At 66.1% G+C, this 101839-nt stretch carries 117 protein-coding genes, 3 tRNA genes and 1 pseudogene (1 of these 121 only partly in view); 48 read left to right on the top strand and 73 right to left on the bottom strand.

The window, feature by feature from the left end; all coding sequences use genetic code 11:
• Window positions 1–188 precede the first annotated feature (188 nt).
• Entirely contained in the window at window positions 189–1508 is a 1320-nt protein-coding gene (locus DFR49_RS08595; RefSeq protein WP_119035176.1) for an ATP-binding protein, read from the bottom strand.
• Entirely contained in the window at window positions 1505–2152 is a 648-nt protein-coding gene (locus DFR49_RS08590) for a winged helix-turn-helix domain-containing protein (protein WP_245968302.1), read from the bottom strand. Before DFR49_RS08590 ends, DFR49_RS08595 begins: the two co-directional genes overlap by 4 nt.
• Before the next feature lie 100 nt (window positions 2153–2252).
• Between DFR49_RS08590 and DFR49_RS08585 the strand changes: the two genes are divergently transcribed.
• Both DFR49_RS08585 and DFR49_RS08580 read left to right on the top strand, forming a co-directional pair.
• Window positions 2253–3059 (top strand): TlpA disulfide reductase family protein, encoded by an 807-nt coding sequence (locus tag DFR49_RS08585; protein ID WP_119035174.1) that lies wholly within the window; start codon window positions 2253–2255, stop codon window positions 3057–3059.
• Complete coding sequence (locus tag DFR49_RS08580) at window positions 3056–3739, top strand: DsbA family protein (RefSeq protein ID WP_119035173.1); 684 nt, start codon at window positions 3056–3058, stop codon at window positions 3737–3739. Before DFR49_RS08585 ends, DFR49_RS08580 begins: the two co-directional genes overlap by 4 nt.
• A 194-nt stretch (window positions 3740–3933) precedes the next feature.
• Here DFR49_RS08580 and DFR49_RS08575 read toward each other — a convergent pair whose 3' ends face one another.
• Genes DFR49_RS08575 through DFR49_RS08545 form a run of 7 tightly spaced genes read right to left on the bottom strand, consistent with a single transcriptional unit; the run spans window position 3934 to window position 10056 of the window.
• Window positions 3934–5025 carry a flavin monoamine oxidase family protein gene (locus DFR49_RS08575; protein WP_119035172.1) on the bottom strand — a complete coding sequence of 364 codons (1092 nt, stop codon included), beginning with the start codon at window positions 5023–5025 and terminating at the stop codon, window positions 3934–3936.
• Window positions 5025–5705: a cupin domain-containing protein gene (locus DFR49_RS08570; RefSeq protein ID WP_119035171.1), complete on the bottom strand. Its 681-nt coding sequence runs from the start codon at window positions 5703–5705 to the stop codon at window positions 5025–5027. The genes DFR49_RS08575 and DFR49_RS08570 overlap by 1 nt, the downstream gene beginning before the upstream one ends.
• 3 nt (window positions 5706–5708) lie before the next feature.
• Complete coding sequence (locus DFR49_RS08565; RefSeq protein ID WP_119035170.1) at window positions 5709–6452, bottom strand: SDR family oxidoreductase; 744 nt, start codon at window positions 6450–6452, stop codon at window positions 5709–5711.
• Between the two features lie 34 nt (window positions 6453–6486).
• Window positions 6487–7005 (bottom strand): carboxymuconolactone decarboxylase family protein, encoded by a 519-nt coding sequence (locus DFR49_RS08560; RefSeq protein ID WP_119035169.1) that lies wholly within the window; start codon window positions 7003–7005, stop codon window positions 6487–6489.
• Between the two features lie 14 nt (window positions 7006–7019).
• Complete coding sequence (locus tag DFR49_RS08555; RefSeq protein WP_119035168.1) at window positions 7020–7514, bottom strand: DUF2938 family protein; 495 nt, start codon at window positions 7512–7514, stop codon at window positions 7020–7022.
• Window positions 7511–8740 (bottom strand): MFS transporter, encoded by a 1230-nt coding sequence (locus tag DFR49_RS08550; protein WP_119035167.1) that lies wholly within the window; start codon window positions 8738–8740, stop codon window positions 7511–7513. Before DFR49_RS08550 ends, DFR49_RS08555 begins: the two co-directional genes overlap by 4 nt.
• A complete protein-coding gene (locus tag DFR49_RS08545) occupies window positions 8737–10056 on the bottom strand; it encodes a tetratricopeptide repeat protein (RefSeq protein WP_119035166.1) in 1320 nt (439 codons plus the stop codon). Before DFR49_RS08545 ends, DFR49_RS08550 begins: the two co-directional genes overlap by 4 nt.
• Window positions 10057–10077: 21 nt before the next feature.
• Here DFR49_RS08545 and DFR49_RS08540 point away from each other — a divergent pair, with 21 nt between their 5' ends.
• Window positions 10078–10962, top strand: coding sequence for an AraC family transcriptional regulator (locus tag DFR49_RS08540; protein WP_211325828.1), 885 nt, complete (start codon window positions 10078–10080; stop codon window positions 10960–10962).
• Here DFR49_RS08540 and DFR49_RS08535 read toward each other — a convergent pair.
• The 8 genes from DFR49_RS08535 to DFR49_RS08500 all read right to left on the bottom strand — a co-directional run bounded on the left by DFR49_RS08535 (window position 10959) and on the right by DFR49_RS08500 (window position 18592).
• Entirely contained in the window at window positions 10959–13148 is a 2190-nt protein-coding gene (locus DFR49_RS08535; RefSeq protein ID WP_119035164.1) for a protein-disulfide reductase DsbD family protein, read from the bottom strand. The two genes, DFR49_RS08540 and DFR49_RS08535, sit on opposite strands and share 4 nt — an antisense overlap.
• Before the next feature lie 66 nt (window positions 13149–13214).
• Window positions 13215–13709, bottom strand: a complete 495-nt coding sequence (locus tag DFR49_RS08530; RefSeq protein WP_119035163.1) for a DsrE family protein — start codon at window positions 13707–13709, stop codon at window positions 13215–13217.
• A gap of 92 nt (window positions 13710–13801) precedes the next feature.
• Window positions 13802–14431 carry an SAM-dependent methyltransferase gene (locus DFR49_RS08525; RefSeq protein WP_119035162.1) on the bottom strand — a complete coding sequence of 210 codons (630 nt, stop codon included), beginning with the start codon at window positions 14429–14431 and terminating at the stop codon, window positions 13802–13804.
• Window positions 14432–14450: 19 nt separating this feature from the next.
• A complete protein-coding gene (locus tag DFR49_RS08520) occupies window positions 14451–15278 on the bottom strand; it encodes a sulfite exporter TauE/SafE family protein (RefSeq protein ID WP_211325827.1) in 828 nt (275 codons plus the stop codon).
• Window positions 15239–16810: a bifunctional protein tyrosine phosphatase family protein/NAD(P)/FAD-dependent oxidoreductase gene (locus tag DFR49_RS08515; RefSeq protein WP_119035161.1), complete on the bottom strand. Its 1572-nt coding sequence runs from the start codon at window positions 16808–16810 to the stop codon at window positions 15239–15241. Before DFR49_RS08515 ends, DFR49_RS08520 begins: the two co-directional genes overlap by 40 nt.
• An 18-nt stretch (window positions 16811–16828) precedes the next feature.
• Window positions 16829–17242, bottom strand: coding sequence for a DUF6691 family protein (locus DFR49_RS08510; RefSeq protein WP_119035160.1), 414 nt, complete (start codon window positions 17240–17242; stop codon window positions 16829–16831).
• 1 nt (window position 17243) lies between these two features.
• Window positions 17244–17681: a YeeE/YedE family protein gene (locus tag DFR49_RS08505; RefSeq protein ID WP_119035159.1), complete on the bottom strand. Its 438-nt coding sequence runs from the start codon at window positions 17679–17681 to the stop codon at window positions 17244–17246.
• Window positions 17678–18592, bottom strand: coding sequence for an MBL fold metallo-hydrolase (locus DFR49_RS08500; RefSeq protein ID WP_119035158.1), 915 nt, complete (start codon window positions 18590–18592; stop codon window positions 17678–17680). The genes DFR49_RS08505 and DFR49_RS08500 overlap by 4 nt, the downstream gene beginning before the upstream one ends.
• 88 nt (window positions 18593–18680) lie before the next feature.
• Between DFR49_RS08500 and DFR49_RS08495 the strand changes: the two genes are divergently transcribed.
• Entirely contained in the window at window positions 18681–19292 is a 612-nt protein-coding gene (locus DFR49_RS08495; protein ID WP_119035157.1) for a peroxiredoxin, read from the top strand.
• Entirely contained in the window at window positions 19289–19687 is a 399-nt protein-coding gene (locus DFR49_RS08490) for an ArsR/SmtB family transcription factor (RefSeq protein ID WP_119035156.1), read from the top strand. The genes DFR49_RS08495 and DFR49_RS08490 overlap by 4 nt, the downstream gene beginning before the upstream one ends.
• Before the next feature lie 5 nt (window positions 19688–19692).
• Here the strand turns inward: DFR49_RS08490 and DFR49_RS08485 are convergent, their stop codons facing one another.
• From DFR49_RS08485 to DFR49_RS08475, 3 genes are all read right to left on the bottom strand, one after another.
• On the bottom strand, window positions 19693–19995 hold the full coding sequence (locus tag DFR49_RS08485) for a monooxygenase (protein WP_119035155.1): 303 nt from the start codon (window positions 19993–19995) through the stop codon (window positions 19693–19695).
• Window positions 19996–20047: 52 nt separating this feature from the next.
• On the bottom strand, window positions 20048–20881 hold the full coding sequence (locus DFR49_RS08480) for an MBL fold metallo-hydrolase (protein ID WP_211325826.1): 834 nt from the start codon (window positions 20879–20881) through the stop codon (window positions 20048–20050).
• Window positions 20882–20952: 71 nt separating this feature from the next.
• Window positions 20953–21495: a cysteine hydrolase family protein gene (locus DFR49_RS08475; RefSeq protein WP_119035154.1), complete on the bottom strand. Its 543-nt coding sequence runs from the start codon at window positions 21493–21495 to the stop codon at window positions 20953–20955.
• A gap of 101 nt (window positions 21496–21596) precedes the next feature.
• Between DFR49_RS08475 and DFR49_RS08470 the strand changes: the two genes are divergently transcribed.
• Window positions 21597–22565 (top strand): GlxA family transcriptional regulator, encoded by a 969-nt coding sequence (locus DFR49_RS08470; RefSeq protein WP_119035153.1) that lies wholly within the window; start codon window positions 21597–21599, stop codon window positions 22563–22565.
• Window positions 22566–22599: 34 nt separating this feature from the next.
• Here DFR49_RS08470 and DFR49_RS08465 read toward each other — a convergent pair whose 3' ends face one another.
• From DFR49_RS08465 to DFR49_RS08450, 4 genes are all read right to left on the bottom strand, one after another.
• On the bottom strand, window positions 22600–22845 hold the full coding sequence (locus tag DFR49_RS08465; RefSeq protein WP_119035152.1) for a hypothetical protein: 246 nt from the start codon (window positions 22843–22845) through the stop codon (window positions 22600–22602).
• Between the two features lie 293 nt (window positions 22846–23138).
• On the bottom strand, window positions 23139–23867 hold the full coding sequence (locus tag DFR49_RS08460; RefSeq protein WP_245968299.1) for a protein NO VEIN domain-containing protein: 729 nt from the start codon (window positions 23865–23867) through the stop codon (window positions 23139–23141).
• A gap of 153 nt (window positions 23868–24020) precedes the next feature.
• Window positions 24021–24446, bottom strand: a complete 426-nt coding sequence (locus tag DFR49_RS08455) for a type II toxin-antitoxin system VapC family toxin (protein ID WP_119035150.1) — start codon at window positions 24444–24446, stop codon at window positions 24021–24023.
• On the bottom strand, window positions 24446–24688 hold the full coding sequence (locus tag DFR49_RS08450; RefSeq protein WP_119035149.1) for a type II toxin-antitoxin system Phd/YefM family antitoxin: 243 nt from the start codon (window positions 24686–24688) through the stop codon (window positions 24446–24448). Before DFR49_RS08450 ends, DFR49_RS08455 begins: the two co-directional genes overlap by 1 nt.
• 157 nt (window positions 24689–24845) lie before the next feature.
• Here DFR49_RS08450 and DFR49_RS08445 point away from each other — a divergent pair, with 157 nt between their 5' ends.
• From DFR49_RS08445 to DFR49_RS08430, 4 genes are all read left to right on the top strand, one after another.
• Window positions 24846–25223, top strand: coding sequence for a helix-turn-helix domain-containing protein (locus DFR49_RS08445; RefSeq protein ID WP_119035148.1), 378 nt, complete (start codon window positions 24846–24848; stop codon window positions 25221–25223).
• The gene (locus tag DFR49_RS08440) at window positions 25223–26455 is read left to right on the top strand and encodes a type II toxin-antitoxin system HipA family toxin (protein ID WP_119035147.1); all 1233 of its coding nucleotides are present in this window, start codon (window positions 25223–25225) and stop codon (window positions 26453–26455) included. The genes DFR49_RS08445 and DFR49_RS08440 overlap by 1 nt, the downstream gene beginning before the upstream one ends.
• A gap of 589 nt (window positions 26456–27044) precedes the next feature.
• Entirely contained in the window at window positions 27045–28100 is a 1056-nt protein-coding gene (locus tag DFR49_RS08435; RefSeq protein WP_170150966.1) for a DUF6551 family protein, read from the top strand.
• An 84-nt stretch (window positions 28101–28184) separates the two neighbouring features.
• Window positions 28185–28883, top strand: a complete 699-nt coding sequence (locus DFR49_RS08430) for a DUF6088 family protein (RefSeq protein WP_245968298.1) — start codon at window positions 28185–28187, stop codon at window positions 28881–28883.
• Between the two features lie 43 nt (window positions 28884–28926).
• Here the strand turns inward: DFR49_RS08430 and DFR49_RS08425 are convergent, their stop codons facing one another.
• Together DFR49_RS08425 and DFR49_RS08420 are read right to left on the bottom strand one after the other, a co-directional pair.
• On the bottom strand, window positions 28927–29289 hold the full coding sequence (locus DFR49_RS08425; RefSeq protein WP_425454922.1) for a helix-turn-helix transcriptional regulator: 363 nt from the start codon (window positions 29287–29289) through the stop codon (window positions 28927–28929).
• Between the two features lie 489 nt (window positions 29290–29778).
• Window positions 29779–30018: a thioredoxin family protein gene (locus tag DFR49_RS08420; RefSeq protein ID WP_119035145.1), complete on the bottom strand. Its 240-nt coding sequence runs from the start codon at window positions 30016–30018 to the stop codon at window positions 29779–29781.
• A gap of 132 nt (window positions 30019–30150) precedes the next feature.
• Here DFR49_RS08420 and DFR49_RS08415 point away from each other — a divergent pair, with 132 nt between their 5' ends.
• A complete protein-coding gene (locus tag DFR49_RS08415) occupies window positions 30151–30678 on the top strand; it encodes a MarR family winged helix-turn-helix transcriptional regulator (RefSeq protein WP_170150965.1) in 528 nt (175 codons plus the stop codon).
• Between the two features lie 37 nt (window positions 30679–30715).
• Here DFR49_RS08415 and DFR49_RS08410 read toward each other — a convergent pair whose 3' ends face one another.
• A complete protein-coding gene (locus DFR49_RS08410; protein ID WP_245968297.1) occupies window positions 30716–31318 on the bottom strand; it encodes a redoxin domain-containing protein in 603 nt (200 codons plus the stop codon).
• On the opposite strand from DFR49_RS08410, the gene DFR49_RS08405 reads away from it, so the two are divergent.
• Together DFR49_RS08405 and DFR49_RS08400 are read left to right on the top strand one after the other, a co-directional pair.
• A complete protein-coding gene (locus DFR49_RS08405; protein WP_211325824.1) occupies window positions 31311–31679 on the top strand; it encodes an ArsC family reductase in 369 nt (122 codons plus the stop codon). The genes DFR49_RS08410 and DFR49_RS08405 overlap by 8 nt on opposite strands.
• Window positions 31680–31743: 64 nt before the next feature.
• Window positions 31744–32181, top strand: a complete 438-nt coding sequence (locus DFR49_RS08400; protein ID WP_119035143.1) for a hypothetical protein — start codon at window positions 31744–31746, stop codon at window positions 32179–32181.
• Between the two features lie 405 nt (window positions 32182–32586).
• On the opposite strand, the gene DFR49_RS08395 is transcribed toward DFR49_RS08400, so the two are convergent.
• Both DFR49_RS08395 and DFR49_RS08390 read right to left on the bottom strand, forming a co-directional pair.
• Complete coding sequence (locus tag DFR49_RS08395) at window positions 32587–32811, bottom strand: helix-turn-helix transcriptional regulator (RefSeq protein WP_119035142.1); 225 nt, start codon at window positions 32809–32811, stop codon at window positions 32587–32589.
• Entirely contained in the window at window positions 32804–33241 is a 438-nt protein-coding gene (locus DFR49_RS08390) for a DUF2178 domain-containing protein (RefSeq protein ID WP_119035141.1), read from the bottom strand. Before DFR49_RS08390 ends, DFR49_RS08395 begins: the two co-directional genes overlap by 8 nt.
• Window positions 33242–33596: 355 nt before the next feature.
• Between DFR49_RS08390 and panB the strand changes: the two genes are divergently transcribed.
• From panB to DFR49_RS08365, 5 genes are all read left to right on the top strand, one after another.
• The gene (gene panB / locus DFR49_RS08385; RefSeq protein ID WP_119035140.1) at window positions 33597–34460 is read left to right on the top strand and encodes a 3-methyl-2-oxobutanoate hydroxymethyltransferase; all 864 of its coding nucleotides are present in this window, start codon (window positions 33597–33599) and stop codon (window positions 34458–34460) included.
• 66 nt (window positions 34461–34526) lie between these two features.
• Window positions 34527–35228 (top strand): tetratricopeptide repeat protein, encoded by a 702-nt coding sequence (locus tag DFR49_RS08380; RefSeq protein ID WP_170150964.1) that lies wholly within the window; start codon window positions 34527–34529, stop codon window positions 35226–35228.
• Entirely contained in the window at window positions 35225–36547 is a 1323-nt protein-coding gene (locus DFR49_RS08375; protein ID WP_211325823.1) for an outer membrane protein assembly factor BamB family protein, read from the top strand. Before DFR49_RS08380 ends, DFR49_RS08375 begins: the two co-directional genes overlap by 4 nt.
• A 146-nt stretch (window positions 36548–36693) precedes the next feature.
• Window positions 36694–38058, top strand: coding sequence for a ribosome biogenesis GTPase Der (gene der / locus DFR49_RS08370; protein WP_119035139.1), 1365 nt, complete (start codon window positions 36694–36696; stop codon window positions 38056–38058).
• A gap of 97 nt (window positions 38059–38155) precedes the next feature.
• Entirely contained in the window at window positions 38156–38581 is a 426-nt protein-coding gene (locus tag DFR49_RS08365; protein WP_119035138.1) for an Hpt domain-containing protein, read from the top strand.
• A gap of 57 nt (window positions 38582–38638) precedes the next feature.
• Here DFR49_RS08365 and bfr read toward each other — a convergent pair whose 3' ends face one another.
• The 4 genes from bfr to purL all read right to left on the bottom strand — a co-directional run bounded on the left by bfr (window position 38639) and on the right by purL (window position 42969).
• Entirely contained in the window at window positions 38639–39121 is a 483-nt protein-coding gene (bfr, locus tag DFR49_RS08360) for a bacterioferritin (RefSeq protein WP_119035137.1), read from the bottom strand.
• 98 nt (window positions 39122–39219) lie between these two features.
• Window positions 39220–39414: a (2Fe-2S)-binding protein gene (locus DFR49_RS08355; RefSeq protein ID WP_119035136.1), complete on the bottom strand. Its 195-nt coding sequence runs from the start codon at window positions 39412–39414 to the stop codon at window positions 39220–39222.
• A 65-nt stretch (window positions 39415–39479) separates the two neighbouring features.
• Window positions 39480–40724: a DUF418 domain-containing protein gene (locus DFR49_RS08350; protein ID WP_119035135.1), complete on the bottom strand. Its 1245-nt coding sequence runs from the start codon at window positions 40722–40724 to the stop codon at window positions 39480–39482.
• A gap of 13 nt (window positions 40725–40737) precedes the next feature.
• Complete coding sequence (gene purL, locus DFR49_RS08345; protein ID WP_119035134.1) at window positions 40738–42969, bottom strand: phosphoribosylformylglycinamidine synthase subunit PurL; 2232 nt, start codon at window positions 42967–42969, stop codon at window positions 40738–40740.
• A gap of 117 nt (window positions 42970–43086) precedes the next feature.
• Here purL and DFR49_RS08340 point away from each other — a divergent pair, with 117 nt between their 5' ends.
• Window positions 43087–43491 carry a PAS domain-containing protein gene (locus tag DFR49_RS08340; RefSeq protein ID WP_245968296.1) on the top strand — a complete coding sequence of 135 codons (405 nt, stop codon included), beginning with the start codon at window positions 43087–43089 and terminating at the stop codon, window positions 43489–43491.
• Between the two features lie 91 nt (window positions 43492–43582).
• Here DFR49_RS08340 and arsC read toward each other — a convergent pair whose 3' ends face one another.
• From arsC to aroQ, 9 genes are all read right to left on the bottom strand, one after another.
• Window positions 43583–43918, bottom strand: a complete 336-nt coding sequence (gene arsC / locus DFR49_RS08335) for an arsenate reductase (glutaredoxin) (RefSeq protein ID WP_119035133.1) — start codon at window positions 43916–43918, stop codon at window positions 43583–43585.
• Window positions 43915–44343: a hypothetical protein gene (locus tag DFR49_RS08330; RefSeq protein WP_119035132.1), complete on the bottom strand. Its 429-nt coding sequence runs from the start codon at window positions 44341–44343 to the stop codon at window positions 43915–43917. The genes arsC and DFR49_RS08330 overlap by 4 nt, the downstream gene beginning before the upstream one ends.
• A gap of 169 nt (window positions 44344–44512) precedes the next feature.
• Window positions 44513–45745, bottom strand: a complete 1233-nt coding sequence (locus DFR49_RS08325) for an MFS transporter (protein WP_119035131.1) — start codon at window positions 45743–45745, stop codon at window positions 44513–44515.
• A 63-nt stretch (window positions 45746–45808) separates the two neighbouring features.
• Window positions 45809–46231, bottom strand: a complete 423-nt coding sequence (locus DFR49_RS08320; RefSeq protein ID WP_119035130.1) for a DUF2231 domain-containing protein — start codon at window positions 46229–46231, stop codon at window positions 45809–45811.
• 7 nt (window positions 46232–46238) lie between these two features.
• Complete coding sequence (locus DFR49_RS08315) at window positions 46239–46583, bottom strand: hypothetical protein (protein ID WP_119035129.1); 345 nt, start codon at window positions 46581–46583, stop codon at window positions 46239–46241.
• A gap of 263 nt (window positions 46584–46846) precedes the next feature.
• A complete protein-coding gene (locus tag DFR49_RS08310; RefSeq protein ID WP_119035128.1) occupies window positions 46847–47551 on the bottom strand; it encodes an RNA polymerase sigma factor in 705 nt (234 codons plus the stop codon).
• Between the two features lie 55 nt (window positions 47552–47606).
• On the bottom strand, window positions 47607–48965 hold the full coding sequence (gene accC / locus DFR49_RS08305; protein WP_119035367.1) for an acetyl-CoA carboxylase biotin carboxylase subunit: 1359 nt from the start codon (window positions 48963–48965) through the stop codon (window positions 47607–47609).
• A 172-nt stretch (window positions 48966–49137) separates the two neighbouring features.
• A complete protein-coding gene (gene accB / locus DFR49_RS08300) occupies window positions 49138–49617 on the bottom strand; it encodes an acetyl-CoA carboxylase biotin carboxyl carrier protein (protein ID WP_119035127.1) in 480 nt (159 codons plus the stop codon).
• 33 nt (window positions 49618–49650) lie between these two features.
• Window positions 49651–50085 (bottom strand): type II 3-dehydroquinate dehydratase, encoded by a 435-nt coding sequence (gene aroQ, locus DFR49_RS08295; protein WP_119035126.1) that lies wholly within the window; start codon window positions 50083–50085, stop codon window positions 49651–49653.
• Between the two features lie 197 nt (window positions 50086–50282).
• On the opposite strand from aroQ, the gene thiS reads away from it, so the two are divergent.
• From thiS to DFR49_RS08280, 3 genes are all read left to right on the top strand, one after another.
• A complete protein-coding gene (gene thiS / locus DFR49_RS08290; protein ID WP_170150963.1) occupies window positions 50283–51314 on the top strand; it encodes a sulfur carrier protein ThiS in 1032 nt (343 codons plus the stop codon).
• A 57-nt stretch (window positions 51315–51371) separates the two neighbouring features.
• Window positions 51372–52154 carry an alpha/beta hydrolase gene (locus DFR49_RS08285; RefSeq protein WP_119035124.1) on the top strand — a complete coding sequence of 261 codons (783 nt, stop codon included), beginning with the start codon at window positions 51372–51374 and terminating at the stop codon, window positions 52152–52154.
• A 98-nt stretch (window positions 52155–52252) separates the two neighbouring features.
• On the top strand, window positions 52253–52423 hold the full coding sequence (locus DFR49_RS08280) for a CsbD family protein (RefSeq protein WP_119035123.1): 171 nt from the start codon (window positions 52253–52255) through the stop codon (window positions 52421–52423).
• Between the two features lie 111 nt (window positions 52424–52534).
• On the opposite strand, the gene DFR49_RS08275 is transcribed toward DFR49_RS08280, so the two are convergent.
• A complete protein-coding gene (locus DFR49_RS08275; RefSeq protein ID WP_119035122.1) occupies window positions 52535–53287 on the bottom strand; it encodes an EF-hand domain-containing protein in 753 nt (250 codons plus the stop codon).
• 109 nt (window positions 53288–53396) lie between these two features.
• Window positions 53397–55040: a thiamine pyrophosphate-binding protein gene (locus DFR49_RS08270; RefSeq protein ID WP_119035121.1), complete on the bottom strand. Its 1644-nt coding sequence runs from the start codon at window positions 55038–55040 to the stop codon at window positions 53397–53399.
• 126 nt (window positions 55041–55166) lie between these two features.
• On the opposite strand from DFR49_RS08270, the gene DFR49_RS08265 reads away from it, so the two are divergent.
• Window positions 55167–56081, top strand: coding sequence for an SMP-30/gluconolactonase/LRE family protein (locus DFR49_RS08265; RefSeq protein ID WP_119035120.1), 915 nt, complete (start codon window positions 55167–55169; stop codon window positions 56079–56081).
• Between the two features lie 5 nt (window positions 56082–56086).
• On the opposite strand, the gene DFR49_RS08260 is transcribed toward DFR49_RS08265, so the two are convergent.
• Complete coding sequence (locus DFR49_RS08260; protein ID WP_119035119.1) at window positions 56087–56296, bottom strand: hypothetical protein; 210 nt, start codon at window positions 56294–56296, stop codon at window positions 56087–56089.
• A 121-nt stretch (window positions 56297–56417) separates the two neighbouring features.
• Here DFR49_RS08260 and DFR49_RS08255 point away from each other — a divergent pair, with 121 nt between their 5' ends.
• The 3 genes from DFR49_RS08255 to DFR49_RS08245 are packed head-to-tail and all read left to right on the top strand — an operon-like array spanning window position 56418 to window position 58821.
• Window positions 56418–57125, top strand: coding sequence for a CoA transferase subunit A (locus DFR49_RS08255; RefSeq protein WP_119035366.1), 708 nt, complete (start codon window positions 56418–56420; stop codon window positions 57123–57125).
• The gene (locus DFR49_RS08250) at window positions 57122–58171 is read left to right on the top strand and encodes an HAD family acid phosphatase (RefSeq protein WP_245968295.1); all 1050 of its coding nucleotides are present in this window, start codon (window positions 57122–57124) and stop codon (window positions 58169–58171) included. Before DFR49_RS08255 ends, DFR49_RS08250 begins: the two co-directional genes overlap by 4 nt.
• Window positions 58171–58821 carry a 3-oxoacid CoA-transferase subunit B gene (locus DFR49_RS08245; protein ID WP_119035118.1) on the top strand — a complete coding sequence of 217 codons (651 nt, stop codon included), beginning with the start codon at window positions 58171–58173 and terminating at the stop codon, window positions 58819–58821. Before DFR49_RS08250 ends, DFR49_RS08245 begins: the two co-directional genes overlap by 1 nt.
• Before the next feature lie 441 nt (window positions 58822–59262).
• On the opposite strand, the gene abc-f is transcribed toward DFR49_RS08245, so the two are convergent.
• The 6 genes from abc-f to DFR49_RS08215 form a co-directional block, all read right to left on the bottom strand.
• The gene (abc-f, locus tag DFR49_RS08240; protein WP_119035117.1) at window positions 59263–61125 is read right to left on the bottom strand and encodes a ribosomal protection-like ABC-F family protein; all 1863 of its coding nucleotides are present in this window, start codon (window positions 61123–61125) and stop codon (window positions 59263–59265) included.
• 4 nt (window positions 61126–61129) lie between these two features.
• Complete coding sequence (gene trmB / locus DFR49_RS08235; RefSeq protein ID WP_119035116.1) at window positions 61130–61810, bottom strand: tRNA (guanine(46)-N(7))-methyltransferase TrmB; 681 nt, start codon at window positions 61808–61810, stop codon at window positions 61130–61132.
• Between the two features lie 48 nt (window positions 61811–61858).
• Complete coding sequence (locus DFR49_RS08230) at window positions 61859–62842, bottom strand: hypothetical protein (RefSeq protein ID WP_119035115.1); 984 nt, start codon at window positions 62840–62842, stop codon at window positions 61859–61861.
• A 68-nt stretch (window positions 62843–62910) separates the two neighbouring features.
• A complete protein-coding gene (gene metK, locus DFR49_RS08225; RefSeq protein WP_119035114.1) occupies window positions 62911–64119 on the bottom strand; it encodes a methionine adenosyltransferase in 1209 nt (402 codons plus the stop codon).
• Between the two features lie 69 nt (window positions 64120–64188).
• On the bottom strand, window positions 64189–65748 hold the full coding sequence (gene lnt / locus DFR49_RS08220; protein ID WP_119035113.1) for an apolipoprotein N-acyltransferase: 1560 nt from the start codon (window positions 65746–65748) through the stop codon (window positions 64189–64191).
• 42 nt (window positions 65749–65790) lie between these two features.
• The gene (locus DFR49_RS08215) at window positions 65791–67302 is read right to left on the bottom strand and encodes an ABC1 kinase family protein (RefSeq protein ID WP_119035364.1); all 1512 of its coding nucleotides are present in this window, start codon (window positions 67300–67302) and stop codon (window positions 65791–65793) included.
• A 116-nt stretch (window positions 67303–67418) separates the two neighbouring features.
• On the opposite strand from DFR49_RS08215, the gene DFR49_RS08210 reads away from it, so the two are divergent.
• From DFR49_RS08210 to DFR49_RS08195, 4 genes are all read left to right on the top strand, one after another.
• Window positions 67419–67844 (top strand): VOC family protein, encoded by a 426-nt coding sequence (locus tag DFR49_RS08210; RefSeq protein ID WP_119035112.1) that lies wholly within the window; start codon window positions 67419–67421, stop codon window positions 67842–67844.
• 7 nt (window positions 67845–67851) lie between these two features.
• A complete protein-coding gene (locus tag DFR49_RS08205) occupies window positions 67852–68154 on the top strand; it encodes a polyhydroxyalkanoic acid system family protein (protein WP_119035111.1) in 303 nt (100 codons plus the stop codon).
• Between the two features lie 145 nt (window positions 68155–68299).
• Window positions 68300–69145: a carboxylating nicotinate-nucleotide diphosphorylase gene (gene nadC, locus DFR49_RS08200; RefSeq protein WP_119035110.1), complete on the top strand. Its 846-nt coding sequence runs from the start codon at window positions 68300–68302 to the stop codon at window positions 69143–69145.
• A 50-nt stretch (window positions 69146–69195) separates the two neighbouring features.
• Entirely contained in the window at window positions 69196–69909 is a 714-nt protein-coding gene (locus DFR49_RS08195; RefSeq protein WP_119035109.1) for a ribonuclease T2 family protein, read from the top strand.
• 147 nt (window positions 69910–70056) lie between these two features.
• On the opposite strand, the gene DFR49_RS08190 is transcribed toward DFR49_RS08195, so the two are convergent.
• From DFR49_RS08190 to aroA, 7 genes are all read right to left on the bottom strand, one after another.
• Window positions 70057–70458: a DUF4112 domain-containing protein gene (locus tag DFR49_RS08190; RefSeq protein ID WP_245968322.1), complete on the bottom strand. Its 402-nt coding sequence runs from the start codon at window positions 70456–70458 to the stop codon at window positions 70057–70059.
• Window positions 70459–70498: 40 nt separating this feature from the next.
• Entirely contained in the window at window positions 70499–71968 is a 1470-nt protein-coding gene (locus DFR49_RS08185) for an ABC transporter substrate-binding protein (RefSeq protein ID WP_245968294.1), read from the bottom strand.
• Between the two features lie 95 nt (window positions 71969–72063).
• Window positions 72064–72150 (bottom strand) — tRNA-Leu (locus DFR49_RS08180).
• A 107-nt stretch (window positions 72151–72257) separates the two neighbouring features.
• Window positions 72258–72536, bottom strand: coding sequence for an integration host factor subunit beta (locus DFR49_RS08175; RefSeq protein ID WP_119035107.1), 279 nt, complete (start codon window positions 72534–72536; stop codon window positions 72258–72260).
• A 211-nt stretch (window positions 72537–72747) separates the two neighbouring features.
• A complete protein-coding gene (rpsA, locus tag DFR49_RS08170) occupies window positions 72748–74463 on the bottom strand; it encodes a 30S ribosomal protein S1 (RefSeq protein ID WP_119035106.1) in 1716 nt (571 codons plus the stop codon).
• Between the two features lie 522 nt (window positions 74464–74985).
• Window positions 74986–75615, bottom strand: a complete 630-nt coding sequence (locus DFR49_RS08165; RefSeq protein ID WP_119035105.1) for a (d)CMP kinase — start codon at window positions 75613–75615, stop codon at window positions 74986–74988.
• A complete protein-coding gene (gene aroA / locus DFR49_RS08160) occupies window positions 75612–76943 on the bottom strand; it encodes a 3-phosphoshikimate 1-carboxyvinyltransferase (protein WP_119035104.1) in 1332 nt (443 codons plus the stop codon). Before aroA ends, DFR49_RS08165 begins: the two co-directional genes overlap by 4 nt.
• Window positions 76944–77045: 102 nt before the next feature.
• On the opposite strand from aroA, the gene DFR49_RS08155 reads away from it, so the two are divergent.
• Both DFR49_RS08155 and DFR49_RS08150 read left to right on the top strand, forming a co-directional pair.
• Window positions 77046–77381, top strand: coding sequence for a TIGR02300 family protein (locus tag DFR49_RS08155; protein WP_119035362.1), 336 nt, complete (start codon window positions 77046–77048; stop codon window positions 77379–77381).
• A 54-nt stretch (window positions 77382–77435) separates the two neighbouring features.
• Window positions 77436–77511 (top strand) — tRNA-Ala (locus DFR49_RS08150).
• 20 nt (window positions 77512–77531) lie between these two features.
• On the opposite strand, the gene DFR49_RS08145 is transcribed toward DFR49_RS08150, so the two are convergent.
• Genes DFR49_RS08145 through pgsA form a run of 3 tightly spaced genes read right to left on the bottom strand, consistent with a single transcriptional unit; the run spans window position 77532 to window position 78797 of the window.
• Window positions 77532–77987: a molybdenum cofactor biosynthesis protein MoaE gene (locus tag DFR49_RS08145; protein WP_119035103.1), complete on the bottom strand. Its 456-nt coding sequence runs from the start codon at window positions 77985–77987 to the stop codon at window positions 77532–77534.
• Complete coding sequence (moaD, locus tag DFR49_RS08140; RefSeq protein WP_119035102.1) at window positions 77984–78235, bottom strand: molybdopterin converting factor subunit 1; 252 nt, start codon at window positions 78233–78235, stop codon at window positions 77984–77986. Before moaD ends, DFR49_RS08145 begins: the two co-directional genes overlap by 4 nt.
• Window positions 78236–78245: 10 nt before the next feature.
• Window positions 78246–78797 carry a CDP-diacylglycerol--glycerol-3-phosphate 3-phosphatidyltransferase gene (gene pgsA / locus DFR49_RS08135; protein WP_119035101.1) on the bottom strand — a complete coding sequence of 184 codons (552 nt, stop codon included), beginning with the start codon at window positions 78795–78797 and terminating at the stop codon, window positions 78246–78248.
• 148 nt (window positions 78798–78945) lie between these two features.
• On the opposite strand from pgsA, the gene DFR49_RS08130 reads away from it, so the two are divergent.
• Window positions 78946–80235 (top strand): MFS transporter, encoded by a 1290-nt coding sequence (locus DFR49_RS08130; protein ID WP_119035100.1) that lies wholly within the window; start codon window positions 78946–78948, stop codon window positions 80233–80235.
• 197 nt (window positions 80236–80432) lie between these two features.
• Here DFR49_RS08130 and DFR49_RS21950 read toward each other — a convergent pair whose 3' ends face one another.
• Window positions 80433–80600, bottom strand: a complete 168-nt coding sequence (locus DFR49_RS21950; protein WP_170150962.1) for a hypothetical protein — start codon at window positions 80598–80600, stop codon at window positions 80433–80435.
• Between the two features lie 96 nt (window positions 80601–80696).
• On the opposite strand from DFR49_RS21950, the gene DFR49_RS08125 reads away from it, so the two are divergent.
• Both DFR49_RS08125 and DFR49_RS08120 read left to right on the top strand, forming a co-directional pair.
• Window positions 80697–81164: a low molecular weight protein-tyrosine-phosphatase gene (locus DFR49_RS08125; RefSeq protein ID WP_119035099.1), complete on the top strand. Its 468-nt coding sequence runs from the start codon at window positions 80697–80699 to the stop codon at window positions 81162–81164.
• The gene (locus DFR49_RS08120) at window positions 81161–81964 is read left to right on the top strand and encodes a fructosamine kinase family protein (RefSeq protein ID WP_119035098.1); all 804 of its coding nucleotides are present in this window, start codon (window positions 81161–81163) and stop codon (window positions 81962–81964) included. The genes DFR49_RS08125 and DFR49_RS08120 overlap by 4 nt, the downstream gene beginning before the upstream one ends.
• 227 nt (window positions 81965–82191) lie before the next feature.
• On the opposite strand, the gene DFR49_RS08115 is transcribed toward DFR49_RS08120, so the two are convergent.
• A complete protein-coding gene (locus tag DFR49_RS08115) occupies window positions 82192–82476 on the bottom strand; it encodes a hypothetical protein (RefSeq protein ID WP_170150961.1) in 285 nt (94 codons plus the stop codon).
• Window positions 82477–82668: 192 nt separating this feature from the next.
• Here DFR49_RS08115 and DFR49_RS08110 point away from each other — a divergent pair, with 192 nt between their 5' ends.
• Together DFR49_RS08110 and DFR49_RS08105 are read left to right on the top strand one after the other, a co-directional pair.
• Entirely contained in the window at window positions 82669–83676 is a 1008-nt protein-coding gene (locus DFR49_RS08110) for a M48 family metallopeptidase (RefSeq protein WP_119035096.1), read from the top strand.
• A gap of 62 nt (window positions 83677–83738) precedes the next feature.
• Complete coding sequence (locus DFR49_RS08105; protein ID WP_245968293.1) at window positions 83739–85292, top strand: DUF5597 domain-containing protein; 1554 nt, start codon at window positions 83739–83741, stop codon at window positions 85290–85292.
• A gap of 118 nt (window positions 85293–85410) precedes the next feature.
• Here DFR49_RS08105 and rplA read toward each other — a convergent pair whose 3' ends face one another.
• The 7 genes from rplA to DFR49_RS08070 form a co-directional block, all read right to left on the bottom strand.
• On the bottom strand, window positions 85411–86103 hold the full coding sequence (rplA, locus tag DFR49_RS08100; protein WP_119035095.1) for a 50S ribosomal protein L1: 693 nt from the start codon (window positions 86101–86103) through the stop codon (window positions 85411–85413).
• A 4-nt stretch (window positions 86104–86107) separates the two neighbouring features.
• Window positions 86108–86539, bottom strand: a complete 432-nt coding sequence (rplK, locus tag DFR49_RS08095) for a 50S ribosomal protein L11 (RefSeq protein ID WP_119035094.1) — start codon at window positions 86537–86539, stop codon at window positions 86108–86110.
• Window positions 86540–86841: 302 nt separating this feature from the next.
• Window positions 86842–87378 carry a transcription termination/antitermination protein NusG gene (gene nusG, locus DFR49_RS08090; RefSeq protein ID WP_119035093.1) on the bottom strand — a complete coding sequence of 179 codons (537 nt, stop codon included), beginning with the start codon at window positions 87376–87378 and terminating at the stop codon, window positions 86842–86844.
• A 33-nt stretch (window positions 87379–87411) separates the two neighbouring features.
• The gene (gene secE, locus DFR49_RS08085; protein WP_119035092.1) at window positions 87412–87609 is read right to left on the bottom strand and encodes a preprotein translocase subunit SecE; all 198 of its coding nucleotides are present in this window, start codon (window positions 87607–87609) and stop codon (window positions 87412–87414) included.
• Window positions 87610–87769: 160 nt separating this feature from the next.
• Window positions 87770–87846: transfer RNA gene (locus tag DFR49_RS08080), tRNA-Trp, on the bottom strand.
• Window positions 87847–87896: 50 nt separating this feature from the next.
• The gene (locus DFR49_RS08075) at window positions 87897–90230 is read right to left on the bottom strand and encodes a putative bifunctional diguanylate cyclase/phosphodiesterase (RefSeq protein ID WP_119035091.1); all 2334 of its coding nucleotides are present in this window, start codon (window positions 90228–90230) and stop codon (window positions 87897–87899) included.
• Between the two features lie 189 nt (window positions 90231–90419).
• On the bottom strand, window positions 90420–92192 hold the full coding sequence (locus DFR49_RS08070) for a fatty acyl-AMP ligase (protein WP_119035360.1): 1773 nt from the start codon (window positions 92190–92192) through the stop codon (window positions 90420–90422).
• Between the two features lie 154 nt (window positions 92193–92346).
• On the opposite strand from DFR49_RS08070, the gene DFR49_RS08065 reads away from it, so the two are divergent.
• The 5 genes and pseudogenes from DFR49_RS08065 to DFR49_RS22450 all read left to right on the top strand — a co-directional run.
• Complete coding sequence (locus DFR49_RS08065) at window positions 92347–92883, top strand: RecX family transcriptional regulator (RefSeq protein WP_119035359.1); 537 nt, start codon at window positions 92347–92349, stop codon at window positions 92881–92883.
• Between the two features lie 80 nt (window positions 92884–92963).
• Entirely contained in the window at window positions 92964–93545 is a 582-nt protein-coding gene (locus tag DFR49_RS08060; RefSeq protein ID WP_119035358.1) for a cold-shock protein, read from the top strand.
• Between the two features lie 5 nt (window positions 93546–93550).
• On the top strand, window positions 93551–94054 hold the full coding sequence (locus DFR49_RS08055) for a DUF192 domain-containing protein (RefSeq protein ID WP_245968292.1): 504 nt from the start codon (window positions 93551–93553) through the stop codon (window positions 94052–94054).
• Between the two features lie 66 nt (window positions 94055–94120).
• Window positions 94121–94510 (top strand): NADH:ubiquinone oxidoreductase subunit NDUFA12, encoded by a 390-nt coding sequence (locus tag DFR49_RS08050; protein WP_119035090.1) that lies wholly within the window; start codon window positions 94121–94123, stop codon window positions 94508–94510.
• Window positions 94510–94956: pseudogene (locus DFR49_RS22450) on the top strand (DUF2155 domain-containing protein); the annotation flags it as partial. The gene DFR49_RS08050 and the pseudogene DFR49_RS22450, both read left to right, overlap by 1 nt.
• A gap of 35 nt (window positions 94957–94991) precedes the next feature.
• On the opposite strand, the gene aat reads toward DFR49_RS22450, so the two are convergent.
• The 3 genes from aat to DFR49_RS21945 form a co-directional block, all read right to left on the bottom strand.
• Window positions 94992–95762 carry a leucyl/phenylalanyl-tRNA--protein transferase gene (gene aat, locus DFR49_RS08040; RefSeq protein ID WP_119035089.1) on the bottom strand — a complete coding sequence of 257 codons (771 nt, stop codon included), beginning with the start codon at window positions 95760–95762 and terminating at the stop codon, window positions 94992–94994.
• A 129-nt stretch (window positions 95763–95891) separates the two neighbouring features.
• Entirely contained in the window at window positions 95892–96272 is a 381-nt protein-coding gene (locus DFR49_RS08035) for a hypothetical protein (RefSeq protein ID WP_119035088.1), read from the bottom strand.
• A gap of 106 nt (window positions 96273–96378) precedes the next feature.
• On the bottom strand, window positions 96379–96543 hold the full coding sequence (locus DFR49_RS21945; protein WP_170150960.1) for a hypothetical protein: 165 nt from the start codon (window positions 96541–96543) through the stop codon (window positions 96379–96381).
• Between the two features lie 146 nt (window positions 96544–96689).
• Between DFR49_RS21945 and DFR49_RS08030 the strand changes: the two genes are divergently transcribed.
• From DFR49_RS08030 to DFR49_RS08005, 6 genes are all read left to right on the top strand, one after another.
• Window positions 96690–97682, top strand: coding sequence for a cysteine synthase A (locus DFR49_RS08030; RefSeq protein ID WP_119035087.1), 993 nt, complete (start codon window positions 96690–96692; stop codon window positions 97680–97682).
• 165 nt (window positions 97683–97847) lie between these two features.
• Window positions 97848–98174, top strand: a complete 327-nt coding sequence (locus DFR49_RS08025; protein ID WP_245968291.1) for a hypothetical protein — start codon at window positions 97848–97850, stop codon at window positions 98172–98174.
• Window positions 98175–98390: 216 nt separating this feature from the next.
• Window positions 98391–98918 carry a division/cell wall cluster transcriptional repressor MraZ gene (locus tag DFR49_RS08020; RefSeq protein WP_119035086.1) on the top strand — a complete coding sequence of 176 codons (528 nt, stop codon included), beginning with the start codon at window positions 98391–98393 and terminating at the stop codon, window positions 98916–98918.
• On the top strand, window positions 98915–99862 hold the full coding sequence (gene rsmH / locus DFR49_RS08015) for a 16S rRNA (cytosine(1402)-N(4))-methyltransferase RsmH (RefSeq protein ID WP_245968290.1): 948 nt from the start codon (window positions 98915–98917) through the stop codon (window positions 99860–99862). The genes DFR49_RS08020 and rsmH overlap by 4 nt, the downstream gene beginning before the upstream one ends.
• Window positions 99859–100500, top strand: a complete 642-nt coding sequence (locus DFR49_RS08010) for a hypothetical protein (protein WP_119035084.1) — start codon at window positions 99859–99861, stop codon at window positions 100498–100500. Before rsmH ends, DFR49_RS08010 begins: the two co-directional genes overlap by 4 nt.
• A protein-coding gene (locus DFR49_RS08005) for a peptidoglycan D,D-transpeptidase FtsI family protein (protein ID WP_211325821.1) crosses the window boundary here: on the top strand, window positions 100497–101839 show its 5' portion. Its footprint extends 379 nt past the window's final position; only the first 1343 of its 1722 coding nucleotides appear in the window; it begins with the start codon at window positions 100497–100499; its stop codon lies beyond the right edge, outside the window. The genes DFR49_RS08010 and DFR49_RS08005 overlap by 4 nt, the downstream gene beginning before the upstream one ends.

Genomic DNA, 101839 nt, shown 5'->3' with positions numbered 1-101839 from the left:
TCTGTTCTTCCGAAAACTGCTTCCGCTTCATCTGTCCGTCCCTTTGTCGGGTCGGACTCTAGCTCCAACTGAAGGAAAAAGCGGGGGTCACGTCAGAACCTTAAGCGCAGCTTATCGGCGCGTCTGACGAAACGATGAAGTGCGACACTCAAGAGAGATTTGGCGCGACGTTATGAAATGACGCGTTCTCAAATGTGGATAGCGGCAACAAGGCCGTGCGGCTCTGCTGATCGCAGATCGAGACTGCCTCCGGCCGCGGCAAGGGCGGCTTCAGCAATCGACAGGCCAAGCCCGCTGCCGGGAACGTCCGTGCCCGTCCCCCGTTCGAAGCGGCGGCGCAGTCGTTCCCGCTGATCGGGTGGAATGCCTGGACCGTTATCCGTCACGCGGATTTCCAGCCCGGCTTGCTCGATGCAGGTAACCTGCACTGTGCCTCCGGCTGCGCCGTGGAGGATGGCATTCTCCACCAGATTGCCGAGCGCCAAGGCCAAAACCTCCGCTTCGATCGACACGGTGAGATCGCGGCAGGATCGTTCCATGTCGAGCCTCACGCCTTTCGCATCGGCGAGTGGCCCGTAGGTCTGCGCAATCTCGTCCAGCACCGTGCGCAATGGTGTCCGAGGCGGCGGGCCATCGCGCACTCGCCCTTCCTCGCGCGCAAGAGCAAGAAGCTGGCGGACGAGGCAGCTGGTGCGATCGACGGAAAAGACGATGCGTTCGAGCGCATGGCCGCGCATGGTTTCGTCGCTTGCCCGCCGCGCCACCTCGGCCTGCGTCTTAAGGCCGGCGAGCGGCGTCAGCAGTTCATGGGCGGCATTGGTCACGAAATCGCGTTCGGCCCGGCGTGCGGCGGCAAGGCGGGAGAGCAATCCATCCATGGCGCGGACCACCGGCGCCAGTTCGGCCGGCGCCTTGTCGATCCCGAGCGGGGTCAGGAGATCGGGCGAGCGCGCCTCGATGCTCTTCGCCAGCCGGTCGAGCGGTCGCAATCCGCGCGAGACGCTCAGCCACGACAGAATCGCCAGCGCGGCCAGTCCGACGAGGGCCGGCAGCAGCAGGCCCAGCATCATGCCGGACACCAGCCGATCGCGCACGCTCAGATTATCGCCGACCATGACGCGGATGCCGCGCTCGGCATCGACATGGGTATAGACCCGCCAATGCTCGTCCCCGATCCAGCGTTCGGAAAAGCCCGCTTCGCCACCGGCGAGCGGCGTGGCGGGGGAACCGGCGGAATGGCTGACCAGTTCGCCCCGGAGCGACCATATCTGGCAGGACAATTCACGATCATAGGGCGTGGGCGGGGCGGGCCGGTCGATGTCCGTGACTGGCACGTCGAGCGCGGCGACCATGCGCGCCGCTTCGATCAGCCGGCGATCGAGCACCTGCTCGACTTGCGCGCGCGTGGACAGCGATGTCCAGGTTGCCGCCCCGGCCCAGACCAGCATGGTGACAGCCGCGACCAGGGCGAACAGGCGGCCGTGCAGCGAATTTAGGGGCGACTTCATGGGCAAGCGATCCGATAGCCCTCACCGCGCACCGTCTCGATCCAGTCGCGACCGAGCTTGGCGCGCAGCTTATGGATATGCACTTCGACGGCGTTGCTCTCGATTTCTTCCTGCCAGCCGTAGATGCGGTCTTCGAGTTGAGCGCGCGACAGGATGTGGCCGGGATGAGCCGCCAGTGCATGAAGGATCGCATATTCGCGTCGGGACAGTGGAATATCCTGCCCGTCGAGGCGAACCTGCCGCCGCGCTTCGTCGATGGAAAGCGCCCCCAACCGGATTTCACCATGGGCGCGGCCGTTCGATCGACGCAGCAAGGCGCGCAACCGGGCCGAGAGTTCGGAAAGATCGAACGGCTTGCCGAGATAATCGTCGGCGCCGCCGTCCAGCCCGTCGATCCGGTCGGAAATGAGATTGCGCGCGGTCAGCAGCAGGATGGGTGTGGCGACGCCAGCCTTGCGCCACTCGCCGAGCAGATCGAGGCCCGAGCCGTCCGGCAGGCCGATATCGAGCACGATAGCGGCATGGTCGCTGGCATCGAGACCGGCGCGCGCATCGGCGCAGTTCGCAACGGCATCGACCTCGAACCCGTCAAGGCTAAGCCCGGCGATCAGGCCGTCGCGCAGCACCGCATCATCTTCGACCACCAATATCCGCATTAAGGCTTCCAATCACGCGCCAAGCTTATCGCACACTTAAGGCGCAGGCTAAGTTTGCCTTAAGCTTTGCCACCAATCACCCGGCGCCATGGACGGAATTATCCAGATCGGCCCTCTGATGCTCGCAAGCGACCGGCTGCTTGCGGTCGCGGCTTTATGGCTGTTTCTCAGCGCTGGCGCCTGGATCGGGACGCGCACCAGTAGTCGCGCAGGGCGTGTGGCATGGATCGCCGTAGCTATAGGCATCCTGGCCGCGCGTGTCGCCTATGTGGCGGAGAACTACACGGCGTTTGCGGCCGAGCCCTGGACCGTCATCGCGCTCTGGCAAGGCGGATTCACGATCTGGCCTGGCGTTGGCGCCGCCGCCGCGGCGGCCGCTTTGCTGCTTGGACGACAACGGGCAACCGGAGGGCTGCTTGTGTCGCTCGCGGCGCTGGCGCTGGCGCATATGGGACTGACGCACTGGCTTGCACCGTCCATCCGTCCGCTTCCCCAAGGCATTGTCCTTGCCGACATGAACGGCAAGACGCTGTCGCTTTACAGCTTGCGGGGCCAACCGTTCGTGCTCAATCTCTGGGCGACCTGGTGCCCGCCCTGCCGGCGCGAAATGCCCATGCTGATCGACGTGGCGAGTGGCTCGAAGGTGCCTATTCTGCTGGTCAACCAGCGCGAAACGCCTGCCGTAATCGCCGCATATCTGAAACGCGAAAAGCTGGCGACATCCGCCCTTGTCCTCGATCCTGTTGGCGTGCTGGGCGAGGCGACCGGCGCGCAGGCATTTCCCACCACTTTGTTTGTCGATGCGGCCGGGCAGATCCGCAGCACCCATGCCGGTGAAATCTCTCGTGCCGCGCTGACTGCGGCCATCCGCGATCTGGAAAGGAATCCAATATGAAGAAACTCGCCCTTGTCGGCATGTTAGGAACTGTCGCCCTTGGCGCCGGAGTCGTGGCCGTCCGGGCAGGCGGCGACGATGGCAGCGCCCATGCCCACTCGACCGACGATTCAAACACGGCGGCTGAGGGCGCGCGTATCCGTCATGAGATCCAGAATGATCCGGTTGCACCAACCATCGCGCCGCAAGGCTATGACGTGACGATCGTGTTCTTCTCCGACTATCAATGCCCTTATTGCCGCAAGGTACATCCCGTTCTCGAAGCGCTCATGCGCGAGGACAAGAAGGTGAAGCTGGTCCATCGGGACTGGCCGATCTTCGGTGCCGCGTCCACGGAAGCGGCGAAGGCCGCCATCGCATCCAAATATCAGAGCAAGCACGAGGCCTTCAACGACGCCCTCATGCGATCACAGGGCAAGCTCAGTTCGCAATCCATCCGGGCCGCCGCCGATCGCGCGGGAGTCGATTGGGCCAGATTGCAGGCGGATTTGCGCCAGCACCGCTCCGAAATCGACCAGACGCTCAGCCGATCCAGCCGCTATGCCGCGATGATGGGGCTTTCGGGCACACCGGCCATGCTGGTCGGTAATTACCTGATCCCCGGCGCGGTCGATCTGCCCAACATGCGTGAGGCAGTCGCAATGGCGCGTTCCCAGGGCCAGCAGGCACAAATGCAATAGGGCGCACCCGCATGATCCCAGTAAACCGCGCGACCTGCGTAGGGAGCCGCGGCTCGCAAGGGTCCCTACGCTCCACCGCCGATTGCCTGAACCAGCGTGGTCATAGGCCAACGCACCGACGACGGCTGCAAACTTTGGGCATTGAGATTCCTCCCGGATTGCGGGGGAAAGACAGGCCCTAGCTTAAGGTGGACTTATGGAGTGCGATCCAGGCGGCGAATGACCGTATTCGCGCTACGCTGTCCTGCTTCCACCGCGCCCGCAAGGTAGCCCGGCTCGGTCAGGCTTGTTTCGCTTGCGGCAAGGACAAGACGATCCTGCCAGTCTTCGCCCAGCCATGGTGCGGAGGCGGGATAAGGGTGTTCGCTGCCGCTCTGGTCCAGCTCTGTCGCGGTCAGCGGATCGGCCGCCCAATCCTTGAACAGCGTGACGCGCGGGCTGGCGGCTTCAGGCCCGAACAGTCTTGCCAACTGGAGAAGGCAGGTTTGTGCAATCGCTTCCGAATCGAACTGCCTGCGCTGGGATGCGGACAGGCCAAGAAAACCGAATAATGCGGCTTGTCCCGATGCGGTCGTTGCATCGTGGATTTCAGTCATCGGCCCCATCGCGCTGCGGGCGTGGCCGGAAAGCCCGGCATCGCGCCAAAATGGCCGCTCATACAACGCAAAGAATTTGGCATGCGGCGCCATCCACGTTGGGGTCTGGCGCCAGCGTCGAACTGTGGCTTCATCCAGAGCAGGTGAAAAATGAATCAGCGCCTGCGCCAGTCTTGGCGGGGCGGCGAGCACCGCCTGCCTGGCGCTAATGCTGCCACGGCCATCGGTTACAAGGTCCACGCCTTCGTTCGTGGAGGCGATATGCGTGATCGGCGTATCGAGCAGAATGCACTTTGCAGGCAACGGCCTGGCCAGCGCGGCGATGATTGCGCCCATTCCCCCCGTGACCCGGAAGGACGGCGGTGCGGATGCCATCGTGGGATAACGCTGGGGTGTTTGTCCGGTCGCATGTTCGAATAGCATGTCGCCATCGCTGAATTGCGCGAAAAGCGACAATCCCAGATCGCGTATCAATGCGCCGAGTTCCGGCTGCATGTCCGGCCAGATCCAGGAGGGGCCGAGATCGAAACCGTCCGTGGACAGCGCGCCGTCCCCGCCAGCCGAGACTATCCTGCCACCGAGCCTATTTCTGGCCTCGACCAGCGTGAATTCTATTCCGGCCTCATAAAGCGCGCGAGCGACGACAAGACCCGAAAGCCCTCCGCCAATTATGACGACATCGGTTCGCATCAATCCGCGAAGGCGCACACGTCATCGTGAAGCAGTGGCGCCGACTTGAACCAGACGCTCGCGCCCTCCGGTCCAACATGTGCGGTCAGCGGTTGGCCGGGCGGCAGTCGCAACCAGCTCCAGCGGGTCAGCGTGTCGCTTTCGCTGTCGAAGCTGCCGTTCAGAACCAGCAGTTCCAGCCCCTCGGGATTGACCAGGTTGATTTCGGCATCGGGTTGCCACGTTTCGAGCATCACATGCTCCGAGGCGCTTTGGAACAGAAGGAACGAAGAGATGACACCGGGGCGGAGGGCAATGGACTTGCCATCGCCGGGGCGCGCTACGACGCGTTCCCGATCCGTGGCGCCGAACTGCCATAATTTGACGAATATGGTGCAGCCGTCCTCGCTGCCCGGCGCATGCCCGGTTCCCGGCGGGTTGCGGACATAGGTGCCTGCCGGGAAGTCCCCGGTTTCGTCCTGAAACGTGCCTTCCAGCACCAGAAACTCCTCGCCGCCCGGATGGCCATGCCGCGCGAAATGGCTGCCCGGCGCATAGCGGACGATCGAGGTGGCACGGGCTTTCTCGTCGCCGATACGGAACAGCATCCGGCGCTCGACCCCCTTGGCCGGGCTTGGCACCCAATCCAGCGCGGCCGCATGGACCAGCGTGCGAACCGCAAGATCATCTTTCAGCAGCATGGCTCACAACTCCGCCCGGCCGCCGTCCACGACGACCTCCGCGCCCAGCATATAGCTTGACGCATTGCTTGCGAGGAACAGAACGGCGGCGGCAATTTCCTCCGGGCGGCCCATGCGGCCGAGCGGCGCCTGCGCACCGACCTTCTCCGCATAGGCGCGGAAATCTTCCTCGTTTTGATCCTTGCCCCGGTGGATCGGCGTTTCGATCGAGCCGGGACTGACGGCGTTGACCCGAATCTTCCGATCAAGCAATTCGGCCGAGAGCGTGCGGGCGAAGGAGCGTACCGCGGCTTTCGAGGCCGACAGCAGGCTGCGGCCCGGCGCCCCGATCTGGTTGAGCCAGGAGGTGTTGAGAACGATCGAGCCGCCTTCGCGCATCAGCGGCAGCACGGCCTGAATGGTGAAGAAGACCCCCTTCACATTCACGTCCATCATGCGGGTGTAGGCCGCTTCGTCGGTGGTCGCGATCGGCGTGCCGAAGGCGACACCGGCATTGGCGAACAGGATGTCGAGGCCCCCGAAGGACGTCTCGAGCGCCTCGCGCGCTCGCGCGAGATCGTCGAGGGAGGTAACGTCCCCGTGAAGCGCCACGACATCATCGCCGAGATCGGCAATGGCATGGTCAAGCTTTTCCGGCGAACTGCCCATGATCGCGACACGCGCGCCATTGTCCCGCAGCAGGCGTGCCGTGGCCAGCCCGATGCCGCTTGATCCGCCCGTTACGAGCGCCGTCTTTCCATCCAGCATGATCCATGCCTCCTGATACGGATATCCCGCAGTCTCAGATCGCGAGTGCGACCAGGAAGCGCGACACCATGTTGTAAGCGGCGACAGTGGCTACCGCCTCGACGGTCTGCTGTTCGCCGAAAAGCGATTTGAGTTCGTCGATGAGCTGGCCATCGACTTCGACATTGCGGGTGGACTGGTCCGTCAGTTCCAGAAGCGCGCTTTCCTTTTCGTCAAAGAGCGGGTCGATCCCGTCGGCGCGCAAGGCTTCGCATTTCGCCTCCGTGCCGCCAGCCGCGAGATAGGCGGGCTTATGGACGTTCCACTCAAACTCGGCGCGATTGAGCGCGGCCACGCGGCACATGATGAGTTCGCGATATTCAAGGTCGAGATCGAACTCCGCGCGCACTCGCCCGAGCAGCCCGTTCCACCCTGTCGCCAGCGGAAAGCTCTTGAGGAGGATGCGATCGATACCGATCAGTTCGCGGTTTGGACGCCGGGCCTTCATGCTTTCCACCAGATCAGCGGGAGCAGGATCGCCATCCTGCCACGGTGTCACTCTTACGCCGGTCATATAAATTCTCCTGTCTATGCGGTCGTTTCGAGCAGGCGCGCCGTGAGATACATGCCGCTCCCGAACACGGAATGGCCGACCACGCTTTTGAGGCGCGTCACATTGGGTTTGGGCGTGCGCGATCCGGCCATGCCGAACCCCAGACCCGGCATCATCACGAAATAGGGCAGGACCAGCAGCACCAGCGCCAGAATCAAGGGCTCGACGATGCTCGGGCTCTGGAACCAGCTTGCGCCCCATAAGGCGAGCAGCAGCAGGCCGTAACCGACGCCGATGGCATAGTGGAATGCCCAGCCCAACGCATGTTCGCCGGGCACGGGGCTCGCCTGGCCGATCGCGGGCTGGACGAACTCGCCTTTGGGCATATGACCGATCCAACGCCCGACCATCCGCCAGTTGGTCGCGGGCACGCCGAAGAGGCGCTGAAGGGTGTAGGCATAGAGATCGAGGATGATCGTGCCACCGATGCCGACCAGCGCGGCGCGGATAAGCATTTCCGTTGAGGTCATCTTACAGCTTCCTTGCCAATCGAGGGAGAGCGCCGCAGCCGGGCGACGAGCAACAGCGCGATCACCGCGAAGGCGAGCGGGGCGAACGACACCCACAGCACCATGTCCCAGCCATAAGCGGTGAGCAGCCCGCCCGAGGAGAAGGAGCCGACCGCCATCGTCCCGAAGACGATGAAGTCGTTCAATGCCTGCACGCGGGTCTTCTCTTCCGGGCGATGACATTCGAGCACCAGCGCAGAGGCGCCGATGAACCCGAAATTCCAGCCCACGCCGAGCAGGACCAGCGTGGCCCAGAAATGCGCGACGTCGATGCCGGCGAGGCCCACCGCCGCCGAAATCCCGATCAGCGCCAGCCCGACCGCGACGACACGGCCCGCCCCGAAGCGCGTGATCAGATGCCCGGTAAAGAAGCTCGGCGCATACATGGCGATGACATGCCATTGCAGGCCGAGATTGGAGGCTTCCTGGCTATGGCCGCACATCCGCATCGCGAGCGGGGCCGAGGTCATCAGAAAGTTCATCAGCATATAGGACACCGCGCCGCAGGTCGCGGCGACGATGAACAGCGGTTGCCGGGCAATCACCGACAGGGGCCGGCCGCCCGCCCTCTCAGCGGTGGTCGGCATCGGCAATCTGACGCTCGCCAGCACCACCGCCGACAGGACCGCGACCAGCGCCTGTACGAGAAAGGTCGCCGCGAACATATGCGGGGGCCACAGGTCCATGGTATATGTAACGAGTTGTGGCCCGACCACGCCCGCCGCGACGCCGCCCGCCATGACGATGGAGAGCGCGCGCGGTCGCCATTCCGGCTCGATGCAATCCGCCGCCGCGAAGCGGAAGGACAGGACGACGGCGGCATAGGCGCCGCCGAAGAAGGTGGCGAGGCAGAACAGCCAGAAGGATCCCAGCACCACGGCCAGCGCCGCGAGCAGGCCGGTCAACACCCCTCCGGCGGTTCCGGCGAGGAAGGCGGCGCGCCGGCCATAGCGGCGGGCGATCAGGCCGGTGGGCAGGATGCAGGCGGCCATTCCCACGACAAACACCGAGATGGGCAGCGTCGCCAGCGCCTTGTCCGGCGCGAGCGCAGCACCGATGATCGCGCCGGTCGCATAGATCACCGTCGAATTGGCGCCGGCGAGCGCCTGCGCCAGCGAAAGCCGGATGATCGTGCCGCGCTGTTCGCGGCGGCTCCCCAGGTCGGGCACGGCGGTCGAGGCGATCATGAAGCCAGCCCGGAAAGCCAACGACTGTCGCGCGGCGACGGACGGCGATGGAGGCGGCGGTCGAGCAAGGCGCGCGCCTTCTCTGTCTCGGCGGTGCGCATCAGCGCGATCAGCAGCATGTCTTCGGGAAACTCCCGCTGGGCGTTGCTGCCGCCGATCCGCGCGACATCCGCCGCCATCGGTTCGAGGATCCGCACGCACCCGGCATAATCCCCTCCAGCAAAGGCCTGCGCGGCCCGGCCGATGGCGGGCACAATCCCGCCGGCGCCAAGCGCCCCGTTGGCGACCATCTCGTCCAGCGCAGCGATGCGGCGGAAGAGACCTGCGTTATCGCCGGTCGCCGCCTCGAGCAGCGTCATATGGGCATCGACGAAGGCATGGCCGGGCTTGGGAAAGGCGTCCCGAGCATAGTCGGCGGCATCCTGCCAAAGTCCCTCCGGTACAGCATGGCCATAGGCTTGCAGCCGCCAGAGCAGCGATGCCGCGTCGCTGACGATATGGATCGGTGTCCCCAGCGACACCGAATGTTGCACCTTGTCGGCATAGATGGCGAGTGCGCGATCGGCGTCGCCGCGCTCCAGCGCGACGAGCGCCGCGTGCCAGGCGATATGGCCGTGCAGGATGCCGCTTCGGGGATAATCCGGAAGCCAATTCGCGATCAGCGCGTCGGCCGCGTCGTTCGCACCGCTCTCGAACATCGCATGAGCCAGCGCGTGCGCCGTATTGGCGTTTTCACGGCGCAGCCCGATCGCGCGCTCCAGCATAGTGCGCCCGCGCGCGACCTCGCCATTTTCGGCCAATGACCAACCGTAATAGGTGAGGAACCACCAATCATCGTCGGGGAATGCCGCCGCGTGGCGGGCGCACAGATCGACCTTGGCCTGATTGTGGTCGGCCATGCCGGAGAAAGCGAACAGACCGAAAGCGCCGATCGGTAGCGACAGGATGATCGCATCGTGCGGCCAGCGTTCGACATGGGCGAGCGCGGACGCCAGCGTCTCTTGCGAACGTCCGTTGATCGCGAGCATCAGCGCATTGACATGACCTGCTTCCCGTTCGGTATGAGTGGAACCCACCTTTTCCTGTGCGACCACGATCCGGCCGTGCGCTTCGGCAGGCTGGGCGCGCATCGCGTGCAACCGCGCGCGGGCCGCATGCGCCAGGGCGAAATCGGGATCGGCGTCAATCGCCCCATCCAATGCTTCCGCCGCTCCCGGCCACGCCGACAGCATCAAAGCCACGCCCTCGCGATAGAGCGCGGCCGCTTCATCGGACGCGGTTGAAAGAGGAAGGTCGTAAGTGTCGAATTTCGCCATTGGCGGCTCTATTTCCGTGGGTTGGATTGCGGGCAAAGCGCCGCCGGACGCTGCCTGATCTATAACCGCTTCCTGATTGTCCGTCTTTCGATTACAAGACAATCTATGTACAATAGCGGCCAAAAATTGGATTGGCAGGCCGTGGCGCCGCCGCCGGATACGAAACCGCCCGCACCGCTGACGATGCGCGCGCAGTCGCTTCCCCCGCGCAGTTACTTTCCCGAACATGCCCATGACTGGGGGCAGTTGGTCTACGCGATTTCAGGGGTTCTCACTGTCACGATCGTTGGACGATCCTTTGTGATTTCACCCGAACAGGCCGTATGGCTGCCCTCCGGAATCATCCATCGCGTCGGATCACTGCTAGGGGCCGAATTTCGTAGCCTCTGGATCGCGTCGGAAGCCGGAGTCGGGTTTCCCCGCGAACCCACGGTCCATGCGGTCGGCCCTCTTCTCAAAGCGCTGATAGCGGAGACGGTCGACCTCCGGTCCAACGAGAATGACCGCGGATATGCTGGCCGCGTCACAGACCTCATCCTCGATCAATTGCGCCGCGCCGCGCCTATTCCGGCGGCGTTGCAATGGCCACAAGGCGAAGTCCTCGCAGGACTCTGCGCCGCGCTCTATGCCGATCCCGCCGACGCACGGTCGGCTGAGGAATGGGCGCGCGAGCTTGGTATGTCGTCGCGGACTCTGACCCGTCGCTTCGAAGCCGAGATCGGTATGAGCCTGCGCTCCTGGCGCCGCCGGATGCGGTTGTTCAAGGCCGTCGAGTTGCTTGGCGGCGGGATGGATGTGACTAGCGTGGCGCTGGAACTCGGCTATGGATCGCCCTCGGCGTTCATCTATGCGTTTCGCACCGAAATGGGGATGCCTCCGCAAGCCTATATGAACCGGGCATCCTAAAGGCGCGGCTGCCCGGATTGCTCCGCCTGCCGGACCAGCAGGTCGCTCGTCAGAATCTGCGGCAATTCCCGCACTTCGCCCGAAGGGGTGACGAACAGATAATAGGGAATGGAATTGCGCCCGCGCGAAGCCAGAAAGCGCGTGATCGCGGGATCGCCCTGCGTCCAATCGCCTACCAACGTCACCACGCCACCCTTTTCGAACGCCGCGCGCGTATCCGGTCGATCGATAGCGACACGCTGGTTGACCTGACAGACGAGGCACCAGTCGGCGGTCATATCCACGAAGACCGGCCGTCCTTCGGTCTGAAGCTCGGCGAGGCGCTGTTCACTGAACGGTTCGACATTCGCATCGGCTCTGGACGGAGCTGCCAGCGCCGGGCGCGGCAGATCGAGGCCGACCGCAAGCAACAGGGCTGCCGCGACCGGCAGTAACGCGGCCCTGGCGCTACGACCGCGATTCTGGCGCAGTCCCGCCCACCACAGGCCCACCCCAGCCAATGCGGAGAGCAGCAGGCCAAGGGACAGGCCGTCCACGCCGCTCTGTCGTCCCAGCACCCAGGCGAGGCCGATGGCGGTCAGCAGCATGGGAAGCGCCAGTATGCGGCGGAAAGTCTCCATCCACGCCCCCGGCTTGGGCAAAAGCCGCTGGAGGGCGGGAATGAAGGCGATGGCGAGGAACGGCAGCGCCATGCCGATGCCGAGACCGGCAAACACCGCAAGCGCTTGCGGCGCCGGCAGCACCAGCGCCGCGCCCAGCGCGACGCCCATGAAGGGGCCGCTGCAAGGCGTCGCGATCAGCGCCGCGAGCGCGCCCGTGCCGAATGCCCCGGGCCAGCCCGGCGCCGCCATGGCGCGATGCGCGATAGAGATGCCCCTTATCTCGAACAGCCCAGCCAGATTAAGGGCGATGGCCAGCGACAGCAACATCAGCAGCAGAATGATATGCGGGTTCTGGAGCTGGAAGGACCAGCCAATATCATGCCCCAGCAATCGCGCGCTCACCAATATGGCGCCCAGCGCAAAGGTGGTGGCGACACTGCCGGCGAAATAGGCGATGCCCTCGACTTTCGCCGCGCGGCGATCAACGCCGGCCTTCGTCAGGCTCAACGCCTTCAGAGACAGGATCGGGAAGACGCAAGGCATCAGATTGAGCAGCAGGCCCCCGAGCAAGGCACCGCCGAGCGCGATCCACAAGGCGGGCATATCGCCGGTGGCCGGCGTGGCTGGATCAGGGGATGCCATAGCGGGCGGAATGCTCTCCAATGGGGCGACGACTGCTGGCGCAGACTCGCTTTCTGTTGCGGCGAGAGGATTTTCGGCCGTGTCCGGCTTGATGTCGGCAATCGCGACACTTTGGCGGCCATCGGCAATGACCCCGGTGAACGGGGCTGCAGGCGCCGGCCCTGCCGCGGCGACCTCGATCCGGATCGTCCCATCTGGCTGGCGGGTCACATGCTGCCGGGCACCCGCCTCGAACCAGCCGCTCTCCTGCGGGAAGAGCAGCGTGTGATTGGTATCCAACGCCTCCACTCCTGAAATGATGAACGCCCAGCGGCCATCGGCGGCCCGCAGACTTCCTCGCACTGCCCTTGATGGCAATGCCGATTCCGCCGCTGAAAACAGCGATAGGTTCGCCTGATCTGCACCTCCATCGCCTGCGGTCAACGCAAGCTGGAGCGTCGCGCGTTCAGGCACGCACAAAGCATCGGAACAGGCAAGCCACGACAGGTCGACGCTGATCGGCAGCGCTGTGCCCTGCGCGATGGCGTTGTCGATCTCAAGATCGGCCAGCAGCGTGAATGCGCCCTTGTGGACATAGCTGGCGAGGCCGGCCAGTTCGAGCAGCTCGGGCACGGGATGTTCGAGCGGGCCGGCGTGTACACCTTCCGGCAGATGCCATTGGGCATCGACGGACAGGCCGCTGTCACCCGGGTTGATCCAATATCCATGCCATCCGTGTTCCGGCGTCATGCGGATCGCAAGGCGGGTCTTTCCGCCCGGTTTCGGTGCATCGCTTTGCGCATATAGCGATGCCCGAATATGTTGCGCGGGCTGTGCCATCACCTGAACACCGGCAAGCGCCAGCCAAAGCAGCAGGATCGCGGCCAACATGCGGAGAAGCACGATCTGAACGAAGGTCGGGAACGGCCACGCCGCCAGCGAGAGTCGGGAATTCCGTGTCATAGGGGCGCATTTCGAGCCCCAAGCTTAAGGCTGGCTTAGGCGGCGAACGGCAGTCCGACTCTCGCGCTAGAGAATGAGCGCCCAGCCTTTGAGTTGCAAATTCGCGAGCGTGACCATGGCGGCGAGATCGATCGTCACATCCTTCGCGACTTCATCCCTCTCGATCCGTTGATTGGCGAGAGCAAAGCTGCACACATGGATGGCAACACCCGCCTGTTGCAGTTTCGCGATAAGCCCGCTGTTAGGGTTGGCCTGATGGAAGCGGGTCTCATAAGCGGCATCGCGCAGGATCGAAGGTGTCGCCGGGCCGTGCATGACCACGACAATATCGCCGGGATCAGGCCGCACGCCCGCCGCGCCCAGGAGGTTGATGAAGCGGGCAACCCGATCGAGAGCCGGATTGACCTGCCCATTGTCACTCGCGGCGCGCGTGATTTCAAAGGCGACGCGATAGCGCAACGAAGGATCGGGCAGGTTCGCGAGATCCTGAGCCGGGTGGATGGCGCCATAGCCGGCAATGACCGGGTGATTGGCATCCTGCGCGTTGGCATTGCCCATCATCACTAGCCCAAGAACCAGAGCCAGTCCGGTCCGTCTCCAGGAATGCGCCCGCGCGCGAACCTTGTTCGATGGCATATTTCTCTCCGATAGAGTCATAAGACCGGCTTCCGCGCGATCAGGTCGATCAGTGCAGACATGCCGTTATGCCCGTCGCCCTCGCTGATCTGCGCGTCGTAACTGACAAGCTTGCATATCTCGAAATCATCGAAAGCACTGCGCAGCATGGACTCATCATACAGGTTTTCGATCGCGCCCGGCCCGCCTGTCGCATAGTCGATTTGCTCTGGTCGATAACCTTGTAGTAAAAGCAGTCCGCCGGGAACGAGAGCTTCCTTCATGCCGCTGAACATATCAGCCCGCGCCGCCGGTCCAGCAAATTGAATGAAAATGGCGACCACCGAATGATAGCGCTCATGGGGCCAGCGCCATCGCGTGAGATCGACCTGCTCAAAGCGGATCGCATCGGCAACGCCTTCCCGCGTCGCAAGCGCGCCGGCCTTGTCGAGCGCGACGGCGGACGCATCCACGGCATGAACACGAAGCCCCTGTTTCGCGAGCCAGACACTGTTGCGGCCTTCACCGTCGGCAACGCACAGCACTTCCCCGCACTTGTCGAGTTGCGGCGTTTCGCGTTTCAGGAAGGCATTGGGCTCGGTGCCGAACAGATAGTCAGCCCGGTCATAGCGGGCGTCCCAATCGGGCGCGGATGGTGGCAAGGTCATGAAGCGGCCTCTGCTCCGTTCAGATTTCGACAAACGCCCCGGCGCTGCGCCAGAGCATATAGGCGGCGACGGCGAAGATCAGCGTCGCGAACACCACCGTCAGCCGCCCGGTTTGCGCGCCCAGCCGGCTGGCGAGGCGCGTGCCTGCAAAACTCCCCACCGCGCCTCCCACGATGAACAGGATCGCCAGCGGCCAGTCGACCAGCCCGGAAAAGGCATAGTTGGCTGCGGTGGTCAGGCCAAAGGCGGTCACCGCAACCAGCGAGGTGCCGACCGCGAACAGGATCGGCATCCCGGTCGAGGCGACGAGGCCCGGCACGATCAGGAACCCGCCGCCAATGCCGAAGAAGCCGGAGAACAGGCCCGAACCAAACCCGTAGCCGAGCACTTTGGGCGCCTTCTCCCGATTGCATTCGGCGCCGGGATTGCCGGGATTGCCGCGCCCCTTGAGCATCAACACCCCGACCAGCAGCATGACCAACGCGAACAGGAACAGCAGCTTCTCGCCATCGACCATCTTGCCGAAGGTGGAGCCGGCCAGCGCCCCGATGACGCCCGCTGCCGCGAACATGCCGCCGCAGCGCCATTTGACGTGATGGGCGCGGGCATGCTGGACGAGGCCCGTCGCCGCATTGGCCGCCACCGCCAGCGCGCTGGTGCCGATCGCGACATGGGCATTGGGCACGCCGACCAGATAGACCATCAGCGGCACCGCCAGGATCGACCCACCGCCGCCGACCAGCCCCAGGCTGAACCCGACGAGCGAACCGGACAGGATGCCCAGCAGATATTGCAGCGGTTCGAGGATCACCGCCCCTGTCCGATCGGTTGCGGGCCAGCGAGCCATTCCCGGCCCTTGAGCATGCCATGCCAGTAGATCGGCGGCAGCATCCGGTCTTTCAGGAACCAGGCGAGGCGCGTCGGCTTGCGGCCATCGAGCAGCCAACTCGGGAAGCTCGGCAGCAGCTTGCCGCCATAGCCGAACTCGGCCAGTACGATCCGGCCGCGCTCGACGGTGAGCGGGCAGGAACCATAGCCGTCATAGGCCGCTGCCGGGGCTTTGCCATCAAGGGCGGCGAGCACGTTCACCGCGACCACCGGGGCCTGCTTGCGCGCGGCAGCGGCGGTCTTGGCGTTGCTGGCGGCGATGACATCGCCCAGCGCGAACAGATTGGGCCATGTCGGATGGCGCAACGTCGCAGGATCGACCGCGACGAAGCCGCTATCGTCGGCGATGGGGCTGGAACGCACAAAATCCGGCGCCACCTGCGGCGGAACCGCGTGGAGTATGTCGAACGGGCGCTCGATCACGTCGCCATCGCCCTGCTCGAACCGCGCGATCCGGGCGTCACCGTCCACGCCGACCAGCTTCGATCCGGGCCTGAAATCGATGCCGTAGCGTTCGATATAGGCCGTCACCGCGGGCACATAATCGGCCACCCCGAACAAGGCCGGACCGGCACTGTGAAACTCGACGCCGATGCCGTCGAGCAGCCCGCGCTTCTCCCAGTCATGGCAGGAGAGATACATGGCCTTTTGCGGCGCGCCGGCACATTTGATCGGCATGGGCGGCTGCGTGAACAGTGCGCGGCCCCGCGCCAGCTTGCGCACCAGTTCATGCGTATAGGGCGCCAGATCATAGCGATAATTGGAGGTGACGCCGTTGCGGCCAAGGGTCTCGGCAAGGCCGGGAATAGCCTCCCAATCCAGCTTCAGGCCCGGCGCGACGACGAGCGTGCGATAGGTGATCGCCGTGCCGTCATCGAGCGTCACGCTGTTGCTGCCGGGCTGAAACGTGTTGGCGGCTTGCCTGATCCAATGTGCCTTGCGCGGCATCACTTCTGCCATCGTTCGGCGCGTGACCTGCGGATCGAACACGCCAGCGCCCACCATCGTCCAGCCCGGCTGATAATAGTGCGCATCCGCTGGCTCGATGACCGCGATCGACAGATCGGCCCGGCGCTTGAGCAGGCTGGCGGCACAGGCGATGCCCGCACTACCGCCGCCGACGATCACGACATCATAGGTGGTTGCCTTATCGTCGCCCAGCGCCATGGCGGCGGCGTGCATCGCGGTCGAGCGCGCGCCCGTCCGGCAGAAGGCGAGGACGGGTTTGGGGAGCCGGTCCAGCGCGGCCCGCATGGCGCGGGCATCGGCCGGGGCGATGTCGGGATTGGCGACCGGCAGATGCTCGAAGGCAAGGCCATGCTCAAGCGCCCTACGTGCAAGGATGGCCGCGTCCGGCTGTCCCGGCTCTTCCCCATCGGGGCGGTTGGAGATGATGGATCGGAAGCCAGCGGCTACCACATACGGCATGTCTTCCGGCCCAATCTGCGGCAATACCGAGAAATCGGCGGTGACCGGTGTGATCTTTTCCATGGAGTGTCTCCGCTTATGTCAGCGCCCAGCCGCCCGCAGGCGATGGAGCAGCATCCCCGCGATCATCGCGGCGAGGAACGGCAGGACCGCAAAGGGTGCGAGCGCGAGATTGGCGATGGCCGGGCCGGGGCACAGGCCGGCGATACCCCAGCCGATGCCGAACAGCAGCGCGCCCGCGGCCAGCGGCGCATCGATGCGCCTTGTGCCCGGCAAGGCGAAGGCGTCGCCGGACAAAGCGCGGGGCAGGCGGCGCTGGATGAGCCACGCGAGCACCATCGGCGTTATGGCCCCAGCCATCACGAAGGCGAGCGTCGGGTCCCATGCCCCGAACAGATCGAGAAAGGCGCGGACGCGCGCGGGGTCGGCCATGCCGGAAAGGGCGAGCCCCGCGCCGAAGATCGTTCCGGCCAGCAAGGCGATAAGCGCGCGCATGTCAGCCCGACCCCAAGATGCGCATTGCTGCCACGGTTGCGAACCCGGCCGCCATGAACAGTGCCGTCGCCGCCATGGATCGGGGCGACAGGCGCGACAGGCCGCAGACGCCATGCCCACTGGTGCAGCCGCTGCCGAGCCTTGTGCCGAAACCGACCAGCAAGCCGCCGATGACGAGGACCGCGAGTGACGGCGGAAAAGTGACGGCAACCGGCCGAACCGCCGCCACCAATGCCGCGCCGAGCGGCAGGCCGAGGATGAAGGCCAGCGCGACGGCGCGCGAGTCCGTGCCGCTGCCGATGCCGATGGCGCGTGCGGCAAGACCGCTGACGCCGGCGATGCGGCCCAGCCCCAGCAGCATGATCGCGCCGGCCAGGCCGATCAGCAGCCCGCCGAGGAAGCCCATGCCCGGCATTGCTTCGGGAAACAGCGTGTTCATAGCGCGTCCAGCGGGATTTTGAGATAGCGCGTGCCGTTGCCTTCCGGCTCGGGCAGATGACCACCGCGCATGTTCACCTGGATCGAGGGCAGGATCAGCTTCGGCATATCCAACGTCGCGTCCCGCGCCTCGCGCATCGCGACAAAGCCATCCTCGTCAATGCCATCATGGACATGGACATTGCTGGCGCGCTGCTCCGCCACCGTGGTTTCCCAGCGATAGTCGTCGCGGTCCGGCGCCCTGTAATCGTGGCACAGGAACAGCCGCGTTTCGGCGGGCAGGGTCAGCAGCCGCCGGATCGAGCGAAAGAGCGTCCGCGCGTCGCCGCCCGGAAAATCCGCCCGCGCCGTGCCATAATCGGGCATGAACAAAGTGTCGCCGATAAACGCCGCATCGCCGATCACATAAGCGAGATCAGCCGGCGTATGGCCCGGCACATGCAGTACCGTCGCGGCGAGATTGCCGATCATGAACCGATCGCCATCCTCGAACAGATGATCGAACTGCGATCCGTCGCGCGCGAACGCGGTGCCTTCGTTGAACAGCTTTCCGAACGTCTCTTGCACGGTCAGGATCGCCTTGCCGATAGCGAGCTTTCCGCCCAGCCGCTCTTGCAAATACGGCGCGGCCGAGAGGTGATCGGCATGAGCATGGGTTTCCAACAGCCATTCGACGGTGAGTTGCTGCTCGCCCACATAAGCGAGGATCGCATCGGCGGACGTGTAAGTGATGCGGCCCGCGGCAGCGTCATAATCCAGCACGCTGTCGATGATTGCCGTGCGCCGCGTCTCGGGATCGTGGACGACATAGCTGACAGTATTGGTGGCATCGTCAAAGAAGGCGCGAATTTGCGGGACGCCCTTGCGGGATTCCTCGATTTGCCGGGCTGCCTGACCGATCGGGTCATCCATGGCTCGATCCTTTAATTTAATAATTATGGAACTATGTAAATATGTAATCGGCTTGCGTCAAGCGGGCCGGGATGCGAGAGTGAAAGCCATGACGACCACGCCTGAAGCTGCCCCCAGCCTGCGCCTCGGCGACACCGCGCCCGATTTCGAGGCACGCACGACGAAGGGACCGCTGCGCCTCTCGTCACTGCGTGGGAAATGGGTGGTGTTCTTTTCGCACCCGGCCGATTTCACCCCCGTCTGCACCAGCGAATTCGTCAGCCTCGCCAGGGCGCAGGATCGCTTCGAGGAGTTGGGCGGCGTGCTGCTCGGCCTTTCCGTGGACAGCCTCTATTCGCATCTTGCCTGGCTCAAGGCGATCCGCGACCTATTCGGCGTGGAGGTCGGCTTCCCGGTGATCGAAGACCCCTCGATGGCGATCGGGCGCGCTTATGGCATGATCGGTGAGGATGCGCGGGACAGCGCCGGCGTCCGTGCGACCTATTTCATCGATCCGGACGGCGTGATCCGGGCAATCACCCATTATCCGATGAATGTCGGGCGCTCGGTCGATGAAATGCTGCGGATGCTCGCCGCGCTTCAGGCCGCGCATAGTGGCGACCGGCTCGCGCCCGAGGGATGGCGCGCGGGCGAGCCGCTGCTGCTCCCGTCTTCGGACAATACGGACGGGGGCGACTGGTTCTGCCGGAGCGCGCCATGACCCCCCTCCATGCCGCGCGCGAGCGGGCCGAGGAAGCGGCGGAAAAGCTGAGGATCTACGCCCAGCCTCAACGCCTGATGATCCTGTCGTTGCTGCTGGAGCAAGGCGAGCAGTCGGTCTCGATGATCGACGAGGCGACCGGCATTGGCCAGCCCGCGCTCAGCCAGCAGCTTGCCGAACTGCGCAAGGCGTCCCTCGTTACCACGCGGCGGCAGGCCCGGCAGGTCTATTACAGCCTCGCCGACAGCGGGACGGAGCTTTGCGTGCGCGGCATCGAAGCCGTATTCGGCGCGGGCGATCTATCCGGCCTGCCAACCGGCTTGAACAGTTCGGACGGTGAAGCAGCGGCCACGCTGCCGGGCGCGGCTCACTTTGCTCGCCTTGTGGGTCGCTGAACGCGTTACAGAGGCGCCCGGTCGATCCGCGACAGCGCTTCATTGACCTGAAAAATCTTGGCATTCACCACCGGCACACCGAAGCTCTTCAGCCGTTGGCTGTGCATGGCCAGATAGGCCTCGGCGTTCGGCAGATCATCGAAGAGATAGATGCCGCCAGCCTCTCCCATGGCCTGATTTTCGGTCCAGACCTTCCAGATCAGGCCCGGTTCGCCCGCAATCGACTCCGCCAGATCGCGCGAGGCGGAAGCCATCTCCTTGCCCCAGGGGCCTTGGTATGGGAAGTCTACTTGTAACAGATAAGGCATGGTTCAAACCCCTGTGGCTATTCAACCTGAATGAGCGACGCCCGGATGCTCGTCAGACTATAAGCGCTTCGCCGTCCCCCGGTGCCAGGAGCTTGTCGGCGAACCCCTTGTCGCGGGCGAAAGCGCGAAGCTGGGCGCGGGTCAGGATGCAGTGATTCACCGCTTCCATATGGGTTGCGACGAGGATCGTCTCCGGCGCGGCCTGATGGACCGAGAGGACATCGGCCGTGCCCATGATGATGCCGTCATCAATGCCGATCAGCCTCGCATCGCCGGTGTTCAGGATCGCGATCTCTGGCTTGTGGGTGGCGAGAGCGGCTGCAACGTCGTCGTTCCAGATCGTGTCGCCGGCCAGATAGACGGTCTTCATGCCGGGATGCTTGAAGACCACGCCGCACACGTCGCCGAGGCGGGCGCCGGCGACCGCATAGGCCGCGTCGGTGCCGTGGCGGCCCCCGGTCTTGATGAGTTGCACCCCGTTGAACCGCGACGTGGCGCCAAGAATGCGAACGTCGGTGAAGCCTTGCGCGCGGACGGTCCCGGCATCGGCGTCATTCTGCACGAAGAGCGGCAAAGTCTTCGGCATGAGCTTGCGCGTTGCTGCATCCCAATGATCTTCGTGTAGATGGGCGACGATCACCGCATCCACATCGACAATATCCTCGACCGGGAAGGGAAGGTGCACGAGCGGATTGCGCTCCTCGCTGTTCACCGTGCCCTCGAAACCTGGCCAGGCGTGGCGTTCGGAGAGCATCGGATCGACCAGAAAACGCGTTCCGGCATAGTCGATATGCAGGGTGGCGTTGCGAATCTGGGTGATCTTGATGCCCGCGTTCCCCGTGGCGGGGGCTTCCTGCGCATGGGCGGCAAAGGCGGTCGCGGCCAAAGCCGCGCCGGACAGGGCAAAGAGGTCTCTGCGTGTGGTCATGGTTGGATGCCTTTCCTTCCCGGCTCGGTTCAGCGCGCGATGAAGGCGTCGGTGCTGATCACTTCGCCATAGAGGAAGGCGAGCGCAGCCATCAGCGCGGCATGGACCTGCGCGGCGGGCGTGGTCACGCCGTCAAATTCCAGATCGCGGGTGGCGCAGGCATCGTGGATGGTGACGGTGCTGTAGCCCAGGTCGTTGGCCGCCCGCGTGGTGGCGTCCACGCACATATGGCTCATGGCGCCGATCACCACGGTCTCTGTGACGCCCTGTTGCTTGAGCAGAGCATCCAGCCCGGTGTCGCGGAAGGAGTTGGGGAAGTTCTTGGTGATGACCGGCTCGCCGTCCTGCGGCAGGACGGCCGCGTTGATCTCCGCTCCTTCGGTGCCGGGCACGAAGATCGGGCCGCCGGGCATCTCGTGGCGGATGTGGACCACCAGATCGCCCTGCGCGCGGGCATGGGCGATGACGCGGGCGGCATTGGCGGCGGCGGCGTCGATCCCCACCAGCGGGAATTTGCCCGTGGGCCAATATTCATTCTGGAGATCGACGACGAGAATGGCGCGCTTCGACATGATGGGTTCCTTTCGATTGGATGGTGCTTGCGCCCAATATCGTCCGGGGCGATGGTCGCCGCCATTGGCATCATCGACAGAATCAGGGGCGATAACGACATATGGCCGACGCGCGGATCGGAATCATGCTTTATCCCGACGCGCAGATGTCGGCGGTTCTCGGGCTGACCGATCTGTTCGCCCTCGCCGACCGCATCGCGCGGGAGGCCAATGCCGACGCGCCCCGGCTTCGCCTGCGTCACCTGCAGGCGCGTGGAGCGGCGTCGCCAGTGGCGGTCTTTGACAGCGATGCCCCCGCTGAAACGTCCGAGCAGACACGCTGCGACGTGCTGATCCTGCCGCCGTCGCTGGAGCCGCCGATTGCCCGTGAAGCCGCGTCACTACTGGCGGACTGGCTACGCAAACGACATGGCGAAGGCACAGTGCTGGCCTCCATCTGCGCCGGCGCTTTCCTGCTGGGCGAAACCGGCCTGCTGGCGGGGCGGGCGGTCACCACCCACTGGACCCTCGCCGAAGCGTTCGCGGATCGGTTCCCCGATGTGCTGCTCGATACCGACCGGCTGATTATCGACGGCGGCGATATCGTCTCCGCCGGGGGACTGATGGCGTGGACCGATCTGGGTCTGAAGCTGGTCGAGCGCTTTCTCGGTCCCGGGGTGATGACCAGGACGGCAAGGATGCTACTGGTCGATCCACCGGGGCGCGAGCAGCGTTATTATAGCGGCTTCGTGCCGCGCCTGAACCATGGCGACGCCGCGATCCTCAAGGCGCAGCATCTCCTGCAAGCCAGTGAGGGCAAGGAGGCGGGGCTGCCCGTTCTGGCGGACGCGGCCGGTCTGGAACCACGCACCTTCCTGCGCCGGTTTCAGAAAGCCACGGGCCTTACCGCCACCGATTATGCCCAGCGCCTGCGCGTCGCCAAGGCGCAGGAACTGCTCCAGTTTGGCCAATTGCCGGTGGAGCGGGTGGCATGGGAGGTCGGCTATGCCGATCCCGGTGCCTTCCGCAAAATCTTCCTGCGCATCGTCGGCCTGTCACCAAGCGAGTATCGACAGAGATTCCATGCCTGAGACAGTATGGAAGCGGCCTGATTGGCTGTCATAGTTACGTGACGCGCGCCGCGGACGCGAGATCGGTGCTGCCTACATACTCCGCCACATCGATCGCATCGAGACCGGCAGACACCTGCTCGCCTTCGCCCGGTGTAACCCCTTCAATCGAAACTCCGACTAGCGCCGCGTCGGGCGGCAGCATCGCCAGCGTGCGCCGGGCCGCCCACGCGTAGTGAAACTGATCACCGTCCCGGCTGGGCCGAACGAGATCGACGTGGGGATTAGTCGTTGCCATCATGTTCTAGGTCACGGTAACGATTCGCCGGCGTATGCACCAGCATCCCTTGCTCCTGAACGCTTCAAAAATACGCAGCAGGAGCCGCTTCCAAATAATGTCTCTGGGTCTCTCCGGCTTAGATGGCTAGCGGAACGAAATTCCGCTTCCTCGGTATGGAAGCCGAGAGCTGCCGGTAAGCGAGCGGCTCAATTCAGCAGCAAAGCAGCGTCTGAATGAGTGTCTGGAGTTGGACTGCGGCAAAAGCGCCGCGAAAGTCTGACAATGGGTCTTTTCGACCCGCAAGGTGGCAGCCGTTACGGGAAGCTAGCCTGATAGCTGGTCGCCATGAGCGACACATGCGCCTCCAGCGGCGGCCGCAACTCGAATGCCTTTGGCTCCCGCGCAAAGTTCCACAATCGCACTAGCCGCCAATCACTGCGTCGCTCCTCCGCAACGGTCAACTCATTGCGCGTGATGTGAAACGGCGTCCGCTCCCAACCATTGGTCGTCTTCACCTCGATCAGGCGATCGCTGCCGTCGGTGTCGAAGCTACGGATGTCATAGCCGGCACCGTCTCCATCGACATGCGACACCCAGCGGATGCGCTCGGCGAGATCGGTCCGGCCGGCGGCGAGCAGGCTGGCACGCTCATGAGCGAGGACACGCTCTTCGCCGGCGCGACCTAGAGCGCGATTGCGGGCATCGCGCTCCGCCACGTCGTACTTCCGCGCGATGAAGGTCATCTGTTCAAGTTCGTCGGGCGGCGGTGCGTTGCTGTGCGTCGGTGGCGGGCCGATCCATAGCATTGCTTCTTCCCGAAGCGCTGACGGTGACGGAGCCATCGCCATCCGCGCGGCTGGTGCGAGCCAATCCGGGTGACGATTGAGCCAACGCACCACCGCATCGACGAGTGAAGCCTGGAAATTGAACGCCGGCTTGTAGCCGGGAATCCAGTCCTCACCGAGCCCCTTGAGCACGGCGCTGATGTTCTGATGCTTATATTCGATCGAGCCGCGCGGCCGTTCGATCACCGCCTGCAGCAAGCGGTTATGCTCAGCCTTGCTGTAAGGCCGCCCGGCGGTGTCATCGCCAAGCATCGCGAAATAATCCGCGACGATCGCGTCGTTCTGCTCGTCGGACCAGTCACCGGCCATGGCAGCTCCCGAGCAAGCCGGCCAAGCTGGAAGAGGCCCGGATCATGCCAGCAATTGCGCCGGCACACCGAGCGCCGGTCCGGCCTCGGCGAGCCGCTGGTCAAGCGTGTGCACCGTGGCGCCATGCTCCGACGCGACGGCAAGATGCAGGGCATCACCCGCGCGAAGCCCCAAGCTATGCTGATCGGCAAACCTCGCCGCCGCCCGAAACTGCCCGCCCGTCACGGGCAGCACGGTAAAGCTCTCGGCAACCAGCTTATTGAACATGGCCAGCGCCGCGGCGCGTTGTTCCAGGCTGATCTGCCCGGTTCGAAGCTTGATCGCCATGGCCGACGACATCTCGGTAACGGTCCAGTCGCTGATCAGAAGCTGCGCCGGATCCTGTTCGGCCAGCCAGGCCTGAACGCGCGGCGTCATCGCTTCGTTGGAGAGCGCCGCGACGATCAGCGACGTGTCGAGATAGAGCATCAGTAGCGATCGCCATCCCGCATCGAACGCACGAGATCAGCAGCGCTCTGGGATTGGGGTGGCATCGCTGCCGTCAGAGATTTGAGCAGCGCGGCGTCGATCGGTTTGCGGGGTCTGGCTACGGCGGTGAGCCGCGCGACCGGCTTGCCGCGACGGGTGATGTCGATCGAATCGCCCGCCTCGACCCGGTCGACCAGCTCGCTCAGATGGGCTTTGGCGTCCGCCAGATTGATTGCGTCCATGTCGCGCTCCTGACCATGTAGATAGTCATATAGCGTGAATGGCTTGAGGATTCCAGTGAGGCCTCTTCTGCCATTTCCTATCGCCGCTTGAGAAATTATATAATCAGTCATATATGATGATTTATGATGGAATTAGTGCCGTATATGGATGTTTGGAATGGGTTCGCCGAAATCAAAATCAGCCCTTGAAAGGCTCGGGCAGGACATTCGCGGCGCACGCCTGCGGCGCGGTATCGCCGTGGCCGATCTCGCCGTACGTGCCGGGACGTCGCCGAGCACCGTCGCGCGCCTGGAGAAGGGCGACCCCGGCGTCGCCATCGGCACGCTGGCCGATGTCCTGGTCGTCCTGGGCCTCGTCGAACGGCTCGCAGACCTGATCGACATCCGCAAGGACGATCTGGGGCTTGCGCTGATCGCCGAGCGCCAGCCGCGCCGTGGGCGGTCCTTTGCGGCCACGCTGCGCAGGAAGCAAGCCAGGGACGAGACGGCGCAAGCCGAGACCGATATCGTCGACCCCGACGGCGCGGCGTTCTGATGCCAGACTTTGTTGCCCATGTTGCTCTCGGCGAGAGCTTTACCCCGGTTGGTCAGTTGCGTTTCACGCAGGCGGGACCACGACAATTCTCGACCTTCGCCTATGACCCGGCCTGGATCGAGAATCCGCGCGCCTTTGCGGTGCAGCCGAGCTTCCCGCTCGATGCAGGACCGCTCCATACGTCCGGACAGTCTGGAAACACGCGCGACGCGCTGGCCGGCGTCTTTGCCGACGCGGCGCCGGACAGTTGGGGGCGCAGACTCCTCGAACGCGCTTATGGCAACGGCCTTTCCGAATTCGAATATCTGACGCTGTCAGACGATATTTGCCGGCAGGGTGCACTGCGGTTCCTGGATGACAAAGGGGAAGTCATCCGGGGCAATGCAACGGACGCCGTGCCTCGTCTGGTCGATCTGCAGACGATCACCGCCATCGCGCGGGCCTATGAACAGGGCAAGGAAATCTCGCCCGAGGAGATGCAGGCGCTGGCCGGCGCGGGTGGTTCGGGCGGAGCGCGTCCCAAGGCCAATGTCCGGGATGGCGACACGCTCTGGCTCGCCAAGTTCACCTCGGTGCATGACCAGCAACCGATCGAACGCGTCGAGGTGGCGACGCTTCGACTCGCCCGGGCCTGCGGTATCCGCACGCCCGAGGTCAGGCTGGAACTCGTCGACACGCCGTTTCCGGTGGCGCTGATCCAGCGGTTCGATCGGCGGGGGACTGCACGCATCCCCTATATCTCGGCGCGCACCGCCCTCGGCAAGACCGGGACCGAACTCGGCTCCTACACCGAGATCGTCGACTTCATGCGGGCTTATGCCGCCGAACCGCGAGAGGATTTCCGCGAACTCTTCCTCCGCCTGATCTTCACCATCCTCGTGTCGAACAAGGATGATCACCTGAAGAATCATGGCTTCCTCTATGTCGGATCTGGTCGCTGGCGATTGTCACCGGTTTTCGATGTGAACCCCGCGCCCGATCGTAATCCGCATCTGGAGACCGCCATCCTTGAGGGCGGCGCGCACGATCGATCGATACGCCTTGCGCTCGACGCCTCCGAGTTTTTCGAGATTACCCAGGCGGATGCCCGCCAGATGATCCGTGAGACGGCTAGGCGCATTTCTGATGGGTGGCGGGATGCGCTTCGCCATGTCGGTGTTTCTGGCGGGCTGGCGCGCGAATATGAAGCCGCTTTTGTCCACGATCAGATGGAAATTGCTTTAGCTATGTAATAACCAAATATACCGCATAAAACCTCATAATTATTCATATATGATTGTTTGATTTGTGACGGCTGGAACCTTGTTCCTGTGCCGCGTCCCTGGCCGGTTCAGGGCAAGGGCACCGTCGATCGAAGAGGCGATAAGGGCGATTCCTGCCCATAGCGGCGATTTCGCCGTGTCATCTGAGGGCTTAATTATGCTCGTCAGCAGCGTTGGCCGCATACGGGCCGGCGCCTGACGAACTGACGCGACGAGATTCCTGTTGACGATATCTCCAAGGAAGCGTCCGCCTTTCGTGCTTTCGTCGGATGGGTCCGGCGACATGTGAAGTCGCGAACAATTCGGAAGATCGATCTGGTTGATCCAATTTGGCGACCTCTCCTCGTCAGCCCTTGTTGATATTTCCTTCCTGGGAATTGGCAGCCTCAAGCCATCCAGGTTGCACGTTTGGAAGGCACCTCCTGACTGCTCGTCGGCATGACGCTCGCGAGCTTTCGGGAGATGTATGATGATACTCCAACAGCCTTCCTGCCAACCCATCGACGTTCGCAACTGGATCAATGACGGGTCGTCTATCCCGGATTGGATCCGGACGCAGATGTCCGATGATCCCGCATCCAACGGCACCTTTCTCATTACCACGCCGGTTGGCGCAGCGCGGGTGCATCCGGGCGATGTTGTCATTGAGCACCAAGGTCAGCTTTGGTCCCGCGCACCGGAGGAAGTGCCGCAACTGATGAACGGGTTTGGGGCGGAGGCCGCGTTACCGATCGCCGCCATCGGCCCCGGCAAGGACGCCCAGTTCGGGACGAAGAGCAAAGCCGGAAAAGGAAGAAGGCGCGGTGGTGAGCGCAAGATCGGATTCCGGCCGCCCATCGGAAAGATGCCCAGTATCGAATGGGTGCATACCACAGAACTGACCGTCGATCAGTCCTATCAGCGGTCGATCGACAATGAAGGCTCCCGGCGCCTGATCGCCAGCATCGCCGCCAATTTCGACTGGCGGCTCTGCGCTCCGCTTGTCGTCTCGCGGCGTCTGGACGGATCGAAAGTCATCATAGACGGACAGCACCGCTGGGCTGCAGCCGTGCGAAGAGGAGATCTGCTGCAACTGCCGTGCTGCCTTTTCACCTATGACAGTCCCGAAGACGAGGCTCGGATGTTCATCGTCGCCAACCGAGCTCGGAAGCCTATGAACCGTTTGGACGATTTCCATGCCGCTCTGGCAGCGGCGGATGAAGATGCCCTGGAAATTCAGCGCCTGGTGACTGAAGCTGGCTTGAAAATGGCCCGCAACACTTCATCCGCTGCGTGGAGGGCTGGGGAGGTTGCGTTCACATCCTCCATAGCGGCAGCGCTGCGGCGTCATGGAGTTGCAATTGTTTCTGCGGCGCTGACGAGCCTGGCAGAAGCCTATGAGGGACATTCTCTCACCTATGGCGCATCGATATTCGGTGCCCTTATCAAGCTCTTCGCAAATCCGCCCGAAGGCTTCGATCCTGATGACCTCGTGCCGACATTGCGACGGTTGGATATGGCGTCGTTGGGCGAGATCGTAAAAGGCCTTAGCGGCGGCGATTCCCGGGCGGTGGCAGTTCACGCCGCCATCCTCGGAAGCCTAAGCCAGCCAAAATACACTGAAAGCGCGGCATAGTTTTTGTGGTGTTGCACTCGGCTTCTATGCCGAGTGCAACATTCCTTGAGATTTCACCTCTTGAATCCGTTGAATGGATCCGCAGTGGCGGGAGAACATGGAAGTCTTGAGGCCGATAGAGACAATGCATTGAAGGCCGACCCGGCCAGTGCAAACTGTCAGAAAATCATGTATATTTCTGACGCTATCATGCAGCAACTGACCGACCAGATCATGGCCCATATGGAAGGCCTGCCTGCAGGCACTGGCGTGTCCGCGAAGGGATTGCTGCATCTTGGCAATCGAGCGGCGGTGGATCAGGCACTATCCCGCCTTGCTCGGCGGGATCGACTCTTCCGGGCCGGGCGAGGCTTGTACCTGCTGCCCGTCCATGGTCGGTTCGGGACAAGGGTGCCGACGATTGAAGAGGCGATAAGGGCGATTGCCGCCCAGAGTGGTGAGGTCATCGTCCCGAGTGGTGCTGTTGCCGCCAACAGGCTCGGGCCCACAACCCAGGTGCCCATGCGGTCCATCTATCTGACTTCGGGCCGCTCCCGGCCTATCAGTATCGGTAAGCAAACGGCGGAACTGCGGCATGCACTGCGTTGGCAATTGCTCCTGGGCGACCGGCCGGTTGGTGATGCGATTCGGGCTTTGGTGTGGCTCGGGCCGGAAGCAGCGGAAACTGGCATGGCTGCAGTGAAGGCGAAGCTCACACCGACCGATCGCGGCGACATGGTGGCTGTTGCACCGCATCTTCCATCCTGGCTGGCCAGGTGCGTTACGAAGGCCGCTCACACTTGATCCGGACTACCGCGCCGAAGATGGCGCGGTAGCTTGTGGCCGTTCAATCGGACGCCGATTTCACGGGGCGGGTTTTGCGTTGGCGGACATCCGGCCCGGGCGCGATCTTCGCTCGGCCCTCAAGATAGGTCAGGCGGCGTTGCTCCAGCCACGCCTCGACCTCCTCCAGGTCCCATACCACGCATCGCGGCGTCAGATTGAAGCGGCGCGGGAAGTCGCCGCGCTTCTCCATTTCGTAGATGGTGCTGTCGGCAAGCGGGACGATCAGCCGGAGTTCGTGCCGTCTGATCGTTCGTGGCAGGCCGGTCAGCACGGTGGCGGGGCCAGAGTACCCCACCGGGTCTCTATCGTCGCCATCCTGATATGGCATCATCAGGACGCGTACGCGGCTTGGTTTCTTGGTCATGTCTATCCTCCAATGTGGAGGAGTCCTGATGCAGGCCAGACTTTGCCTGTTCGCGTAGGCGCCGGAATCCGAAGACGCTGACGGTACTTTTTGCCGCGATCCGAGTCCGGACGTCAGAGCTAGAACGGCGCGCAAAGAGCCGATAGTAGTCGATAGATGGCTTGCGGAGGTCGGTGGAAATTCCTCAGCGATATCAGCAGCGTAGCTTTCTGACGGGTCCTGGGCCGGTAGTAATTGGGCTGTAAAATATTTTCTACAATAAATTCAGATGATTGATATGGCCCCGAGCAATCGAGTGGGAGTGAGCCGGACGATCAGAGTCCCGGCACCGGGGTGACCAACATTTTGTTTGCCCGTATCGCCGAGGATGACGATGTCGATTCCGATCTGACCGGGGAATGGATCGCCGATATCGCGGCTGGCGCTCTAAACGGATGGGCTCCGGCGGCGTTCGGCCGCCGGACACCCGATCACGTTACGGGCGCGGGATCATGCCCCTTTTACGTCGGCCATCGAGGCGCCGAAATTGATGTGATAGGGCTGACCGCCAATCACGAACGCGGGGACGGATTTGACGCCCGCTGCCTCGGCTTCCCGGATACGGCCCGGTGCATCGGCGAAGTTCACGATCTCGACATCGAACCGCTTGGGATCGAGAGAATAGGCAAGCTGCTGCTCGGCATCGACGCAGACGTTGCATCCGGCATGGTAGAATATGGCTTTCGTCATCACAGACCTCCTTGGCTGATGCATCGAGTTAGTATCGACTCGATACCTGATTCGTGCCACAGCTCCATCGCCTTGCCAAGATAGTTTTTAGTCGATACCAAAATCGATATGGCCAGGAATGATGAGGAACTGTTGCTGCGTTTCGCGCGGATCATTGCGGCCGAAGGCTATGGTCGCGGCCTCCAGCCCGTGCAGTGGCAGGCGCTTACCTATCTTGCCGCGGCGAACCGTGTTTCCCGGACCGCGAAGGCGCTCACCGCCTGGCTGGGCCAGACCAAGGGCAGCGTCTCGCAGACGATCAGCGCGCTTGAGCATAAGGGGCTCGTATCGCGCCGACAGGATCCGGGCGATCAGCGGGTCTTCCGTCTTGCTCTGACTGATGAAGGGCGCGCGATGCTGAATGCGCCGCCGCCGAGCGTTATCGCTCAGATGCTTCCACAGCTTTCAGATGGGGAGCGCGATACCTTCATGGCGCTTGTTGCCAAGATGCTTGTCGGTTCGATCGCCCGGCAGGGCGGCAGACCGTTCGGTCAGTGCCGGGCCTGCAAGCATTTCTTGATGGCGACCGAACCGGAAGGATCGCACCGCTGTGCGCTCCTCGATGTATTTCTCAGCGACGAGGACAGCCTCAGCATCTGCTACGAACAGATGCCTGCGTGATGCTTTCGTCACGGCCCGATGGCCGGCAGCCCGACGACTAAACCTCGCACACCGCCCCCGTCGCACCGGTTTCGGACAGGGGATGCGCCGCGACTTCCGCGATCAGCGTCGCGATGGCCGCGCCCAGCCGCATGTCGTCGAGATGCCCGAAATGGTTGAGCCGCAGCCGCCCCTGCCGGTCGATCAGCAGCAGCGTCGGTGTGCCGCGCATCGCATAGGTGCGCATCGTGGCGGGCAGGGGGTCGCCATCGACATGGGCGTCGATCGCGACCGGGAAGCCGATCCGATATTCGTGGAGGAAGGCGGCCAGCGCCTCGGGCGTGCCTTGCGCCGCGTGATGCTCGAACACGCTGTGGAGCCCGATCACCGCCACATCGGCCGCGGCGAAACTGGCGGCGGTGCGCTGCGCCTGCGGCAGCGCCTCGGCGACGCAGCCGGGGCACAGCATCTGGAACGCCACCGCGACCACGATGCGCCCCCGCAAGACCGCGAGGCTCAGCGGCTCGCGGGTATTGAGCCAGTGATCGACCTGCCATTCCGGCGCGACCGCAAACCGCGCCGTGTCGCCTGACTTGCCCTGTTCCATGCCGTCGATATAGCGCAAGGCGGTGATTGCGCGAAGGGGAGACGCCTTGACCACGATCTATGGTATTCGGAACTGCGACACGATGAAGAAGGCGCGGGGCTGGCTCGACGCACACGGCGTCGCCTATGATTTTCACGATTACAAGACGGCGGGTATCCACGCCGAGACGCTGCGCGGCTGGGCGGGCATCGTCGGCTGGGAGACGCTGCTCAACCGCGCCGGCACCACCTTCCGCAAGTTGCCCGAAGCGGACAAGGCCGATCTGGACGAGGCGGCAGCGATCGCGCTGATGGTCGCGCAGCCGTCGATGATCAAACGGCCGGTATTGGAGCAAGGCGGCGCGCTGCTGGTCGGGTTCAAGCCCGAGCGATACGCCGCGATGTTCGGCGAGTCGGGGATGGTTACGCCCGCGTAAATCGCGATTGCATTCGGCGACGAACGAGCGCAGCTTTCGGTCCCGAAACTTCGGGAGAGGAACGATGGCGTATCTGCGGCAGCGGCCCACCGCCGCCTTCCGGGTGGTCGCGATTCTGCTGACCTTATGGAATGCGTTCGGTTGCTATGCCTGGTATCTGCAATGGACGCTCGGCGCCGATGCGATGGGGCCGGCGACCGATTATGATCGGCAACTCTACGCCGCGCTGCCGGGCTGGTACAACGGGGCCTATGCGGTCGCCGTCGGGGCGGGGCTGCTCGGCGCGTTTGCGCTGCTCGCGCGATCGGCGGCGGCGCGCTGGCTGTTCGTGCTGTCGCTGATCGCGATCGTGGTGATGTTCGGATACCTTTTCCTCGCGACTGATGTGATCGCGGTGAAAGGCGCGGGCACGACGCTGCCGTTTCCGATCCTGATCGCGCTGATCGCGATCTTCGCGATCTGGTTCACCGGCTATGCGACACGGCGAGGCTGGGTAAGCTAGTCCCCTGAATCTGAAGTTCGTCGCATTGATTTCGTCATCCCGGGCTTGACCCGGGATCCCGCTTTTCTTCGGTCCGTCCGCGCAAGGAAGCGGGACCCCGGGTCAAGCCCGGGGTGACGATGATGACAGGAACTTCGATTCCACCATACTAGGGCCGGCCGACATTCAGCCCATGTTGGCCTGCAAATGGCGGTTCCTCGCGCTTCCTTTTAGAGTCGGATGATTTTACGTTGATCCGTTCGCCCTGAGCTTGTCGAAGCCTGTCCTGAGCGCCTGCCTTGGCAGGCAGTCGAAGGGAGCCGTTCTGCGATGGGCTCGTTAATCGCTTGCGGCACGAAGTGCGGCCCTTCGACAAGCTCAGGGCGAACGGGTTTGGGGAGCGGTTCGACGTAAAGGCATCCGGCTTCAGGAGGAGCTGTCCTCCTCCCAGCGGAAGACCTCCTCCAGCGGTTTGCCGAACACGCGGGCGATCCGGAACGCGGCTTCGAGCGTGGGCGAATATTTGCCCGCCTCGATCGCGGCGATCGTCTGGCGCGTCACGCCGATCCGGTCGCCGAGATCGGCCTGGGTCATTTCGCCGGCGAGGAAGCGCAGCGTGCGGATATCGTTGGCGATCGGGGGCTTAGCCATGCCAGCCCCTCCGATAGCTGACGATGACGAGAACGTACCGTATCGCCTCGGCGAGCACCAGTGCGAGCAAGGCGGCGTTGGCGATCTTCCAGCGTGGCTCGCTGAACGGCATGACCACCCCGACCACGATCATCCCCACCATCAGCACGACATAGGCCACGCCTGTCGCGCGCCGCGCGATCGCCCGGTCGCGTTCGTCGGCCTTGGCATTGGCATCCTTTTGCGCCCGGATCGCGAGGATCGAGGTGGCAATGGCGATCACGATCACCTGCGCGACCGTCACCATGCCGAACAGCGCCAGCATCGCGACCGTCGGCGGCCCGTCGGGGCGGCTCAGATCAAAACGCGTGGCCAGCAACCAGAAGTAGATTGAATAGGCAATGAGCATCGACCCGAGGGTTACCCATGCCAGCTTCTCCCTGAACGCCATCGATCGACTCCGTGTCATGGATTGATGGCATCATGTTAAATATATTGAACATGAAGTCAATAGAAATGAACATTATCGTTGCCGCCGCGCGCCGCGCCGTCCGTGGATCGGCGATGGCGGAGGAGGGAATGCGGCGGCGGAAAGTTAGGCGAAGGTGAGGCCAAAACGGCAAGAACGGCGCTTCGACAACCTTGGGTCGAGTCGGCGCCTATTCCCTCCCGATTTTCAGTACGATGTCATAGCATGGACGGGCCTTGTAGGACAGCACGGTGCAGCAGTCGGATGGGGCGGGGCGCCGTGCGCGTGAGGGCGAGGCGCTGGCGTCGCCTCGATCGAGCGGCTAAGGAGCGCGGCCATGTCCACCACCTATACGATCGACACCTCGACCAGCCGGGCGACTCCGGTCTCCGCGCCGATGAAGCGGATGACAGTGCCCGCGATCCGCAAGCGCAAGGGCACGGATCAGCCGCTGGTGATGCTCACCGCCTATACCGCGCCGATGGCGCACCTGTTCGATCCGCATTGCGACGTGCTGCTCGTCGGGGACAGTCTGGGCCAGGTCATCTACGGTCTGCCCTCGACCGTGCCGGTGACGCTCGAGATGATGGCGGCGCACGGCAGCGCGGTGGTGCGCGGCAGCTATCACAGCCTGATCGTCATCGATCTGCCGTTCGGCAGCTACGAGGCGTCGCCGGTGCAGGCGTTCGAGAGCGCGTCGTGGCTGATGAAGCAGACCGGCGCGGCCGCGGTGAAGATGGAAGGCGGCGCGGCGATGGCCGAAACCGTGCGTTTCCTCACCGAGCGCGGGATTCCGGTGATGGGGCATGTCGGCCTTACCCCGCAGGCGGTGAACATGCTCGGCGGCTATGGCGCGCGCGGGCGCAGCCAGGAAGAAGCCTCGAAGATCATCGACGACGGCAAGGCGATCGCCGCGGCCGGCGCGTTCAGCCTTGTCGTCGAAGGCGTGGTCGAACCGATCGCGGTCGAACTGACCCGCGGCATCGACTGCCCGACGATCGGCATCGGCGCATCGGCGCAATGCGACGGCCAGGTGCTCGTCGCGGAGGACATGCTCGGGCTGTTCGAACGCACCCCGCGCTTCGTCAAGCGCTTCGACGATTTGGCCGGCCGCATTTCCGCCGCGGTCGAGACCTATGCAGGCGAAGTGCGCTCGCGTGCGTTTCCCGGCGCGGAACAGACGTACGCGCCCAAGGATTGAGTCGCTTCCGTTTCGCTTTGCGCGCGGGTAATGTCCGCGCCTTTCCGATGATCTAGGAGTTCCCCTTTGGCGTCCCAGCCCCCGACCAACGAGGTTTTCTTCCGCGAGGTGGATGAGGAGCTTCGCCGCGACGAGATGGCCGAATTCGCACGCCGTTATGGCGTTTGGGTGATCGTCGCCATCGTCGCCGCGCTGCTGGCGCTGGGGGGCTTCCTCTATTGGCGTCATCATCAGGAACAGGTGGCGGGCACGCAGGGCGAGCAATTCCAGCAGGCGATCCAGGCGCTCGGCGCGAACAAGGTCGACGAGGCGTCGAAACAGCTCGCCCCGCTCGCGGCCTCGGATATCGACGGCTATCGTGCGATGGCGCGCTTCACCGAGGCGGATATCCTGCTCCAGAAGAACGATCTCAAGGGCGCGGCGGCGAAATTCGCCAGCATCGCGCAGGATCAGTCGCTGGCCGAATCGTTCCGCGATCTCGCGCTGATCCGGCAAACGGCGGCCGAATATGATTCGTTGAAGCCCGACGTGGTGATCAGCCGCCTGCGTGGCCTGGCGGTGAAGGGCGGCCCGTGGTTCGGCAGCGCCGGCGAAATGGTCGCGCTCGCCTATCTTCGTCAGGGCCGCCGCGATCTCGCGGGTGATCTGTTCGGGCAGATCGCCGCCACCGAGCATGTCCCCGAATCGATCCGTCAACGTGCGGTTCAGATGTCGGGCACTCTAGGGGTGGATGCGGTCGACCAGAACGAGGACAAGGCAGCGCAATGATCAAGTTGATGAAGGCGCCCGCCGTCGGGATGGCGCTGCTGGCGCTTGCCGGCTGCGGTATTTTCAAGGGCGGCGGCAAGAAGACGCCGACCGTCGGCGATCGCGTGCCGATTCTGGTCGCGGAAGACGATATCTCGGCCGATCCCGCGCTCAAGGCGGTCGAGGTGCTGCTGCCGGCGCCCACGGTCAACGCGGCGTGGAGCCAGCCGGGCGGCAACGCGGCCAAATCGATGGGGCAACTCGCGCTCGGCGGATCGCTGGCGCGTGCCTGGACCGCGCAGATCGCGGGCGGATCGAACCGCCAGCGGCTTGCCGCTGCCCCCGTCGTTGCCGACGGGCGCGTCTATGCGATCGACGTCGATGCCGTCGTCCATGCCTTTTCGGCCGATAACGGCGCGACGCTGTGGACGCGCCAGATCGCCACCGGCAAGGAGAACGAGGCCGCCCGCTTCGGCGGCGGCGTCAGCTTCGATAACGGCACGCTTTATGCGACCGACGGGCTGGGCGACGTCGTCGCGCTCAAGGCGGCCGACGGCGCCGAGGTGTGGCGGGCGCGCCCGGGCGGCCCGCTGCGCGGCGCACCGTCGATCGGCAACGGCAACGTCTATGTGCTGAGCCAGGACAATCAGCTCTACGCGCTGTCGCAGGCCGATGGCAAAATCGCCTGGACCGAGAGCGCCTCGCTCGAATCGCAGGGCGTGTTCGGGGTGGCCGCGCCCGCGGTGGCGCAGGGCAGCATCGTCGCGGGCTTCTCGTCGGGCGAACTCAACGCCTATCGCTACGAGAACGGCCGCACCTTGTGGCAGGATGCGCTGTCGCGCACGACGATTTCGACCTCGGTGTCCTCGCTCGCCGATATCGACGCCGATCCGGTGATCGATCAGGGCCGCGTCTACGCGGTCGGGCAGGGCGGGCGGATGGTCGCGATCCAGCTCGATACCGGCCAGCGCTTGTGGGAGCAGGATTTCGCGGGCATCTCGACGCCGTGGGTGGCGGGCGAATGGGTGTTCGTCGTCACCGACGATGCCAAGCTGATCTGCCTGTCGAGCAGCAGCGGCAAGATCCGCTGGCTCCACCAGCTTCGCCATTACAAGAACGAGAAGAAGAGCAAGGGGCTGATCATCTGGACGGGGCCGGTGCTCGCGGGCAATCGCCTGATCCTCGCCAACAGCGAGGGCGAGGTGGTGTTCGCCTCACCCCAGACGGGCGAGGAGACCGGCCGGATGCCGGTGGATAAGGCGATCACGCTGCCGCCGGTGGTGGCCGACAACACGCTGTATATCCTCGATCATTCGGGCCGCATTTCGGCCTTCCGTTGAGAACGCAAGGAGCGCGAGCGAAAGCTCGCTGCGTTCCCGCGAAAGCGGGAATCCGGGGCCGCGGGCGCACCGCTTGTCGTCCCGGGTTCCCGCCTTCGCGGGAACGCGGCTTTTCTTGCATCGCCGACACACGTTAGAAGGCACGCATGTCCAGGCTTCCCACCGTCGCGATCATCGGCCGGCCCAATGTCGGCAAGTCGACGCTGTTCAACCGGCTCGTCGGCAAGAAGCTCGCGTTGGTCGACGACCAGCCGGGGGTGACGCGCGATCGGCGCGAGGGCGACGCGAGCCTGATCGGGCTCGATTTCCGCGTCATCGATACCGCCGGTTACGAGGATGAGGACGCCGCGACGCTGCCGGGCCGGATGCGCGTGCAGACCGAGGCGGCGGTGCGCCAGGCCGATGTCGCGCTGTTCCTGATCGATGCGCGCGCGGGGCTGGTGCCGCTCGACGAGGAGATCGCCCGCTGGCTGCGCGGATCGACCACGCCGATCGTGCTCGTCGCCAACAAGGCCGAGGGCCGCGCGGGCGAGGCGGGCGTCTACGAGGCGATGGCGCTCGGGCTCGGCGATCCGGTGCAACTCTCGGCCGAACATGGCGAAGGCATGGGCGATCTGTTCGAGGCACTGCTGCCGCATCTCGACGGCAAGGCGATCGAGGCCGAAGACGACGACCCGGAGAGCCCCGACGCCCCCCTCAAGCTCGCGATCGTCGGGCGGCCCAATGCCGGCAAGTCGACGCTGATCAACCGGATGCTGGGCGAGGATCGGCTGATCACCGGCCCCGAGGCGGGGATCACGCGCGATTCGATCGCGATCGACTGGCAGTGGCACGATCCCGAAGGCGGGGTCCGCGAGGTGCGGCTGATCGATACCGCGGGGATGCGCAAGCGCGCGCGCGTGCAGGACAAGCTCGAAAAGCTATCGGTGTCGGATGCGTTGCGCGCGGTCGATTTCGCCGAGGTCGTGGTGCTGCTGCTCGATGCGACGCGCGGGCTCGAGGTGCAGGATCTCAAGATCGCCGCGAATGTCCTCGAAGAAGGCCGCGCGCTCGTCATCGCGCTCAACAAATGGGATGTGGCCGAAAACGCGTCGTCGCTGTTCAACGGCGTGCGTGGCGCGCTCGAGGACGGGCTGTCGCAGGCCAAGGGCATTCCGTTGCTCACCGTCTCGGCGGCGACGGGCAAGGGTATCGATACGCTGATCAAGGTCGCGTTCGAAACGCGCGAGGCATGGTCGCGCCGCGTCGGCACCGGCGAACTCAACCGCTGGTTCGAACGCGCGGTCGATGCCAATCCGCCGCCCGCGCCCGGCGGCAAGCGGATCAAGCTGCGCTATCTGACGCAGGCCAAGACGCGGCCCCCCGGCTTCGTACTGTTCGGCACGCGGGTCGATCAGCTTCCCGACAGCTATCAGCGCTATCTGATCAACGGCATCCGCCGCGATCTCGGTTTCGGTGCGGTGCCGATCCGGCTGACGCTGCGCGCGCCTAAAAACCCGTTCGGCGGCTGACGGCGATCTCGTCAACCGCGCGTTTACCGACTTCTGATAGTGCCGGGAGGTCGGTGCTGCTGGGGGATCGCGGTGCCGCGCGGGGAATGATGATACGATGAACGAACAGGATTCGCTGGTCGACTGGACGGCCTTTCAGCAGGCCCGCAGCGAGTTGGGCGCCAGCTTCGTGCGCATTCTCGGCTATTTCCATGAAGACGGCGTGAAATCGGTCGCGGCGATCGAAGACGCGATGCGGCGCGCCGATTCGGCCGCGCTCGTCCTTCCCGCGCATACGCTGAAAGGCGAGTCGCACCAATTCGGCGCGGGGCCGCTTGCGCTGCTGTCCGAACGGATCGAGGTGACGGCGCGCGCCTGCGTCGAGAGCCGCGACGATCCCAGCGAGGCGCTCGAACTCGTGGTTCAGCTCCGCCCGTTGTTCGAACGGACGCTCGAGATGCTCGAACGCGAGGCCAACCCGCTGGTCCAGCGCCATGCGGGCAATGGCTTCGGCCGCCGCGCGGGCGGCTTCGGCCAGGCCTGAGCGTTTGTTTGGGAAATCGCGAAAGAGCGATTTCCGTGGCCGGTGCGGCATCCCAAATCAATCTTCGCTGGCGGGCTTCGACTGCAACTGGACGTAATTCTCGATTCCCATCCGCTCGATCATGTCGAACTGGGTTTCGAGCGTATCGACATGCTCCTCCTCGCTGACGAGGATGCGGCGGAACAGGTCGCGGCTGACGTAATCGCGCACCTGCTCGCAATATTCGATCGCGTTCTTGAGTTGCGGCACCGCGTCCATCTCGAGCGCGAGATCGGCCTTGAGGATCTCCTCGACCGTCTCGCCGATCCTGAGCCGCCCCAGCAGTTGGAAATTGGGCAGCCCATCGAGAAACAGGATGCGCTCCGCCAGCATGTCGGCGTGCTTCATCTCGTCGATCGATTCGTCGTGTTCGAACTTGGCGAGCCGCTTGACGCCCCAGTGATCGAGCATCCGGTAATGCAGGAAATACTGGTTGATCGCGGTCAGCTCGTTCTTGAGCGCCTCGTTCAAAAAATCGATGACCTTGGGATCGCCCTTCATGGCCGCCTCCTATGTGCTGGCCTGCGACTCTACGCCATCGCCGCTGCGAAGGACACCCGAAAAATGGCGGAAATCAGGGGTTTTTCTTGATGCGAATGCTACGCAGCCGCGCGCGTTTCGTCCATCGCCGCGGCCCGTTCGGCGTCGATGATCTCACGTGCGTAGCAGACGCACTGGCCGCATTTGGGCTGGCGATCGAGCGCGCGATACGCCTGGCAGACCGTCGCCGCGCCGCCGCGCGCCGCGGCGCGGACGTCTTCTTCGCGAAGGGCATTGCAGACACAGACGACCAATTCGGGCTCCTTCCGGTGCCGATCGTCTAGGGCTATTGCGACTGATTCGCAAGCCCTATTGCGAGCTATTCGCGTTTGCTTGGTGGCTTGTGGCTGATGCGCATCGGTTGCAGCGCGCGGCGGGCCAGGCTGCGCCACAGCCATTCGGCCGGGCCATAAGCGAATCGCGCGAGCCACGGCGCCGACCAGAGCAGGATCAGCGCCCACATCGCGAGCACGAACGGCACCAGCGCCGCGCGCGAGAACGCCCCGAACCAGCCGCCGCCATAGCCGTAGAAGATCGTCGTCAAAACGATGCTGCTGGCGAGATAGTTGGTCAGCGCCATCCGCCCCGCCGCCGCCAGCCGCGCGACGAGCCATCGCATCTTCCCGCTCGCCACCAGCAGGATCAGCGCGCTCGCATAGCCGAGCATGATCGCCGGGCGCAGCATGAGGCTCGCGACATCCGCGCCGTGCATCGCCACCGGATCGAGACCGACGGCGCCGCCCGCGATCCATGCCGTCAACACCAGCGCGACCGCGCCCGCGACGATCAGCGCGCGATGCGCCCGCGCGGGCCAGCGCGTGAAATAGCCGGTGCGATAGAGGCCGATCCCCAGCGCCGCCATGCCGAGCGATTCGACCAGCAATTGCGGCAGCATCCGCTGGATCGCGAGCGCGTTGGCGATCCGTGCCGCCTCGATGTCCGCGAAATCGCCACGATAGGCCGCGAGTTCGCGTGCGGCCGCCGCCGCGTCGGGCGTCGACAGCCGCATCCAGTGCGCGATCGTATCGGCGGCGGCGTCGGGCTGGCTGGCGGCCGCCCGCAGCGTATCGAGCGCCCACCAGGCATCGACGTGCATCGCGATGTCGACGCCCCAGAACACCAGCGCCATGTAGAACAGCGCCGCCGGGCGCCACGCAATCGCGAAGAACAGGATCGCGCCGGTCACCGCATATTCGGCCAGAATGTCGCCGTGCCAGATCAGATAGGCGTGGATGAGGCCGATCACGAGCAGCCATGCCATCCGCTGGTAATGCACCGCCGCCGGGCTCGCGCCGCGCGCCGCCGCGCGATCGGCGACGATCGCCATCGAGGCGCCGAACAGCATCGTGAACAGCCCGCGCATCTTGCCGTCGGCGATCACGAACGCCGCCAGCCACGCGATCAGGTCCGCGCCTCCGCTGCCGCCATAGGCACGCGGATCGCCATAGGCGGCGCTGGGCATCGCCATCCCGACCACGTTCATGATCAGGATGCCGAGCACCGCGAACCCGCGCACGGTGTCGATCGCGGTGATCCGCGCGATTGGTGGGGCGGGGGAGGTCACCCCACGCCTTGCATCAGGTGCGCGCCGAATCCGCGCCCATGATTTTCGGGAAGAACCCTTCGTGCACCGCGCGCAGGTCGTCGAGGGGCACGCAGAAGTCGTTGTCGTGCAGCTCGAAGATGAGGCGCTTGCCCGCGGTGCGCCCGATCCGTTCGACCTCGACCCCGGCGGCATCGGCGCCGGTCAGGAAATCGAGCAGATGCGCGTCGTCGACGGTGGCGACGTACAGCCCCTGATCCTCGGCGAAGAACTGCTTGGCGATATGCCCCGGCCCGGCGGGCTGGATCAGCGCGCCGATATTACCCGCAAGCGCCATTTCGGCGATCGCGACCGCGAGCCCGCCGTCGGACACGTCGTGCACCGCCGTCAGTGCGCCGATCGTGATCTGGCCGCGCACGAAATCGCCCGTCCGGCGCTCGGCAGCGAGATCGACCGGCGGCGGCGGCCCGGCCTCGGCGCCCTCGCGGCCGTGGACCTCGCGCAGCCACAGCGACTGGCCGAGATGCCCGCCACGCGTGCCGATCACCACCAGCACGTCGCCGCTGCCCTTGAAGCCGATCGTGGCGGATTTGGACCAGTCCCGAAGCAGCCCGACGCCGCCGATCGCGGGGGTGGGCAGGATCGCGGACCCGCTGCCGTCGTCGGTCCTGGTCTCGTTATAGAGGCTGACGTTGCCGCTCACGATCGGGAAATCAAGCGCCGCGCACGCCTCGGCCATGCCCTCGATGCAGCCGACGAACTGGCCCATGATCTCGGGCCGCTGCGGGTTGCCGAAATTCATGCAATCGGTGGTCGCCAGCGGGGTGGCGCCGACCGCGGTCAGGTTGCGCCACGCTTCCGCGATCGCCTGCCGCCCGCCCTCGACGGGATCGGCGAAGCAGTAGCGCGGGGTGCAATCGGTGGTGATCGCCAGCGCCTTGTTCGTGCCGTGGACGCGCACCACCGCGGCGTCGCCGCCGGGGCGCTGCACGGTGTCGGCGCCGACCATGTGGTCATATTGCTCCCAGATCCAGCGGCGGCTGGCGATGTCGGGCGATCCCATCAGCGTCTTGAGGTCGGCGGCAAGGTCGGCGACGTCGGGGACGTCGTGGAGCGGGGCGGGGGGCGTCGTCGGCACCCACGGCCGGTCATAGGCCGGGGGATCGTCGGCAAGCGGCCCCAGCGGGATGTCGCACACCGTCTCGCCTTCGAACTTGAGCACCATCCGCCCGGTATCGGTGACATGCCCGATCACCGCGAAATCCAATTCCCATTTGCGGAAGATCGCCTCGGCCTCGGGCTCGCGGCCGGGCTTCAGGACCATCAGCATGCGCTCCTGCGATTCGCTGAGCATCATCTCATAGGGCGTCATGCCGGTTTCGCGCTGGGGCACGTCGTCCATCACCAGCTCGATCCCGACGCCGCCCTTCGACGCCATCTCGACCGACGACGAGGTGAGCCCGGCCGCGCCCATATCCTGGATCGCGACGATCGCGTCCGACGCCATCAGTTCGAGGCACGCCTCGATCAGCAATTTCTCGGTGAACGGATCGCCGACCTGCACCGTGGGGCGCTTATCGTCCGAATCCTCGTCGAAATCGGCCGAGGCCATCGTCGCGCCGTGGATGCCGTCACGCCCGGTCTTGGAGCCGACATAGACGATCGGATTGCCCACACCCGAGGCAGCCGAATAGAAGATCTTGTCGGTCTGCGCGACGCCGACGGTCATCGCGTTGACGAGGATGTTGCCGTCGTAGGCGCGGTGGAAATCGACCTCGCCGCCCACCGTCGGCACGCCGACGCAATTGCCGTAACCGCCGATGCCCGAGACGACACCCGCGATCAGATGGCGCATCTTGGGGTGGTCGGGTGAGCCGAAACGCAGCGCGTTCATATTCGCCACCGGCCGCGCGCCCATCGTGAAGACGTCGCGCAGGATGCCGCCGACGCCCGTCGCCGCGCCCTGATACGGCTCGATATACGACGGGTGGTTGTGGCTTTCCATCTTGAAGATCGCCGCCTGCCCGTCGCCGATATCGATCACGCCGGCATTTTCGCCGGGGCCGCAAATGACCTGGGGGCCGGTGGTCGGCAGCTTCTTCAGGTGGATGCGCGAGCTTTTGTAGCTGCAATGCTCGGACCACATCACCGAAAAGATGCCGAGTTCGACAAGGTTCGGTGCGCGGCCCAGCGCGTTCAGGACGCGCGCATATTCTTCGGACGACAGCCCGTGCTGGGCGACGATCTCTGGCGTGATCTCGGTCATGGCGCGGCTTTAGCCGGGCCGCATCGACGCGTCACCCCGCTTTGCCGCTTTACCTCGCCTTCACGTTGATCGATTACGAATCATGCCAGCCCGATACGGGCCAACGAGCGAGTGTGTGTGGCCGGTCCTTTGCTCAAGCTGCCGAACGAATTCCGCGCCGGGCCGGGGATCGGGGAAGGTCCGCGACCGCTGCCGGCGGCGTGGGAATGCGCGCTCGACGGCGACGTATTGCGCTGGGCGCCGGGCGTCTACGACCTGTTCGGCCTGCCGCGCGGTTGCGCGATCGACCGGCGCGACATCGTCGCGATGTATGATCCCGAATCGCGGGTGCTGCTCGATCAATTGCGCAGCCACGCGATCGCGACCTGCGGCAGCTTCACCTTTGAAGCAAAAATCCTGCGGCCGGGCGGGGCGCCCCGCTGGATGCTCGTGACCGCCGACATCATCGTGCGCAACGGCAGCGCGACGCATCTCTATGGCACCAAGCTCGACATCACCGCCGAGATGCCGGCGGGGCGGTAGCTGTTGATCGTGCTCGCCCAGGGTGCGGAGCACTGCGCCTGAGACCCTGGGTTCCCGCTTCCGCGGGAACACATCGGATCGAGCGGAATTTTTAAAGAATCTCGCGCACCTTCTCGGGCGGGCGGCCGAGCACCACGCCTTTGTCAGTCGCGACCAGCGGGCGCTCGATCAGGATCGGATCGGCCGTCATCGCGGCGAGGATCGAGTCGTCGTCGGCATTTTTCAGCGCTTTTGCGCCCGCCTCGGCGGTGCGCAGCCCCTCGCGCGGCGTCATGCCCGCGCGCGCGTACAGCGCCTTGAGATCGGCCGCACTCGGCGGCGCCTTGAGATAGTCGATCACCGTCACCTCGGCGCCTGCCGCTTCGAGGATCGCCAGCGCCTCGCGCGATTTGGAACAGCGCGGGTTGTGCAGAATCGTCGCCTTCATCGTGTCTCCGTTTCGCAGGTCAGCCGGCCGCGGCTGGCCCGGCTATAGTCGAATCCGCTCGCTTCGAGCCGGTCGTTGTCGATCACGCGCACGCTCGTCGCGGGCCGGATGACATGCTGCGCATCAAGCACGAAACAGACGTAGCGGGCAAATGCGGTGGCGTCGTCGGTGCCCGCGATCGGGGTTGCGTCCCATTGGTCCCCGGCCGGCGAATAGACGATGTCGGCGACGTTCGGATCGGCGCGCAGCGCGGCGATCGCGGCCGATACCAGCCGCTGCCGGTTGGAAACGACGGGCGGTGCCGGGTCGGGCCGGTTGCGATAGTGCCACCACAGCAACGCGGCGCACCCGATCAGCCCGGCGACCAGTATCCAGAAGGCGCGGGGCGGCGGTCGCCGGCGTTGCTTTTGGCGGAGTCGGGGCATCGTGGGTTTGTCCTATGAGTCTGTTCGGGAAATCGCGAAAGAGCGATTTCCGAGGCGGCACCGGCCCGCTCCCCCACCCCACCTCCCACGTAATTATACTGCATGGGAGGTGGGGTGGGGGAGCGGGCCGATGCCGCAATGCGCCGAAAGGCGCATCCCCAACGGACCCTCACCCCTCACGCGCTGCTTCGGCGGTGAAATCGACGTCGGTCCGCTCGGGGCCGAACGCCGTCCATACTGCGATCAGCACTGCCATCGCGCCGCCGAACAGCGCCAGCGCGAGCCCGTAATCGCCGCCGTGGCTGTCGGCGATATCGGCCTGGAATACGGCATTGCGCGACATGATCAGATTGCCGAGCTGGTAAGCGACACCGGGAAACATCGCCCGCACGGCGCCTGGCGACAGTTCGTTGAGGTGCACGGGCACGATGCCCCACGCGCCCTGCACCGCGACCTGCATCAGGAACGCGCCCGCGCCCAGCAATAGCGGGGTCGCGGTGAACGCCCAGAGCGGCAGCACCGGCAGCGCGAGCAGGCACGCATAGATAATCGCGCGCCGCCGCCCGATCGTCTCGGACCAGATCCCGAAGCCGATCCCGCCGACGATCGCGCCGACATTCATGATCGCGGTCAGCGTGCCGGTCAGCCGGGTGTCGAAATGGTGCTGCTGCTGGAGGAAGGTCGGGTAGAGATCCTGCGTGCCGTGGCTGAACGCGTTGAACGCCGCCATCAGCACGATCATGTAGAGCGCGATCTTCCAGTGCCGCGCGAGTTCCGCAAAGGCGTTGACGCGCGGCTTGCCTCTCGATGCCTCGAAGGCGGGGCTTTCCTCGACATGCATGCGGATCAGGAGGACGAGGATCGCGGGCGCGATCCCGACCATGAACATGCCGCGCCAGCCGATCAAGTCGAACAGCAGGAAATAGACGAGGCTGGCGAGGAAATAGCCCGAGGGGTAGCCGCTCTGGAGCAATCCCGACACAGGCCCGCGCAGCTTCGCGGGGATCGTTTCCATCACCAGGCTTGCGCCAATGCCCCATTCGCCGCCCATCGCAAAACCGAACAGCGTGCGCAGGATCAGCAGCGCGACCAGCGAGGGCGCGAAGGCCGAGGCGAAGGAAAACAGTGAAAACAGCGTGACGTCGATCATCAGGATCGGCCGCCGCCCGAACTTGTCGGCGAGCAGGCCGAAGAACAGCGCCCCGAACGGTCGCGCCGCGAGCGTCAGGAAAATCGCGACCGACACCGCCTTGATGTCGGTGCCGAACTCGGTCGCGATCGCCGAGAGCATGAACACCATCAGGAAGAAATCGAACGCGTCGAGCGTCCAGCCGAGATAGCTCGCCCAGATGGCGGCCCGCTGCGGCTTGGAAAGCGCTTTGAGGTCGGCGATCAGCGTCATGCGATTGTCCCCTGCGTCGGCAGGGGCCACGAAATACGCTGATCGCGCCGCACGCGCTACCCGTCAGCGCGTGACGCCCGCGCCGTGGCGGTAGACGAGATCGCCGCCCTGCCAGGCGCCGCCGAGCAACGCGATTCCCCCCGCGAAGCCGCAAAGCGCGGGTAACAGCACCGGTCCGTCACCGGGGCTAAAGCCGTCGCTGCGCCACACGAAGGTGATCGCGTAGAGCAGCCACGCGGTCGCCATCAGCGCGATGTGGCGCATCGCGGCGGGCACGAGGCGTTCCTCGAGGGCGGCAAAATCGATCGCCCCGGCCGCCATCGTCACCAGCGCGATCGTGACGCCCACGCCGATCGCGAGCCAGGCGATCGGGCGCGCGCCCGCCACCCCGGCGAGCGTCAGCGCGTCGCACAGGCTTCCCGCTATCCAGAAGGCGATCGGGAAATGGACCAGCATCGGGTGCAGCGGGTGGCCGATCAGCCGCATCGCGGCCTCAGGCGATCCCGAAGGCGGTGGAGGCGAGCAGGACGAACCCGATCACCGCGACCGCGGCGTGGACCACCACCACCGGTTTGGGGGCCGGGGCTTTGCGCAGATGGAACGAGGCGAGAAAGAACCCGCCCAGCGCGGCGACCAGCAGGATGATGAGCGCGAGCGACGCATGGCCACCCGCTCCACCGAGCACCGCCACCAGCGTAAGTACCAACCCGGTGGCGCCCAGCGCGGCATGGACCAGCGACAGCGCCCAGGGCGCGAGCCGGCCGCGCAGCACCGATGCGGCGAGAACCAGGCCGCCGACGGCCGCGACGGCAAAAGCGATGACTGCATAAACGAGCATGACGTCTTCTCCCCTGGGAATTCGCCGATTGGATGGCGGCGGCGGGGGAAAGGTTCCCGTTGGTGTTGTCGAGTTTGATCCACTTCGTGAAAGCCGCCCTCCGGCCCGGCCACCCATTCAGTATACTGCCGTTGGGAGGCGTAGTGGGGGAGTGGGTCGGGCGCGTCACCCGATTCAGCGTCGCCGAATCGGGCTCTAGCCGGAGGCGGCACCGGCCTTGGGGGGCGCGGGCCGGTGTCGCCTCCTTGGGCGTGGGGCCGACCCTAACGCCCTACGCCTACACCGTCTTCGTCGAGCCGCGCGAGCACCGTGGCGGTGATCCGCGCGCAGGCCGGGCCGAGGAACGAGAATGCCTCGGCGATCGTCGCGCGCAGCCGGTCGTCGATCGCGGCACGCATCTGCCGCCGCGCGCGATGGAGCCGCGTCTTGACGGTCGCCGCCGGGATGCTGAGCGCGGCGGCGGTCTCCTCGATCGAGCGGCCGTCGACGTCGCGCAGCATGAACACCAGCCGGAACGGTTCGGACAGGTCGTCGATCGCGGTCTCGATCATCCGCCGCAGATGCGCCGATTCGGCCGCTGCTTCGGGCGAGGCGAAGCCGCGCGGGGCGGGGAAGGCGATGATCGCCGCGCCGGCTTCCTGCGCGCGCTCGATCTGGTCGAGCCCCACCGTCGGGCGCCGCTTGCGCAACCGGCCGCGGGCTTCGTTGACGACGATCCGGGTCAGCCAGGTCATGATATCGGCGTCGCCGCGAAACCCGCCGATCGCCTTGAACGCGCGCAGATAGCTTTCCTGGAGGACATCCTCGGCCTCGCTGTCGTTGCCCACCACGCTGCGGGCGACGCGGAACAGCCGCTGGTTGCCCCGCGTCATGATCGTGGAGAAGGCATCGCGATCGCCGCCGCGCGCGCGACGCAGCAGATCGTCGTCGGGGCGAGGGGTGGCCGGGGCGTGGTGTGCGATCGTCATGATCACATTAGATGCGGGTCGCCCCGCGAAAGTTCCCGGCGGCGGTTGCGTCGGTCTATTCCGTGGCCTGCTGGCGAGCGAGCCATTCCTCGAGCCATTTGATCGTATAGTCGCCGCGCTGGAATTCGGGATCGTCGAGCAGCGCCTGATGCAGGGGAATCGTGGTCTTCATCCCCTCGATCACGAATTCCTCCAACGCACGCTTCAGCCGCATCAGGCAGCGTTCGCGCGTGGTGCCGTAGACGATCAGCTTGGCGATCATGCTGTCGTAATAGGGCGGCACCCTGTAGCCGGTGTAGAGCCCGCTATCGACGCGGACGTGCATCCCGCCCGGCGCGTGGAATTGCGTGACGGTGCCCGGCGACGGCGCGAAGCTGCGCGGGTCTTCGGCGTTGATCCGGCATTCGATCGCATGGCCCTCGAAGCGGACCTCATCCTGCGTGCAGGTCAGCCCTCTGCCCTCGGCGACGCGGATCTGTTCGCGCACCAGATCGAGCCCGGTGATCATCTCGGTGATCGGATGCTCGACCTGGAGCCGGGTGTTCATCTCGATGAAGTAGAATTCGCCGTCTTCCCACAGGAACTCGATCGTCCCCGCGCCGCGATAGCCCATGTCGGCCATCGCCCTGGCGACGATGCCGCCCATCCGGTCGCGCTCGGCGCGGCTCAGGATCGGCGAGGGCGCTTCTTCGAGCACCTTCTGGTGGCGGCGCTGGAGCGAGCAGTCGCGCTCGCCCAGATGGATCGCCTTGCCCTCGCCGTCGCCGAAGATCTGGAATTCGATGTGGCGCGGATTGCCGAGATATTTCTCCATATAGACGGTGGCATCGCCGAACGCGGCCTTGGCCTCGCTCCCGGCCTGGCTCATAAGCGTTTCGAGGCTGTCCTCGCCCGGCACCACCTTCATGCCGCGCCCGCCGCCGCCCGAGGCGGCCTTGATCAGCACCGGATAGCCGATCTCGCGCGCGAGGCGCTTGGCCTCGTCGACATCGGTGATCGCGCCGTCGGAACCCGGCACCAGCGGCAGGCCGAGTGCGCCCGCGGTGCGCTTCGCCTCCACCTTGTCGCCCATGATGCGGATATGCTCGGGCTTGGGGCCGACGAAGATCAGGTCGTGCGCCTCGACGATCTCGGCGAACTTGGCGTTTTCGCTGAGGAACCCGTAGCCCGGATGGATCGCGTCGGCGCCCGAGATTTCGGCCGCGGAAATGATGTTCGGAATGTTGAGGTACGAATCGGTCGCGCTCGGCGGGCCGATGCACACCGCCTCGTCGGCCAGCCGGACGTGCATCGCGTCGGCATCGGCGGTCGAATGCACCGCGACCGTCTTGATCCCCATTTCGTGGCACGCGCGATGGATACGCAGCGCGATCTCACCACGATTGGCGATCAGCAGTTTCTTGATTTCACGCATGGACGTATTTCCCATGAGCACGCCATTCCCTCGGTTCGCCCTGAGCTTGTCGAAGGGCCGTTCTGAGCGCCTGCCTTGGGCGGGCTATCGAAGGGGCCGCTCTTGGCTTCAAGAAAAAGCGGGGCTTCGACAGGCTCCGCCCGAACGGTTGAGGAAACGCTGCCAAAACTTCTTATTCAACCACGACCAGCGGCTGATCGAACTCGACCGGCTGGCCGTTCTCGACCAGCACCGCCTTCACGACGCCCGCCGATGGCGCGACGATCGGGTTCATGACCTTCATCGCCTCGACGATCACCAGCGTGTCGCCGGCGGCAACCGTCTGCCCGACGCTCGAAAACGGCTTCGCGCCCGGCTCGCTGGCCAGATAGACGGTGCCGACCATCGGCGAGCGGACGGCGTTGGCGTGAACCGCGACGGCCGGCGCCTCGGCCACCGGCGCAGCGGCGGCAGGCGCGACGGCGGGCGGGGGCGTGGCGGGCGCCGCGGCGTATTGCACCGGCGCGGTCGCAGCGGCGGTGCGCGCGATCCGCACCTTACGATCGCCGTCCTCGACTTCGATCTCGGTCAGTCCTGTCGCGTCGAGCATTTCGGCGAGCTGGCGCACCAGATCGACGTCGACGCGCATGTGATTGTCTTTGCTATCGGTCATTTGGACCCTTTTCCCTGTCAAGCGCGCCTCCTGTCAGAGTCGCGCCGCGGCTTCAAGCGCGAGCGTGTACGACATCGCGCCGAACCCGGCCACCGTCCCCCTGGCGGCGCGGCCGACATAGCTGACGTGCCGAAACGCCTCGCGGGCATGCGGATTCGACAGATGCACCTCGATCACCGGCGTGGTGATCGCCTTGATCGCGTCGTAGAGCGCGATCGAGCTATGCGTGTAGGCGCCGGGGTTGATGATCACCGCCCTGGCGCCCTTGGCCTGCGCCTCGTGCAGCCAATCGACGAGATGCCCCTCGTGGTTCGATTGCCGCATGTCGATCGTGCAATCGAGCGCGCGCGCGCGATCCTCGAGCTGCCCGGCGATATCGTCGAGCGTGTCGTGGCCGTAGACCTCGGGCTCGCGCAGGCCCAGCAGGTTGAGGTTGGGGCCGTTCAGGACGAAGATCGTGTCGGGCATGGGAGCCTATCGGTTGCGGACGCTGTCTGTCGCTCCCTATATGAACGAGGCGCGCTATCATAGCGGCGACATATCCCTTTCCGTTCGCCCCGACCCCGGACCTATTGCCGAGGGAAGGGCCGATCTTCTTCATTCGGGACTGGAAGAAGGCAGGGGCGGGGCTTTGGTTCAGCCCGAACGGACATCGAGGATCGATCGTGCACAGCGACGGAATGATCAGCATCACGCTCAATGGCGAGCCGCAACGCGTCGCGGCCGGGCTCAGCCTTGCCGGTCTCGCGACGGAACTGGGGCTGGCGCCTGAAAAGGTCGCGGTCGAGCGCAATCGCGAGATCGTGCCGCGCTCGACGCTTGCCGAGGTCGCCATCGAGCAAGGCGACGAGATCGAGATCGTCCATTTCGTCGGTGGTGGCGACCATCCGGTCGCGGGAGGCGGCGGCGATCATGCCCGGCCGGTGGCCGAAGACACCTGGTCGGTCGCGGGCAAGACTTTCCGATCACGGCTGATCGTCGGCACCGGAAAATACAAGGATTTCGCGCAGAACGCCGCCGCGCTCGAAGCGTCAGGCGCCGAAATCGTCACCGTCGCGGTGCGCCGCGTCAACGTCAGCGATCGCAACGCGCCGATGCTGACAGACTTCATCGATCCGAAGAAGATCACCTATCTGCCCAACACCGCCGGCTGCTTCACCGCCGAGGACGCGATCCGCACGCTCCGGCTGGCGCGTGAGGCGGGGGGCTGGGATCTGGTCAAGCTCGAGGTGCTGGGCGAGGCGCGGTCGCTTTATCCCGACATGGTCGAAACGCTGCGCGCGACCGAGATTCTGGCGAACGAAGGCTTCAAGCCGATGGTCTATTGCGTCGACGATCCGATCGCGGCGAAGCGGCTGGAGGATGCGGGCGCGGTCGCGATCATGCCGCTGGGCGCGCCGATCGGCTCGGGGCTCGGCATCCAGAACCGGATCACGATCCGGCTGATCGTCGAGGGTGCGGGCGTGCCGGTGCTCGTCGATGCCGGCGTCGGCACCGCCTCGGATGCGGCGGTGGCGATGGAATTGGGGTGCGACGGCGTGTTGATGAACACCGCGATCGCCGAGGCGAAAGACCCGGTGATGATGGCCGGTGCGATGAAGGCGGCGGTCGAGGCCGGGCGGCTCGCCTGGCGCGCGGGCCGGATGGGGGTTCGCCGCTACGCCGATCCGTCGAGTCCGCTCGCCGGGCTGATCTGATCTTGTATCGGCGCGGCGGCTGCCCCAAGCTGCCGGCTTGAAACAGGAGAGCCGCACATGATCCGTCCCCTGCTCGCCGCCGGGCTGCTCGCGCTCGCCGCCGGCTGCCAGAACCAGCCCGCCGAGACGGCGGCCGCGAACAACGCCGCCGCTGCCGAACCAGCGATCAAGCCCGCCGTCGTCTGGCTCCAGTCGGCGGACAAGAAATCGATCCGCGGTGATTTCTACGAGGCCGACCACGCCAAGGCGCTGATCCTGCTGTTCCACCAGGCGGGATCGAGCAAGGGGGAATATGCCACGATCGCGCCGAAGCTCGTCGCGGCGGGCTATTCGGCGCTAGCGATCGATGCGCGCGCGGGTGGCGACATGTACGGCCATAACGAGACGGTCGAACGGATGGGCGGCTCGAAACCCTATGAGGAGGCGATCGACGATCTCGACGGCGCGGTGCGCTGGGCACGGCCGATCGGGCTGCCGGTGGTGCTGTGGGGCAGCAGCTATTCGGCCTCGCTCGTGATCCCCGTCGCGAGCAGCTATCCCGAATTGGTCAAGGCGGTGCTGTCGTTCTCGCCGGGCGAATATATGCGGGACAAGCATTCGGTCGGCCGCGCGGCGCAATATCTGCCGCAGCCGATTTTCATCACCTCGGCCAACGATCCCAAGGAGATCGCGGCCGCCCAGGCGATCGCCGCGCGCGTGCCGGACGATCGGGCGACCTTCTTCACGCCCCCCGACGGCGCGATCCACGGTTCCTCGACGCTGATCGAGGCCAAGGACCCCACGGGCGCCGCGCCGACCTGGCAGGCGGTGATGGATTTCCTCAAAAAGACAGTTGGTTAAGCTCGCTCACGGAACCGCGACCGGCCCTCGCGGGTTCCTTCTCCAGACGCGTTTGGCGGTCGGTGATCGATCGCCGCGCTTGTGCAGGAGTAAGGATCATGGGTGAACTCACCGACAAGATCAAAGGCAATATCAACGAGGCGATCGGCAAGGCCAAGCAGCAGAGCAACGATCCCAAGAAGCGCGACGAAGGCGCGAAGCAGGAAGGCAAGGGCAAGGCGCAGCAATTCATCGGCAAGGTGAAAGGCGCGCTCGGCGACGATATCTGAGGCGGCCTTAGCGGCTGAACATGCTGGACAATGAGGCCGTTCCGGGCAACCGGGGCGGCCTTTATTGCGGCGGCGACGTCGCGAGCGGCGATCTTCGAGGCGACGGACGGCTTATGGCGTACGGAGGCGAGCCAGATCGGCGAGCGCTACCGTACCATTTTCGTCAGGGTGGTTCGTTACGACGATTGCGTGGGCCATCAGGCCGACTCCCGCCGAAGCGTCGGGCGCGCCCGCCCGGGCGCGATCGGCGGCAAGGTGCGCAGCCAACTCCGCCTCGCCGATCCGTCCGTCGCGGTTCGCGTCGGCGGCGACAACTGCGGGTGACACCGTGACGGACACCGAGGTTCCACGCGCCAGTTCAGCCGCCGTCAACGTACCGTTACGATCCGTGTCGAGCCGCGCGAACAGCGCGTCGCGCGTTTCGTTCGGCACGGAGGGCATCGTGTTCGTCAACTCGATCACGATCGTGTCCGACGCGGGCGACGCGTCGTCTGCACCGGAAAATTCGGCCGCGTCGATGTCGCCGTCGTGGTTGGCGTCCATCCAGTCGAACGCGGCGGTCACGCGTGGGTCGATCGCGGCCTTCGCCGGCGCCACCAGCGCTATGGTGGCAATCGCCGAAAACAGGGCGGCGCCCGCCAAGGTCAAGGTCGGGCGACGACGAAGATGATGGGTCAGCATGGCGAACTCCTTCCAGCGTGGGGGTGCCCGATCCGTGGCGGCGATATGTCCAGCGATGAACCCGCGCAGCACCTTGCTCGCCGAAACGCCGTTCGCGGCGCAGGTTGCCATGAAGGCGGTCTTGGTCTCGTGCGAGACGCGGACTTCGAGCGTTTCGGTCTTCTTGGGTTCGCGGTCGGTCATGGTCGCTTCGGTTGTCGAGCCTCACAATGCTGCGCGGAGCCGAAGGGCGATTGCTACAAATGATGTGTCGTGACGCCAGTGGAATCTTGTCCGGACATGCGCCGGGGTGTCAGCGCCCGCGTATCTGGTCGATCGTCGTGCCCGCCGTGATGACCTCCACGTCGGTCTTGAGGTGGAGCAATCGCACGCCGGCCTCCGCCATTGCCCGATCGAGCGCGGGGGCGAAATCCTCGGTGCGCTCCACCGTCTCGGCCCAGCAGCCATAAGCGCGCGCCAGCGCCGCGAAATCGGGGTTGTTCAGCGTCGTGCCCGATAGCCGCCCGGGAAACTCGCGTTCCTGATGCATGCGGATCGTGCCGTAGGCGCCGTTGTCGACCACGATCACCAGCATCTCGGCGCCGTGCGCGACGGCGGTCGCCAGTTCCTGCCCGTTCATCAGGAAGCAGCCGTCGCCCGCCAGTGCGACTACTTGCCGGTCCTTGTGGCGCAGCGCGGCGGCGGTCGCGGCGGGGACGCCGTATCCCATCGCGCCGGCGGTGGGGGCGAGCTGGCAGACCGGGCCCGCATAGTGCCAATAGCGGTGCCACCAGCCCGAATAATTGCCCGCGCCGTTGCAGATGATGGTGTCGGCGGGTAGCCGCTCGCGCATCGCGGCGACGCACGGGCCAAGGTCCATCGCGACGCCTTTGCGCGGGGCGGGCGTTGACCAGGCCAGCCATTCGCGATGCGCCTCGGCGCCCGCCGCCAGCGGTTCGCGCTCGATCGCATGTACGTCCTCGGCGAATTCGGCCATGTTCGCGCAGATCGCGAGATCGGTGCGATACGTCATCCCCAGTTCGGCGGGGTCGGGGTGGACGTGGACGAGGGCTTGCCCGGGATGCTCGGGCGTGATCAGCGTATAGCCGTCGGTGGTCGCCTCGCCGAGCCGCGCGCCGACGACGAGCAGCAGATCGGCGTCGCGGAGGCGCGCGGCGAGTTTCGGGTTGGGGCCGTAGCCCAGATTGCCGGCATAGACCGGGTAGTGGTTCGCCACCGCATCCTGCCGCCGGAACGCCGCCGCCACCGGAATACCCGTCTTGGCCGCCCAGCCCGCGAAGTCGTGCGCGGCATCGCCGTTCCAGTCGGCGCCGCCGATGATCGCCACCGGCCGCTCGGCGCGATCGAGCATGGCGGAGAGTTCGCCCATCGCGATCGGATCGCACGCCTGCGTGGGCGCCTCGACACGCGGTCGGTCGGCCACGTCGACCTGGTCGAGCAGCATATCCTCCGGCAACGCCAGCACCACCGGCCCCGGCCGTCCGCTCATCGCCGTCGCGTAAGCGCGCGCGACATATTCGGGGATGCGGCGTGCATCGTCGATCCGCGCCACCCATTTGGCGATTGGGGTAAACATCGCCTCGAAATTGATTTCCTGAAACGCCTCGCGGTCGCGCGTCGCGCGATCGACATCGCCGACGAACAGGATCATCGGCCGCGAATCCTGCCGCGCGACATGCACCCCGATCGCGGCATTGGTGGCGCCCGGCCCGCGCGTCGCAAACGCGATCCCCGGCCGCCCCGTCATCGTTCCGTCGGCACACGCCATGAAGCCGACCCCGCCTTCCTGCCGGCACACGACAAGATCGATCGCGGGCGTATCGTGGAGCGCGTCGAGCACGGCGAGGAAGCTTTCCCCCGGCACGGTGAAGATGCGGTCGCACCCCTGCGCGACGAGATTGTCCACCAGAATGCGCCCGCCGGTCCGTGTGTTCACGCGATGTCTCCCTGTCGCCTTTCATAACGTCATTCGTGCGCCCGCGGGAACCCATCGCGCGCGCTTGCTTCGCCGCGGCGAGCATGATTGGGTGCGGCCAAAATTACGCAGGAAGGGGATGATGCCATGAGCCAGCTCTCGACGATCGCCACGGGCCTGCGCTTTCCCGAAGGCCCGGTCGCGATGCCCGACGGCAGCGTGATCGTGGTCGAGATCGCCGCCGGCCGCATCACCCGCGTCCGCCCCGATGGCAGTAAAGAGACCGTGGCCGAACCCGGCGGCGGCCCCAACGGGCTCGCGATCGGCCCCGACGGCAAGCTCTATTGCTGCAACAACGGCGGTTTCGGCTGGATCGAGGCGGATGGGTTGCTGATTCCGCACGGCACCGCCGCCGATTATACCGGCGGGTCGATCCAGCGCATCGATATCGCCAGCGGTGCGGTCGAGACGCTCTATACCGAGGCCGCCGGCACGCCCCTGTGCGGCCCCAACGACATCGTCTTCGATGCGCATGGCGGCTTCTGGTTCACCGATCACGGCAAGACGCACCCGCGCTCGCGCGACATCACCGGCGTGTTTTATGCGCGGGCCGACGGCAGCGCGTGCCGCGAGGTGATCTTCCCGCTCGAAAATCCCAACGGCATCGGCCTCTCACCCGACGGCACGCGGCTCTATGTCGCCGAGACCTATACCGCCAAATTGTGGGCGTTCGACGTGATCGGCCCCGGCGAGATCGCCGTCGGACAGGGGCTGTCGGGCGCGGGCGGCGCGTTCCTGTACGGCGCGGGCGGCTATACCTATTTCGATTCGTTGGGTGTTGAGCAGGGGGGCAATATCTGCGTCGCGACGCTGGGCGCGAGCGGGATCAGCGTCGTCGCGCCCGATGGCGGCCTCGTCGATTTCGTGGCCACCGACGATCCCTTCACCACCAACATCGCCTGGGGCGGTGAGGATCGGGCGACGGCGTTCATCACGCTATCGGCGACCGGCCGCCTTGCGACGATGCGCTGGCCGCGACCGGGGCTCGACCTCGTTTTCTGATCCGGTCAATTCATCGCATTGGCGAGAACGGCCAGATCCTGGTCGGTCACGGGTTGCCCCAGCGCGTCGGTGGCGTTGGTCGCATCGCTGGCGTTGCTCACGGGCGGCGGTGGCGGCGCCTTGTTGGCTTCGGCGACATCGATCGCGGTCCAGATGATGCCCGCCGCCCAGAGCAATGCCACCCAGCGGCTGCGAAAGATTCGGGCCGAAAACATGGTCCCGGCCCTAATCGGGTCGATGTTGCGGGCGCATTTCGGGATGCGGTTAACGCCGCCGTCATTGACCACGCGCCGCCGTGCCGCTTATGCCCCGGCCGACAATCCCGGAGGACTCGCGATGAAGAAGCTCTATCCCGACGCCAAGGCCGCGCTCGACGGCGTGCTGTTCGACGGGATGATCGTATGCGCGGGCGGGTTCGGGCTGTGCGGCGTTCCCGAGCGGCTGATCGACGCGATCCAGGCCTCGGGCGTCAAGGATCTGACGATCGCCTCGAACAACGCGGGAATCGACAATGAAGGCCTCGGCAAGCTGCTGCGCAGCCGTCAGGTCAAGAAGATGATCAGTTCCTACGTCGGCGAGAACAAGGAGTTCGAGCGGCAGTTCCTCGCGGGCGAGCTGGAAGTTGAATTCTGCCCCCAGGGCACGCTTGCCGAGCGCTGCCGCGCGGGCGGGGCGGGCATCCCCGGTTTCTATACCAAGACGGGCGTCGGCACGCAGGTTGCCGAGGGCAAGGAAACCAAGGTGTTCGACGGCCAGGAATATGTCCTCGAACGCGGCATCCGCGCCGATCTGTCGATCATCAAGGGCTGGAAGGCAGATGAGGCGGGCAACCTCCTGTTCCGCAAGACCGCGCGCAACTTCAACCAGCCGATGGCGACCGCGGGCAAGGTCTGCATCGCCGAGGTCGAGGAAATCGTGCCCGTCGGCAGCCTCGATCCCGATCAGGTCCATCTGCCCGGCATCTACGTCAACCGGCTGATCCTGGGCGCGCCCTACGACAAGAAGATCGAGTTCGTCACCACACGCGAGCGGGCGGCGGCGTGAACCGCGCGGCGCCCCTGCTGGCGCTGGCGGCGGGTGCCACCCTGCTTCAGGGCTGCGTCGTGGCGGCGGTGCCCGTCGCGGCCGGCGCGGCGATCGCGCGCGAGCGCTTCATGCAGGGCGATCACGATGCGGACAAGCCGCTGCCCAAGCCGCCGGCGGGGGCGCTCACCTATCTCGGCCCGGTCGACGGCAAGGCCGCGACCGGCATGGTGATGGTGCCGCCGGGGATGCAATATCTCTACGGTTCGGGCGAAGCGGCGGCGGCGAGCCTCCAGGCCTATCGCGCGCTCGATACCTATCTGATGGCGCGCGCGTCCGATCGCAGCATCGGGCATCAGGTCAAATCGGTGGTGCTCGCGCCCGGCGCGACGCTCGATGCGCCCAAATTCGCCGATTGTGGCGAGAAACCGCTCGCGGTGGTGTTCGATATCGACGAGACGGCGGTGCTCAACCTGGGCTTCGAAGCCGATCAGGCGAAGCGCGGCGGCGAATATGATCAGCAGCGCTGGTTGCGCTGGGAACAGACGGGCGGCGGCAAGGTCGCGCCGGTGCCCGGCGTGCTCGATGCCGTCGAGATCGCGCGGCAGGCGGGCGTCAAGGTGGTCTTCAACTCGAACCGGGCGGTCGAAAACGCCGCCGCCACCGCCGCGATGCTCAAACAGGCGGGCTTCGGCGAGGTCGCTTACGGCGATACGCTGTGGCTCGCGAACGCGGGCGAGCACGGCAAGGATCGCCGTCGCTGGGCGATCTCGCAGCAATATTGCGTGATCGCGCAGGTCGGCGACCAGCTCGGCGATTTCACCGATCTGTTCAACGCGACCACCCCCGACGTCGCCGGTCGCCGCGCGATGGCATCGGGCAAGAATGTCGAATGGCTGTGGGGGCTGGGCTGGTTCCTGCTGCCCAACCCCATTTACGGCAGTGCGCTGAAGGGCTCGTTCAACGAGGTCTTCCCCAACGACAAGCAATGGACCGATCCGGCGGACGCGGCGCCCAGCCCCGTGCCGGCGCCGGTGTCCACCACCACCAACGGGAGTGTAAACTGATGGCCTGGACCCGCGACGAGATGGCGGCACGCGCCGCGAAGGAACTGCGCGACGGCTTCTACGTCAATCTCGGCATCGGCATCCCGACGCTGGTCGCCAACCACATTCCCGACGGTGTCGATGTCACGCTCCAGTCGGAGAACGGGATGCTCGGCATCGGCCCGTTTCCGTATCCGGACGAGGTCGATCCCGATCTGATCAACGCCGGCAAGCAGACCGTGAGCGAGCTTGACCGGACGGTCTATTTCAGCTCGGACCAGAGCTTCGCGATGATCCGCGGCGGGCATATCGATCTCGCGGTGCTCGGCGCGATGGAAGTGGCGCAGACGGGCGATCTCGCCAACTGGATGATTCCGGGGAAGATGATCAAGGGCATGGGCGGCGCGATGGATCTGGTCGCCGGCGTCAAGAAGATCATCGTCGTGATGGAGCACAATTCGAAGGCCGGTGACCCCAAGTTCATCCCCGAATGCACGCTGCCGCTGACCGGCCGGAACGTGGTCGACATGATCGTCACCGATCTCGCGGTCTTCCAGCGGCCCGATCATGACAGCCCCTTCCGCCTGATCGAACTCGCGCCCGGCGTGACCGAGGAGGAAATCGCGGCGAAGACGACGGCGCAATACGAGGTCGCGCTTCAGGCCGCTTGATTCCCGCGCCAGCGTCCCGTCACCCCGGACTAGTTCCGGGGTCCAACATGCCTCAGGCGTCGACGCCTGTGGAGGGTTGGATGCCGGAACAAGTCCGGCATGACGATGGGGGTTTTCGGTGAGTGTGTCGGGCGCGCCGGATATCCAGTTCTGTCGTCTGGCTGTATTGTATCAATAGCACACCTGGCTAGGATGGCGTCATGACGATGCTTTTCCTCGCGCTCGCCACATGCGCCTGCCCGAAAACCGTTGATCGATCGCGCGTCGCGCTCCTGCGGAAGCCGGAGCGCTGGCAAGCGCTACGCCGTCATCCCCGCGAAAGCGGGGACCCATCTCGTCACCGTGCTGCACGTGGAAGCCTCAGGAGATGGGTTTCCGCTTTCGCGGGAATGACAGGATAGATAGCGGGAATGACAGGGTAGATATCGGTGGGTGTAAACTTTACGCCGCCCCCTCGATCGCCTCGCTCGCCGTGAGCCAGTCCGCCTCGGCGGCATCGATCCGCTCCTGCACCGTCGCGCGGCGCTTCATCAGTTCGCCCATCGATTGTGCCGCGAGGTGCGCCGGCGCGCGCGCAGGATCGGCCATCGCTGCGTCGAGCGCGTCGCGCTGCCCCGTCAGCCGTGCTGCTTCCGCCTCCAACTCGCGGAGTTTCTTGCGCAGCGCCTTTTCGGCCTCGCGCGCCTCGGCGGCGGCGCGGCGGCTCTCCTTGCCGTTCGCCTTCTTGCCTTCGCCCTTGCCGTCCCCGGCGAGTACCTGCGCGATATAATCGTCGAGGCTGCCGTCGAATTCGCGCGCGGTGCCGTGATCGACCAGCACCAGCCGATCGGCGGTCATCTCCAGCATGTGGCGGTCGTGGCTCACCATCAGCACCGCGCCGGTATACTCGTTGAGCGCCTGCACCAGCGCCTCGCGCGCATCGACGTCGAGATGGTTGGTCGGCTCGTCGAGGATCAGGAGGTGCGGCGCGTCACGCGTGATCAGCGCCAGCGCCAGCCGCGCGCGCTCGCCGCCCGAAAGCTTGCCGACCTTGGTGGTCGCCTTGTCGCCGGAAAAGCCGAACCGGCCGAGCTGCGCACGCACGGCGGCCGGGCTCGCGCCCTTCATCACTCGCGTCATATGTTCGAGCGGGGTATCGCCGGTGTCGAGTTCCTCGACCTGATATTGGGTGAAATACCCCACCTTCATCTTGCCCGACGCCGCCATCGCGCCGTCCATCGGCGCAAGCTGCGCCGCGAGTAGCCGCGCCAGCGTGGTCTTGCCGTTGCCGTTGCGGCCGAGGAGCGCGATCCGGTCGTCGGGATCGAGCCGCAAATTGAGCCGCTTGAGGATCGGCGTCTCGCCGTATCCCACGCTTGCCATGTCGAGCGTGATCAGCGGCGGCCGCAACTCGCTTGGATTGGGAAAACCAAACGACAGCGATGGATCGTCGGCCAACTCGGCGATCGGCTGGAGCTTCGCCAGCGCCTTGGCGCGCGACTGCGCCTGTTTGGCGGTCGAGGCGCGCGCCGAATTGCGCGCGATATAATCCTGCAACTTGGCGCGCTGAACGTCCTGATTGGCCTTCGCGGCGGCGAGCTGCGCCATTCGTTCGGCGCGCTGGCGCTCGAACGAATCGTAGCCGCCGGGATAGAGCGTCAACTTGCCGCCTTGCAGGTGCAGGATGTGATCGACGACATTGTTGAGGAAATCGCGCTCGTGGCTGACGATCAGGATCGTTGCGCGATAGCTTTTGAGGAAGTCTTCAAGCCACATCACCGCTTCGAGATCGAGGTGGTTCGACGGCTCATCGAGCAGCAGCACGTCGGGCTGCGAGAACAGCAGCGCCGCCAGCGCCACACGCATCCGCCAGCCGCCCGAGAAACTGTCGAGCGGGCGTTGCTGCATCGCCTCGTCGAAGCCGAGCCCCACCAGGATGCGCGCGGCGCGGGCAGGGGCCGCATAAGCGTCGATCGCCAGCAGCCGCTCGTGGACCTCGGCAAGCCGGTGATGATCGTCGTGGCAGGTCTCGCTCTCGATCATCAGCGCGGCGCGCTCGGCATCGGCGGCGAGCACGGCCTCGAACGGCGTCGTCTCGCCCGCGGGGGCTTCCTGCGCGATATAGCCCAGCCGCGTGTCGCGCGGCATTTCGGCGGCGCCGTCATCGGGTTCGAGCAGCCCCGCGATCACGCGCACCAGCGTCGATTTGCCCGCGCCGTTGCGCCCGATCAGCCCGACGCGGCTCCCCGGCGGCAGCGCCGCGGTCGCGCGGTCGAGGATGACGCGCCCGCCGAGGCGGACAGTGATGCCGTTGATGTTGAGCATCGCCTCAGACCCGCCGATACCGGAAATACCAGACCTCATGCCCTTTCGCCCGCGCCTTGCGCTCGTAGCGCGTCTCGGGCCAATCGTCGGGGCGGGTCAGGAAGTCGTGCGGCGTCGCGGCCAGCCAGCGGAAATCGCGGCGGCGGTTCATCACCATCATCGACCAGCGGCAATAGGTCGGGTCGTCGGTGCCGAGGCGGAACTCGCAGCCGGGCTTGAGCTTCGCCGCGATTCTGTCGAGCGGTCCGTCGTTGATCATCCGGCGCTTGGCGTGGCGTGCCTTGGGCCAGGGATCGGGGTGGAGCAGATACAGCCGGTCGAGCGAGGCATCGGGCAGCCGTTCGAGCACCGTCAGCGCGTCGCCCATGTGCAGGCGGATATTCGCCAGCCCCCGGTCACGGATATGCCCCAGCGCGCCGACCACGCCGTTGAGGAACGGCTCGCAGCCGATGAACCCGGTGTCCGGTCGCGTCTCGGCTTGCGCCGCGAGATGCTCGCCCGAGCCAAAGCCGATCTCGAATTCCAGCGGGCGATCGTCGCCGAACAGCGCCCGTGCGTCGAGCGCACCGGTCTCGGATACCGCCACCTCGGGCAGCAGCTCCTCGACCAGCGCCGCCTGCCCGGCGCGCAACGCATGGCCCGATCGGCGGCCGTAGAGTCGGCGGATGGTGGTCGGATCGTTCATCGCGCTGTCGCCTAGGGCAGCGCGATGGTCGCTGGCAAGCCGGCGTCGTCAGGGCTTGCAAGGTTTGGCGGTGTCCGGATCCTTCGAATCGTATCGGCTGCCGATATATTTGTATTCGCTGCCGTTCCAGCGATCGACGCCGAAACAGGTGCCCGGCATCCCGATCATGACGTCGGGATAGCCGTCGGTTCCCCGCGCCTTGAGATAGATCGGAATGCCCGTCACCTGCATCATCTGCGCCCAGCCGCCGGGCGTCGCGCGCAGGATGGTGAATTCCTGGCCCGTATTGCCGTAGCACATGCCGCTGTCGGTAACGATCGCCTCGGGACGGCCGTCATGATTGAGATCCTTGATCTCGACGCTCTTCGCATCGGCCTCCGACAGTCCTTCGCAGCCCTTCCACACCGTGCCGCTGCGTGTCAGCCCGGCGGCGCGCATGATCGCATCCTGATCGGCCGCGGGAAGCGCAGCGAAGCTGACGGGTATTTTCCAGCCGTCGGTCGGATACCCACGCGCGCCGCGCGCCGCCGCCGGGTTGGCTGCCGGCGCCGCTTCGCTGGCCGATGCGCCGCCCGCGCCCGCGACGCACGGCGTCAGATAGGCGTAGGGCACATGGTGGCGCACGCCGGGGCAATTGCCGTTGCCCGGCTTGACCTCGATGTCGATCCAGCCGTCGGTGCGCGTCTTGTCGAAGCTGGCGATCGCGTCCTCGGCGATCATCCGCCCCCAGTGGCCGGCGTCGTTGCGCGTCAGGATCGCGTAATAGGCGCCCGGCTTGGCGTAGCAGCCCGGATCGACGTCGGCGATATGCGCCTCGGGCCGGCCGTCGCCGTTGAGGTCGGTGAAGGCGACGCGCGGGTTGACGGCGTGGCCGCAGCGATTCTGCGGATGGCCGCCGACAACCTTGAACCCCGCGGCGTCGATGAGCTGCATCGCCTCGGCGGGTGCCATCCTGGGCACGGGTGCAGCGGTTTGCGCCCACGCGGCGACCGGTATCGTCGCCAGTGATGCGGCAATCAGCGTTCGAAACATAAAAACCCCCCAGCGGCTTCTACGCTGGGGGGTTTTTAGCAGAAAGGCGCGCGATGCGCCAATCCGGATCAGGCGACGGCGGCCTTCAGCTTGTCGACCAGGTCGGTCCGCTCCCAGGTGAACAGATCGCCCTCGGGGGTGCGGCCGAAATGGCCGTAAGCGGCGGTCTTGGCATAGATCGGCGCGTTGAGGCCGAGGTGCTGGCGGATGCCCTTGGGGGTCAGCCGCACCAGCGTGGGCAGCACTTCCTCCAGCTTCGCTTCCGAAATCGTGCCGGTGCCGTGCGTGTCGACATAGACCGACAGCGGCTCGGCAATGCCGATCGCGTAGGAAAGCTGGATCGTGCAGCGCCGCGCGAGCCCCGCCGCGACGACGTTCTTCGCCAGATAACGCGCGACATAGGCGGCCGAGCGATCGACCTTGGTTGGGTCCTTGCCCGAAAACGCGCCGCCGCCGTGCGGGGCGGCGCCGCCATAGGTGTCGACGATGATCTTGCGCCCGGTGATGCCGGCGTCGCCGTCCGGCCCGCCGATCTCGAACAGCCCGGTCGGGTTGACGTAGATCGCCTTGTCTTCGGGCAGCCAGCCGTCGGGCAGCACGTCGGCGAACACACCCTTCACGTATTCGCGCAGCTTCTTCTGGCCTTCGTCGTTGCTCAGGCTCGCGCTGTGCTGGGTCGAGACGACCAGCGCGGTCGCGCGGACCGGCTTCTCGTTGGCATATTCGAGCGTCACCTGGCTCTTGGCGTCGGGCTCAAGGAACGGTGCCTTGCCCGAGTGGCGATCATCGGCCATCCGTTCGAGGATGCGGTGCGAATAATAGAGCGTCGCGGGCAGCAGATCGGGGGTCTCGTCCGAGGCATAGCCGAACATGATGCCCTGATCGCCGGCGCCTTCGTCCTTGTTGCCGCTTTCATCGACGCCCTGCGCGATGTGCGCCGATTGCGCGTGGAGGTTGTTCTGGAACTCGGCGGTCTTCCAGTGGAAGCCGGTCTGCTCGTAACCGATCCGCTTGACGGTGTCGCGCGCGACCTGCTCGATGCGGTCGCGGCCTTCCTGCGTCAGCACGCCGTGCTCGTCGATCAACTTGCGATCGGCGGAGCGGATTTCGCCCGACAGGATGATCTTCTGCGTCGTCACCATCGTCTCGCACGCGACGCGCGCCTCTGGATCGGTCGCCAGCAGCAGATCGACCACCGCATCGGAAATCTGGTCGGCGACCTTGTCGGGATGGCCCTCGGAGACGGATTCGGACGTGAAGATGTACGATGCGCGCATGAAACCCTCGGATATTTGCGGGAGAATTGGCGGCGCGAGCCGCATATAAAGCTTTCGTTATATGCGCATCTAGTGGCTGCGCCGGGCGATGGCAACGGCCAACGCGACGAGCAGCCCTGCGATCAAGCCAGCCATCCAGTTGCCGGCCCGCGAAAACAGCGTCGGCGGCAGCGGCAGCGGCATCGTGACCTCGATCGCCCCGGCCTGGTGCGGCGGCACCGTGCCGAGCAGTCGTCCGTCGGCGGCGATCACCGCCGAGATGCCGGTCGGGGTCGATCGCAGGATCGGCAGCCCTTCCTCGATCGCGCGCATCCGCGCCTGCGCCAGATGCTGCGGCGGCCCCCATGAACCGAACCAGGCATCGTTCGACGGGTTGAACAGGATCGCGGGGCGGTGTTCGGGATCGACCACCTGGCCTGAAAACACGATCTCGTAACACACCTGCCCGCCGACCGCGCCGAAGCCCGGCAGCGTGATGTTGAGCGGCCCCGGCCCGGGGCGGAAATCGACATCGCCGGGCACCAGCCGCGCCAGCCCGAGCGGCCCCAGGATCGATCGCAGGGGGAGGTATTCGCCGTAGGGCACCAGATGCGCCTTGTCGTAGCGGCCGCGAAGCTGCCCGCGCCCGTCGACCGCGAAGATCGAGTTGGTCGCCATCGTCAGCTTGTCCGAAGCATCGAAGATCAGCCCGTCGCCGCCGGTCAGCAGCACGTCCTTCGGCCCCAACCGTGCCGCGATCCGCATCCGCACGAAGGCAGGCGTGCTTTCCCAATAATATTGCGGCGGATAGCCGTCCTCGAGGAGATAGCCGAGCGCGCCTTCGGGCCACACGATCAGCCGCGGCACGGCGCCGGGCGTGCCGCTCAACCCCAGCAGCGCGCGGAAGCTCGTCTCGTCGTAATCAGCGCCCGCGCGCGCCTCGAGGCCCAAATTGGGCTGCACCACGCGCACGCGAGGCGTGGTGGGCGAGGGAATTGCGGCCGTTACCTGAAAATCGATGTTGACGAGCGCGATCGCGGCGGTCGCCACGGCGACGATCGCGGCCAATCGCCAGCGGCGCAGTGCAAGCAGCAGCAGCGCGCCTGCCGCCACGATCGTCAGCCCGGACAGCGCATAGGTGCCGATCCACGCGGTTGCCCGCGCGACCGGCAGCACCGCCACCCAGATCACGCCCAGCGGGTCCCAGGCATAGCCGGTGAACATGGTGCTGCGCAGATATTCGGTCGCGATCCACGCCGCGCCGGCGACGAGCGCAAACCGCGCATCGGGCCGCGCGGTGGCGTTGCCCACGGCGCGCGCGCTCGCGAATTTCCACGCCAGCCCCGCCGCGATCGCCGGATAGACCGCGAGATAGAGCGCGAGCGCGATCGGCGCCGCATAGCCCAGCCAGTGCGGCATCTTGTCCTGATAGGTGAAGGCGTGCTGGATCCAGTTGTCGTTGACGCTGAAATGCCCGACCCCGAACGCCCAGCCGCGCCACAACGCTTGTTTGAGGCTCGCCGCATCATGGACCAGCCATAGCCACGCCGCGACCGCGATCAGCGTCACCGGCCACCAGTCGAGCGGCGCGAATCCGGTCGCCGCCGCCGCACCGAGCAGCAGCGCAACAAGGGAGGCGAACCGGCTCATCGGGCCGCTATCGCGTGAAACGGGCGGGTGGGCAACCGCGCTTCACCCGTGGCCGAGCACGATCGCCCCGGCGACGAGTGCGAACCCGCCAAGCAGCGCGCCCGCGATCCACCGCCCCACCGCGCGAATCGCCGCATCGTTGGTCGCAGCCTGAGCCACCGGCGGTGCCTCGAGCCGTCGCACCGCCGCGCGGATCAGCCGCGGGGCATCGTCGCCCAGCCGCAGCATTTCCCACATCAGCGCCTGCACGCTCGCCTGCAAGCGTTCGGGCGCCAGCCGCGCGCGCGCCACGCGCAGCCCCGCGCGCGCCATCGCCCCCGACAGGTCGAAATCGGGTTCGATACCGGTAAGCACGCCGTCGATCGTCAGCAGCGCGCGAAAGATCAGCAGCAGGTCGGGCGGCAGGATCAGTCGCTCGTCGCGCAGGATCGGCAGGAAATCGCTGATCAATGCGCTCAGCACGATCCGCCCGCCGCCGTGGCGCGCCACCAGCCGTTCGGCCGCGCGCACGACATTCGCGCGCGGCACGTCATGGCCTTCGGACCACAAGGCGAGCGTCTCGGCCAGCCCGCCCGGATCGTCCGATTGCAGCGCGGTGACGAAGCTCAGGAATTCCTCGCGCCGCTTGGGCGAGACATGGCCGATCGAGCCGAGATCGAGCAGGGCGATCCGATTGCCCGGCAGGCACAGCAGATTGCCGGGGTGCGGATCGGCGTGGAAGCGTCCGTTCACCAACACCATGTCGAGCACCATGTCGGCGCCGGTCGCGGCGATCTGCGCGGGATCGATGCCGTTCGCGCGCAGCGTATCACCATCGCGCGGGGGAACGCCGTCGACGAAATCCATCACCAGCAGCGTTTCGGACGACCAGCGCCAATGGATCTCGGGCACCAGCACGCGCGGATCGCTCGCGAAATCCTCGCGCAGCCGATCGGCGTTGCGCCCCTCGATCGTGAAATCGAGTTCGTCGTGCAGCGACTCGGCAAGCTGCCGCGCCAGCGCGCGCGGCGAGAAGCGGCGCGCCTCGGCGCTGGCCTGCTCGGCGAGCGCGGCGAGCTGCGCGACGATCCTGAGATCGGCCTCGATCCGCGGCCGCACGCCGGGGCGGCGGATCTTGAGCACCACCGGCCGCCCGTCGTCGCGCCAGGCGCGGTGGACCTGTGCGATCGAGGCGGCGGCCAGCGGTTCGGGATCGAACCGCGCGAACGCCGCCTCGGGCGGCTGGCCCAGCGCGTCTTCCACCGCCGGGCGCAGCGTCTCGAAGGGCAGGGTGGGCGCCTGGCTGTGCAGTTTCTCGAATTCGGCGATCCATTCGGGCGCCAGCAAATCGCCGCGCGTGCCGAGGATCTGCCCCAGTTTGACGAAGGTTGGCCCCAGTGCCTCGATCGCCAGTCGGGTGCGCCGGGGCAGGTCGCTCGTCGCATCCTCGCCCCCGTCGCCGCCGCGCAGGCCCATCCGCGCGAGCAGCGTATCGAGCCCGAAGCGCGACGTGATCGCCAATATCTCGCCGAGCCGGGCGCGGTCGCGCGTGGCCACCGCCAGCGTCTTGATCATCGCCGGCGCCGGCATGGTTTCGGCTGCGTCATCATCGCTGCGATACGCGCCGCGCGGCGATCGGGTTCCGCGATGCTCTCGCCAAGCGACGGTGGATGCGATAGCGCTGGCACGTGATGGCCGATGCGATCCGCCCTTTCCATCTCGCCTTTCCGGTCGACGATCTCGCCGCCGCGCGCGCCTTTTACAGCGGCGTGCTCGGTTGCCGCGAGGGCCGCAGCGCGCCCGAATGGATCGATTTCGATCTCTACGGCCACCAGATCGTCGCGCATCTCGATCCCCGCCCGCGCCTACGTGCCCACGCCAATCCCGTCGACGGCCACGACGTGCCGGTGCCGCATTTCGGCGTCGTGCTGGCGATGGCCGATTGGCACGCGCTCGCTGATCGGCTGCGGCAGGCGAGCACGGCGTTCGTCATCGAACCGCATATCCGCTTCGCCGGCCAGGCGGGCGAGCAGGCGACGATGTTTTTTCACGATCCCGCGGGCAACGCCTTGGAGTTCAAGGCGTTCGCCGATGATGCGATGATATTCGCGAGATGAGGATGCCATGACCGAGCCCGTCGCCGTCGATCTCCCCCACCGCCTCGGCAAGGCCGCCGCGCGCGGCCGGATCGAGCACGGGGTGGGGAAGATCGCCCACTTCGTCCCCGGCGGCGCGATCACCGAGCGGCATTGGGAAGGCGATGTGATGCACTTCACCGTCGAGGCGATGGGGCAACGCGTCGCCAGCCGGCTCGACGTGCAGGACGCCAATGTCCATGCCGAATTCGATCTCCCCGCTTTCCTTGGCATGTTCGGCAACCAGCTCCGCGCGATGTTGCAGAAGGAAGGGCCGAAGCTGCTCGAATAGGGTCGACCGTTCGCCTGGGAAGGCTGGCCCAGAACACCCCCGTTCGCCCTGAGCTTGTCGAAGGGCCGTTTTTCCTGCTTCAACCCGAAGCGAAGCGGTGTTTCGACAAGCTCAGCACGAACGGTGAAGACAGGAGCACGCAATTTTGACCTTCACGCTCGATCGATTCGATCTCGACACGTTCGTCGCGGCCACGCTCGCCGAGGATCTGGGCGCCGGCGGCGACATCACGTCGGCCGCCGTCATCCCCGCCGACGCGTGCTTTTCGGGCGTGATGGACAGCCGTGACGCGATCACCGTCGCCGGGCTCCCGATCGCCGAGGCGTTCTTCCGTGCGCTCGATCCCGAGGTGCGGATCGAGCGGCTGGTGGAGGAGGGCGACCGCGTCTCCCCCGGCACCGATCTGATGCGGCTCGAAGGCAAGGCGCGCGCGCTGCTGACGGCCGAGCGCTCGGCGCTCAACACCGTCCAGCATTTGTCGGGCATCGCGACGATGACGCGCACCTATGTCGATCGCATCCTCGGCACGGGCGCGACGCTGCTCGACACGCGCAAGACGATCCCCGGCCTGCGCGTGCTCGAAAAATACGCGACGCGGATGGGCGGCGCGACCAACCACCGCATGGGGCTGTGGGATGCGGCGATGATCAAGGACAATCACGTCGCGGTCGCCGGATCGATCGATGAAGCGGTCCGCCGCGCGGTTGCGGCGGGGATCGAACGGATCATCGTCGAGGTCGATTCGGTCGACCAGATCGAACCCGCGCTCGCCGCCGGGGCGACACATCTGCTGCTCGACAACATGCCCCCGCCGGTGTTGCGCGGTGCGGTGACGCTGGTTGGCGGGCGTGTGCCGACCGAGGCGTCGGGCGGGGTGACGCTGGAGACGATCCGGGCGATCGCCGAAACCGGCGTCACCTATGTCAGCGTCGGCCGCCTCACCCAATCGGCGCCGGCGGCGGATATCGGGCTCGACTTCGCAAGCGTGTGACTTGCGGGCGCGGGGAAGCGGCGGCACAATCGGGCGGAGGGGGTAGAAACATGAAAACACTGGTGAAACTGGTAGCGGCCGCCGCGCTTCTGGTGCCCGTCGCCGCCAATGCGCAGGCGTACAAATGCGACCTGCCGACCTCGCTGGCGCGCCCCAAGCCCGATCTGCCGAGCAAGGATCAGCCCCGGCGCCTGCGCGCGATCGGCGGCTATACGCTCGCGATCAAATGGGCGCCGCAATTCTGCCACGACCACGCGAAGCAGGCCGCGGCCAGATTCCAGTGCGGCAGCGGCAACCGCTTCGGTTTCACGCTCCACGGCCTGTGGCCCGACGGCAAGACGAAGGAATGGCCGCAATATTGCCGCCCGGCGAGCTTGCTGCCCGAACGCGTCCTGTCGCAGCACCTTTGCGCCACCCCCGATCTGCAACTCATCCAGCACGAATGGGCCAAGCACGGCACCTGCACGCGCGACACGCCCGCGCAGTTCTTCGAACGCTCGCGTCGCCTCTACGCTCGCCTGCGCTATCCGGACATGGATGCCCTCTCACGCCGCCGTCTCACCGCAGGATCGTTTGCCGAAGCGATGGCGCGCGTCAATCCGGGGCTGAAGGCGGACATGATGCGTATCACCGCCAACCGGCACGGCTGGCTGGAGGAAGTGTGGGTCTGCCTCGACACCGCCTATCGCTACCACCGCTGCCCCAGCTTTCAGGGCGGGCTGGCCAAGACGGCGCGCCTCAAGGTTTGGCGCGGGCTGCGGTGAGGGAATACTGGTACCGAGACCCTGTTCGTCACCCCGGACTGGTTCCGGGGTCTAACGCGCCTCAAGCGTTACCGCTCGTGGAGGGTTGGATGCCGGAACGAGTCCGGCATGACGACAGCGGCCCCGCCACACGTCTGGGCGGGCGCCTCACTGTTCGATCACCACCGTCGAGGGGTGGTGCTTGTCGAGGTGTTTCCTGATGATGCGCAGGTTGCGCGTGTTCGATCGGAAGAAGAAATCAGGCACCGCGCCAACGAATGGGATCAGGCCGAGCAGGAAATCCAGGCCGACATTGCCCATCATCCGCGTCATCTGAAATTTGGACATGCCGACATTGCGCGCTTCCCACGCCATCCACGCGCCGAGCGCCGCGCCGACGGTGCCGCCGACGACGGGGATGAGATCGAGGATCACGTCGAGCCCCACCGGCCGGTTGATCCCCGGAATGACGAACAGCCGTTCGAGCAGATGCTCCATGCCCTCGACGCGCTTGCGCACGGCGGCGGGATTGCGGTCGAGATACGCCATGTCGGCCAGCCGGTCGATCATCGCGGGGTCGATGCGGGTGGTTCGGTTTGCCATTACCAAATCACTTGGTGTCGGAACGCAGGTGATTCAACGGGTGCCACGCGCGGGGGTTGGGCTGCCATTGGTCGAGTCGCGCGGCGACCAGCGACCATCTCAGCGGCGCGGCGAAGGGGATGAAGGCGACATCGGCGGTCAGCGCCGCGTCGGCCCGGGCGATCGCGGCGCCGCGCGCCGGTGTGTCGGCGGCGGTGCGGGCGGCATCGATCAGCGTCGACGCCTGTTCGCCGCACGGCGCGCAGGCGCGGGCGAGATACCAGCGCGCATTGTCCGCCGGGGCAATCGCATCGACGAGGCGCAGATCGGCGTCGGCGCGCATCGGCACGCGCGTCGCCTCGACCCCGATCGCGGCGAACGATGCCGCGATCCCGCCGAACAGCAGGGTCGCGCCGGGCCCGTCGGGTAGCGCGATCCGCAGGCTGAGGGGCGTGTCGTGTGCCGATTCCCACGCCGCGACCACCGATCGCGCGTGCGCGCGGCGCTCGTCGAGCGTGCCGATCGCCCAGCCGGGCAGGTTGGGCGGTGTCGCGAGATCGATCGCGTCGGGCAGGATGCGATCGGTGGTCGGCCAGCCGGCGCGGACCAGCGCTACGATCGCCTCGCGGTCGAGCGCGCCGGCCAGCACGGCGCGGTTCTCCGCCGTCGCCAGAAAACCCGACCGTTCGACGATGGCGAGCCCAAACAGCCCTTGCGCGGGATCGAACCGGATCGCGGTCGGCGCGATCTCGGCGAGCCCGACCAGCGGCCAGTCGGCGAACGTGCCGCCGTCGACCATGTCGGATCGCAGCGCCTTGAACCGCAGAATCGCTTTCGCCGCGCGCTCGCCGATCAGCCGCACCGTCTGTTCGGGGCGCGGCGGGGGCGGGGGATCGTCGGCGTCGATGACCGGGCCGGGGACGGGCTCGAGCAGGAGCCCCGGCGCACTGCGCTGCGCGCTACGCCGCATCGGGCCGGTACCGCGCGGCGGATCGAGCCGGAAGATCGCGAGTTCGGGGCGCGCGAGCAGCCGCAGCAGATCGGGTCGCGGCGTTTTCATCCGCACCTCGATCACCTCGGGCGTCATCTCCACCACTTCGTCGATCGCGGTGAGATAGGGGCGCAGCGGGTTGCGCGAACCGGGCGCGAGTTCGCGCCGCAGCCGCTGGACCACCGCGCGCGCGGTCACCGCGCTGCCGTCGGGCCATGTCACGTCCCCGATCCGGAAAATGTAGCTCATGCCGTCGTCGATCACGATCCAGCGTTCGGCGATGCCGGGTTCGACCTGCCCGGTGGCGTCGAGCCGCACCAGCCCCTGCGCGACGCTGGCCATCAGCATCTGCGACGGCCGGCCGAGCGCCCGGCGTGCCGGATCGGCGAGCACGGGCGCGTCGCCGATCACGCTGGCGACCACCGGGCCGACATCGCTTCGCCGGTCGCAACTGCCAAGCAGCCCGAACGCGAGCATGATCGCCGTCACCGTCGTCGTGCGCGTCAATCCTCGTCTCCGTTCGTCGCGTGCCGCCCCACTGTGCCACGCGAACGCCGCAGGCGCCATCACGGCGCTTCCACGAGTTCCGGTGGTCGGGGTGTTGGTGCGGACGGCGGGACTCGAACCCGCACTGCCGTTGGGCAAGCGGATTTTAAGTCCGCTGCGTCTACCGATTTCGCCACGTCCGCGCCGGCGCCGACGAGAAGCGCATCGGTAGCGGGGTCGTCAAGCTAAAGGTAGCGGCGTTCGAGGTGGATTTTCGGAGCGGGCCGGTGCCGAATTGCGAATCAGGCGCTCAGACGTTGAGGCGCGCGCGCATTTCCTTGCCGGGCTTGAAATAGGGCACGCGCTTGGCGTCGACCTGCACGGTCTCGCCGGTGCGCGGGTTGCGGCCCGTGCGCGCGTCGCGCGCCCGCGTCGAAAAGGCGCCGAACCCGCGCAGTTCGACGCGGCCGTCATCGGCGAGTCGGGCGGTGATTTCATCGAAAAAGGTCGAGACGATCGCTTCCACGTCGCGCAGCGCCAGATCCGGATTTTCATCCGCAAGCATCTGAACGAGTTCCGATCGGATCATCAACGCCCTCCCATCAGGTCGATTGGGTCGCTTGGCGGCGCTGCTGCGCTCGCGGGTTGCGCCCTTGTTCCCGCACCGTGCGGGCACGCTCAACTTCGATCGATACCAGCCCTTACACGCGATTCGGCCTGACCGATAGGATTGTTGCGACACGCGAAACGCGTTTCACGGCGAGCGGAGCGGCCCGCACCGCCCGCCGTGATGTAGTCGCTTACTGCTTGGTTTCGCGCGCCTTCAGCGCTTCGCCAAGGATGTCGCCCAGCGACGCGCCCGAATCGGACGAACCATATTGCTGCACCGCCTGCTTCTCCTCGGCGATCTGCATCGCCTTGATCGAGAAGGTCGGCTTCTTCGACCGGTCGAAGCCCGACACCATCGCGTCGAACTTCTGGCCGACCTGGAAGCGTTCGGGGCGCTGCTCGTCGCGGTCGCGGCCGAGATCGGTGCGCTTGATGAAGCCGGTCGCCCCGTCCTCGCCCGCCTGCACTTCGAGGCCCGCATCGCGGACTTCGAGCACGGTGACGGTGACGATCGCGCCCTTGTTCACCTTGCCGCCGGCGGCTGCCGGCGCGCCGCCGACCGCGGGGGCGCCGCGCTCAAGCTGCTTCATGCCGAGCGAGATGCGCTCCTTCTCGGCGTCGATGTCGAGCACGATCGCCTGCACGGTTTCGCCCTTGCGGTGCAGGTTGAGTGCGTCCTCGCCCGAAATGCCCCAGGCGATGTCGGACATGTGGACCATGCCGTCCACATCGCCGTCGAGCCCGACAAACAGGCCGAATTCGGTCGCGTTCTTGACCTCGCCTTCGACGGTCGAGCCGACCGGGTGCTTCTCGGCGAAGGCCTCCCACGGATTCGCCTGCGCCTGCTTGAGGCCCAGCGAGATGCGACGCTTCTCTTCGTCGACCTCGAGAATGACGACTTCGACTTCCTGGCTGGTCGAGACGATCTTGCCCGGATGGACGTTCTTCTTGGTCCAGCTCATCTCGGAAACGTGGACAAGGCCCTCGATCCCGGCTTCGAGTTCGACGAACGCACCATATTCGGTGATGTTGGTGACGCGGCCGTTGAGCTTGGCGCCGACCGGATATTTGGCCGATGCGCCTTCCCACGGATCGCTCTCGAGCTGCTTCATGCCCAGCGAGATGCGCTGCGTGTCGCGGTTGATGCGGATGATCTGCACCTTCACCGTGTCGCCGATGCCGAGCATCTCCGACGGGTGGCCGACGCGCTTGTAGCTGAGGTCGGTGACGTGGAGCAGGCCGTCGATGCCGCCGAGATCGACGAACGCACCGTAATCGGTGATGTTCTTGACGACGCCTTCGATCACCTGACCTTCGGCGAGGCTCTGGATCAGGCCCGAACGCTGCTCGGCGCGAGTTTCCTCGAGCACCGCGCGGCGCGAGACGACGATGTTGCCGCGCTTGCGGTCCATCTTCAGGATCTGGAACGGCTGCGGCATGTCCATCAGCGGGGTCACGTCGCGCACCGGGCGGATATCGACCTGGCTGCCGGGCAGGAAGGCGACAGCGCCGTTCAAGTCGACGGTGAAGCCGCCCTTGACGCGGCCGAAGATCACGCCCTCGACGCGGCTGCTTTCGGCGAATTCGGTTTCGAGCTTGTCCCAGGCGGCTTCGCGGCGGGCGCGATCGCGGCTCAGCATCGCTTCGCCGTTCACATTCTCGACGCGGTCGACATAAACTTCGACTTCGTCGCCGACCTTGAGATCGGCCTTCTGCCCCGGCGCGGCGAATTCGCGCAGCGGCACGCGGCCTTCGCTCTTCAGCCCGACGTCGATGACGGCGAGATCGTTTTCGATCGCGGTGACGGTGCCCTTGACGACATGGCCTTCGAAACTGTCGGTGCCGCCGAGCGTCTGCTCGAGCATGGCCGCGAAATCATCGCGGGTGGGGTTTGCCGTAGTGGCCATAAAGATGTGGTTCCTGAACTGACGTTTTCCGGCCGGCCGGTTGGTTCCGGCGGTCTTGTGGCCGAACTGCCGCGCACGCCGAATACGGGCACGGCATCCAGACGAGCAAGCTTCGCGAAGGAACCGCCGATTAAAGCGAAAAGGGCGCGAGAGGACTCATCCCGTCGCGCCTTCCCCCGCGGGCACCGCCCGACGGACGGGCGCGCACATAGCGCTTGTGCGCGCATGAGGCAAGGTGCGGCTGGACTCCCCTCTGATACTGTTGGTTTAAATTTCGACCTGAGTCTGTTGTGCCCGGCCAAGGCACCCTAAACTTGGCGCAAGGCAGGGAGGTGCCGGGTGCCCAAATTGCCGCCGATGCGCGGCGTCGGTTTGCGGCCGGTGAACGGTCGAGCGAGGCTTAGACCCGGCAAAATTGGCAACTTCTCGTCACCCCGGACTCGTTCCGGGGTCCAACCCTCCACGAGCGCTATCGCTTGTTGCACGTTGGATGCCGGAACACGTCCGGCATGACGGTTTTCTCTAGGCCGCGCCCCGCCGCTTCGCTTCCACCAGATCGATCGCCTTCTGCACCGCGGCGTCGATCGACAGGAAGCTCGTGTCGAGCAGCACCGCGTCGGGGGCCTGCACCAGCGGCGCGGCGGTGCGCTGTGCATCGCGCTGGTCGCGCGCGCGGATGTCGGCCAGCACGCGATCGAAGCTCTGGGTGCCGCCGCGGGCCTGCAATTCGGCGTGGCGGCGGCGCGCGCGGATCGTCGGCGTGGCCTTGACGAACAGTTTCACCTCGGCTTCGGGCGCGATCACGGTGCCGATATCGCGCCCGTCGAGCACCGCGCCGCCCGGCTGGCGTGCGAAGCGGCGCTGGCGCTGGAGCAATGCCGCGCGCACCAGCGGATGCGCCGAGACGATCGAGGCGACCTGGCCGACCCGATCGGTGCGCAGTTCGGGATCGCCGAGCAGCATGTCGTCGAAGCCGCAGCTCGCCACGGCATCGGCTTCGATTGCCGGATCGAGATCGTGCTGCAACACCGTCGCTGCGACGGCGCGATAGAGCAGCCCCGTATCGAGATGCGGCAGCCTGTAACGATGCGCGAGCGCGCGCGCGATCGTGCCCTTGCCCGACGCGGCGGGGCCATCGACGGCGATGATCATGCCTGGCCCGTAAGCTGGTCTAGGGTGCCGAAAAAGGCGGGATAGCTCGTCGCCACCGGGGCGATGTCGTCGATTGTGATCGGGGCGATCGCGGCGAGCCCGGCCACCGTCATCGCCATCGCGATACGGTGATCGAGGTGCGAGGCGGCGTGGGCGTTTCCGGCCAAGGGCGCGCCGCCGCGGCCCTCGATCGTGAGCCCGTCCTCGAATTCCTCGATTCTCGCGCCGGCGGCACGCAGCGCGGTTGCCATCACCGCGATCCGATCCGATTCCTTGACGCGCAGTTCCTCCGCCCCGCGCGCGACGGTGCGGCCCTCGGCCAGCGCGGCGGCGACGAACAGGATCGGATATTCGTCGATCATGCTCGGCGCCAGGTCGTGCGGCACCTCGATCGCGGAGAGCGCGGCGTGGCGCACGCGCAGATCGGCGACCGGTTCGCCTCCCACCGTCCGGCGGTCGATTTCCTCGATATCCGCCCCCATCGCGCGCAGCACGGTGAACAGCCCGGCGCGCGTCGGATTGAGCCCGACATTGGCGATGACGATATCCGATTCGGGTACGATCGAGGCGGCGACGGCCCAGAATGCCGCCGACGAAGGGTCACCGGGCACCGTGATCTGCTGCGGTTGCAGCTCGGCCTCGCCGCGGATCGCGATGATCCGCTCGCCGCCCGTTTCTTCGACGGTGAGATCCGCGCCGAAACCCGCGAGCATCCGCTCGCTATGGTCGCGCGTCGGCACCGGCTCGATTACGCGCGTGATCCCCGGCGTGTTAAGCCCCGCGAGCAGCACCGCCGATTTGACCTGCGCCGAGGCGACCGGCAGCCGGTAGTCGATTCGCACCGCGGGCGCGATTCCGCGCACCATCAGCGGCAATCGCCCCCCCGGGCTCGCGGTGATATCGGCGCCCATCTGCGCCAGCGGCTCGATCACGCGGCCCATCGGGCGCTTCGAGAGCGAGGCGTCGCCGGTGAAGGTGGTGGTGATCGGGTGGGTCGCGACGAGCCCCATCAGCAGCCGCGTCGAGGTGCCCGAATTGCCCATTTCCAGCGCCGATTCGGGCTGGAGCAGCCCGCCGACGCCGACGCCGTCGACCACCCAGGCGCCGTCGTCCTCGCGGATGATTGTCGCGCCCATGCCGCGAAGGGCGGCGGCGGTGGCGAGCACGTCCTCGCCTTCGAGTAGCCCGGTGATCCGGCTGGTGCCGACCGCGAGCGCGCCGAGCATCAGCGCGCGGTGGCTGATCGATTTGTCGCCGGGAACGGTGATCCGGCCGGCCAGTGGGCCGCGCGCGGCGATCGAGAAGGGGCGGGGGGCAGGATGCGGCATCGCGCGCGGCTTTTGACAGCGCGGCTTCGCTATGGCAAGGCGCCCACCGATTTGGCGGGCATCGCCCGTAATTCCACCATCTTGAAAGGTTCGAGGCTTCACATGGTCAAGCCGGAATGGGGCACGAAACGTAGCTGCCCGAAGTGCGGAACGCGCTTCTACGATCTCGGGAAGGACAGTCCCGTCACCTGCATCGAATGCGGCACCGCGTGGGAACCCGAACCGATTCTCAAGTCGAAGCAGCCGATGCCGTTCGAGCAGCCCAAGAACGACGACGCGCGCAAGAAAGAAGACAAGGTTCTTTCGGGCGACGACGACAATGACGACGATCTGGACATCGACGAGGATGACGAAGAGCCGTCGCCCGACGACGAAGTCGATCTGGGCGGAGACGACGATCTGGGCGTCAAGACGGCGGACAAGGACGACGAGAACTGACGCTTGCCAAGGGGGCGACGCCTGACTAAAGGCGACGCTCCTTCCCGGACAGATGGGGCCGTAGCTCAGCTGGGAGAGCGCTGCAATGGCATTGCAGAGGTCAGGGGTTCGATCCCCCTCGGCTCCACCATCTTCCTGAAATCACGAATTCTATTGGTCGGATAAGGTGGTTTTCCACCGATCGGCGGCGGCGTGATCGGCATCGCGCGCGTCGACCCAGCGCGTCTCCCGGCCCCGTGTCTCGCGCTTCCAGAACGGCGCCTCGGTCTTGAGCCGGTCGATCAGGCACGCGCAGGCGTCGAGCGCGGCCGCGCGGTGCGATGCGGCGGTCGCCACCAGCACGATCCGCTCGCCCGGCCGCATCGCGCCGATGCGGTGGACGATGATCGCGCCTGTCAGCCGCCAGTGAGCGACCGCCTCGGCGGCCAGCGTTTCGAGCGCGGTTTCGGTCGCGCCCGGATAATGTTCGAGATCGAGCAGCGACACGCCGTCGTCGGCGCGCACGATGCCGGTGAAGGTCGCGACCGCGCCCGCTTCGAGCGCCTCGATCCGCGCCAGCTCGGTGGTCACGTCGATCGGCTCGGGCGAGACCAGAACGCGGATCATCCGCCCGTCACCGGCGGGAAGATCGCCACCTCGCGCGCGTCGTCGAGCGGCGCATCCAGCGCCACGAAACGCTGATCGATCGCCGCGCGTAGCCGCGTGCGGTCGGCGAATGCGGCGGCGTGGCGCGGGTCGCGCGCGGCCAGCCAGTCGAGCAAGGCGGCGATCGTTCCGATCCCGTCGGGTAGGTCGATCCGTTCGTGCCCGGTTCCCACCGCCTCGCGTACCCAGGCGAAATAGAGCAGGTCCATCGCGGCCGCGTCAGTCCATATACTTCAGGCCGGCGCGCAGATAATCCCAGCCGGTGACGAGCGTCAGCCCGGCAGCACCCCATAAGGCGGCGAGCCCGGCGATCCCGATCCACGCCGCGCCCGGAAACGCCCCCGCGAGAATCAGCGCGCCCAAGGCGACGAGTTGCAGCGTTGTTTTCCACTTGGCGAGCTTCGATACCGGCACCGAGACTTGGAGCTGCGCCAGAAATTCGCGCAAACCCGATACCGCGATCTCGCGCAGCAGGATGATCAGTGCGGCGATCAGGTGGATGCCGCCGATATCGTGCGTCCCGACCAGCATCAGGATCACCGCGGCGACCATGATCTTGTCGGCAATCGGATCGAGGAAGATGCCGAGCTTGGAGACGGTGCCCCGCGCGCGCGCCACATAGCCGTCGAAATAATCGGTCACGCCCATCAGGCAGTAGAGGACGAAGGCGATGGCGTAGCCGAACGCCCATTGCGGCCACCACAGAAAGGCGACCAGCAGCGGCACCGCGAGGATGCGCGACAGCGTGAGCAGGTTGGGCAGCGTCAGCATGGCTCCAAGCTCTAGCTCTGCACGTCGGGGTGGGGAAGGGGGCGATTCGCGGGCGCCGGGCGGGGGAGATGGCGCATGGGATTTGCCGCCCCCGCATTCCCTCGGCTATGCCCTGCCGATCCGCCACGTGACGAGGCCGTCAATTTCCATGATCAGTGCGCTCGGGTTGCTCAAGGAGCGCCGTTTTCTGCCGCTTTTCGTCACGCAGTTTCTCGGCGCCTTCAACGATAACTTCTTCAAGACGGCGATGGTGCTGTTCGCGACCTATCAGATCTTCAACGATGCCGAGGTCGAATCGAACTTCAACGCGCTCGCCACCGGGCTGTCGCTGCTGCCGTTCTTCCTGCTGTCCGCGCTGTCGGGCCAGCTCGCCGACACGATCGACAAGGCGAAGATCATCCGGCTGGTCAAGACCGCCGAGATCCTGATCATGCTCGGCGGGTCCGCGGGACTGCTGATCGCCGCGGCGGGGCACACGCGGATCGGCATGGGGCTGATGCTCGCCGCGGTCCTGTGCCTCGGCGTGCATTCGACCTTTTTCGGCCCGATCAAATACGCGATCCTGCCCCAGCATCTCGATCGCGATCATGTGCTCGGCGGCACCGGGCTGATCGAGGCGGGCACTTATCTCGCGATCCTGCTGGGCACCGTGCTCGCCGGCTGGCTATCGGTCGAAGGCTCGGCCGTGGGGGTGCTGATCGTCGCGGTGATCGGCTGGGTCGCCGGCCGCCAGGTGCCGCCCGCGCCCCGCGAAGGGCCGCCGCTCGCGCTCAATTACAATCCCTTCACCGCGTCGTGGCGGCTAATCGGCGCGACGATGCACATCCCGCGGCTGTTCCTGTCGATCTGCGCGATCAGCTTCTTCTGGACGATCGGCGCGGTGCTGATCATCATCTTTCCGCCGCTGGTGAAGAACATCCTGACCGCCGACGAACGCGTCGCCAGCCTTGTCATCGCGATCTTCTCGGTCGGCATCGCGATCGGATCGATCGTCATCAACACGATGCTGCGCGGCCGGATCTCGGCGAAGTTCGCGCCCGCCTCGGTGATCGCGATGGGCGGGTTCGTCGTGCTGTTCTCGCTGCTCGTGCGCACCTGGACGCCCGCGCCCGAAGGGCAATTATACGGCGTACTCGCGTTCATCGCGGAACCCCACGCGATCCTGATCGTGCTCAGCCTCGTCGGCATCGCGATCACCGGCGGCATGTTCGTGGTGCCGCTCTACGCCTTCCTCACCACCACGGTGACCAAGGACCAGACGGCGCGCACCGTCGCGGCCAACAATGTCGTCAATTCAGGCGCGATGGTGATCGGTTCGGTCGCCGTGCTCGCGCTGACGGCAGCGGGGGTGACGCCGGAGAACATGCTGTTCCTGGTCGCGGCGATGTGCCTGCTCGCCGCCTGGCTCGCGCAGAAGTTGCATCTGGCATGCGATTGAGCGGCGTGCCCGTGCGAACACACACATGGCTGCTTGCGTCCAATTGCCGTCATGCCAGCGAAGGCTGGCATCCATCACTCTATCCGCGAACGAACGGGCTGTCTTGCTGGAGAGATAGACCCCAGCCTTCGCTGGGGTGACGAAACGGAGGACGACCGATTTCTCCCAATGTCGGCCGCTCGCCCACCGCCATCTTCTCAGAAGATGAAGCTGTAGATACAGACGAAGAACGCGGTGAAGCTCAGCACGAACAGCTTGAGATCGTGTTCCTCGCGCCGCTCGCGCGCTTCTTCCTGCACCACGCCCAGGCTGCGGCGGAAGGGGTGGCGTGACGGGGTGAGCGCGGCGGCGGTCGGGGTCTGCATGGCAAGCAGTTAACGCTTTATTTACGATTTGGACCAGTCGATTCCTTGGTTAACGCATCATTGTGTTGTCGCGGGACAGCCATGATAGGAGCTTTCATGCCGCAATCACCGTCGATTCTCTTCGTCTGCCTCGGTAACATCTGCCGCTCGCCGCTTGCCGAAGGCGCCTTCCGGGCGGCGGCGCAAGCGGCGGGTCTGGACGTCGCCGCCGATTCGGCCGGCACCGGTGACTGGCATGTCGGCCGCCCACCCGATACCCGCGCGCAGGCAGTGGCGCGGGCGCACGGGGTCGACATCTCGGGGCTGCGCGCACGCCAGGTGACGGCCGAGGATTTCCACCGTTTCACCCACGTCTTCGCGCTCGATCCTGCCAACCTCGCCGATCTCGCCGCGATCCGTCCGGCCGATGCCACCGCCGACCTCGGGCTGTTGATGGATGTGGTGCCGGGCCGCAAGGGGAGCGCGGTCGACGATCCTTATTATGGCGATGCGGCGGGATTCGAGGCGACCTGGGCCGATGTCACGGCCGCGGCAGCGCGGCTGGTCGACCGCTTCGGCGGGTGACGGCGCCGCTCGCCCGGTTGGCGGCACTGCTCGGCGCGCCGATCGCATCGGTAACCCCGCTGGCCGGCGGTGATCTCTCGACCGTGCTGCGCATCCATATCGAGCACGGCGACACGCTGATCGCGAAGCTGGGGCCGCAGGTCGCGGTCGAGGCGACGATGCTGGGCGCGATCGCGGCGACCGGCGCACCCGCGCCCTGCGTCGTCGCCGTCGCGGACGACATGCTCGTCATGACGGAATGCGAATCGGATGGGCACCTCGCGGGGGCATGGTCCGCGCTCGCCGATGCGCTCGCGCGCCTCCATGCGCCGTGCGCGCAGAATTATGGTTGGGATGTGGATTATGCCTTCGGCCCGGTCGCGATCGTCAACGCGCGACGCGGGGACTGGCCGGGCTTTTGGGCCGATCACCGGTTGCGCTGCCATCTGCCGCATCTGCCGCGCGCGCTCGGTCGCCGGGTCGAATCGCTTGCCGATTCGATTGGCACGCTGTTGCCGGCGCGTCCGCCGCCGGCGCTGCTTCACGGCGATCTATGGAGCGGGAACATCCTGGCCGCGGGCGGGGCGATCACCGGGCTGATCGATCCCGCCTGCGTGATCGGCGATCGCGAGGCCGATATCGCGATGCTGACCTTGTTCGATTCGCCGCCGTCGCGATTTTTCGATTCGCTCATGCTCGAACCCGGCTGGCGCGCGCGGCTGGCGATCTATCGTTTATGGCCGCTGCTCGTCCATCTCCGCCTGTTCGGCAGCAGCTATACCGCGCGCGTCACGGCGACGCTCGATGAGATCGGCTTCTGATGGATGGTTATTTGGGGCTCCGGGAAGGCGGGGACCCAGTCCGGGCTCCCGCCTTCGCGGGAGCACAGGGGTGATATGGTAAGGGCGCACCGTTTTCCCGGACTGATGTCCGAAGGAGATAGTCGCGGAAAGATGCGGGGCGCCGAACCCGGCGAGAACCTTCCGGGCAAACAAAAAGCCCCGCGATCCAGGGATCGCGGGGCTTTTCCGTATCGCTTTGAAAACGATCAGCCGGCGCTGTCGGCCTTGTCGTCGTCGTCGGTCGCGACGATGATGCCGCCGACAACGGCCGCAGTCGCGAGCAGGCCGACGCCGATCGCGGCACCGTTGCTGAGCGCATTGCTCTTCTTCTTGAGCGGGGTAGCCGTGCGGACACCCTGAACCGGGGCCACCGACGACTGCGCGGTCGGAAGCGCGGTGCTCGAACGCGTCGCGTCGGCTGCGAAGGCCGCCGTCGAGGTCAGCAGGCAGGCGATCGCGGCAAAGCCGGCGGCGTACTTTTTCGGGGTCATCATCGTCTCCGATTGAAACAGGTTGCACTGCGGGATACCTCGCGAGACGCTAAACGCAAGAACTTTTTGGTGGTTCCGCGGCACTTTGGGACGAACTGAGGCTTCGGTGCCACGCATCGCATGGTTGACGTCACGATACCTTGCCTGCCTCCCGGATTGTGATTCCCGGCCTTCGGATGATAGCGCACGGCCATGTCGATGTTCAGGACATATACCCTAGGGTGCCTTCTCGCGCTGACGACGGCGACCGTGCCCGCGCCGCTTGCGGCCGCGCCGTTGCCCGATGTCTCCGGTCAGGAAGCCGCGCTCGCGGGACTCAGGGCGGCCGATTTACGCCTGGCGACGATCGCGCATCGGCTCATGGTCGCCAATGTCGCGCTATGTGATCGGCGGGCAGGGGCGACCGGGTTGGTGCTCCACGCGCTCGATTCGTACGATTCGGGCATCCGCGATGTCGCGCGGCGTATGTTCGGTTTCGAAACGCCGGTCGCGGTCGAGGCCGTCGTTCCACAAAGCGCCGCCGACCGCGCCGGCGTCCGCGCCGACGAATCGGTCGCGGCGATCGATCGGACGGCGACCACCGCCGATGAGGGCAGGGCGCTCGATCGTACCCGCGCCGCGCTCGCGGCAGTCCCGCCGGGCGGAACGGTGGCGCTGACCCTGGTCGATAAGGGCGCGTCGCGGACGGTGACGATCGCCACCGATCCCGCCTGCGCCGGCCGCGTCGAACTGCGCGTCACCGATAATCTCAACGCCGCCACCGACGGCCTCGTGCTCCAGATCAACTCGGCGTTGCTCAATCTGATCGGCAACGACGACGAACTCGCCGCGCTCGTCGCGCACGAACTCGCGCACATCGTCCTGCGCCATCCCGAACGCCTGACCGCGGCGCGCGTCTCGCGGGGCATGTTCAGTATTTTCGGCCGCAACGCGCGGCTGATCCGCACGACCGAGATCGAGGCCGACCGGCTGAGCGTCGTGCTGCTCGCCAATGCCGGTTACGATCCGATGGCCGCCGCGCGGCTGTGGCGCGATCACGGCAAGCGGCTCGGCGACGGCGGCCTGCTGGCGGGCACGACGCACCTCGGCCTCGAGGATCGGATCGCGCTGGTCGAGCGCGAGGCGGCACTGATCCCGCACGATCGCACGGGGCCGATCGTGCCCGGCTGGATCGAGAGCCGAACCCAGCCGTTGCGGTAGCGCTCTCGCTTGACGATACCCCTGTGATTGCGCACGCCGAAGGGTGAACAGGGGAGAGGGCGATGATCCGCACGTTGATCGCGTTGGTTGCGTTCATATCGATGGCCATCACGGGTGCGGCCGCCGCCGATCGGCCGATTCCGCGCATCGAGGGCCGCCAGCTCATCGTCGACGGCGCGCCGTGGCTGCTGCTCGGCGGCGAGCTTGCCAATTCGAGCGCCTCGAGCCGGGCCTATATGGCGCCGCGCTGGGAACGGCTGGCCGGGCTCCATCTCAATACGGTGCTTGTGCCGGTAAGCTGGGAATTGATCGAGCCCGAGGAGGGGCGATTCGACTTTGCGCTGGTCGACGGCCTGCTCGAGGATGCGCGCGCGCAGCATCTGCGCGTTGTTCTGCTCTGGTTCGGGAGCTGGAAGAACTCGATGTCGAGCTATGTGCCCGATTGGGTCAAGCGCGATACCGCCCGCTTTCCTCGCGCGCGGCTCACCGACGGCCGTGCGATCGAGATGCTTTCGCCCTTCGCGCCCGCCAATGCAGACGCCGATGCCCGCGCCTTCGCGGCGCTGATGGCGCACCTCGCGATATCGGATACCGCACGCACGGTGTTGATGATCCAGGTCGAAAACGAGATCGGCATGATCCCCGAACCGCGCGATCGATCGCCGCTCGCGCGCGCCGCCTGGGCGAAGCCGGTGCCCGCCGGGCTTCCCGGCGCCGGCAAGAGCTGGGCCGAGGCTTATGGCAACGGCGCCGACGAGGCGTTCATGGCGAACGCCTATGCGCGTTACACCGAACGCGTCGCCGCCGCGGGCAAGCGCGCCTATCCATTGCCGATGTACGTCAACGCCGCGCTGCCGCGTCCGAATGCGGCGCCGGGCAGCGGCTATCCCGCGGCCGGCCCGTTGCCGAAGCTCGCCGCGATCTGGCGCAAGGGTGCGCCGTCGATCGATTTCATCGCGCCCGATATCTATTTCCCCAATTTCGTCGAATGGACTCATGCCTATGCCGCGCTCGGCGCGCCGTGGTTCATCCCCGAGGCGAATCGGGCCGGCGCGGCAGAGGCGCCCGCCAACGCGCTCTACGCGATCGGTGCGCTGGGGGCGTTCGGCTACAGCCCGTTCTCGATCGACGATCTCGCGCCCGGCGGCGATGCCGGGCTCGCCGATTGCTACGCGATGCTCGCCGGCCTCGCGCCGCTGATCCTCGAGCGCCAGGGCGGTGATCGGCTCGCGGGCGTTCGCGCGCCGGTCGCGTTCGACGGCACCACCGATCTCGCCGATCAGGTGCTGACGATGGGCGCCACGCATCTCACCGCGCGCCTGATCGATCCGTGGGTTCCGCGCGCGCAGCAACATCCCGAGACCCACGGCGCGATCGTCATCCAGCTCGCCGCCGACGACTTCGTGATCGCGGGCCGCGGCGTCACCTTCACCTTCGCGCCCGTCGCGGGGAAGGGGGCGACGGGAATCCTCGCGATCGACGAGGGCCGCTACGACAACGGCCGCTGGCATCCCGGCCGCCGCCTTAACGGCGACCAGAGCCATCAGGGTCGCCATCTCCGGCTGCCGCCGAATCGTTTCTCGGTCCAGCGCGTGCGTCTCTACCGCTACGATTGAGCGGGCGGCTCGCCACGAAAAAGGGCCGGGAGAACGCGTCTCCCGGCCCCTTCGTTCTGTTTTCGCGTTCGCCGAGGGCGGACCGGCGTGCAGCTAGCGCTGCGCGCCTCGCTTCGGCTCAGGCGCCCGCGACTTCCGCCGTATCGATCTTGATCCCCGGCCCCATCGAGGAGCTGATCGCGACCTTCTTGACGTACTTGCCCTTGGCGCCGGTCGGCTTGGCCTTGACCACCGCGTCGACCAGTGCGTCGAAGTTCGCGCGCAGATCTTCCGCCGCGAAGCTCGCCTTGCCGATGCCCGAATGGATGATCCCCGCCTTCTCGACGCGATATTCCACCTGGCCACCCTTGGCCGCCTTCACGGCGGCGGCGACGTCCATCGTCACCGTGCCGAGCTTCGGGTTCGGCATCAGCCCCTTGGGGCCGAGCACCTTGCCGAGCCGCCCGACGACGCCCATCATGTCCGGGGTCGCGATGCAGCGGTCGAAATCGATCGTCCCGCCCTGGATCGTCTCCATCAGATCCTCGGCCCCGACGACATCCGCACCTGCCTCGCGGGCTTCATCGGCCTTGGCGCCCTTGGCGAACACGCCGACGCGCACGGTCTTGCCGGTGCCCTTGGGCAGCGTGACGACGCCGCGCACCATCTGATCGGCATGACGCGGATCGACGCCCAGGTTGAGCGCGATCTCGATCGTCTCGTCGAACTTCGCGGTGGCATTGTCCTTGGCGAGCTTGATCGCCTCGTCGACACCGTGGAGCTTGTCGCCGTCGATCGCCCAGGTCTTCTGCTTCTTGGTCAGCTTGGCCATGATCTCAGCCCTCCACCACGTCGAGGCCCATCGCGCGGGCGCTGCCTTCGATGATGCGGGTCGCCGCGTCGAGATCGTTGGCGTTCAGGTCTTTCATCTTGGTTTCGGCGATCGCCGTCAGCGCCGAGCGCTTGATCTTGCCCGCGGCCACCTTGCCCGGCTCCTTCGATCCCTTTTTGAGGTTCGCCGCCTTCTTGATCAGGAAGGTCGCCGGCGGCGTCTTGGTGGTGAACGAGAAGCTGCGATCCGCATAGACGGTGATCACCGTCGGGATCGGCGCGTTCTTTTCAAGATCGCCGGTCGCGGCGTTGAACGCCTTGCAGAATTCCATGATGTTCACGCCGCGCTGACCCAGAGCAGGGCCGATCGGCGGCGACGGATTGGCGGCGCCGGCGGGCACCTGTAGCTTGATATAACCGGTAATCTTCTTTGCCATGTCACTCTCTTGTTGGGGCCGGGCGCGTAACCGCACCCCGCCCGTCTCTCAAGTTTAGCGGTACGAACGAACGCATGAAGCGCCCTCCCGCAGGGTTTTCCACTGCTGATGCGTTGGAAGCCGGCGCCCATAGCGCATCCGCCGCGGTGCGGCAACACTTGCCGTTTTCGAGCACTTGGCCGTGCTCGACGCAGGGGGCAAATCCCGCGTCGTCGGGCGGGATCGCTTCACGACCCGCCGGCCGGGCGTTCGCGTCGCTGCGCGACCGACGATTAGCGTGCCGCTAGCCGCCTCGCTCCGCGTTATTTGGAGCGCTCGACTTGCTCGAAATCCAATTCCACCGGGGTCGCGCGGCCGAAGATGCTCACGCTCACCTTGACCTTGGCCTTGTCGAAATCGAGTTCCTCGACGGTGCCGTTGAAGCTCGCGAACGGGCCTTCGAGTACCTTCACCGCGTCGCCGATCTCGTAATCGACCTTGATCTGCGTCTTGGGCGCGGCGGCGGCCTCTTCCTTCGAATTGAGCATCCGCGCGGCTTCCTTGTCGCTGATCGGCTGCGGCTTGCCGCTCGATCCCAGGAAGCCCGTCACCTTGGGCGTGTTCTTGACGAGGTGGTACACGTCGTCGGTCATGTTCAGCCTGGCGAGCACATAGCCGGGCATGAACTTGCGCTCGACCTGCACCTTCTTGCCGCGGCGCGCCTCGGTCACGGTTTCGGTCGGCACTTCGATCTGCTCGACGAGCTGATCGAGCCCCATGCGTTCGGCCTCGGCCATGATCGCATCGCGGACCTTGCCCTCGAAGCCGGAATAAGCGTGGATGATGTACCAGCGCGACATGCTCGTGTCCCTTGTCCCTTGTCTCTTTTGAGGTCAGCCGGCGAGCGACAGCAGCGCCTTGACGAGCGCGTCGAAGATCGAATCGATGCCGAGGAAGAAAAGCGCGAGCATCGACGTCATGATGATGACCATCACCGCGGTCATCACCGTCTGGCGGCGGTCGGGCCACACCACTTTCCTAGTCTCGGCCTGAACCTGCCGGATGAACTCGATCGGGGTCGTTTTCGCCACGTGCGTTGCTCTTCCAATGAAACCGAAAAAGGGACATGGCCCGGTGCCCGGTGATGGTCAACCGGCGGCCCTGTCCGCGATGTCGGAAAAAGTGGCCGCGAGATAGCGCTGGATGTTCCGAAAGACAAGGCTTGCCGGGCGACAGCCTTGAAAAGACGGGTGGCAGGGGCGCTCGGATTCGAACCGAGGGCCTTCGGTTTTGGAGACCGACGCTCTAACCAACTGAGCTACGCCCCTACACCCCGCCCCTAGCCGCCCTTTCCGGCGGGGGCAATATGCTGTGCAGGTCAGGCGGCGACGGTGGATGAATTGTCGAAGGGGCGGCATGCCAGCGCGCGCGCCTCCTCGACTGGAAGCGGGCGGCCGAAATAATAGCCCTGGACCTTCGTGCAGCCGAGATCCTGGATCATTTCGTGCTCCTCGGTGGTTTCCACCCCCTCGGCCGTGGTCGCCATGCCGAGGCTCTGCGCCAGCGCGACGACCGCGCGGATGATGGCGATCGCTTCCTGTTTGCCCTTGGAGGCGCCTTGCACGAAAGTGCGGTCGATCTTGATCGTCGAAAAGCGGGTGCGCGAGAGATAGGCGAGCGACGAATAGCCCGTCCCGAAATCGTCGAGGCTCAGCCGCACGCCGAGATCGAGCAGGCGCTCGAGCACCGTCGTCGCGCAGGTGCCTTCGTGCAGGAACACGCTCTCGGTCACTTCGAGTTCGAGCCGTTCGGGGGGAAGTTCGCTTTGCGATAGCGCCTGCGCGACGGTCGTCACGAAGTGCGGGTTGTGGAGTTGTTCGGCGGAGACGTTTACTGCCACCCGCACGTCCGGCGGCCATCGTGCCGCTTCGTCGCAGGCGGTGCGCAACACCCATTCGCCGATCGGCGCGATCAGCCGGGCTTCCTCGGCGAGGGGGACGAATTTGTCGGGCGGGACGACCCCGAATTCGGGGTGGGTCCAGCGCAGCAAGGCTTCGAAGCCGGTCAAGCCGCCGGTCTCCGAATCGACCACCGGCTGATATTGGAGATGCATCTCGTCATTTTGCAGCGCCTTGCGCAGCGCCATTTCGAGCACGCGCCGCTCCTCGGCCTGGAGATGGAGTTGCGGCTCGTAGATGTGGAAGCCGGCGCCGCCGCCGTCCTTGGTGCGATAGAGCGCGAGATCGGCCGAGCGGATCAGCATTTCCGCGGTTCGCCCGTCGCGCGGGCCGATCGCGACGCCGACCGAGGCACCGATGTAGAGCGTGTTCTGATCGACTTCGTAGGGCCGCGACAGCGTTTCGATGATGGCGATCGCGAGTTTCTCGATGCGGTCGGTGTCGCCGGCTTCGCGCATCACGATCGCGAACTCGTCGCCGCCGAGCCGGCCGCACATCTCATTGTCGCTCATCAACTGGCTGAGACGTTCCGAAACGCGGCGCAGCAGCCGGTCGCCGATCGGATGACCCAAGGTGTCATTGACGGCCTTGAAGCGATCGAGATCGATCATCATGAAGGCGCAGCGAGAGCCCCATTTCTCGGCCTCACTCATGGCCTTGGCGAGCGTTTCGTTGATGTGCAACCGGTTGGGCAGGCCGGTGAGGGTGTCGAACCGCGCCATCCGGTTGATGCGATCGGTCGACGCCCGCCGTTCGGTGACATCGGAGCCGACGCCGCGGAAGCCGATGAAACGCCCTTCTTCGTCGAGGCGGGGGCTTGCGGTCATTTCCCACCAGCGATGCTCGCCGTGAACTTCGACCGGCAGCAACAGATCGCGAAAAGCCTCGCGCTGCTTGAGCTTGTCCGAAAGGCTGCGCAGACCGGCCGAGAAATTGCCCTGCTCCCAGGTCGAGCCCGCGAGAATCTGGAGGAACGACATGCCGTTGATCCTGATCGGATCGAGCCCCACGGCGTGGCAGAAGCGCGGACTGGCGCGAACGATACGCCGCGCCGCGTCGGTTTCCCACAACCAGTCGGCGCCCTGATCCTCGAAATCGCGCAGTAGCAGCCGCACGGTCTCGTCGCGTTCGGCCAGCGCGATCTCGCCGGCACGAATCACCACTAGCGCCCGGCCACGCGTCAGGCAGCTCAGCATGAGGAGGATGGTGAACAGGGCCGCTCCCATCGCGAGCAGCGGGCCGCTGACGATCGCGAGCATCGCCGTGACGGTGGTGCCCAGAAACCCCAGAAACGCGAGTGTCGCGAGCGGCAGCCCGGCGAGGGCGACGGCCGAGGCCGTCATCAGGAGCGAAATCAGGACCCAGAGCCCGAGCGCCGCGCCGACCGTGGCCTGTGGCCCGATCACGAGCGGGATCACCGACCAGATGGCGGCGAGCCCGATGCCTTCGAGCATCGTATCGCGCACGTCGCGGACGCTTGCCGTCGTCGCGGTACGGTGCCGCGCGGCGAGCCGGCGCAAGGCGACGGCCGTGCTCACGAGCGTGACGAGCCCCGCCCATCCCGCGAGCAGCCAGCCGGGGGCGAGTTGCCGGGCGAGCAGCGTCACCAGTGCCGCGCTGACGACGTTGACGCCGAGCAGGAACAACGCGAGGTGCGCGCCGGCATTGAGCTGCGCGGCGCGAATCGGCCCCCAATCCGTCGAATCCTCCGGATCGTACAGGCCCAGCAGCGCGCGGATATCGATCCGCGGCATTGCGAATTCTGAAGTCTGACTGCTCACCCGCGCGGGAATACGCGCTTCGGGTTAGCGGAAGGTTTAGAGGGTGTTTGGTAATGCGCCTTTGGGCGTATTGCGGCACCGGCCCGCTCCCCCGACCTCCCAGTCAGGATACGCTATGGGTGGCCGGGCGGGGGGACGGGCCGGTGCCGCTTCAAAAATCGCTCAGGCGGCGATCGCGTAAGGTTTGATCTCGCCCGTCAGGTACAGGTTGCGCGCCTTGGTGCGGCTGAGCTTGCCCGAGCTGGTGCGCGGCAGCGTGCGCGGCGGCACCAGTTCGATCACGCAATTCATCCCCGTCACCGAGCGGACACGCTCGCGGATCTCCTCGCGCAGCCGCTGGCGCTCCGTATCGTCGGACGTGCGGCACTGGACGAGCACGGCGGGGGTTTCCTCGCCGCCGGGGGTGGTGATCGCGAAGGCGGCGATGTCGCCGGCCTTGAAGCCGGGAAGCTGCTCGACCGCCCATTCGATGTCCTGCGGCCAATGGTTGCGGCCGTTGACGATGATCATGTCCTTGGCGCGGCCGACGATGTAGACGTAGCCGCCCGACAGATAGCCCATGTCGCCGGTATCGAGCCAGCCGTCGGTCATGCAGGCGTCGGTGGCGTCGGAATCGCGGAAATAACCGGTCATCAGCGATGGCCCCGTGCACCAGATCTTGCCGATCGCGCCGTCTGGAAGCGGGGTGCCGTCTTCCTCGCGGACTTCGACGGTCATGTCCTTGACCGGGCGGCCGCAATTGACGATCGCGCGGAATCGCTGCGGCCGATCCTGGCCGGCCTCCACGCCCGAAAGCTGCGTCTCCTCGACCAGCTCGACGCGGATGCCTTCGCCCGGCGGCATGATCGATACCGCCAGCGTCGCTTCGGCGAGGCCGTAGCTCGGCAGGAAGGCCGATGCCTGGAAACCGGCGTCGGCGAAGGCGTCGACGAAGCTCTGCATCACGTCGGGCCGGATCATGTCTGCGCCGTTGCCCGCGAGGCGCCAGCCCGACAGATCGAACCGCTCGGACGCCTTGGTCTGGCTCGACATGCGGCGCGCGCAGATATCGTAACCGAACGTCGGCGAATAGCTGATCGTCGTGTAGCCGGCCCTGGTCGTGCGGGTGATGAGATCGAGCCAGGCAAGCGGGCGCCGCGCGAAATCCTCGGTCTTGAGGTAATCGACCGACACCTGGTTGGCGACCGGCGAGAGGAAGCAGCCGACCAGCCCCATGTCATGATACCAGGGCAGCCATGACACGCAGCGGTCGGTATCGATCAGCTCCATCCCGTTGGCGTGCGCGGCGAGATTGTTGAGCAGTGCCCGGTGGGTAATGATCACCCCGTGCGGAAAGCGGGTCGAGCCGCTCGAATATTGCAGATAGGCGATGTCGTCGCTGGTCGCGGACGGCAGCGGCGCCTCGGGTGCCGCGTGCGCTGCGAGGCTATCCCAATCCACGCCCTCGACATCGGCGAGGCGGGCCGCATCGATCGCCATCTCGGCGAGTTCGGGCGGAAAGACGAGAAGGCCGGGATCGCAGCTCGCGAGCTGGACGCGCAACTGCTCGACATACGATTCCTTGCCGCCGAACGACGTCGGCAAGGGCAGCGGCACCGGCCAGGCGCCGGCATAGACCGCGCCGAAGAACAGGGCGGCGAATTCGGGGCCGGTTTCGGCGACGAGGGCAATCCGGTCTCCCGGGGCGATCCCGCGCGCGATCAGGCGATAGGCGCAGTCGAGCGCATCGCGGCGCATCTCGGCGAACGGATAGGCGCGCAGCAACGCCCCGCGCGGATCGTGGAAATTGAAACCGCGGGCACCCGTGGCGGCATAGTCGAGCGCCTCGCCGAGCGTCGCGAAGTCGGCCCAGCGCCGCGGCAGGCCGTCCTCGGTCGGTGTGGCAAGCGGCGCTGCCGGATCGGCAGCGGTGGTCCGCTCGAGTTCGTTGGCCATCATTCCCTTCGCGTCCCTCATCGTCGCGCAGTGTATCGAAACCAGTGCATCGGAACCGGTGTCTCGAAAACGTCGACCGCACGCCGCGGCCATGATCGCTCTGCCCCGCGCTGACGTTCAAATTCCGTTGCGACTGTGGCACAATGATGGCGTCATGCCCGGCCCAAGACGTTCCCTGAAGCCGCTCGACGCCGCCGCGCTCGACCGACTCGCGCTGCGGTATGTCGAGCGATTCGCGACCACCCGCGCCAAGCTGGCGGCGTATCTCGCGCGCAAGATCCGCGAACGGGGGTGGGCGGGCGCGCACGTCGAGCCCGGCGAGGTCGCGAGTCGCATGGCGGCGCTCGGCTATGTCGACGATCGCGCCTTCGCGGAAGCGCGCGCGCGATCGATGACCCGCCGCGGATTGGGCGGGCGGCGCGTGGCGGCGGCGCTGCGCGTGGCGGGCGTGGCCGAGGAGGATGCCGGGGCGGCAGCGGCGGTGGTCGAATCGGGTGCGCTCGATGCAGCGCTCGCCTTTGCCCGGCGGCGGCGAATCGGCCCGTTTGCGCCGTCGCTGCCCGATCGCCCCACCCGCGAAAAGCACTTGGCGGCGATGCTGCGCGGCGGCCACGATTTCGCGCTCGCGCGCCGGATCGTCGCGATGGCGCCCGGTGAGGAGCCCGAACGCCCCGAATCGACACAATCGTAAACAAGGGCCGTAAACAAGAGTTCAACCTTTTCGACTTGGCGCTTTCTTGTGATAAAGGGCGTGAGTTGGGGGAATTCGTGATGAGTGTGAGTCCGCAGCCGATGCCGCGCGCACCGGATCAGGCAAGTGAGATCGTCGATTCGGAGGCCGGTGAGCGCGCCTATCACGGCACGCTCAAATGGTTCGACGTGACGCGGGGCTTCGGCTTCGTCGTCGCCGACGAGCCCGGCGTGGGCGATATTCTGATCCATTTCACCGTGCTCCAGCCGCACGGCCGCCGCAGCCTTCCCGAAGGCGCGCGCGTGGAATGTATCGCCGTCCAGCGCGATCGCGGCTTGCAGGCGCGCGAGATCGTCTCGATCGACCTCAGCGACGCGATCGAGCCCGCGCCGCGCCCGCGGGGCGGGCATGCCGATATCGAGGCGCTGGCAGATGCCGCGGGGGCGTTCGAACCGGTCCGGGTGAAATGGTTCAATCGGCTGAAAGGATACGGCTTCCTGGTGCGTGAGGGCGGGGCGACCGATATCTTCGTCCATATCGAGACCTTGCGCCGCGCCGACATTATCGACATCGAGCCGGATCAGTTGCTCCGCGCGCGCGTTGTCGACGCCGACAAGGGGCCGCTCGCGGTCGCGGTCGAAGCCGTCGCAAGAGAGGGTTAGGCAGCATGACTTCGCGTATCATCGTGGCGCTCGTCGCGGCGGCAATGGCCGTCCCCGCCGCCTGCACCGGCGGCAATGCGACCGGCGCCGCCGCCAACGACATCGTGGCCGCCAAGACGGTGCCCGTCACGATCACCAGTGCGACGACCGGCGCCCATCGCTTCGCGGTCGAGGTCGCGAAGACGCCGGCCGAGCAGGAGCGGGGGCTGATGTTCCGCACCGACATCCCCAAGGATGGCGGTATGCTGTTCTGGCCCTATCCCGCCGATGGCGGTCCGCCCCGCGCCGCGAGCTTCTGGATGAAGAACACGCCGAGCCCGCTCGATATCATCTATATCCGCCCCGACCATACGATCGCGCGGATCGCCGAGAACACGACGCCTTATTCGACCGACCCCATCCTGTCGGGCGAGCCGGTGGGGGCGGTGCTCGAACTTCGCGGCGGGCGCGCCGCCGAACTCGGGATCGGTGAGGACGACGCCGTGACCTGGCCGGGCGCGAACGGCTGAGCCGGGTGCGAACGGTCTGCCGAACGAGTGTTGCCCGGGCTCGCGCCACGCGGTAAGCGCTCGATCATGGGACTGCTCAAATCGACCTTTACCTGGTGGGAAGGCTCCACCTTCGGCACCTGGATGGGCTTGCGCGGGAAGCGCAAGACCGGCGAGGACGCGCTGGGCAACGTCTATTACGAAGGCGGCAAGGACGTGAACGGTCTGCCGCGCCGCTGGGTGATCTACAAGGGCGCGAACGATGCCAGCCGGGTGCCGCCCGAGTGGTTTTCGTGGCTGCACCACCAGATCGACGACGTGCCCGATCGCGCGCTTCCCCAGGTGCGGCGGTGGGAAAAGCCCGCCACCCCCAACATGACCGGCACCGCGCTCGCCTACCGGCCGCCCGGCGCGCTCGAAAAGGGCGGGCGCCGTGCCGCGGCCACCGGCGACTACGAAGCCTGGGTTCCCGAATAATGTCGCGGCTGCGGCTCCTCGGCGGGGCGGCGCTCGCAATCGCGCTCGGCGTGGGGGCGTGGCAGGGGATCGAGGCGATGCGCTCGCCCGGCGCGACGCCGTCGCCATCGGCCACGCCGACCTCCGCGGTCGAGCAGGGCACCGAGGCGGCATCCGATATCGTCACGATCGATACCCCGCGCACCGCGGTCAGCGAAGCCGGCGCAACCCCGATGGCGCAGCGAGTCGCGGTGCTGGGGCTGCTCAACAAGCGCAACGGCGAAAGCCGCGACATCACGCTCAAACCGGGCCAGGCGGTGCGGGTGGGCGACGTGATCGTGCGGCTGCGCGCGTGCGAGGAAACCGCGCCGTGGGAGCAGGCGCATTATACCGGTGCGTTCGTCCAGCTCGACGTGCGGCAGCTCGATCAGAGCTGGCGGCGCGTCTTCTCGGGCTGGCTGTTCAAGGAACGGCCGGGGCTCAACGTCGTCCAGCACCCGATCTATGACGTGTGGACCAAGAGCTGCAAGATGTCGCGGCCCGATACCGGCCCCGAGACGGTGGCGGTCGGATCGCTGGGGACGGCGGCGTCGAGCGCGAAGAAATCGGCCGATGCGGACGATGAGGCCACAGGCGATACCGCCGCGCCCACGCCCGCGCCGACACCAACACCGTCCGCAACCCCCGACCCCTCGACCTCGCCCAGCGCCGAGGCCAATCGCGCGAGATAATCGTCGCGCGGGATTTCGATCGTGCCCAGCGATGCGAGATGATCGGTCTGGAACTGGCAATCGAGCAGCGTGAACCCGCCGCAACGGAGACGCGCGACCAGCCAGGCGAGCGCGACCTTCGAGGCGTTGGTCTCCCGGCTCACCATGCTCTCACCGAAAAAGGCGCGGCCGAGCGCGAGGCCGTAGAGCCCGCCGACGAGCCGGTCGCCCGACCAGCATTCGATCGAATGCGCGAAGCCCCTGTGATGCAGTTCGATGAACACGCGCTCGATCGCGGGGTTGATCCACGTATCGGGGCGGTTCGGGACCGATTCGGCACATAGCGCCAGGATATCGGCGAAGGCGGCGTCGGCGGTGACGCGGAACCGATCCGCCGCGATCGTCTTGCGCAACGACCGGGACACGCGGAACCGTTCGAGCGGCAGGATCGCCCGCCGGCGCGGCTCGACCCAGAAGACGCTGCCGGCATCGCGGCTGTCGGCCATCGGGAACACGCCGGTCGCATAGGCGCCGAGGACCAGGTGCGGATCGAGCGTTGCCATGATCAGGGAGTCGCGAAGGCGGTCATCGGTGGCGCGAATGTGCCACGGCCGGCCCCGGCAGGGTAGTCGCTGATGCAAAAAGGGGCCAGCGATGCCGGCCCCTTTTGCGCTCGATCGAGTTGGAGCGTCTCAGTGCTTGCAGGTCTGGGTGCCGCCTGCGGGTGTGGTGAGCGTGATCGCATTCTGATCGCCGGTCAGCTTGTAGCCGCCATCGCCCGTCAGCGGATCGCCCGCATTCTCCGCGGTCAGGCGGATGATCTCGCTATCCTTCTTGGTCCGCAGATTGGCCAGCTTGTCGCCCGAGAAGAAGTCGACAAAGGCAAGGCTGTTGTCCTTGCAGCGAAACGCGACCGACGCCTTCATCGACGGCGGCAGTTCCACCGGCGCGGCGTTGGCGAGTTCGGCCGCCATCGGATCGGGAGCGGTGGTGGTGACAGTTTCGGCTTTTTGCTGACAGCCCGCGAGCACGAGGATCGCGGCCGCCGCGGCGGTAAAGGATAGGGTGTTCATAGCGGCGCGGTGCTTCGCTTATGAAACCCGGTTCGTCAAGGGTATTAGCGACGTTGCGCCGGGAAAACGGACGCTGGGATGGTTTGCATGCCGTTTGCCTCGAACTTCACTTCCCGCGAGACCGCTTCAGTGCATACCGGACGAGCATGTAACCGAGACCCAACAGGGCGATGCCGAGCAGCGCCAGACCCGCGAGCGAGAGACTCGCGCGAAGCAGCGCCCAGAGCAGGGTTTCGATGAACCGCGCGATGGCGACCGATAGATGGATCAAGCGCGCGTCTCCGTTGCGGCGGTGCCGATCGTGCCGTGCCTTCTACCGACGCGGGGCGCTTGTGGTCGAGCACAGCGTGTCCAGCTTGCGAAGGGCCAAGCGATGATTGGTTGTCGTCGGGCGGGGGACGAGCGTATCTGAGCGCCATGCAGACGACTTCCGACACGCTCGCCCTCATCGGCAATACTCCCCTGGTCCGGCTCAAGGGGCCGAGCGAGGAAAGCGGGTGCGACATCTACGGCAAATGCGAATTCGTGAACCCCGGCGCATCGGTGAAGGATCGCGCCGCGCTGTTCATCGTCGAGGACGCCGAGGCGAAGGGGCAACTCGCGCCCGGCGGCACGATCGTCGAGGGCACTGCGGGCAATACCGGGATCGGGCTCGCGCTGGTCGCCAACGCCAAGGGGTACAAGACGATCATCGTCATGCCCGAGACGCAAAGCCGCGAGAAGATGGACACGCTGAGGGCGCTCGGCGCCGAACTCGTGCTCGTGCCCGCCGCGCCCTATTCGAACCCCGGCCATTTCGTGCACACCTCGCGCCGGATCGCCGAGGAAACGCACAATGCGATCTGGGCCAACCAGTTCGACAACATCGCCAACCGCCGCGCCCATATCCACGGCACCGCCGAGGAAATCTGGACGCAGATGGAAGGCAAGATCGACGGCTTCACTTGCGCGGTGGGCACCGGCGGCACGCTGGCAGGCGTGGGGCTGGGGCTGAAGGCGAAGGACGAGAGCGTCACCATCGCGCTCAGCGACCCCTATGGCGCCGCGCTCTACGAATATTATGCCTGCGGCGAATTGAAGTCGGAAGGCAATTCGGTTGCGGAAGGCATCGGACAGGGGCGGATCACCGCCAACCTCGAAGGCGCGCCGATCGACACGCAGTTCCGGATTTCGGATGAGGAGGGGCTCACCTGGGTCCGCCGCCTGCTCGCTGAGGAAGGGCTATGCCTGGGGTTGTCGTCGGGGATCAACGTCGCCGGCGCGATCCGGCTCGCCAAGGCGCTGGGGCCGGGCAAGCGGATCGCGACGATCCTGTGCGACACCGGGTTCCGCTATCTCTCGACGCTCTACAATCGTGAGTGGCTGGAGGCGAAGGGGCTTCCCGTCCCCGCATGGCTGGCGGCGCGCTGAGAGTGCCGTTTGATGCGCCTTTCGGCGCATGGCGGCACCGGCCCGCTCCTCCACCCCACCACTCATAGGATAATCGCATTGGGTGGCCGGGTGGGGGAGCGGGCCGGTGCCGCTTCCACATAAGGGCATAATATCCGCGCATCGACAACCGAGCCGGGCGGGGCTATGCCTCGTCCCGGCATGAAGACGACCGACGATTCAGGCCAGACCGTGCAGCGCGTCAAGGTTGCGATGACCGGGCTCGCGCTCGTGTTGCTGCTCATCGGCGTGGCAAGCGTCATCTTCAGTTCGGCGAGCAGCGATACGCCTGCCGACCTTGCGGACACGGTGCAATCCGATCTCGTCGCCAATCTGTCGTTGACCAACGATGCCCAGGCGGCGGCCACCGCCCCGAGCGAACCGCTCGCCGAACTGGGTGTCGCTCCCAGCACCACCACGGTTCCGAGCAACACGATCGCGCCTGTACGCGACCGCTCCGCCGCGCCGCGCTGACTTCCTCCTCAGATTGAACACGCGCGCCGCGTGACGCGGCGGCGAGCGCTGATCGTGCCCTCGAGAACAATTCGTGAATCTATGATCAAACACCTCCATCGACCGCGCTTGAACCGTAAAATCCCCAATAATCCCCTTGGCACCCCGATTGACCCCTGATATGCATTTTCCAACAGAGGGCGCGCGGCGACGGCCGATTTTCGGAAGGCGGGTCGCGTGTCGCTGGTTGAGGTGGGCGTGTTGGATCGGGGAAATTATCAGGGCTACGGGTTGGCGCAGGTGGACGACAAGGGGCGCGTCGCCATCCCTGCTGCCCTGCGCGCCACGATCGAGGTCAACACCCCCGCAGACGCTAACGGCAAGGACGTTCGCCGCGTCATCATCTCGACGCATCCCAAGGAAACCTGCCTGATCGGCTACGATCTTTCGTATGTGACCGAACTCAAGGAACGGCTTACGGCGCGGGAACTGGCGCATACCGACGCCGACGGCGAGGTCGATTACAACATCAAGCGGCGCGGCTCGGGCGCGGCGGAGGCGGTGCCCTTCGACGGCAGCGGCCGCTTCATCCTGCCCCCTTTTCCCCGTTTCGAAGCCGGCATCGTCAATTTCGCCTTTTTTTGGGGGGTGATGGATTTCTTCGAGATCTGGAACCCCAAGACGCTGATCGAATGCCCCACCGCGACCGACGTGCAGAAGCGCGCGGCGCGCTTCTTCATGGCCGAAAAGGGGATCGCGCTGTGACCGCGCTCGCCCCGCATATCCCCGTTCTCCTCGACGAGGTTGTCGACGCGCTCGCCATCGCCCCCGGTGAGCGCCATGTCGACGCGACCTTCGGCGCGGGCGGCTATACGCGCGCCATGCTGGCGGCGGGCGCGACGGTCATCGCGTTCGATCGCGATCCCGATGCGATCGCCGAAGGGCGGGCGCTGGTGGCGGAAAGCGGCGACCGGCTGATCCTGGTCGAAGCCCCTTTCTCCGCGCTCGACCATGAGATCGAAGCCCGCGACCTCGCGCCGGTCGACGGCGTGACGATGGATATCGGGGTCTCCTCGATGCAGCTCGATCGTGCCGATCGGGGCTTCTCGTTCCAGGCGGACGGGCCGCTCGACATGCGGATGAGCCAGGACGGCCCCACCGCCGCCGATTTCGTCAACACGGCCGACGAGGCCGAGATTGCCGACGTGCTTTATCTCTACGGCGAGGAGCGCCAGTCGCGCCGGGTGGCGCGCGCGATCGTCGCGGCGCGGCCGATCACGCGCACGGCGGCGCTTGCCGGGGTGGTGCGCAAGGCGCTCGGCCACAAGCCGCACGACAAGAAAGACCCGGCGACGCGCACCTTTCAGGCGATCCGCATCCACCTCAACCGCGAGCTTGAAGAACTTGCCGACGGGCTGGCGGCGGCGGAGCGCGTGCTCAAGCCCGGCGGGCGGCTCGCGGTCGTTACCTTCCACAGCCTCGAGGATCGGCTGGTGAAGCGCTTCCTGCGGATCCGCAGCGGCGCGGCGCCGGGTGGTTCGCGCCACTTGCCGCAAACGCAAGCGGCGCCCGCGCCGAGTTTCGAGCGCGTGGGGCGGGCAGTGCGGGCGAGCGACGGCGAAATCGAGCGCAACCCACGCGCGCGCTCGGCAACATTGCGCGTGGCGCGGCGGACCGCGAACGCCGCCTGGACGGGAGAAGCAGCATGACCGCAACCCATCGGCTGAAGGGCATGGGCTGGTTCCTGGCGTGCGTGATCGGCGCGCTCGGCTTCTATCTGATCTCGTTGCAGGTCGCGACCGAGCGCAACAAGCTTGAGGATATGAGCAGGGAGATCACCCAGGCGCGGCGCGACATCCGGTCGTTGCAGACCGAATTCTCGGCGCGCTCGAACCTTGCCCAGCTCGAGCGCTGGAACGGCGAGGTGCTGGCGTTGTCGGCACCGACATCGGCGCAGTTCGTGTCGAGCGAGGCACAACTCGCGTCGCTCGATTTCAACGGTCCCGGCGGTGCCGAGGTGCAGACCGCGCAGCTCGTGATCCCCACTGCTGCGCCGCTGCGCAATACCGCACCTGCGCCGGTTAAAGCGCGGCCGGCGCCGATCGTGATGGCCGCGAACGCCCCAGTGGCCGTCGCGCCCGAGGCGGTGGCCCGCGCGAGGACCGAAGACGCGGCGCCGGCCCGCGTCGCGAAGGTCGCCGCTCCCCATGCGGACGCCGCCAAGCCCAAGGCGGCGCCGGCGCGCGCCAAGGCCGAGGCGATGGCGATGCTCGACCGCAAGCTGCTGAGCGATTCGACCCTGGGCGACATCATGGCGGGCGCACGCGCAGAACGCAGGGCGCGTTGAGCATCCTCATCGCCCGGCCGCTGCCGCAACGGCGGCTGACCGGACAGCGTCACGCGCTGGTCGTCACGTCGCATCAGCGGTTGGTGATGCTGCTGATGCTGTTCGCGGCGGGCGCGGTGCTGATCATTGCACGGCTGATCTATCTCGCGGCCTTCACCGAGCCGGCGACGAGCCGCGACGCCGCGGCGGCGCTCGTGCCGCTGCGCGCGGATATCGTCGATCGCAACGGCGAGCCGCTGGCGCGGACGATCGATGCCTGGTCGATCGGCGTGCATCCCAACCGGATCATCGGCGATCGCGACGAACTTGCGCGCGAACTCGCCGATCTGATCCCCGAGCATGACACGGCCTATTTCTCGCGCCTGCTCCACCGCGATGTGAATTTCACCTATATCCAGCGCCGTGCGCTGCCCGATCTGGTCGAACAGGTGAATGCGCTCGGCGAGCCGGGAATCGTGTTCGATCGTGAGCCCGAGCGGCTTTATCCCCAATCGACGATGGCGGCGCACGCGCTGGGCTTCATCGAGTTTTCCGGGCATGGCGCGCGCGGCATGGAGCGCGCGCTTGATCAGCGGCTGCTCGATCCGGCGATGCGCGGCGAGCCGGTGGCGCTCTCGCTCGACACCCGCGTGCAGGCGGCGATGGAAAGCGAGCTGGGCACGGCGGTCACCAAGTTCCAGGCGCTTGCCGGCGGTGGGGTCGTGCTCGACGTGAATACGGGCGAAGTGCTGGCGATGGTGTCGCTGCCGGACTTCAACCCCAACAATATCGCCGACGCGACCGAAGATGAATTGCGGAACAATGTAACGCAGAGTGTCTACGAGCTGGGATCGACCTTCAAGCCGATCGCGATCGCCGCCGCGATCGACATGGGGGTCGAAACGTCGATGTCGAAGCGCTTCGATGCGACCAAGCCGATCAAGGTCGGCCGGTATACGATCCACGATGATCCCGGCGACGAACAATGGCGCTGGCTCAACATCCCGGAGACGCTCATCTACTCCTCCAATATCGCCACCGCGCGGATCGCCGACGAACTCGGTGCCGAGCGGATCCAGGCGATGTTCCGCCGGCTCAGCTTCGATACCAAGCCGCATATCGAACTGCTGGAAAAGGGGACGCCGCTGTGGCCCAAATATTGGGCGCGCACGACGGTGATGACCACCGCCTACGGTCACGGCATCGCGGTGACGCCGCTGCATCTGGCGAACGCTTATGCCTCGCTCGTCAACGGCGGCATCTGGCGCCCGGCAACGTTGCTGAAAGTGCCACCCGGCCATGCCGTGCAGGGCCGCCGCGTGCTCAAGCCGTCGACCTCCTATCGGATGCGCCAGTTGCT

The organism is Hephaestia caeni, assembly GCF_003550065.1.
GTDB lineage: Bacteria > Pseudomonadota > Alphaproteobacteria > Sphingomonadales > Sphingomonadaceae > Sphingomonas > Sphingomonas caeni_A.
Note: the sequence above shows the minus strand (reverse complement) of the source record. Positions and strands in the feature narration are given on the sequence as shown.

Bases quoted from the DNA above. Each gene is read 5' to 3' on its own strand.
- DFR49_RS08035 (WP_119035088.1), bottom strand. From the start codon at position 96,272: ATGAACACCCTATCCTTTACCGCCGCGGCGGCCGCGATCCTCGTGCTC.
- DFR49_RS08255 (WP_119035366.1), top strand. From the start codon at position 56,418: ATGAAGAAGCTCTATCCCGACGCCAAGGCCGCGCTCGACGGCGTGCTG.
- DFR49_RS08030 (WP_119035087.1), top strand. From the start codon at position 96,690: ATGCAGACGACTTCCGACACGCTCGCCCTCATCGGCAATACTCCCCTG.
- DFR49_RS08025 (WP_245968291.1), top strand. From the start codon at position 97,848: ATGCCTCGTCCCGGCATGAAGACGACCGACGATTCAGGCCAGACCGTG.
- DFR49_RS08260 (WP_119035119.1), bottom strand. From the start codon at position 56,296: ATGTTTTCGGCCCGAATCTTTCGCAGCCGCTGGGTGGCATTGCTCTGG.
- DFR49_RS08110 (WP_119035096.1), top strand. From the start codon at position 82,669: ATGTCGATGTTCAGGACATATACCCTAGGGTGCCTTCTCGCGCTGACG.
- purL (WP_119035134.1), bottom strand. From the start codon at position 42,969: ATGACCGAGATCACGCCAGAGATCGTCGCCCAGCACGGGCTGTCGTCC.
- DFR49_RS08175 (WP_119035107.1), bottom strand. From the start codon at position 72,536: ATGATCCGATCGGAACTCGTTCAGATGCTTGCGGATGAAAATCCGGAT.
- DFR49_RS08230 (WP_119035115.1), bottom strand. From the start codon at position 62,842: ATGTTTCGAACGCTGATTGCCGCATCACTGGCGACGATACCGGTCGCC.
- DFR49_RS08550 (WP_119035167.1), bottom strand. From the start codon at position 8,740: ATGATCGCCTCGACCGCCGTGCCCGACCTGGGGAGCCGCCGCGAACAG.
- DFR49_RS08395 (WP_119035142.1), bottom strand. From the start codon at position 32,811: ATGGCTAAGCCCCCGATCGCCAACGATATCCGCACGCTGCGCTTCCTC.
- DFR49_RS08470 (WP_119035153.1), top strand. From the start codon at position 21,597: ATGGCCGACGCGCGGATCGGAATCATGCTTTATCCCGACGCGCAGATG.
- DFR49_RS08465 (WP_119035152.1), bottom strand. From the start codon at position 22,845: ATGATGGCAACGACTAATCCCCACGTCGATCTCGTTCGGCCCAGCCGG.
- DFR49_RS08425 (WP_425454922.1), bottom strand. From the start codon at position 29,289: ATGACCAAGAAACCAAGCCGCGTACGCGTCCTGATGATGCCATATCAG.
- DFR49_RS08525 (WP_119035162.1), bottom strand. From the start codon at position 14,431: ATGACCTTGCCACCATCCGCGCCCGATTGGGACGCCCGCTATGACCGG.
- DFR49_RS08565 (WP_119035170.1), bottom strand. From the start codon at position 6,452: ATGCTGGATGGAAAGACGGCGCTCGTAACGGGCGGATCAAGCGGCATC.
- aroA (WP_119035104.1), bottom strand. From the start codon at position 76,943: ATGCCGCATCCTGCCCCCCGCCCCTTCTCGATCGCCGCGCGCGGCCCA.
- DFR49_RS08570 (WP_119035171.1), bottom strand. From the start codon at position 5,705: ATGCTGCTGAAAGATGATCTTGCGGTTCGCACGCTGGTCCATGCGGCC.
- moaD (WP_119035102.1), bottom strand. From the start codon at position 78,235: ATGGACCTGCTCTATTTCGCCTGGGTACGCGAGGCGGTGGGAACCGGG.
- DFR49_RS08365 (WP_119035138.1), top strand. From the start codon at position 38,156: ATGAACGAACAGGATTCGCTGGTCGACTGGACGGCCTTTCAGCAGGCC.
- DFR49_RS08145 (WP_119035103.1), bottom strand. From the start codon at position 77,987: ATGATCCGCGTTCTGGTCTCGCCCGAGCCGATCGACGTGACCACCGAG.
- DFR49_RS08285 (WP_119035124.1), top strand. From the start codon at position 51,372: ATGATCCGTCCCCTGCTCGCCGCCGGGCTGCTCGCGCTCGCCGCCGGC.
- panB (WP_119035140.1), top strand. From the start codon at position 33,597: ATGTCCACCACCTATACGATCGACACCTCGACCAGCCGGGCGACTCCG.
- DFR49_RS08495 (WP_119035157.1), top strand. From the start codon at position 18,681: ATGACGACCACGCCTGAAGCTGCCCCCAGCCTGCGCCTCGGCGACACC.
- DFR49_RS08195 (WP_119035109.1), top strand. From the start codon at position 69,196: ATGAAAACACTGGTGAAACTGGTAGCGGCCGCCGCGCTTCTGGTGCCC.
- accC (WP_119035367.1), bottom strand. From the start codon at position 48,965: ATGCGTGAAATCAAGAAACTGCTGATCGCCAATCGTGGTGAGATCGCG.
- DFR49_RS08530 (WP_119035163.1), bottom strand. From the start codon at position 13,709: ATGATGGGCAATGCCAACGCGCAGGATGCCAATCACCCGGTCATTGCC.
- DFR49_RS08130 (WP_119035100.1), top strand. From the start codon at position 78,946: ATGATCAGTGCGCTCGGGTTGCTCAAGGAGCGCCGTTTTCTGCCGCTT.
- DFR49_RS08455 (WP_119035150.1), bottom strand. From the start codon at position 24,446: ATGCTCTATCTCGACACGTCGCTGATCGTCGCGGCGCTCTCCAACGAA.
- DFR49_RS08265 (WP_119035120.1), top strand. From the start codon at position 55,167: ATGAGCCAGCTCTCGACGATCGCCACGGGCCTGCGCTTTCCCGAAGGC.
- DFR49_RS08420 (WP_119035145.1), bottom strand. From the start codon at position 30,018: ATGACGAAAGCCATATTCTACCATGCCGGATGCAACGTCTGCGTCGAT.
- DFR49_RS08280 (WP_119035123.1), top strand. From the start codon at position 52,253: ATGGGTGAACTCACCGACAAGATCAAAGGCAATATCAACGAGGCGATC.
- DFR49_RS08205 (WP_119035111.1), top strand. From the start codon at position 67,852: ATGACCGAGCCCGTCGCCGTCGATCTCCCCCACCGCCTCGGCAAGGCC.
- DFR49_RS08320 (WP_119035130.1), bottom strand. From the start codon at position 46,231: ATGCGGCTGATCGGCCACCCGCTGCACCCGATGCTGGTCCATTTCCCG.
- DFR49_RS08325 (WP_119035131.1), bottom strand. From the start codon at position 45,745: ATGACGCTGATCGCCGACCTCAAAGCGCTTTCCAAGCCGCAGCGGGCC.
- DFR49_RS08115 (WP_170150961.1), bottom strand. From the start codon at position 82,476: ATGACCCCGAAAAAGTACGCCGCCGGCTTTGCCGCGATCGCCTGCCTG.
- DFR49_RS08440 (WP_119035147.1), top strand. From the start codon at position 25,223: ATGCCAGACTTTGTTGCCCATGTTGCTCTCGGCGAGAGCTTTACCCCG.
- DFR49_RS08450 (WP_119035149.1), bottom strand. From the start codon at position 24,688: ATGGACGCAATCAATCTGGCGGACGCCAAAGCCCATCTGAGCGAGCTG.
- DFR49_RS08245 (WP_119035118.1), top strand. From the start codon at position 58,171: ATGGCCTGGACCCGCGACGAGATGGCGGCACGCGCCGCGAAGGAACTG.
- DFR49_RS08485 (WP_119035155.1), bottom strand. From the start codon at position 19,995: ATGCCTTATCTGTTACAAGTAGACTTCCCATACCAAGGCCCCTGGGGC.
- DFR49_RS08330 (WP_119035132.1), bottom strand. From the start codon at position 44,343: ATGCCCCGACTCCGCCAAAAGCAACGCCGGCGACCGCCGCCCCGCGCC.
- DFR49_RS08490 (WP_119035156.1), top strand. From the start codon at position 19,289: ATGACCCCCCTCCATGCCGCGCGCGAGCGGGCCGAGGAAGCGGCGGAA.
- DFR49_RS08585 (WP_119035174.1), top strand. From the start codon at position 2,253: ATGGACGGAATTATCCAGATCGGCCCTCTGATGCTCGCAAGCGACCGG.
- rplA (WP_119035095.1), bottom strand. From the start codon at position 86,103: ATGGCCAAGCTGACCAAGAAGCAGAAGACCTGGGCGATCGACGGCGAC.
- abc-f (WP_119035117.1), bottom strand. From the start codon at position 61,125: ATGCTCAACATCAACGGCATCACTGTCCGCCTCGGCGGGCGCGTCATC.
- DFR49_RS08520 (WP_211325827.1), bottom strand. From the start codon at position 15,278: ATGGCTCGCTGGCCCGCAACCGATCGGACAGGGGCGGTGATCCTCGAA.
- aat (WP_119035089.1), bottom strand. From the start codon at position 95,762: ATGGCAACGCTCGATCCGCACCTGGTCCTCGGCGCCTATGCGACCGGC.
- DFR49_RS08165 (WP_119035105.1), bottom strand. From the start codon at position 75,615: ATGATCATCGCCGTCGATGGCCCCGCCGCGTCGGGCAAGGGCACGATC.
- DFR49_RS08375 (WP_211325823.1), top strand. From the start codon at position 35,225: ATGATCAAGTTGATGAAGGCGCCCGCCGTCGGGATGGCGCTGCTGGCG.
- bfr (WP_119035137.1), bottom strand. From the start codon at position 39,121: ATGAAGGGCGATCCCAAGGTCATCGATTTTTTGAACGAGGCGCTCAAG.
- DFR49_RS21950 (WP_170150962.1), bottom strand. From the start codon at position 80,600: ATGCAGACCCCGACCGCCGCCGCGCTCACCCCGTCACGCCACCCCTTC.
- DFR49_RS08010 (WP_119035084.1), top strand. From the start codon at position 99,859: ATGACCGCAACCCATCGGCTGAAGGGCATGGGCTGGTTCCTGGCGTGC.
- DFR49_RS08055 (WP_245968292.1), top strand. From the start codon at position 93,551: ATGACTTCGCGTATCATCGTGGCGCTCGTCGCGGCGGCAATGGCCGTC.
- DFR49_RS08155 (WP_119035362.1), top strand. From the start codon at position 77,046: ATGGTCAAGCCGGAATGGGGCACGAAACGTAGCTGCCCGAAGTGCGGA.
- DFR49_RS08315 (WP_119035129.1), bottom strand. From the start codon at position 46,583: ATGCTCGTTTATGCAGTCATCGCTTTTGCCGTCGCGGCCGTCGGCGGC.
- DFR49_RS08050 (WP_119035090.1), top strand. From the start codon at position 94,121: ATGGGACTGCTCAAATCGACCTTTACCTGGTGGGAAGGCTCCACCTTC.
- aroQ (WP_119035126.1), bottom strand. From the start codon at position 50,085: ATGCCCGACACGATCTTCGTCCTGAACGGCCCCAACCTCAACCTGCTG.
- DFR49_RS08400 (WP_119035143.1), top strand. From the start codon at position 31,744: ATGGCGTATCTGCGGCAGCGGCCCACCGCCGCCTTCCGGGTGGTCGCG.
- DFR49_RS08310 (WP_119035128.1), bottom strand. From the start codon at position 47,551: ATGACGATCGCACACCACGCCCCGGCCACCCCTCGCCCCGACGACGAT.
- DFR49_RS08560 (WP_119035169.1), bottom strand. From the start codon at position 7,005: ATGACCGGCGTAAGAGTGACACCGTGGCAGGATGGCGATCCTGCTCCC.
- DFR49_RS08065 (WP_119035359.1), top strand. From the start codon at position 92,347: ATGCCCGGCCCAAGACGTTCCCTGAAGCCGCTCGACGCCGCCGCGCTC.
- DFR49_RS08070 (WP_119035360.1), bottom strand. From the start codon at position 92,192: ATGGCCAACGAACTCGAGCGGACCACCGCTGCCGATCCGGCAGCGCCG.
- DFR49_RS08545 (WP_119035166.1), bottom strand. From the start codon at position 10,056: ATGGCGAAATTCGACACTTACGACCTTCCTCTTTCAACCGCGTCCGAT.
- DFR49_RS08510 (WP_119035160.1), bottom strand. From the start codon at position 17,242: ATGCGCGCGCTTATCGCCTTGCTGGCCGGAACGATCTTCGGCGCGGGG.
- DFR49_RS08275 (WP_119035122.1), bottom strand. From the start codon at position 53,287: ATGACCGACCGCGAACCCAAGAAGACCGAAACGCTCGAAGTCCGCGTC.
- metK (WP_119035114.1), bottom strand. From the start codon at position 64,119: ATGCGCGCATCGTACATCTTCACGTCCGAATCCGTCTCCGAGGGCCAT.
- DFR49_RS08515 (WP_119035161.1), bottom strand. From the start codon at position 16,810: ATGGAAAAGATCACACCGGTCACCGCCGATTTCTCGGTATTGCCGCAG.
- DFR49_RS08575 (WP_119035172.1), bottom strand. From the start codon at position 5,025: ATGCGAACCGATGTCGTCATAATTGGCGGAGGGCTTTCGGGTCTTGTC.
- rpsA (WP_119035106.1), bottom strand. From the start codon at position 74,463: ATGGCCACTACGGCAAACCCCACCCGCGATGATTTCGCGGCCATGCTC.
- DFR49_RS08210 (WP_119035112.1), top strand. From the start codon at position 67,419: ATGGCCGATGCGATCCGCCCTTTCCATCTCGCCTTTCCGGTCGACGAT.
- lnt (WP_119035113.1), bottom strand. From the start codon at position 65,748: ATGAGCCGGTTCGCCTCCCTTGTTGCGCTGCTGCTCGGTGCGGCGGCG.
- DFR49_RS08505 (WP_119035159.1), bottom strand. From the start codon at position 17,681: ATGAACACGCTGTTTCCCGAAGCAATGCCGGGCATGGGCTTCCTCGGC.
- DFR49_RS08595 (WP_119035176.1), bottom strand. From the start codon at position 1,508: ATGAAGTCGCCCCTAAATTCGCTGCACGGCCGCCTGTTCGCCCTGGTC.
- DFR49_RS08555 (WP_119035168.1), bottom strand. From the start codon at position 7,514: ATGACCTCAACGGAAATGCTTATCCGCGCCGCGCTGGTCGGCATCGGT.
- DFR49_RS08580 (WP_119035173.1), top strand. From the start codon at position 3,056: ATGAAGAAACTCGCCCTTGTCGGCATGTTAGGAACTGTCGCCCTTGGC.
- DFR49_RS08390 (WP_119035141.1), bottom strand. From the start codon at position 33,241: ATGGCGTTCAGGGAGAAGCTGGCATGGGTAACCCTCGGGTCGATGCTC.
- DFR49_RS08075 (WP_119035091.1), bottom strand. From the start codon at position 90,230: ATGCCGCGGATCGATATCCGCGCGCTGCTGGGCCTGTACGATCCGGAG.
- DFR49_RS08060 (WP_119035358.1), top strand. From the start codon at position 92,964: ATGAGTGTGAGTCCGCAGCCGATGCCGCGCGCACCGGATCAGGCAAGT.
- DFR49_RS08445 (WP_119035148.1), top strand. From the start codon at position 24,846: ATGGGTTCGCCGAAATCAAAATCAGCCCTTGAAAGGCTCGGGCAGGAC.
- der (WP_119035139.1), top strand. From the start codon at position 36,694: ATGTCCAGGCTTCCCACCGTCGCGATCATCGGCCGGCCCAATGTCGGC.
- accB (WP_119035127.1), bottom strand. From the start codon at position 49,617: ATGACCGATAGCAAAGACAATCACATGCGCGTCGACGTCGATCTGGTG.
- DFR49_RS08105 (WP_245968293.1), top strand. From the start codon at position 83,739: ATGATCCGCACGTTGATCGCGTTGGTTGCGTTCATATCGATGGCCATC.
- trmB (WP_119035116.1), bottom strand. From the start codon at position 61,810: ATGAACGATCCGACCACCATCCGCCGACTCTACGGCCGCCGATCGGGC.
- DFR49_RS08215 (WP_119035364.1), bottom strand. From the start codon at position 67,302: ATGATCAAGACGCTGGCGGTGGCCACGCGCGACCGCGCCCGGCTCGGC.
- DFR49_RS08190 (WP_245968322.1), bottom strand. From the start codon at position 70,458: ATGATCGACCGGCTGGCCGACATGGCGTATCTCGACCGCAATCCCGCC.
- pgsA (WP_119035101.1), bottom strand. From the start codon at position 78,797: ATGCTGACGCTGCCCAACCTGCTCACGCTGTCGCGCATCCTCGCGGTG.
- DFR49_RS08475 (WP_119035154.1), bottom strand. From the start codon at position 21,495: ATGTCGAAGCGCGCCATTCTCGTCGTCGATCTCCAGAATGAATATTGG.
- DFR49_RS08500 (WP_119035158.1), bottom strand. From the start codon at position 18,592: ATGGATGACCCGATCGGTCAGGCAGCCCGGCAAATCGAGGAATCCCGC.
- arsC (WP_119035133.1), bottom strand. From the start codon at position 43,918: ATGAAGGCGACGATTCTGCACAACCCGCGCTGTTCCAAATCGCGCGAG.
- DFR49_RS08125 (WP_119035099.1), top strand. From the start codon at position 80,697: ATGCCGCAATCACCGTCGATTCTCTTCGTCTGCCTCGGTAACATCTGC.
- DFR49_RS08535 (WP_119035164.1), bottom strand. From the start codon at position 13,148: ATGACACGGAATTCCCGACTCTCGCTGGCGGCGTGGCCGTTCCCGACC.
- nusG (WP_119035093.1), bottom strand. From the start codon at position 87,378: ATGTCGCGCTGGTACATCATCCACGCTTATTCCGGCTTCGAGGGCAAG.
- rplK (WP_119035094.1), bottom strand. From the start codon at position 86,539: ATGGCAAAGAAGATTACCGGTTATATCAAGCTACAGGTGCCCGCCGGC.
- DFR49_RS08435 (WP_170150966.1), top strand. From the start codon at position 27,045: ATGTCCGATGATCCCGCATCCAACGGCACCTTTCTCATTACCACGCCG.